Below are 113,527 nucleotides of genomic sequence, written 5' to 3'. Positions count from 1 at the left end.
ACACCGGGTCGTAGACGGCGTACAGGCAGGTCGCGCCGGTGACGGGGGAATTGCCGCTCTCCTCGGCCTCGTCCTGGTCGATGCGGGCGACCAACTCGTCCAGCAGGGAGAGCAGTTCGTCGGGCGGCAGATCGAGGGCGGAGAAGTTGTGGACCGCCGTGCGCAGACGTCCCATGGTGGCCGCCGCGTGCAGTCCGTGCCCCACGACGTCGCCGACGACGAGCGCGACCCGGGCACCGGACAGCGGCAGTACGTCGAACCAGTCGCCGCCCACCCCCGCCTGTGCCGGCAGGTACTTGTAGGCGATGTCCAGGGCGTCCTGCTCGGGCAGCCGGCGCGGCAGCAGACTGCGCTGGAGGGTCACCGCCATGGTGTGCTCGCGGGTGTAGCGGCGGGCGTTGTCGATGGAGACCGCGGCCCGGGTGACGAGTTCCTCGGCGAGGGCGACCTCCTCGGTGTCGAAGGGCCGCTGTTTCTCCGAGCGCCAGAAGCTGACCGTGCCCAGCACGAGGTTGCCGGCCCGCAGGGGGACGGATATCAGCGAGTGGATGCCGTACTCCACGACCTGGGCGGAGCGCTCCGGATCCTGTGCGCGCCATCCGGTGGCCTCGGCGAGGCGGGCCTCCAGGACGGCTCGGCCGCTGCTGATGCCGCGGGCCTGCGGCGCGGAGTCGACCAGGGGGATCTGCTCGCCGACCTTGAACAGCGGGGCGTCGTCACGGATCCCGCTGAGCGCGGTGCGGCGCAGGGTGGTCGCCGCCTCGGGCTGGCCGCCGCTGAGCACCGCTTCGAACAGGTCGACGGTGGCGAAGTCCGCGAACCGTGGCACGGCCAGCTCGGCCAGTTCCTCGGCGGTGCGGGTGACGTCCAGGTCCGTGCCGATGCCCACCGTGGCGTCGTACAGGATGTCGAGGCGCTCGCGGGCCGTCTCGGCGCGTCCGGACAGGGCGCGCAGTTCGGTCGAGTCGCGCAGGGTGGCGACGCTGCCCGGGGGGCCGCCCTGGATGTCCGTGGGGCGCTGGTTGACCGCGAGGAGGCGGTCCTTGACCCGGTGCACCTCGTCGGTGGCGACGCGCCCGGAGGCCAGCAGTCCGCCGGTGTCGGCGGGGAGCGACAGGTCGAGGACATGGCGGCCCTCGGCGTCGGCGGGCAGGTCCAGCAGCCGATGGGCCTCGTCGTTGGCGAGCAGCAGCCGGCCCTCGCCGCCGACGATGAGCACGCCCTCGCGTACGGCGTGCAGGACCGCGTCGTGGTGCTCGTACATGCGGGTCATCTCGTGCGGGCCCAGACCGTGCGTCTGGCGCAGGAGACGTCTGCTGACCAGAGCCGTACCGCCGGTGGCGAGGGCGAGGCCCACGGCGGCGGCCATCAGGAGCAGCGGGAGCTGCTGGTCGGCGGTGCCGCCCACCTTGGCGGTGGTGATGCCGGCCGACACCAGGCCTACGACCTTCCCGTCGTCCGCCTTGATGGGGACGACGGCCTGCACGAGCGGTCCGATGGTGCCGGTGATGTCCTCGGTCACCACGTGCCCGGCGAGCGCGGGGGCGGTGTCCCCGACGAACTTCTTGCCGATGCGGTCCTTCTTGGGGTGCGTGTAGCGGATGCCGTCGGTGTTCATGACGACGATGAAGTCCACGTCGGTCGCGAGGCGGGCCGCCTCGGCGCGGGGCTGGAGCACCGCGGAGGGGTCGGGGCTGCTGAGGGCCTCGACGGTGCCGGGGGCGTTGGCGAAGGCCTCGGCCACGGCCACGGAACGGTTGCGGGCCTCGATGTGGCTGTCGTGGCGTACCTGCAGCACCAGCGCCACCACGGCCGCCACGACCAGCAGCAGGACGATCACGACCTGGAGGACGAACACCTGTCCGGCGACGCTGCGTCCGCCGAGGGCGGCCCGCAGGGCTCCCGGACTCCGCCGCGTCCGGTTTCCGTCGCGCTCGACCCGCGTGGGCGAACTGCCCTGTGCCGGGCCCTGCTGCTGCTCGGGAGCGCGGTCGGGGGGCTGCGGTGGGCGGTGGCCGCCGGGGCGACGGGCCGACCCGCCCCCGGAACGGCCCGGGAGACGGACCATGTGCCCATGTCTACACTGCCACGCCCCAGGAGGCGAGGGGCGTCACAGGCTGTGACAGAACATCGACGGGACCTCCTCAGCGTGGCCCCCGAGGGGGCCGAGTGCTCGGGTTGCCGGGGTGTTGCGCTGGGGGCGGCTGTGGGGGTGTGGGTCTGGTTGGGCGATGCCGGGAGGGGCTTGTGCGTGGGTCGGCCCGTGGAGGTCGGGCGCTCGGGTCCGCGCGGGGTGGCGCGTCCGGGGTGGTCGTGGGGGGTGTGGCGCAGGTTGTCCTGGCCGAGGGAGGCGCGTGCTCAGGGCGATGCCGGGGTGGTCTTCGGGGGTCGGGAGGTGTTGCGCTGGGGGTGGCTGTGGGGGTGTGGTGCAGGTTGGACGATGCCGGGGGTGGCTTGCACGTGGGTTGCCCAGGGGATGAGCGGTCGGGGTGGCGGGGGGTGTTGCGCTGGGGGTGGCTGTGGGGGTGTGGGTCTGGTTGGGCGATGCCGGGAGGGGCTTGTGCGTGGGTCGGCCCGTGGAGGTCGGGCGCTCGGCTCCGCGCGGTGTGGCGCGCACTCGGGGTGGTCGCGGGGTGCCGTGTTGGTTGTCCTGTCCGGGAAGTGCGTGTTCATGGTGACGTCGGGGCGCTTTGCGCGTGGGTTGCCACGAGGAGGCCGAGCTCACAGGTTGCCGCGAGGTGTCGCGCCTCGGGGTGGTCGCGAGTGTGCCGTGCAGGGTGTCCCGCCCGAGGGAGTCACGCGCTCAGGGCGATCCCGACGGCGCCGTGCGCTCAGGGCGCCCCCGACGATGCCGTGCGCCGGGTGGCGAGCAGGAGGGCGATGTCGTCGGGGCGGTCCAGGGCGTGGCGGGCGATCGCCGTGAGGCGGTCCGCCACGCCGGCCAGGAACCGTCCGCCCGGTCGGGCCGCGGGAGCGCCGGCCTTCGCCAGGGCCACGCGCAGCGCGGTGATGCCCTCGTCGATGTCGCCGCCGGGCCGTTCCACCAGCCCGTCGGTATAGAGCGCGAGGATGGCGCCCGGCTCCACCTGCAGCTCCGTCACCGGATAGCGGGCCCGCGGGTCCACGCCGAGGACGACCCCGCCGGGCAGGTCCAGGACCCGGGTGCGACCGTCGGGCCGGCGCAGCAGCGGCGGCGGATGTCCGGCGCGGGCCGCCCTGGCCACCCCGGTCGCGGGATCGAGCCGGATGTAGCAGCAGCTCGCGAACAGGCCGGGGTCGAGGTCGATGAGGAGATGGTTGGTGCTGCTCATGACCTCGTCGGGCGGCCGGTCGCCGAGCGCGAACGCCCGCACCGCACTGCGCAGCTGCCCCATGGTGGCCGCCGCCTGCACCCCGTGTCCCTGTACGTCCCCGATGACCAGGGCCAGTCCGTCACCGGACTCGACGACGTCGTACCAGTCCCCGCCGACGTCCATCCCCGCGGTGCCCGGCAGATAGCGCCCGGTGGTCTCCAGCTGCGGGTGCGCCGACAGCCGGCGGGGCAGGAGCGCCTGTTGCAGGCCGCGGGCGAGCGCGGTCTCCGACTCGTAGCGCTGGGCCTTCTCCATGGCATGGGCGATGAGCCCGGCCAGCGCGGTGAGCACCGTGCGCTCCTCGGTGCTGAAGCTGCGGGGCCGGTCGAAGCCGAGGATGCAGGAGCCGACCGGCCGCCCGGAGGCGATCAGCGGGAGAAAGGCGCGGGCGCCCTCGGTCGCGTCCAGGGCGATGCCGGGGTACGCGGCCGTCAGCTGTTCCATCGAGTCGAAGAACAGCGGCCGCCCGGTGGTGAGGGTCTCCACGCCGGGCAGGTGCGCGTCCAGGGCCACGCCGTCGAAGGGGGCGAGGAAGCCCTTGGGGAAGCCGGTCTCCCACTCCAGGTAGAGGTGGCGGTCCTGCAGGAGGTAGATCGCGAGCCTGCGACCGCCGAACGCCGGCAGCAGCTCCCGCATCACCACGGCGGACACCTGGCGGGCGGTGACCGCCTCGCTCAGCGCGATGGCCAGGGCGATCGGCCGGTACAGGGGCGCCAGCGCACTCGCGCCCGGCTCGGACACCTCGGCGGGCCCCTGCCCGGCGGGACTGTCCGTGACACGGCTCGCGGGGCGGACCGTGCAGGTCAGCCGGTCCGGACCGGGGTGCACGGACAGGGCGAGCCAGTCGCCTTCGTACGGCTGCGGGGTCGGCCCGGCTTCCGGTGCGGGCGATGACGGCTCGGCGTCCTGGGAGTCCGGCCCCGCCTCGGGGGGCTCGGGGGCTTCGGGGGAGGGCCGTTCGAGATGGAAGTGGACGGGGTCCGGGGTCAGGAGTGCCGCCCGCAGGTGGTCCTCGAAGTCCGGGCGGCCCAGCCACGGCACGGCCTGCCACAGGTCGCGGCCGACGAGCTCGGCGCGGGGACGGCCCAGGAGCTGAGCGGCGCGCGGATTGGCGTAGACGACCAGGCCCAGCCGGTCCAGGCAGAACACGCCGTCGGGCAGCAGGTCGGCCGCCGAATCCGCGGTGGGGGCGGGGCCCGGGGCCACGACGACGCCACGGACCGCGGGTGCGGCGGGCGGGTCGTAGGCGTTCCACAGGTCAAGCAGGCGCAGCTCGCCGCCCTCGGCCCGCAGGTAGAGCGGCAGGGCCGGGGGCCGTCCGGCGGCGGTGTCCCGCAGGGTGGCCAGGATCCGGTGCGCGTCGCTGGGGGCCACGGCCTCGGCGAACGCCTCGACGGTGCCGGGGAACTCGGTGGGCGGCATGCCCAGGAGGGTGTGCAGGTCCTCGTCCAGCGTGATGGCGGACGCCTCCGGGTCCCAGGCGAAACGTCCGGCGCGCCCCACCGAGGCGGAAGAGGTCGGCGGGCGCAGGCACAGCGGCTCGCCGTCCCAGGCGACCTGGTCCGCGTCCGCGCCCTCCAGGCCCCGCAGCGCCGCACCCAACTCCTGGGCGAGCCGGACCACGCGGTCACGGTCGGACAGCACGTCGGCGGCGTCGGTGACGGCCGGGCGCAGCACGGTCAGCACACCGTAGGTCGTCGACCCGCCCACGACCGGCACATAGAGCGAGCCGAACTGGAACGGCAGCCCGGCCGCGAACTGGGGGTAGCGGCGCATGGTCTCGGTGGCGTTCGGCAGGACCACCTGAAGACCGAGCCGGTAGGCGTCCGCGACGGGGAAAGGGCGGTCCGAGTGCAGTCGCCACCAGGGACGGAACAGCGGTCCCGGCAGCCCCGACAGGACGGCGAGCCGCAGCAGGCCGGGCGTGCGGGAACGCAGATAGACCCCTCCGGCGTGGCCGCCGGCCGTACTGATCGCCTCTGTCGAAGCATCGATCAGCAGCGCCGTCAGCCGCCCGGCCGTCGGGTGTGGGTCCTCGACGCTCCCAGTCATCGGCCCTACCTCGTCCGTGCGCCGTCCCGCGGGCGACACAGCAAGAATGCGCCACCAGGACACCGGCCCGCACCCGGGCGGCCCATATGTATACCGCGGTCACCCTGTTGGACAACGGTCGGTTCAACTCTTAGATTGTCAGTCCAGAGCTGGACGGTGTGTCCAGCCAGTGACGAGAGGCGGCCCCTCCCTGTGATCCCCGAGAGCTACCCGGCCGACACCGACGCCGCCGCGCGTACGCTCGCCGACCCCGACACCCCGTTCGCCGTCGTCGACGTCCACAGGGCAAGGCGCAACATCGAACGGCTGGCGGCGAAGGCCGGCCGACTCGGGGTAACCCTGCGTCCCCACGTCAAGACCGCGAAGAGCCTGGAGGTCGCCGCTCTCCTGCACGAGGGCGACAGGCCCTGCCCGGTCACCGTCTCCACCCTCGCCGAGGCGGAGGCGTTCGCCGACGGCGGGTACACCGACATCACCTACGCCGTCGGCATCGATCCCCACAAACTCCCGCGTGTCGTCGCCCTGTTGAACCGCGGTGTCACCCTGCGCGTCCTGCTGGACAGCGCCGAGCAGGCGGAGTTCGTCGCCGAGGCGTCCCGCCGCGCCGGACTCCCCGTCCCGGCCCAGATCGAGATCGACTGCGACGGTCACCGCGGCGGCCTCAGGCCCGAAGCCCCCGGGCTCGTCGGGATCGGCCGCATCCTGCACGAAGCGGGTTGCCTGGACGGGGTGTTGACCCACGCGGGCGAGTCCTACTTCGCCTGCACCGCGGCGGACCAGCGGCTGGCCGCGAGGAACGAACGCGACAGTGCGGTCGCCGCGGCCGAGCGCCTGCGGGCGGCCGGACTCCCCGTGGCCACCGTCAGCGTCGGCTCGACGCCCACCGCGCATGCCGCCGAGGACCTCACCGGCGTCACCGAACTGCGCGCGGGCAACTACGTGTTCTTCGACCTGGTGATGGCAGGGCTCGGCGTCTGCCGCGTCGAGGACCTCGCCCTGTCGGTCGTCGTCACCGTCATCGGCCATCGCCCTGAGTACGGCTGGATCGTCACCGACGGGGGCTGGATGGCCATGTCCCGTGACCGGGGCACCGCCGCTCAGGCCGAGGACCAGGGCTACGGCCTGGTCGCCGACCTCGCCGGAAACCTCCTGCCGGGCCTGGTCATGACGGCCGCCAGCCAGGAACACGGCACCCTCACCGCCCGCCAGGGCACCCGCCTGCCCGACCTGCCCATCGGCACCCGCCTGCGGATCCTGCCCAACCACGCCTGCGCCACGGCGGCACAGCACCACGGCTACCATGTGGTCGACGGCGCCCGGCCGACGGGCAACGCACCCGCGGTGCAGGGATTCTGGGGCCGGGTCAGTGGATGGTGATCCCGGATGCCCGCCCATGTCGCTCCCGCGGACAGGCTTAGAGTGCCCTGTGGGAGGGGAATCACCCTTGTGCAGATAGGGACTTGTGGTATTACGGAGGCCGTTTAAGGGGTAACTACCACCACCCAAGGGTGTTCAATCGTGGTGATGATCATGATGTGATCAGGTCGTGACTACGGCTACCTTGCCGCTGTGATCACCTCTCAACTCCCCGTAACGTCACCGCCGCTGACCGAGACCGCCGCCCTCCGGCACCTGCTCTTCGACGCCCAGGCCGAGATCCACGAACCCTGGCGCCGCCTGTTCAGCTCCGACGTCTTCGCCTATCAAGAGGGGCTGACGCATCGGGAGCGCACGGAACTCTCCTATCAACGCCTGCGCACAGTGAACGCGGCGGTACCCGATCCGCAGGCCCTGGCCCGTGACCCGGTCGCCCTGAGCGCCCTGCACGAATGGGCCGGAGTGGTGGACGCCGGCATGGCGACCATCGCCAGCATCCACTACAACCTGTTCCTCGGCAGTCTCCTCGAACACGACCACGAGGGGCGGGACTTGGGCCCCTATGTGCGGATGGAACGCATCGGCACCTTCCTGTGCACCGAGCAGGCGCACGGCAACGACGCCCCTCAGTTGGAGACCACCGCGACCCTCGACCGGTCGACGGGCGGCTTCGTGCTCACCACCCCGACGCGGGGGGCGCGCAAGTGGATGCCCAACACGTCCGCGGTCGGCGGCCCGAAGGACGCCGTGGTGGCCGCACGCCTGATGATCGACGGGAAGAACCAGGGAGTCTTCCTCTTCCTGACCCCGCTGACCGACGCGAAGGGGCGTCATCTGCCGGGCGTGGAGGTGGAGTTGCTGCCCCAGACGGCCAGCAGCCCGGTCGACCACTGCGCCACCTCCTTCCACGGGGTCCGGCTGCCGCGGACGGCCATGCTCCAGGGAGACCACGGCCGACTCACGCCCGACGGAGAACTCGTCTCGACCCTGGGCAGTCCCCGCAAACGGTTCCTGCGCTCCATCGGCCGCGTCACCATGGGCAAGCTGTGCATGAGCGCCTACAGCCTGGGGACGACCCGGCACGCCCTTGCCGTCGCCGTGCGCCACGCCCACCAGCGGGTCACGTCGGGCATGACCAGCGGGCAGCGGGTGCCGCTGTTCGCCCATCGCACCCACCACGCCCCGCTCGTGGAGGCGCTCGCCACGACCTACGCAGCCACCTTGCTGCAGCGTGCCGTGGTACGGCGATGGGTGCAGGCTGCCGAGGGTGAGCGGGACGAGGCCGAGCGGCTGGTGGCCATCGCCAAGGGGTGGATCACGTGGCAGGCCCGGGCCGTGATGACCGAGTGCCGCGAACGCTGCGGCGCCCAGGGCCTGTTGCTCTCCAACGGGATCGCGGGACAGCTCGCGGCCAACGAGGGCACGATCACCGCGGAGGGCGACAACACCGTCATCTGGGTCAAGGCGGCCGGGGAGCTGCTGCTGGGCGGTTTCACCCCGATACCCGCCAGCGAGGTGCCCCCGGCCACCCGGTCCCTGCACGACCCGGTCTACCTGCACGACCTGTTGGGGGACCTGGAGCGAATACGTCACGAGCGGGCCCGGGTGCGGCTGCGCGCCAAGCGGGTCGGCTCCCCCCTCGACCGCTGGAACGGTGCCTCCGGCGCGGCCCTGTCCCTGGTCGACGCGCACGTCCACCGGCTGGCCGCGCAGGAACTCCTCACCGCCGCCGCGCAGGCCGCCGACCCGCAGGCGAGCATGCTTCTGGACCACCTCCACCGGCTGTTCGCCCTGCGCTACATAGCCGAGCACAGCGGTGAACTGCTCGCACACGAGCGGCTGACCGCCGAGCAGGTCCGGTACCTGCCGGACGCACTGGAGGCGACCGTCGCGGCGCTGGCCCCGCACGCCCTGACGCTCACCGACGCCTTCGCCATACCGCAGGAGGTGACGGTGCACCATCCCATGCTGCGGTCCGAGCCGGTACCGGCGTGACCGTCTCCACTACGTCCTGACTGATCGGCACGACCGAGGGCCGCCGGAATCCCCGGCGGCCCTCGTGACGTGTGAGCCCGCTTCTGATTAAGGCATGGCTTATATAAGTGGCGGATGGCATAGTGGGCGACGTGCACGCGTTCGACGTTCTCGGGGATCCGGTCAGGCGCCGGATATTGGAGCTGCTCGCCTCAGGGGAGCAGGCGTCGGGCGAGGTCAGTGCCGTGATCCGGGAGGAGTTCGGGATCTCCCAGCCGGCCGTCTCGCAGCATCTGAAAGTGCTGCGGGAGAGCGGGTTCGCCTCGGTGCGCGCCGACGGCAACCGTCGGCTGTACGCCGTCGAGGCCGCGCCGCTCAGAGAGGTGGACGTATGGCTGGAGCGGTTCCGGGGTTTCTGGGAACAGCGGCTCGACGCGCTCGGGACGGAGCTCGCGCGCGGAAAGCGTGAGCGCAGGCTGCGAGGAGAGGTGAGCGACGATGAGTGAGATCGCCGACGAGATCAACCGACTGCACCGACGGGTCGGTACCCGCCCGGTGGACTCCGGCGAGGCCAGGACGGTCCTGCTGCGCCGTACGTACGACGCCGAGGTGGCCGACGTGTGGGACGCGGTGACGTCTCCCGAGCGGATCGCCCGCTGGTTCATGCCGGTCAGCGGCGAGCTCAAGGTCGGCGGCCGCTACCAGCTGGAGGGCAACGCCGGCGGCGAGATCCTGGAGTGCGTGGAACCCGAGCGGCTGCGGGTGAGCTGGCTGTACGGCCCCGACCCGGGCTTCAGCGAGGTCGAGGTGCGGCTCACGCCCGAGGTCGGGGAGCGCACGGTCCTCGAACTCGAACACGTGGCCGTCGTACCGGACGAGTTCTGGGACCAGTTCGGGCCCGGTGCGGTCGGGGTCGGCTGGGACCTGGGGCTCTACGGGCTCGCCCTGCACCTCGCGGGCGGCGGGCTCAGCAACGAGGAGGCCGCGACCTGGCACACCACGCCCGAGGGCAGCGCGTTCATCACCGGGTCCGGCAAGGGCTGGGGCGAGGCCTACGCCGCCTCCGGCGCGGATCCGGAGACGGCCGAGCGGACCACGGCCGCGACGATCGCCTTCTACACGGGCACGGAGGCCTGACGTCGCGGTCGTGGCTCAGACGGTGCGCAGGGTGCGCTGCGCGAGTTCGTACGCCGGGAGCATCTCCTCGTGCTCCTCGGTGTCGAGCCCACCGAGATGCACCACCACCGGGCCGCCCGCGGTGGTGACGGCGAAGGCGCTCTCCGTCTTCTTCTCGTCCAGGAGCTCGCTGGTGTAGAGGTACTCGACCTCCACACCGGCGAGCTCCCCGGCCTTGAACGGGCGGTACTGCGGCTTGCTCGCCCCGTCCTCGGCCGCCACGAACGCCTCCAGCACCTTCTGCGCGTCGTCGCTCCCGGGCTCACCGGTCCACACCCGGAGGAAGCCGATGTTGCCCGCGGGCTTCGCGTCGATCTCACACGCGAGGGAGACCGGGCCCTGACGCAGCGGTGCCTCGACGGACTCCGCCGTCCAGCTCTTCGCGAGGTCGAAGGTGACGGGCAGCTCGCAGGCCGAACCGGCGGCGCCGATGGAGCCGCCGGTCGGAGTCGACGTCGCCGTTGCCGCAGGCGTCGCGGACGGGCGCGCGGACGTCTTGGAGTCTTCCCTCGCGGCCTCCTCGGCCTCCGAACAGCCCGCCAACACACCTGTCAGCAAAGCAAGGTGGGCCATCCGACGCCACGTGTTCCCCGCCCCGACCCGCATGGCCGTGTCTCCCTGTATCCAGTAGTGATTCCTGAAGGAGTCAGGTTAGGTGGCGGGGATAACGAATCGAGCGGCGACAGGAGAAGCGTTGTTGGGCTTCGACGACTACTGCGAGGCGATCGTCATCCAGACCGAGCTGCTCGCCCGGCACGTCAAGGGCGCGGACCCGACTTCCCCGGTGCCCACCTGCCCCGGCTGGGACCTCGGCCGGTTGCTGCGGCACGTGGGCGGCGACCACCGCTGGGCGGAGGAGACCGTACGGACCAGGGCGACCGAGCCGATCGCCGACGACTGCGTCAACGACCCGGCCGCCTACGCCGACCTCGACGACGCCACACTGGGCGACTGGCTCGTCGGGGGCGCCACCAGGCTGGCCGGCACGCTCCGGGCGGCCGGGCCGGACGTACGGGTGTGGACCCCCGCCGACGAGGATCTGGTCGAGCAGTCCACGCTGTTCTGGGCCCGGCGCATGACGTACGAGACCCTGCTGCACCGGGCCGACGCGGCCCTGGTGACCGGTGCGGAGTTCGTGGTCGAGGAGCGGTTCGCGGTGGACGCCGTGGAGGAGTGGCTGGAGTTCTCCACCGTGCCCGAGGCCTTCGAACCCCTGCCGGGAGTACCGGACCTGCTCGGCCCCGGCCGCGCGATCCATTTCGACACGGGCCGGGCGGGGGAGTGGCTGCTCGACCTCACCGGACAGCGGCCGTCATGGCGACGCGGAGCCGGAGAGGCCGCCGTGAGCGTCCACGGCCCGGTGACCGACCTGTTGCTCTTCCTCTACGCCCGCCCCGCGCCCGGCATCGCGACACGAGGCGACTCGGATCTGCTGGACCTGTGGCTGAAGCGGACCCGGTTCCGGCTGGAGGCCTAGGTTCTGTCAGGCGGCCTTACCCCTGGTACAGGTCGATGTGATTGCCGCCGGGGTCCTGCACCGTCGAGGACCGTGGCTTCCACGGCCTGTCGACCGGGGGTTCGATCTCCACCGCGCCGGCGGCGAGCGCCCGCCGACGCCGTGTTCGCCAGCCGCGCGCATCGCATCGACGTAGGCGGGTCACCCGCAGGGGCCGGTGTGGCCGAAGCCACGCGTCGGGGGCGGTCGGAGTCATGTCGTCCTGCCGGGACTGCGGGCTACCTTTTTGTGCAGTCCCTCTTCCACCACCAGCAGCTCGGGCGGCCCGGCAGTGCAAGCAGATCTCTCCCCGGTCATCGCGGCGACCGCCCACTGGCTGACCCGCGCCTACCCGCCCTCGGGCGGTGCTCTCGCCGCGGCGCTGTGCGAGGTGCAGGCCCGGCAGGCCGTGACGGTCGCCGCGTGGCTGCGCTATCCGACGGAGATGGACGCGGCGCTGCTCGGCATGGCGGGCCCAGGCGGCTCCGCCCGCCTCGACTGGGTCACCGGCGCGGACGGCACCGACGACCGGGACGAGCAGGAGCACGCATGGCGCACCTGGGTCGACGAGGTCGTGGCCAGCTGGGCGGCCTGTCTGCTCGCCGACCCCGAACTGGCCGAACGGGCGGTGGCCGACGTAGCCCTGGGCGAGCACACGGCCGGCACGCCCGCCGCGTTCCGCCGTCTGCTCGCCCCCGACGCGACCGACCGGCGTGCGGCGGCCCTGCTCCGCCACCCCGACCTGCTCGCGTCCGTGGCCGGACTGCACCGGGGCGAGCTTCTCGACCGGCTGGGGTCGGACGAGGCGCTCATCGCCTGAAGCGGACCCCGTGATGAACGTCAGTCGTGCTTGCCCCGTCCCGAGAGCGCGTCCCGCAGCCGGTCGACAAGGCCGGTTCCCGGAGCCAGCAGCTTGTTCGCCGGAGGAGTGTCCGGGGCCGACGGGTGGGGACGGGTCGGTGCCATCTTCTTGGCGCGACGCACCTGGTCGCCCAGCTCGTTGAGCTCCTTCTCCGAGCATGCGACCCGCAGCTGCGGGAAGAGGGTCTGCTCCTCCTCGGCGATGTGCGAGCGGACCTCGCTCATCAGCTCGCCCACCAACCGGTCGAACTCGGGATCGTCGGCCTCGCAGCCCTCCAGGTCCTTCATGAGCTGCTCGGCCTTGGAGTGGTCCTCGATCTCCCGGTCGGCCATGGTGTTCCCGTTGACCAGATGCTCCCGCACCGCCGGGTAGAGGTACTCCTCCTCCGCGACCGAGTGCCGGATCAGCTCCATGGTGACCTGGTCGGTGTACATCTTGCGGCTTTTCTCACCGGACGCCAGCGCCTCGATCTTCCCGAACAGCTCCTCGACCTCGTGGTGATCGGTCACCAGCTCGTCGATGACGTTTCCTCCGTGTCCCATATTCTTCACCTCCGGCCCCCGAGTGCCCTTGGGCGTCCCCTCTACGCCTGGTCACAGGCTCGCGAGGAGCTGTGGGGACAGTTGCTTGATCAACGTGTCTGTCCAGCGCAGCTGCCGCAGGGTCTGCGGGTGGCAGGCGGACGCGAGGCTCAGCAGCCGTTCGTCCCGGGTCGCCCGGGCGGCCTGCGCGAGCATCTCCCAGTGCAGGGAGTTCTCCGTGGCGGCCAGGTGCAGGGCACGCAGGTCGTGCAGGAGCAGCAGCCCCTCGGGTGCCGTTGCCGGGGTGGCTTCCGGTGTGTCGTCGTCGAGGTGCAGGCCTTCGTCCGCGGCGAGATCGGCGAGCCGTTCGGCGTGCTCGCGCGACCAGTCGGCGAGGTCGGTGGCGAGGTGATGGACCTCGTGCTCCTCGGCGTGCCGCTCGGCCACGGCCACCAGGTCCCCCGCCAGCTGCCGCTCCCCGTGGTGCAGGGTGCGCAGCACCAGGGCGATGCCGTCCTTCATGACGTGCCTCCCGTCGACCGGTCCTGCGTCGTGTACGCCTGCCGCCCACCGGTCGTCGTCGGCACGGAGCCGGCGGCCGCCGGGGCCGAAGCCGTGGTGGTCGGAGCCGGGGCGTGTCGGCCGTCCGCGCGGGCGACGAGGTCGAGCGCGGCGGCCGCGGTCTTGAACAGGGGCTGCTTGGACGCCGGATCCCAGTCGGTGATCGTCGTCTCGTTCGCGGCGCGTCCCGGGCCACCCCCGTCGGGACCGTCACCTTCCTTCGTGTCCCAGTAGCCGTAGTGGAACGGCACGAACAGCAACCCGGGCCGGATGTCCGTCACCCGCAGCCGCGCCTCCAGACCGCCGCGAGCGGTGGAGACCCGTACCAGATCGCCCTCGCCCAGACCGAAACGGGCCACGTCCGCCGTACTGATCTCCACCCACACCTCCGGCGCCGCCTCGTCGAGCTGGGGCACGCGCCCGGTCTTGGTGCGGGTGTGGAAGTGGTAGAGGGTACGGCCCGTCGAGAGCTGGAACGGGTACCGCTCGTCCGGCATCTCGTGCGGCTCCACGTACGCGGCCGCCTTGAGCACCGCCTTGCCGTCCGGATTGAGGGAGCGGTACTCCACCGGGTCCACGGCGGCACCCGTCTCCAGGTCCTTGCCGTAGCTCTCGCAGTCGTCCGGGTGGGCCCAGGTGATGCCGTCCGTGTAGAGGCGTGCGGTGCCCTGCGGGCTGCGGTCGGTGCACGGCCACTGGATGCCGTCGGCGTCGCGGAGGCGGCCGTAGGAGAGTCCGGTGTAGTCGCACGGGCGGCCCGCACTGCACCGTTTCCAGGCCTCGAACGCCTCCTCGGGCTCCCGCCAGCCGATCAGTGGCCCGCCGTCCTTGTCACGGAAGTCCATGCGCCGCGCGAAGTCGAGGAAGATCTCCAGGTCGGGCCTGGCCTCGCCGGGCGGCTCGAGCGCCTTCTCGCACAGGTGGACGGTTCGGTCGGCGTTGGTGAGCGTGCCGGTCTTCTCGCCCCAGGTGGCGGCGGGCAGCACGACGTCGGCGAGCCGGGCGGTCTCCGTCAGGAACAGGTCCTGTACGACGGTGAAGAGCCGTTCCTGCGCCAACAGGGCGCGGATGCGGGCCAGTTCGGGCAGGGAGACCGCCGGGTTGGTGCCGCTGATCCAGAGCATGCCGATCGAGCCCTGCTCGGCGTAGCGGAACATCTGCATCGCGTGGGTGGGCGGCGCGAAGTGCGGGATCGTGGACGGCTCGACGTTCCACACCTTCGCCAGGTCGGCGACATGGGTGTCGTTCTGCCAGTTGCGGAAGCCCGGCAGATCGCCGTCGGCGCCGCACTCGCGGGTGTTCTGCGCGCTGGGCTGGCCGTTCATCTGGAGCACGCCCGCGCCCGGGCGGCCCAGCATCCCGCGGATCAGGTGCAGGTTGTTGACCTGCATGGCCGCCGCCGTGGCCTGGTGCGCCTGGTAGACCCCCTGGAGAACCGTGGACAGCAGCGCGTCCGTCGTACCGACCAGCTCGGCCGCCTCGGTGATCCGAGCGGCCGGTACGTCGCAGATGTCGGCTGCCCACTCCGGGGTACAGGACGCGACACGCCCGGCCAGTTCCTCGAAGCCGACCGTGTGCGCCTCGACGAAGTCGTGGTCGACCCGGTCGTGCCGGATCGTCTCGTGCAGCAGGGCGTCCAGCAGTGCCACGTTGGTGCCGACACGCGGTGCGAGGTGCACTTTCGCGTGCCGGGCCACCTGGGTCGGGCGGGGATCCACGCACAGCAGCCGCGGCGGATCGAGACCCGCCAGCCGGTCCAGGACCCGCGTCCACTGCACGGTCTGCGTCTCCGCCATGTTGTGACCGAACAGCGCGATCACGTCGGCGTGGTCGATGTCGTCGAAACTGCCCGGCTGTCCGTCGCAGCCGAACGACCCCTTCAGTGCCTCGGCCGCGGTCGCCGTGCACAGCCGTGTGTTGCCGTCGAGATGGTTGGTGCCGATGCCCGCCCGGGCGAGCACCGCGAGCGTGTAGTACTCCTCCAGGAACAGCTGCCCGCTGGTGTAGAAGCCGATCGAGCCGGGCCCGCGCTCGTCGAGCAGCTCCCGGGTGCGGGCGGCCACCAGCTCCATCGCGGTGTCCCAGTCCGTCTCGACCAGATGCCCGTCCCGCCGTACGAGCGGCCTGGTCAGCCGGTCGGACGAGGCGTTCGCCTGCCAGCCGAACAGGTCCTTCGGCCCCAGCCTGCCCCGGTTGGTCCGGTCGGCCGCCCGTCCCCGTACGCCCGCCATACGGCCGTCGACGACGGCGATGTCCATGGCGTCACCGCCGGAGTGCAGGAGCGAGGCCGCCCGCACCCACCGCTGCACCGCGCCGGGCTCCACGCCCTCCGCGAGGTAGGTGTCCACCCTGGCGGACCACGGCTCGTGTCGCCCGTACGGCACCCGGGCGCCCCATGGATCGGCTATCCGGTCCGCCTTCATCGCGGCCTCCCTGACGACGCCGGCTGATCGCTCCTGAGTACCCCTGGCCCGATCCGCTTAACGGCAGCGCCGGGTGTAAGGCGGGCCGCGCGATGGAACCCGGGCCGGGACACAGCCGTACGACCCTGCCGGGAGGCCGATGTGACCGACGCCGTGGACGACGTGCTCGCGCGGGTGCGCGGGGAAGTGGCCGCACGGGCGGACCGGCTGTGGGACATGGCGAGGATGCTGCACTCCGACCCGGAATACGCCTTCGAGGAGCACCGGGCGGCGGCGCTGCTGTGCGGGGAACTCGAATGGGCGGGGTTCGAGGTGCGGCGGGACGTGGCCGGACTCCCGACCGCCTTCACCGCGCGCTCCGGCACCAGGGCCCGCCCGGCGGTGGCCCTGCTGCTGGAGTACGACGCCCTGCCCGGCCTCGGCCACGCCTGCGGCCACAATCTGATCGCCGCCGCGGGACTCGGCGCCGCTCTCGCCGCGCGGGCCGTGCTCAGCCGGGACGCGGGAACCGTGTGGGCCGTGGGGACCCCGGCCGAGGAGGGCGGCGGGGGGAAGGTCGCCGAGACCGACGCCGGCGTGTTCGACGATCTCGACGCGGCACTGATGTTCCATCCCGGGGTGCACAGCTGGCAGTGGGCGCCGCTGACCGCGCAGGCCCAGTACCGGGTCGCGTTCCACGGGCGGGCGGCCCACCCGACCGGGAATCCCACCGAGGGTATCGACGCGCTCGCCGCGCTCATCCAGCTGTTCAACACGCTGGCCGTGCTGGGGCGAAGGCTCCCCGAGGGCTCGCATGTGCAGGGCATTGTCACCGACGGCGGCAAGGCGACCAACATCGTCCCCGAGTACGCGGAGGGTCTCTTCGGGCTGCGCGCGGTGACCACGGCCGCGCTGGAGGACCTGGCGGGGGAGCTGCTCACCTGCGCCCAGGGAGTGGCGCGGGCGACCGGCACCACGGTCACGGTGGAGCGCGCCACACCGCGCTACGAGCACTTCCGCAACAGCTCGGTGCTGTCGGCCCGCTTCGCCCGGCACCTGGAGGGCACGGGCATCTCGGTGACACCGCCCGCGCCGGGCGTCTACCTGGGGTCCTCCGACGTCGGGAACGTCAGCGGGCGGGTGCCCGCCATCCATCCGTTCGTGGCGATCATGGGAGAGGACGGCTCCGACCACACACCCGAGTTCGCGGTCGCGGCGGGCTCCGAGCGCGGCCGTCAGGTGATGCTCGCGGCGGCCGAGGCACTGGCCTGCACGGCGGTGGAGGTGCTGCTCAGCCCGCAGTTGCGGGACGAGGCGTGGGAGGGCCACGACCGGGCGACCGTTCTCAGCTGAAGCCCCTGGTACGAGTTGTCAGTCGGTGTGCAGGTGGTACACGTTGAAGGCCCGCCGGATCACCGGCTGGGCCACGTTCCGCACCAGCACCCCGCCGGCCGTCATCCCGTGCTCCGTGCCCGCGTGAGCGTGTCCGTGCACGCTCAGGTCGGCACCGGCGGTGTCGATCGCCTCGGCCAGCAGATAGCTGCCGAGGAACGGATAGATCTCCGGCGGCTCACCGGCGAGGGTGTCGGCCACGGGGGAGAAGTGGGTGAGCGCGACCCGGGTGTGGCAGTCCTGCCGGCCCAGTTCCTCCAGCGCGGTGCGCAGCCCGTCCGCGCAGCGCCGTGAGTACCGTACGAACTCCTTCATCAGGGGCTCGCCGAACTCCCCGGCACTGCGGCCCACGAACCCGCCGCCGAACCCCTTGGTCCCGGCGACGCCCACCCGCGTGCCGCCGCACTCCACGACCGTCCCCTCGCCCTCCAGCACCCGTACGCCCGCGTCCTCCAGGAGGGCTGCGACCTTCTCGGGCTGCTCGTCGTGGTGGTCGTGGTTGCCGAGGACCGCGACGACCGGCACCGCGAGGTCCCGCACCTCGTGAGCCACGACCCGGGCCTCCTCCGGGGTGCCGTGCCGGGTGAGGTCCCCGGCCAGCAGGAGCAGATCGGCACACTCGGACAGGGTGTCGAAGGCGGGCCGCAGCACGCCCTGGCTCTCCGGGCCCATGTGGATGTCCCCCACGGCGGCGACGCGGATCACGGCAGCTCCTCCGCATGATCGGGCGTGGCGGTCTCGGCGACCACCACGTCGGTGTGCACGGCGAGGCCGGCCAGCTCCTCGCGGACGGTCCGCAGCACGGTCTCCCGGCACTGGGCGGAGGGCACCGTACCGGTGACCACCACCGCGCCGGCCCGCACCTCGGCGCGGACCCCCAGCTCGCCCAGTTCCTCCGCGGCCAGCCGGTCGCGGAAGTGGGCGACGCGGTACTCGACGTTCTCCTCGCTCATCGCCGGCCCTCCTCCGTCCTGGGCTCGATGACCTCCAGCCGTTCCAGGAAGTAGAAGAACGCGTCCGGCATCGGCGCGTCCCCGCATTCCCGGCGTACGGTCTCCCAGTCGACCTTCTCCCGCAGCGAGCGGGCGATCGGCAGGACCGCCCCGAAGTCGCAGTGGTGCTCGGAGAACGCGGACAGCAGGCTGTGCAGCAGGTCGGTCGGGGACAGCACCGGCATGAACACCGAGTCCACCGACAGCTCGTCGGCCCGCTCCAGCAGTTCGGCGGTGACCGGCTGGTGCGCGAGCTCGAAGATCAGGTCGACCTGCTGTCCCAGGCAGTCTGCCTTCAGCAGCCAGTCCTCGGGCGGCGTACGGACCGTGAGGCCCGCTTCCCTCAAGGTCTCGGCCACGGCCTGTGCGTCCTCCGGGCGGACGGCGAAGTCGACGTCGTGCTGGAGGTTCTGGGCGCCGCCGTGGGCGTACACGGCGACACTGCCCGCGAGCGCGAAGGCGTGCCCTTCCCGCTTCAGGATCGCGCCGACCTGCTTGGCCGCCTCCAGGATCGCCTGGTTGCGGTCGACGGGCAGGCTCGGGGCGAGCGCGTCCCCGGTGGCCTCCCCCGTCGCCAGCCGCAGTCCGGCGACGCCCCCGTGGTGGACGACGTCGTCGTCGGCGTGCTGCGTCATCACTGCCCCCTTCCTGGCCGGCCCGCATCCGAGGGGCCGTGACGGCGAGCCCCGAGTACCCGGGGGGTGGGCATCGACACGGCGGTACGGGTGACGGGCAATGTGGTCCGAGGCCACCCAGCGGTCTCGGCGCGGTCCCGGTCTGCCTGGTAGCGCTGCTACCAGCACGAAGCGCATCTGGAAGGTCCTCCGGCAGGGCCTCAGGATCGGTGGCCCAAGCAGGGAATGACTGGAGGCAATGATGCGTGTTGTGATCCTGGGCGGTACGTCCGGTATCGGCCTGGCGACGGCGGAGAAGCTGACGGCGGCCGGCGCCGAGGTGATCGTCACCGGACGCGACCCCGAGAAGCTGGCCGCGGTCAAGGACCGGGTGTCCGACGCCGAGCAGGTGGACGGGACCGACGAGCAGGCCGTCGCCGAGTTCTTCGAGCGGGTCGGCTCCTTCGACCACCTGGTGCTCGCCCTCAGTCCGGGCGCTCTGGGTCTCGGCCCGCTGGCCGGCCTGAACGTCGCGGACATCAGGTCCGCCTTCGAAGGCAAGCTGTTCGCCTACCTGTCCGCCGTCCAGAAGGCACAGGTCACCGGCTCCGTCACGTTCCTCTCCGCGGCGACGGCACGTTCCGCCGTGCCCGGCGCCGTGACGTTGGCCGCGGTCAACGGAGCGATCGAGCGGATCGTCTCGCCGCTTGCGGCCGAGCTGTCTCCGGTCCGCGTCAACGCCGTCGCGCCGGGTGCAGTGGACACGCCGTGGTGGTCCTTCGTGCCCGAGGAGGCGCGTGCGGGCCAGTTCACCGCGATGGCGCAGGATCTGCCGATCAAGCGGGTCGGCAGGCCCGGCGAGGTGGCCGACGCGATCGCCTATCTCGTCGGCGCGGAGTACGTGACCGGCACGATCCTCCCGGTCGACGGCGGCTTCACGGTCGCCTGATCGCGGATGGCTCCTCGGGCCCGGACTCCTCGGGCCCGGACTCCTCGGGCCCGGCTCCGAGAAGGCCGGGCCGTCGCGACCGCGTCCCACCGGATCCGGGCCGGTGGGGCGCGGGGCTGTCGTGGCGAGGCCCCAGTCCGGCAGTTGCACCGACGGCGGGTGCCGGGAGACGTTCCCGGGACGGGTGTGCCATGCACGCCCGAGGTGTTTCCAGGCGGGTCGGCCGGCTCCGGGTGCGGGTCGTCCCTGTACGCCGAGGACCCGCAGCATCCGGAAGAAGTAGGCGCGGCAAGTTGCGCGTAGCGGCACCGCAGCCGTACCCGCTGCACTCGCCGGACTGTGAGCGGTTGTTACGGCGTGGAGAACAGGCCGGGCCCCGGACGCGCGGGGCCGTCGGTGCGGGCGCCGTTGGTGACCCGCAGGAACTCCAGCTTCTCCGCGTCGGCGGAACCCGCGGCCACCGTGTAGACGACGAGCCGGATGTCGCACCCTGGGACGCTGAGCACATCGCAGTCGCAGATCACCTCACCCACCTGGGGGTGTACGACGGTCTTGCGGGCCGAGACGTGCGGGCCGACCGTGCCCTGGTCCCACAGGCGGGCGAACTCGGAGCTGGTGGACCGCAGTTCCTCGACGAGGTCGGTCAGGCCGCGGTCGCGGGGGTAGTCGACGAGTGCTGTGCGCAGGTCGGCGACGAGGGCGGGTTTGAGGGCGTCGCCGTCCTGGAGCACGGGCCAGGACGCGAGCCCGCTGGGCCCTGTGGCGAAGACCGACCGTGCCAGGTTGCGCTCGTGGTGTGTCCGTGCGCTGGGGTCGCCCATCAGTACCGACCATGCGGGGGTCCAGGACAGCAGGGTCCAGTCGGCGCTGAACACGCCCACGGGGAACTCCCCGAGGCGGGCCAGCATCCGTTGGACCCCGGCCGGCACATGCGTGGACACCGTTCCCTCCTGGGGAGGCAGGAGGCCTGCCAGCCGGTAGGCGTGATCGCGCTCCAGGGGCTGCAGTTGCAGTGCCCTGGTCAGGCTCGCGACGACCTGCGCCGAAGGGCTTGTGGCGCGGCCCTGTTCCAGGCGGACCACGTAGTCGACCGACAGCCCGGCGAGTTCGGCCAGTTCCTCGCGTCGCAGACCCGTCGCGCGTCGTCCGGGCCGTGAGGTCAGTCCGACGTCGGCGGGAGAAAGGCGGTCGCGCCAGCGGTGCAGTGCCGTGCCCAGGGTCTCGTCCACTGGGCCATTGTGTCCGCCTGGCCGTCGTCGTGCCTGGTACTGGCTGTCCTACCGTCGCGGAGAGCACTGGTTGTCCTCTCGTCACGGGCCGAGAGTGAACGCATGACGACAACATTCATCACCGGAGCCAACAAGTCCCTCGGGTACGAGACCGCCCGCCGCTTGATCGAGGCCGGCCACACCGTCCTCCTCGGAGCGCGTGATCCGGAGCGGGGCCGGGCGGCCGCCGATGCACTCGGCGCCCGTTTCGTACAGATCGATGTGACGGACGACGCGTCGGTGGCCGCGGCCGCCGCCGAAATCGAGGCTCGCGAGGGGAGCATCGACGTCCTGGTCAACAACGCCGGCGTTCTCGGAACGCACAGCCCGGCCGACCGGATCACGGCCGCTGACGCCGTGCAGGTGTTCGAGGTCAATGTCGTGGGGATCGTCCGGGTGACACACGCGTTCCTGCCTCTGCTGCGCAAGTCCGCGAGCCCGGTCATCGTCAATGTGTCCAGCGGCATGGGGTCGTTCGCGGCCACGCACGACCCCGGGCGCGTCGAGTCGAGGAACCTCGCGCCGCTGTACACGGCGTCCAAAGCCGCGGTGACCATGCTGACCACGCAGTACGCGAAGTCCTGGCCGGAGGTGAAGGTGAACGCGGCCGATCCGGGTTACACCGCGACCGACTTCAACGGGCACAGTGGGCCGCAGACGGTGACCGAGGGGACCGACGCGATCGTCGAACTCGCCACCATCGGGGCGGACGGCCCGACCGGGACCTTCCGTGACCGTCATGGTGAGGTGGCCTGGTGAGCCGCCGCTGAATTCGGGGCGTGGCCGGCACGGACGGGCGAAGGCGGGGGCGGGAGTCGACCGGGATGCCGCCGAGGTGCCCCCTTTCCGGCTCGGCGGCGTGCGGGCTGGACGCAGCGGCCCAGGCCTGGGACATCGCCCTACCGCCCCGGGTTGAGTGGAGGGGCACCGGCGCGGTTCTCGTACAAGCATCCGAAGCGAGGGCGGTTAGCTCGTCGTCCTGCAAGTCCGATCCGACCTGAAGGAGATCACTCAAGGAGCGGCCCGGTCCTCGCGTTCCCGCACCAGCTCGCCCAGCCGCCGTTCCAGGTCCGATCCCGGCTTCACGAGATACGACACCAGGGTCTTGTCGTCGTCCGCGACATGCATCTTGATGTACTCCAGCTCGATCACACCGAGCAGCGGATGGTTGAGGGTGCGCGGCTTCGGGACGAACGGGGCCAGCTCCTTGAGCTGCCACAGCCGGACGAAGTCGGGGCTGGACTCCTCGAGGGCGTCGAGGAGTTCGACGACGTCCGGATCGAGGATGCGCTCGCCCACCTGGGTCCGGAACAGGGCGAGGGTGTACGAGGCCTCTTCCTCCCAGTTCTCCGACATCGCCCGCACCTCCGGGGAGGTGAAGGTGAGCCAGAGGACGTTCCGGCGCTCGTCGGGGAGGGCGCCCAAATCACCGTAGAGCAGCTCGCATCCCTGGTTCCAGGCCAGGATGTCGAAGCGCCGGTTGACGATGAAGGTCGGGTTCGGGTTCAGATGGGTGAGCAGCAGCTCGTACTGCGTGGGGAGTTCGGGGCGCGGCGGGGCGCTGCCCGGCGGTACCTCGTCGGCCAGCCGGAACAGGTGGTCGCGCTCCACCGGGTCCAGGCCGAGTGCGGTCGCGAGACTGCCGAGCACCTGCCGGGAGACGCGGATGTCCCGCGCCTGCTCCAGCCACGTGTACCAGGTGATGCTGAGGCCGGCGAGCGTGGCGACCTCCTCACGCCGCAGCCCCGGTGTGCGCCGGTGGCCGATGACGGACAGCCCGGCGTCCTCGGGCTTGCGTCGCTCACGCCGACTGCGGATGAACTGGGCCAGCTCACGCCGCTGTTCCTGCGTACTCACCTGATCCCCCTCGACTTTCCTTGCCGTCGACCAGCCTAAAGGTCAGGGCGCACACGGCTCTGTTCGGCGAGGTCGTCGCGTTGTTGAAGGAGGAGGGCGCGCAGGACATCACCGTCCACGGCGATGGCATCAGCGCCGAGGCCGACGCCTCGGCGCTCCGGGCCCCTGGGGGTGGCCCCGCTCTTCAGCCCAGGCACGCCGACCGGAGACCTCGTCCGGTGAGCCAGGCCTTCGACGGACTCATTCCGCGGGCCAGCCGTCCCGCCCCGCCAGATGCAGCACGAGGGCCGCGATGTTCCACGCGTCGTCCTCGCCGCGGTGATGGCGTCCTTCGAGCGGCAGCCCGGCGATGTCCAGGGCCTGGGCCATCCCGGGTCGCTTGCGCAGGCCGTGTGCCTCGGTGAAGACCGCCTTGGCGTTGGTGTGGCGGTGGCCGAAGGGATACGGCGTCCGCGTGGCCCCGCACTGGCGGGTGAACTGGTGACGGTCGTAGTCGCCCCAACTCGCCCAAGGGCGGGCACCGGACGCGTGCTCGGCGGCCAGCAGCCGACAGGCCTGACCGAACGACAGACCCCCGTCCACCTCTTCCTGCGTGAGGCCCGTCAACTCGGTGCAGAAGTCGCTGACTTCGGACCGGAAGGGTCGTACCAGGATCCGGTGCCGGGCGACGCGTTCGGCGCTCGCGAGGTCCACGACGGTCAGTCCGATCTCGATGATCTCGCTGATCGCGCCCGGGGGAGGGGAGCCGGGCCAGCACGTGGCTTCGACGTCCACGACGTTCAGGAGGCGCATGACGGAACCGTAGGGGCACGGATGTGTGCGAGTCATCTCGTTTTCCCTGCACAGAGGTTCGAGAGGGGTGGTGGAATCCGGTGTTCCATATGAGGGTGCTGTGAATTTCCGATGCGCTTGAACACGGAGGGCCCGGCATCCGTATGGGGCGAGGGATTTGCATGCCCGCAGAGCCGACACGCGCAGGAGTATTTCCGTGGGACGAAGCAACCGCAGACGCCCGACAGGCGCACGACGTGCGACCTTTGCCGCAGTAGCCCTCATGCTCGGGGGTGGTGGCCTGGTCGTGGCGAATGTGTACGCCTCCGCCACGGAAAGCGGCACGCCGCAGCAGACGTCGTGGGGAGCCGTCACGATCGACTGCCCGGACGTCGGCGACACGCTCACCAGCGTGCCCGACGGTTCGAGGGCGGACGTCGACAGGGAACTCGCCCTGCTGGACCAGCAGGTAGCCGAGGCCTACCAGCAGCTCCAGGACCCGTCGGTGCAGGACCAGGAGTCCGCGCAGAGCCGCATCGTCGACCCGCTGCAGGAGAACCGCGCCGACACGATCGGGCGCATCGCCGCCGCCCTGGAACGCTCGGGAGAGCGGCCGGAGGGACTCGACGGCATGGCCGGCTGCACCCTGCGCGCGACCGAGAACGAGAACGCTGACGGTCAGGACCAGCAGCAGGGTGAGGGGCAGGGCGACCAGCAGGGCGACGGCCAGGACCAGGGCGGTCAGGACCAGGGCGGTCAGGACCAGGGTGGCGAGCAGCAGGGCAACGGAGGGCAGGCCGGAAACGGCCCCGTGGCCGCCGACTACGCCGACATCACCACCGCCCCGCCCGCCGCGCAGGCCCCGAACCCCCAGGGCGACGCCTCCCGCGGCACCTTCGTCACCAGCTGCGGCGTGAATGCCAACGGTCTGTTCAACTCGGACAACGTCATCGTCGCCCCGGGCGTCTCCAACGGCGCCCACCACTTCCACGACTACATCGGCAACCAGTCCAACACCGCCTTCGCGAGCGACCAGGACCTGGCGAACGCCGAGACGAGCTGTGTCGACCAGGGCGACAAGTCCACGTACTACTGGCCCGTGATCCGGCTCCAGAACGGAACGCAGGAACAGGACGCCAACTCGCCCGGCGGCGGTATCGAGGGCAACGCGGGCGAGATCGTCACCCCCGAGGACGTGACCCTGACGTTCGTCGGCAACCCCCGCAGCCAGGTCACCGCGATGCCGCGGCTGCTGCGCATCATCACCGGTGACGCGAAGGCCTTCGTCAACGGCACCGCCAATGCCAACGCGTCGTGGAGCTGCACCGGGTTCGAGGACCGGCAGCTGAAGGACAAGTACCCGCTGTGCCCGCAGGGCAGTGACGTGGTGCGCACCTTCAAGTTCCAGAGCTGCTGGGACGGCCGCAACATCGACAGCGCCAACCACCGCACCCACGTGGCGTTCGCCCAGAACGACGGCACCTGCCCCGACGGTTTCGAGGCCATCCCGCAGCTGGTGCAGCGGATCGTCTACGACGTCGACGCGCCGAGTCTCAATGACGGCGGCCGTACGACTCCGCTGTTCGCCGTCGACTCCTTCCCGGAGCAGGTCCACAAGCCTGTCACCGACCACGGCGACTTCATCAACGTCTTCGACGAGAACCTGATGAACGAGATGGTCGACTGCATCAACTCCGGCCGTCAGTGCGGCGCGGGGACGGGCCAGGACGACCCGGGCAACGGCGGCGACAACGGCAACGGTGGCGGTGACAACGGCAACGGCTCCGAGCCCGACCCCGACCCCGGCGCCGGCCAGGCCCCGGGCACCGGCGGCGACAACGGCGACGGTGGCGACAACGGCGACGGTGGCGGCGACAACGGCTCAGTGGAGAACCCCGGAAACGCCGACGAGCCGCAGCAGCAGCCCACGCCGACCACCGAAGCCCCCGCCGGCGACGAGTCGACCGCACCGGCCGACAACGAACCGAAGACCTACAGCTCACCCACCGCCCACAGCACCACCGCACCCTCGCCCGCGAACAACGGCGACGAGCAGGCGGCCCAGGACGACACCGCGACCGACGACCCCGGAACCGGTACGAGCGCAGTCGTGGCGCAGCCCCCGGTCGCCGCCCAGCCCCAGCCCCAGGGCAACCAGGGCAGTCTCGCCGAGACCGGCACCCAGCTGTGGCCGGCGGCGCTCGGAGGGATCCTCCTGATCTCCGGGTTCGTTCTGCTACGACGCACCAGCCGCCGCTCGATGTGACGCCGAACGCAGGAGGGCGGCGGTGCCGGGCATTGCGCCCCGCCCTCCCTCGAAAATTGACGTGGGCCATTCCTTATCCGGGAAACCGCTGAACAAGGGCGATGACTGATCCACCTCGGAGCGAATTCAGCGTGCGTTTCGACTTCCCTGCCACTGGTCCGTATGCAGCAGTACGGGAAGCAGGGGGCCGCGCCTCCCGGTGAGGCTTGACGGGCCGTGACCTCTCACTTCCCGGAGCCCCCATGCCACTGCGCCAAACCCGTCTGCGAGCGGCGTCCGTCGTCGCCGTCTGCCTCGCCGCGCTGTCCCCGGCGACAGCCGGTGCCGCCACGGACCCGTCGGGCCACCAGATACTCCAGCGTCAGCTCGAAGACTTCGTGGCCCGCCCCGGCGGCCCGCCCGGAGCCATCGCCGTCCTGCGGACCGAGCACGGCACCCGAGTGGTGCGCGCCGGTGTCTCCGACGTCCGCACGGGCCGGCCGCCCCAGGTCGACGACCACATGCGGATCGCGAGCACGGCCAAGGCCTTCAGCGGGGCGGTGGCCCTCACCCTCGTCGACCACCGCGCGCTGAGCCTGGACGACACCCTGGGCAAACGCCTGCCCCAACTTCCTGATGCATGGGCCGCAGTGACGCTCCGTCAGCTCCTCAACCACACCAGCGGACTGCCGGACTACTCCCAGAGCACCGCGTTCCGAGACGTGCTCCTGGCCGACCCGCGCCACCGCTTCGACTCCCGCCGGCTGCTCGACTACGTCGCCGGCGAGCCCCTGCGCTTCGAGCCGGGCAGCCAGTACCGCTACTCGAACTCGGACAACATCGCCGTCGCGCTCATGGCGGAAGCGGTGACCCGGACACCGTACGAGGAGCTGCTGCGCAAACTGGTCTACGCGCCGCTGCGCCTGCACTCCACCAGCCTCCCGCAGGGCTACCGGATGCCGGAACCCTACCTCCACGGCTACGTGGTGGACCCGCCCGCGCCCCCGGAGGACGTCAGCGAGGTCATCGGCATGTCCGGTGTCTGGGCCTCCGGAGGGATCGTCTCCACTCCGGCGGACATGACCCGCTTCATCCGCGGCTACGCGGGCGGTCGGCTCTACGGCAGGAAGGTCGTGGAGCAGCAGCGGGAGTGGATCGAGGGTGCGTCCGAGCCCGCCGGACCGGGCCGCAACTCGGCGGGCCTGGCCATCTTCCGGTACGAGACGAGATGCGGTGTCGTGCTCGGCCACACCGGAAACACGCTCGGTTATACGCAGTTGATCGCGGCGACCCCCGACGGCCGCCGTTCACTGACCTTCTCGGTCACCACCCAGATCAATCAGGCCGCCGACGCCGCACAACTGGAGAGAATGCGCACTCTTCAGGAAAACTTTGTCTGCGCATTGTTGCGTGGCAACGGGAAATAGGAGTTGGCGGCGGCCGCGGTGATTCAACTCACCGTTATTTCCCAGGTGTCGACGGCGTAATGGACCGACATTCCGTGGCGGGCGTACAACTCGGGGGCGCCGGTGGTGTTCTCGGTGTCCACGCCGAGGCCCACCGTGTCCCGCCCGCGGGCGGCGAACGCGGCGAAGGCCTGCCGTAGGAGCAGTCCGCCGAGGCCCCGCCCGCGGGCCTCACGTGCGACCCCGAGGCTGCGGATCCATCCCATGGCCTCGCGGTCGTCGCGGGCGATCAGGAAGCCGACGTCCCCGAGGTCCTCGGCGGAGACCAGCCACACCAGGGACCAGTCGAGCCGGTCGGCGTCGATGTCGTGCAGCCACTGTTCGTACGCGCGCGGCTGGAAGTCGAAGTGCTGGGCGAACGTGGCCTGGTAGAGGGCGTGGGCCTGCTTGCGGTCCGCCTCGTCGGAGCAGGCCCGCACCCGGATGCCCGCGGGCGGTTCGGGGGTCAGGTCCTCGACAGCCCGCAGCGGCCGCTTCAGCACGTGATAGCGGCGTACGACCGACCAGCCCCGGGCGCGGATCAGCGCGAGGTCGGTGGTGGGCGCCGAGTTGAGATGCAGATGGAGCACGGCCTTCGAGGCGCCGTTCGCCCGCGCCCTCTCCAGGGACCTGGACTCCACCGCCTCCAGGAGCAGTTCGCCGGCGTGCTGGTGGTCGGGCAGTACGTAGTGGTCGGCGTCGATGCGCTCGCCCTGCGAGTCGTCCCACACCAGGGCGTACGCCACCAGGCGCGGTCCGTCGAAGGCCAGCCAGGAGTCGCGGTCCAGGTCGACCTCGGGGTGCTTCAGGTCGGCCTCCACCGTGTGCAGATCGGTCTCGGCCCGCCCGATCTCGATGAGGTCGATCGCGTTGAGCAACTCGGTGACGGCCGGCGCGTCGGCCGGCGCGGCAGGGCGCAGGAGATAGGGCATGGGACCAGGGTCCGGGCCGGGTCCGACGGCCGCAAACGAGTTTTTGCCTGGCCGGGAGAAAGCGTTCTCCACGCCTTGGTAGGGTGCGCGTGTTGATCATGAACGACCGCGCCCACCTCCGGTGGAGTCGGCATCGGCCCATGAGGCCTTGCTGCGGGATCTTTGTGGAGAGTCGTCAAGTGTGCCCTCTGATACGCCTGTTGACACTGTGACGACTGATAAGATCATTCCACTTTTCAGTAGGCTGACGGCGCGTCATCGACGCGTACGGGGGACAGCCAAAACGGCCCCATCGTGAAGGAGTGACGGTTGGTCCGCCGGTAAGGCCCGCGCACACACGACGGCGGGCAATTCCGGGGGTCCCATGCACGGTCAGTCTCCCGACGCGAGGCGACTTGAAGAGAGTCTCATGACGTCATTGTTCGAAGATCCACTCGTGTGGGTCCTGCTCGTGGTACTCATCGCTGCGGTTCTCGCAGTGATGCGCGCACGGAGAACCAACATCCAGCTCCGCGCGAACAACAACAAACTGCACGGTGACATGGCGACCGTGCGAGGTCAGCTCGCCGAGCTCCAGACGACCTACTCGTCGGTGAGCTCGCGGCACGCCGCGGATCTGGAAGAGGTGCGCAAGGACGCCGAGTCGGCCACCAAGGCGACCCTGAAGTCGGCGGTGGGCACGCTCGCCACCCTCGCCGAGGAGCAGCTGTCCCTGCTCGACGGACTCCAGCAGAAGTACGGCGACGACCACGCGGTCCTCGCCGACCTGATGCTGGTCGACCACACCGGCAGCCAGTTCAGCCGCCGTACCAAGGGCATCTCGGTGCTGTGCGGCGGCTGGCTCGGCCGACGCGACCGGGACGCCTCGGTGTACGACGTCGCCCGCAGCGCCCAGGGGCGCATCCGCGACTTCGAGCGGGTCAACGTCCACTCCCAGGCGAGCGTCGCGATCACCAGCCGGGCGGTCGAACCGGTCGCCATGGTCCTGGCCGAACTCCTGGACAACGCCACCAAGTACAGCGCCCCCGGCACCCCCGTCGAGATCAACATCCAGGCCGTCCCCACCGGGATATGCCTGATCGTCGACGACGCCGGTCTCGGCATGGATCAGGAGACCAAGGCCCGTGCCGCGTCCCTCCTGACGGCGGGCGGGGCCGTGGACATCACGAGCCTCGGCGACCCGCCCAAGTTCGGCTTCGCCCTCTCCGGGAAGCTCGCCGCCCACTACGGATTCCACGTCTCCGTCGACGCGGTCTCCCCGTACGGCGGTGTGCGTGCCGTGATCCGCGTGCCCGAGAACCTTCTGACGGCGGACGTGCCCGCACCCGCGCCCGTCGTGCTCGACGACCTGGAGGGCGAGCCCGCGGCGGCCAAGCCGGCCCCGGTCGCCTCCCTCGTCGTCGGCCAGACGGCCGGAGGCCTCCCCAAGCGCCGCCGGCGCCGCAACGGCTCCGTCTCCGTCGTGGCCACGCCCAGCGCGGAGGTACCCGACCTGGACGCGGCCGGCGAAGAGACAGCCTCGCGGCTCAAGGCATTCGCTCGCGGAACCCTGCTCGGGCGGGACTCAGACAACACGGAAGGACCTCAGAACCAGTGAATCCCGATCTGTCGTGGGTGCTGAACGACGTGCTCGAGGTGCGCGGAGCCCGCCACGCGATCCTCGTCTCGGCGGACGGCCTGCTGATGCAGCGGTCAGACGGCATCGTCCGTGACGACGCCGAGCGCAACGCCGCCGCGATGAGCTCCCTGCAGTCCCTGTGCCGCAGCGTCGCCCCCTTCGTGGGTGGCGGCAAGGGTCTCTGGAAGCAGACACTGATCGAGTTCGACGGCGGATGGATCTTCCTCATCGCCGGGGGCAGCGGCTCCTACCTCGCCGTCTCGACCGCCCTGGACGTCGACATGGAGGCCATGTCGATCCGGATGCAGAAGACGGTCGGCGCGCTGACCAAGGCGATGAGCGCCACGCCGCGCCAGAGCACCGGCGTAGACGCATGACTTGGCCAGGCGAGGACGCTCCGGTAACCAGCGACTTCGTCCGCTCCTACGTCATCACGGGCGGCCGTCGTCTCCCCTCCGACGACGACCTGGCCCTGCACACGCTGGTGTGCCTGGCCCCCGACCGGACCCCGCCGCTCGGGGCCGGCCCCGAGGTGCGGGCCATCTGGGAGCTCTGTTCGGGCGGCTACCTGTCGGTCGCCGAAGTAGCCGGTCACCTGGGACTGCCCGTCGGCGTGGCCCGACTGCTGCTGTCCGATTTATTCGAACAGGGGCACCTCCTGCGCCGCGCTGAACCGGCCCCCGCCCAGCACGTTCCCCGAGCGATACTCGAGAAGGTTCTGCATGGACTCGAAACCCTCAACATCGGCTGACCCCGGGGCGAACGGCTCCATCTACGTCTCCGCCGAGGTGACCACCGCCGCGAAGATCCTGGTGGTCGGACACTTCGCCGTGGGCAAGACGACCTTCATCGGGTCCCTGTCGGAGATCACCCCGCTGCGCACCGAGGAGAAGATGACCCAGGCGTCGATGCACGTCGACGACCTGCGGGGCGCCCCGGAGAAGGCGACCACCACCGTGGCGCTGGACTTCGGCCGGCTGACGCTGAGCGACGAGCTGGTGCTGTACCTGTTCGGCACCCCCGGACAGCAGCGCTTCATGCAGCTGTGGGAGGACATGGCCCGCGGCGCGCTCGGCGCCCTGCTCCTGGTCGACCCCTCGCGGCTTGAGGAGACGTTCCCGGTCATCGACCTGATCGACGAGTACGGCCTCGAGTACGCGATCGCCGTCAACACCTTCTCGCAGACCAGCCACTTCGAGGAGGACGAGATCCGCGAAGCGCTCGACCTGCTTCCGGACACTCCCGTCATCTACTGCGACGCCCGCGACCAGCGCTCCTCCGCCCGGGCCCTGATCGCCCTCGTCCGTCACCTGCTCGACCGCGCCGCCTGAACCACCACCCCCCGCCCGGACCGCACGGTCCGGGCCACCAAAGGACACAGACATGGACGTTCACGACACGGCCGCCACCGGTGCGGCCAGATGCCCCATGTACGACGGCTCCTTCGCCGCCGACCCGCAGAAGGTCTACGACTACCTGCGGGCGCACGGACCGGCCGGCCCGGTAGAACTCGCCCCCGGAGTCGACGCCACCCTGGTCGTCGGACACGAGACGGCCCTGCGCGTGCTGCAGAACCCCGGCCTGTTCGCGCGCGACGGCCGCCGCTGGACCGCCCTCAACGACGGCCGGGTCCCCCTCGACAGCCCCGTCCTGCCGATGATGGCCTACCGCCCCAACTGCCTGTTCACCGACGGCGCCCAGCACCTCAGGCTGCGCAAGGCGGTCACCGAGAGCCTCGACCGCCTCAACGTCACCCGCATCCGCCGCGACGTCGAGCCGATCGCCGCCTATCTCATCGACCAGTTCAGCGAGCGTGGCCGGGCGGACCTGATCAACGACTACGCCAAGCTGCTGCCGCTGCTGCTGTTCAACAAGCTCTTCGGCTGCCCCGCCGCCATCGGCGACCGGGTCACCAGCGCGATGGCCGACATGTTCGACGGCAAGGACGCGCTGAAGGCCAGCGACGAACTCACCGCCTGCTTCATGGAGCTCATCACCCTCAAGCGCCGCGAACCGGGCGACGACATCACCTCCTGGCTCGTCCAGCACTCGGCCGGTCTCACCGACGAGGAGCTCAAGGACCAGCTGGTGATGCTGATCGGCGCGGGTGTGGAACCCACCCGCAACCTCATCGCCAACTCCCTGCTCCTGCTCCTCGGCCCGGAGGGCGAGGACGGCCCGAGCATGCAGATCGAGGACGCCCTCGACCACGTCCTGCTCAACAACCCGCCCATCGCCAACTACGCGACGCACTTCCCGGTGCAGGACGTCGACCTCGGCGGAGTCGTGGTTCAGGCGAACTCCCCCCTGGTCATCAGCTTCGCCGGAGCCAACAGCGACCCCGTGCTCACCGCGTCGGGCCAGGCCCACAGCCGGGGCGCCCACCTGGCCTGGGGCGCGGGCCCGCACGCCTGCCCGGCCAAGAGCCCGGCTCAGGTCATCGCGGTCACGGCCATCGAGCAGATCCTCAACGCGCTGCCCGACCTGGTCCTGAGCGCCCCCGCCCAGGAACTGGAGTGGCGTCCCGGCCCGTTCCACCGTGCACTGGCCGCCCTCCCCGTCCAGTTCGCCCCCACCCCGGCCACCCGGATGGCATCGGCGTACGGCGTACCCACAGCGCCCCGCCCGTCCGTGGTCCAGCAGCCCGTACCGGCGGCACGCGTCCCCGCACCCGCGGCGCAGAAGCCGGCCAAGAAGGGCTTCTGGAGCAGCTTCCTCGAGATCTTCCGTGTGTGACGACTTAAGCCCCGCCACCAGGTGCCGGAGAGCGGACTGACGGTTTCGCAAGTCCCCTCTCCGGCACCTGCGTTCGTTCGGGGGACAGATCGGCTCTCGCGCGCCCGAAAGGCCCTCCTTCGGGCAGAATCGACTCCCGTGCAGCACAGCCGGCAGCGCGAGGAGCGGCGCATGGAGTACTACGACCTCGGCTCCCACGGCCGACCCGTCACCACCGACTCCGCCGAGGCCCAACTCTGGTTCGACCGGGGCCTGGTGTGGACCTACGCCTTCCACCACGAGGAGGCCGTGGGCTGCTTCGAGAAGGCGGCCGCCGCCGACCCGGACTGCGCGATGGCCCACTGGGGCATCGCCTACGCGCTGGGCCCCAACTACAACAAGCCCTGGGAGTTCTTCGACGACCGGGACCTGGCCCGCACGGTCGAACGCACCCATACGGCCGTGGAGTCGGCGCACGAGAAGGCGGCCGCCCGGGCCACCGTCGTGGAGCGGGCACTGATCGGCGCCCTGCGCGCCCGCTATCCGCAGGCCGAGCCCGCCGAAGACTGCGCGGTGTGGAACGCCCCGTACGCCGATGCCATGCGCGCGGTCCACGAACTCGCCCCGGACGACGCCGACGTGGCCGCCCTGTACGCGGACGCGCTGATGAACCTCACCCCCTGGGAACTGTGGGACCTGCGCACCGGTGAGCCGGCCGCCGGAGCGCGCACCCGCGAGGCGCGGGCGGTCCTGGAGCGGGCCCTCACCGGGGCCACGGGCCGCACACACCCGGGAGTCCTGCACCTCTACGTCCATCTGATGGAGATGTCGCCCACCCCCGAACTGGCCCTGTCCGTGGCTGACCGGCTGCGCGGTCTGGTCCCGGACGCGGGGCACCTCCTGCACATGCCCTCGCATCTGGAGGTGCTCTGCGGTGACTACCGGCGGGTCGTGTCGGACAACAGCGCCGCGATCGCCGTGGACGAGAAGTTCCGGGCCCGGGCCGGCGCGATGAACTTCTACACGCTGTACCGCTCGCACAACTACCACTTCAAGATCTACGGGGCGATGTTCCTGGGCCAGTCGGAGGTCGCGCTGGAGACCGCTGCTGAGCTGGAGGAGTCGATCCCGGAGGAGTTGCTGCGCGTCGAGAGCCCGCCCATGGCCGACTGGCTCGAAGGGTTCCTCGCGATGCGCGTCCACGTCCTGATCCGCTTCGGCCGCTGGACCGACATCCTGGACCTGCCGCTGCCCGCGGACCCACGGCTGTACTGCGTGACCACCGCGATGCTCCGCTACGCGCGCGCAGTGGCCTGGTCCGCCCTCGGCCGCGTCACCGAGGCGGAGGGCGAGCGAGCCCTCTTCCACGAGGCCGTCACCAGGGTCCCCGAGTCCCGGATGCTCTTCAACAACACCTGCGCCGATCTCCTGGCCATCGCCTCCGCGATGCTCGATGGCGAACTGGCCTACCGCAAGGGCGAGTTCGACACCGCCTTCGCGGCACTCGCCAGGTCGATCGAGCTGGACGACAACCTGCCCTACGACGAGCCCTGGGGCTGGATGCAGCCCACCCGCCACGCCTACGGTGCCCTCCTGCTCGAACAGGGCCGCATCGCCGAGGCGGAGGCCGTCTACCGTGCCGACCTCGGTCTCGACGACACCCTCCCGCGTCCGCAGCAGCACCCGGGCAACGTGTGGGCGCTGCACGGACTCCACGAGTGCCTGGTCCGCGGCAAGAAGGACGGGGAGGCGCGGATCATCGCCCGGCAACTGCGGATCGCCGCCGCGCTGGCCGACGTACCGGTCGAGGCGTCGTGCTTCTGCCGTCTGGACACCGGTCCGGCCGGGGCCCCGGGGTGTTGCGGATAGGCTTCCGTCAACAGGGCGACGGAATCAGGGAGTTACATGCTGAACACGGGCGACTTCATCGCGGACACCTATGCGCTCGGCACGGGAACCTGGACGATGACGCCCGTCGCCCGCGGCGCCCTCGGACAGATCTGGAAGCTGTCCGGGAACGGCACCGCGTGGGCGGTGAAGGAACTCCTCTTCGAGAAGGACGAGCCGGACGCCGGCGCCGAGTCCGCACTGCGCGACGCGGCCGAGACCCTGGGCATCTCAGCGCCGCGCCTCCTGCCCGACCGCACCGGGTCCCAAGTCGTACGACTCCCCGAAGGCTCCTGGGCCAAGCTGTACGACTGGGTGGACGGCACCCCGGCCGACCCCACGGACCCGGAGATCCTGAGCTGGTGCGGCCGTACGCTCGCCATCCTGCACCGGGCCGGAGAGGGCGCGAGCGAGACACCGGACGGCTGGTACGAACGGTGCAACCAGGAGTCCGACTGGGCCGAACTGCTCGGGAGGGTGGAGCGGGCCGGGTTGCCGTGGGCGGGGGAGCTGGGCCGGTTCGTCGCCACGCGGGCCGTCGAGTTGGCGCGGCACGTGTCGCCGTCGTCCCCCGGTGACGTGGTGATCTCGCATCTCGACATGCGGCCGCAGAACGTCCTGGTCGGCCCGGCCGGACCGGTCCTTCTCGACTGGGACAACGCCGGGCCGATCTCGGCGGAGCGGGAACTCGCCCGTGCGGTCTACGTGTGGTCGGGCGCGAATCACTTCGACGCCGATGCCGCGCGGCGAGTGGTGCGCGCCTACCGGGACGCCGGGGGTCCCGCGGTGATCAAGAACCTCGACGCCTTCTCGATGCTCTTCGCGACTGACCTCAACTACGTCTACGTACAGGCCGATTGCGCGGTCGATCCGGCCGTGACCCCCCAGCAGCGGGATTTCGCGAGCCGTGAGACCGTGGCCGCGCTGGGAAGGCTGCCGGACCTGGCCGCCGTCACCCGCCTCGCGGAGGCCGTGGAGGCCGAGTGGTGATCCCCGGCCTCCAGTGAGCCGCCATCCCCTGTGGGGGGCCGTCGAGTTCACGCCGGCCTGGCATGTGGTGCTGGTGCTGCTCGCCAAGGTGGTCCTGCCTCCGCTGGCACCGTCCTGGTTTCCCGGTCTGGGCGCGACCGTGGTCAACGCGGTCTGCTGCGCGGCCGTTTGGGTCGTCCTGTGGAGATGGGGATGGTTGCGCGCGAGCGGGGTCGCCGTGCTGGGCCGACTTCGGTGCTGGTGGCTGGCCCTGCCGATGTTCCTCGTGGCCTGCTCGTACGCTGTGGCAGGCATGGAGGGGCGTACGACCGTGCTGGTCAGCGGTCTGGTGACCCCGCTCGGCGCGATGCGGGCGGCGATCGGCGTCGGTTTCCTGTTCGGAGTCGGCCTGTTCGGGTTCACCTGCGCGGGACTGCGGTACGCGATCGGCTCGGTCTGGCCGATGGTCGCCGTCCACGGGCTGGACGACTTCTCCACGTCTTCCACGCCGGGTTCGGTGTGTGGCTGCTGCGCCACTACGGCACCGGTGACGCCCATGTGACGCCGGGCGCCGGCCCTACGAACCCCGACGAGCGCCCCGAACAAGCGGGGGCGCTCGACTGACAACCAGCTGCTAGGCCGTCCGCGGGCGCGGAGGCCGGGTTCTTGACGCAGCGGTGCGATCAGGCGGGGCGGATGTTCTCCGCCTGGGGGCCCTTCTGGCCCTGGGTGACGTCGAACTCGACCTTCTGGCCCTCCAGCAGCTCGCGGAAGCCCTGGGCGGCGATGTTGGAGTAGTGGGCGAAGACGTCGGGGCCGCCGCCTTCCTGCTCGATGAAGCCGAAGCCCTTCTCGCTGTTGAACCACTTGACAGTGCCCTTGGCCATGACCGTCTCCTTCGAGGGAAACCGGGCCGCACCCTGCGTGCCCGGGAGGTGATCGCCCTGGTCCGGAGAGGCGCTCGAAACGCAAGAACGCCCGTGATGGCGATCACGGGCGAACGGGACTTCGGAACCACGACTGCTGATCACGACGCTACACCTCGGGGGTGGCAGCCGCTACCGAGAAGCCGCCCGCTGTGCGCCGTCGGCGGGTTCGGCGCGGGTGGTGTGGTCGGTGTCGACGTACGCCCAGCGGAAGGTCGCGCCGCAGTGGAATGCGTGCTGTCCTGGAAGCATCCGCAGGAGGACTCGCCGATGCGTCACAGCCGGACTTCCGCCTTCGCTTCCGCCAGGACGCCCACGCCGACCGGACCGGGCGGAGGCCTGCTGCCGACGCGGGATCTCGCGGCCGCCTGGCTCCTCGTCGTCCTGATCGCGGCGCCCGCCTGGGCGCTGACGATCGGGCAGGCCCGGAACATGGGGGTCGAGCCCGGCACGATGGGGATGGCGCTGCCGCTGTTCCTGCTGCTGTGGGTGACGATGATGGCGGCCATGATGCTCCCGTCCATGGCGCCGGTGGCCATCACCTGGGTGCGCGGGATCGGCCGGCAGTCCTCCGGTTGGACGCGGACCTGGCGCACGGTCGAGTTCGTGGGCGGGTATCTGCTGGTGTGGACCGCCTTCGGACTGTTCGCCTACGCGGCCCTGGCCGTCACCGGCAACCTGGTGGACGACCATCCGACCGCCGGACGCTGGATCGGCGCTGTGGCGTTCCTGCTCGCCGGCCTGTACCAGCTCGGCCCCCTCAAGTACGTCTGTCTGCGGCACTGCCGTGACCCCATGAGCCACCTGGTGCGCTACGCCGGGTTCCGGCAGCCGGCCCGCGACCTTCGGGTGGGTGTCCATCACGGCGCGTACTGCGTCGGCTGCTGCTCGGGGCTGATGGTCGTCCTGATCCCGCTGGGCGTGATGAACGTGGCGGCGATGGCCGGACTGGCCGTGGTGATCTTCGTGGAGAAGCTGTGGTCCCGTGGCCCGTTGCTCGGCCGACTCGTGGGCGTCGCGTTTCTCGTGCTGGCCGTGCTCGCGCCGTTCCAGGACTGGCTGCTGCCGGGGCTGCAGGGGTCGATGCCGTCGATGGACGGCATGTGACTCAGGACCGACCACTCAGTCAGGACCACTCCAGTCGAACGGGAAGTGTTTGCTCGACTTCCCCGAGCGTTCCCAGGAGAAGCCGAAGGCGTCGGCGCGGTCGGCGGTGGCGCGTCCCCAGGTGGCGACCTGGCCGGGCCCGACCTCGGCGCCCGGGGCGTTGTGGACCTGGACGCGTGCTCCGTCCGGTGTCGTCGGGCCGGTGAGCGCCTCTGCGGTGGCCGTGACCTTGCCGGGTACCTCGGCTCTCCAGGTGGCGAGGTCCTCGTCGATCTCCACGTGGACGGGGGCGAAGTCCATGCCGCGCATCTCGGGGTGGAACATCTCCCCGAACCGCGCCGGCCATCCGCCCGCCTCACCGCCGAAGATGGCACCGAGTGCACCCCGCTGCTGCTCGTCGGCGCGCTCGTCGAGGTAGACCGCGGCGTATGCCTCGGTGTGCGTGCCGGCCCAGACGTTGCCGACGAAGGAGCCGAGCATCAGCACGTTGAGATCGTCGAGCCGCACGTCGCCGAAGCTGCCTTCCCGGATGTGCCAGACCAGCACGCCTTCGCAGTCGCCGTAGGTCGGTGGCTGCGCGAACGTGCAGGGGCAGGGAATGGCGCACTTGCACACATCGAACCAATCGCCGGCCAGGCGCCAGCGCGTACCGGTGGTGACCTGCTCCGTCATCTCGCTTCCCTCCTGCCGAGCCCGAAGGGGCTCACTCGGAGTGGCGAGACCGCGTGTCCCGGGCCCGCACCCGGGATGGCGAGGCGGCCTCCATTCCAGCTTGCGCCTCTCGCCCCGGCAGGGGAACCCGGCATCGACATCTCCCGCCCGGTGGCCACCGGGCCACCGGTGCGGCGGCCACTGTGCAACACGGTGTGGAGGACGACCGGCGCGAGACCGGCCTTGTCGGGCTGCTCGTCGCGGGCGGCGTACCCCCGTACTTCCGTCGTCATCGGCCTGTGCAACCTCCTCGTCCGGCGCCCCGGCCTCGCTCCACAGACCGCCGAGGCCCTGGCCCTCGGCGGCACCGTGACCGGGGAGCACGGAGTGGGCCTGCTCAAGCGGGACGGGCTGCGCACGGAGGTCGGCCCCGAGGTGATGGCCCTCAAACCGCGCGGCCAAGGACGCCCTCGACCCGCGCGGCCTGCTCCACCCGGGCAAGGTGCTGGGCCTGCGGGCACCGCTCGGCACCCGGCACTAATGTCGTGGACATGAGTGATGAGTCCCTGCGTTCCGTCACCGTCGAGCGCACCAGCACCGGCCACTTCGTCGCCACCAACACCCGCGGCGGCACGATCACCTTCGCCACCGGCGGCGACAGCGAGTTCACGCCGGTGGAACTGCTCCTCGCCGCGCTCGGCGGCTGCTCGGCGGTGGACGTCGACATCGCCACCAGCCGGCACGCCGAGCCCTCGTCCTTCTCCGTCCAGGTGACCGGCGACAAGATCAACGACGAGCTCGGCAACCGGCTGACCGACCTCGCGGTCACCTTCAGCGTCACTTTCCCGGACGGTGAGGGCGCGGACCGGGCGCGGACGATCCTGCCCCGGGCGGTGAAGACCTCCCACGACCGCCTCTGCACGGTGAGCCGCACCGTGGAGATCGGTACGCCCGTCACGACGACGGTCGAGGACGTCTGACCGCTGCGTAGCCTGTCCCCGTGTCAGCCTCCCGCCTGCGTCGCGTCGCGGTACTCGTCCTCGAAGGTGCGAAACCCCTCGATGTCGGCATCCCCGCGCAGGTGTTCACCACGCGCGCGAGCATGCCGTACGAGGTACGGCTGTGCGGCGCGGCCCCCGGACTCGTCAGCGGTGGCGACGGGCTGTCGTACCACGTCGCCCACGGCCTGGACGCGCTCGCGTGGGCGGACGTCGTCTTCATCCCCGGCTACCGGTTCCCGGACCGCGAGGACCCGCCGTCCGCCGTAGTGGAGGCGTTGATCGCCGCTCATGGCAGGGGCGCGCGGCTCGCCGCCATCTCCACGGGCGCCTTCGCTCTCGCCGCGACCGGCCTGCTCGACGGCCGACGCGCCACCACCCACTGGCACTACACGAGAGCCCTCGCCGCGAAGCACCCCCTCGTCCGGGTCGACGAGAACGTGCTCTTCGTCGACGAGGGCAGCGTCCTGACGTCGGCCGGCGCCGCCTCCGGCATCGACCTGTGCCTGCACATCCTGCGCGGCGACCTCGGCGTGGCCGCGTCCAACCACGCGGCCCGGCGCCTGGTCGCGGCCCCCTACCGCAGTGGCGGTCAGGCGCAGTACGTGCCGCGCAGCGTGCCCGAGCCGCTCGGCGAGCGCTTCGCCGCCACCCGGGAATGGGCCCTGCACCGACTCGACGAACCCCTCACCCTCGACCTGCTCGCCCGGCAGGCCGCGGTCTCGCCGCGCACGTTCTCGCGACGGTTCGTCGAGGAGACCGGATACACGCCGATGCAGTGGGTGATGCGCGCCCGTATCGACATGGCGCGCGAGCTGCTGGAGCGATCGGAGCGCAGTGTCGAGCAGATCGCGACCGACGTCGGCCTCGGCACCGGCGCGAATCTGCGGACACACTTCCAGCGGATCCTGGGCACGACGCCGAGCGAGTACCGGCGCACCTTCACCCGAGGCGAATAGCGCCCACGGTCCCTGGCGCGTTGGCGCGATCCTTTTGAACCGTGGCGATCGCGCCACTGTCAGCGGCACACGCGGCGCGCGAGCCTGGTGGAGACAGGGAAGGGACCCCATTCATGACTCGCATCGCCATCAACGGATTCGGCCGCATCGGACGCAACGTGCTGCGCGCGCTCCTCGAGCGCGACAGCGCCCTGGAGATCGTCGCCGTCAACGACCTCACCGAGCCCGCCACCCTTGCGAGGCTGCTCGCCTACGACAGCACGGCCGGCCGACTCGGCCGTCCGGTGACCGTCGACGGCAACGCGCTTGTCGTCGACGGCCGTCGTATCACCGTGCTCGCCGAGCGGGAGCCGGCCCAGCTGCCGTGGGCCGACCTCGGCGTCGACATCGTGCTCGAAGCGACCGGGCGGTTCACCTCGGCCAAGGCCGCTCGCGCCCACCTCGACGCGGGCGCGAAGAAGGTGCTCGTGAGCGCGCCCTCGGACGGCGCCGACGTCACCCTCGCCTACGGCGTCAACACCGAGGCCTACGACGCGGACGTGCACACGATCGTCTCCAACGCCTCCTGCACCACCAACGCGCTCGCCCCGCTCGCCAAGGTGCTCGACGACCTCGCCGGGATCGAGCACGGCTTCATGACGACGGTGCACGCCTACACCCAGGAGCAGAACCTCCAGGACGGCCCGCACCGGGACGCGCGTCGCGCCCGTGCCGCGGGCGTCAACATCGTGCCCACCACGACCGGCGCCGCCAAGGCGATCGGACTGGTGCTGCCCGGCCTGGACGGCAAGCTGTCCGGTGACTCGATCCGGGTACCGGTGCCGGTCGGCTCGATCGTCGAGCTCAACACGACGGTCGCCCGTGACGTGACGCGCGAGGACGTGCTGGCGGCCTACCGCGACGCGGCCGAGGGCCCCCTCGCCGGAGTCCTGGAGTACTCGGAGGACCCGCTCGTCTCCTCCGACATCGTCGGCAACCCCGCCTCGTCGATCTTCGACTCCGCCCTCACCCGCGTCGACGGCCGGCATGTGAAGGTCGTCGCCTGGTACGACAACGAGTGGGGCTTCTCCAACCGAGTGATCGACACGCTGCAGCTCCTCGCCCAGGGCTGATTCCGGCAGATACGGCTCAACGTCACCTCCTTGACCGGTGGCGGTCCTGGCTGACAGGATCGTCACCGGCCGAGCTGGTGACGTTCGTCTGTGTACCGGGAGCCCGTATGGCAGTGATCCGCGACATCGAGGCCGTCGTCTTCGACGTCCTCGGCACCCTCGTCGACGAACCCGGTGGGCTGCGGGCGGAGATCCGTGACGCGCTCCCCGCGTCCGACGACCCCGCCGTCGACGAGCTGCTCGCCCTGTGGGAGCGGCACCGCGAGCAGGAACAGCAGCGCATCGCGTGGAAACTCCGCCCATACGCCGACACCGAGACCATCGACGCGGAAGCCGCCCGGCGGGTGGCCGACCGCGCCGGACTCTCCGATCCGGCGACCGTGGCCAGGCTGGCCACAGCGGGCCGACGCCTGCCGCCCTGGGACGATTCCGTCGCTGCTCTCGAGCAACTCGCCCAGCGGTTCCCCGTGTTCGGCCTCTCCAACGCGGCCCACACCACCTTGACGCACCTCGGCGCCCACGCCGGACTCCGCTGGCACGAGGCCCTCTCTGCTGAAACCGTCAGGGCCTACAAACCGGCTCCCGAGGTCTACCGACTCGCCGTCGACACCGCCGGATGCGCACCGGACCGCGTCCTCATGGTGGCCGCCCACGCCTGGGACCTGCGCGGAGCCCACGCGGTGGGTATGCGCACCGCCTACGTCCGGCGACCGGTGGGCGATCCGCCGACGAGCGCCGACGACTTCGACGGCCGGTACGACGGCCTGGGCGAACTGGTCACTGCGTTGACGGTGGGTCGGCGTCGCTGAGGTACCGCCTCGCAGCAGGTGAGCACCCCCGGTGCCCCGCACCTCACACCGCCGTGTCGGCGTCCGTCGGTCCGTCGACGCACCCTTCCCTCTACGTCCGGCGACGGGTGGGCGACCCGCCGACGAGCGGCGACGACTTCGACGGCCGGTACGACGGCCTGGGCGAACTGGTCACTGTGCTGACGGTGGGTCGGCGTCGCTGAGGTACCGCCTCGCAGCAGCTGAGCACCCCCGGTGCCCCGCACCTCACACCGCCGTGTCGGCGTCCGTCGGTCCGTCGACGCACCCTTCGCTCAGCCGCCGTCACCGACCCCCGTGAACGGCCATGTTGTGCATTGCGAAATTCTGTGTTGCAGATGTGGTGCACGGCCATGCCTGGTCATAGGTTCCCCTCTCAACAGACCGGTCCTCACCGGGTGAAGCGCCCTCACCAGGCGGAACGCTGCTGTTCCGGCCTGCCTGAAGGGCGCCATCCCTTTTCCCCCACTCACCGTCCCCCCGGGCCGCCCCACGGCCCGGCTCCTTCCGAGGGAACCGAGGAGCTTTGATGAACGCACGTTCCGCGAGAGGCGGGGTGGCCGTGGCGGCCGCCCTGTGCGCCCTGACCGCCCTTTCGGCCTGTGACGTCCAGTCCGGCGCCGCGGCCGCCGGCAGCACCGGCAGCGCCTCCGCCGCCACGGCCAAGGACCTCAAGGTCGGCTGGTCGACGATCTATCTGACCCCGTCGTGGATGCAGCAGACGCTGAGGATGCTCGACAGCGACGTGAGCAAGCTGAAGTCGGCGGGCAAGGTCTCCGAGTTCAAGACCTTCAACGCCAACGGCGACACCTCGCAGCAGATCGCGCAGATCCGCGCCATGATCCAGCAGAAGTACGACGTGATCCTCGTCGACGCGGGGTCCTCCACCGCCCTCAACCCCGCCCTGGAACAGGCCGTGTCGGCCGGGATCACGGTCGTCGCCTTCGACTCTCTGCCCACCAGCACGAAGGTCGTCCGCGTCGGCACGGACCAGAAGGCATGGGGCTCGATGATGGCCACCTGGCTGGCCAAGAAGCTCGGCGGCAAGGGCGACATCATCGCCATGAACGGCCCCGCGGGGGTCGCCGTCAGCGAGGACCGCTGGTCGGGGGCCGCGGCCGTCTTCAAGAAGTACCCGGACATCAAGATCGTCAGCAATGTGCACAGCGAGTACAACCTCGCCCCCGCCGCCCAGGCCTTCGCCTCCGCCTACTCCGCACACCCCGGCATCCAGGGTGTCTTCTCCCAGGGCGGCGCACTCTCCGCCGCCGCCCTCCAGACCCTGGTCAAGCAGGACAAGAAGCTCGTCCCCATCACCGGTGAGAACTACAACGGCTTCCTGAAGCAGTGGCAGGCCCAGAGGAAGAACGGTTTCTCCTCCTACGCCACCGCCCAGCCCAACTACCTCGCCGTCATCGCCCTGGAAGCTGCCGTCGCCAAGAAGGAGGGGGTCGCCGTCCCGCAGGACATCACCGTCCCGCTCCCCGAGATCACCGACGACAACCTCTCCGAGTACGTCAAGACCGACCAGCCCGACGACTCGTACCCGATCAACGACATCTCGCAGTCGCAGATCGACAAGCTCATCGGAAAGTGACCATGGCGCCGCTGCTGAGCGTGGAAGCCGTCTCGAAGTCCTTCGCGGGCAACCAGGTGCTGCGCGAGGTGAGTTTCACCGTCGAACACGGTGAGGTGCTCGCGCTCGTCGGTGAGAACGGGGCCGGCAAGTCCACCGTGCTCTCCCTCGTCACCGGCCTGCTCGCGCCGGACTCCGGGCTCGTCCGCTACGACGGCACCCCCGTGCCCCGGGCGTGGTCACCCCACCGCGCCCGGGCCGCCGGGATCGGCTCCGTCCACCAGGAACTCAGCCTCAACCCGCACCAGAGCGTCGCGGAGAACGTCTTCCTCGGCGCCTGGCCCACCCGACGGGGCCTGGTCCGGGCCCGTGACCTCGCGGAACGGGCTCGGCCGCTGCTGGAGCGGGTCGGCCTGGACGTCGACCCGCACACCCGCGCCGGACGGCTCCCGCTCGGCACCCTGCAACTCGTCGAACTCGCCAAGGCGTTGGCGGGCGAGCCGCGTCTGCTGATCCTCGACGAGGTCACCTCCGCCCTCGACGAGGACCAGGTCGCCGCCGTCTTCCGGGTCGTGCGCGCACTGCGGGAGAACGGCGGCTCGGTGATCTTCGTCAGCCACCGCATGGCCGAACTCTTCGCCATCAGCGACCGGTTGACGGTCCTCAAGGACGGCGCGGTGACGGCGACCCGGGAACGAACCGGGACCGACCACGACGACGTCGTACGCCTGATGATCGGCCGGGAGCTCTCGGACCTGTTCCCGCCGAAAGCCACCGGGCTCGGTGAACCTCTGCTCCGGGCACGGGAGTTGACCGTTCCCGGAGCATGCGACTCCGTCGACCTGGACCTCGTACGGGGCCGGATCCTCGGGCTCGGCGGACTCCAGGGACAGGGCCAACGCGAGGTCCTGCGCGCCCTGTTCGGTCTCGCCCGGCACTCCGGACAGGTCACCCTGGACGGCCGGCCCGTACGGATCACCTCACCGCGCGAGGCGATCCGGCAGCGCGTCGCCTATGTGTCCGAGGACCGCAAGTCCGAAGGCGTCCACACCACACGCAGTGTCCGCGACAACCTCGCCCTGCCCAGCCTGCGCGCCCTCGCCCCGGCCCGCCGTCTCACCACCGTCTCCCGCCCGGCGGAGTCCCGGCTCGTCGCCGAGCTGATCGAGCGGCTGCGCATCAAGACCGCCTCCCCGGCGCAGGAGGCGCGTCGGCTGTCCGGCGGCAACCAGCAGAAAGTCGCGCTCGCCAAGTGGCTGCCCACCGCACCGCGCGTCCTGCTGCTGGCCGAGCCGACCCGCGGTATCGACATCGGCACCAAACGCGAGATCTACCACCTGCTGCGCCGCCTCGCCGACGAGGGCATGGCGGTGCTGGTCACCTCGGGAGACACCATGGAACTGGTCGGCCTCTGCGACGAGGTCGCGGTGCTGTACGAGGGGAAGGTCGTCGAACGCCTGGACGGCCCCGACCTGACCGAGGAACGCCTGGTGCGGGCGTCGGTCATGGGTACGGGGAGCGTGGCCCATGCGTGACCGGATGACCTCCCTAGCCCGGGGCAACACCGAGATCCTCTGGCTGCTCGCCCTCCTTCTCGTGCTGCTCGTCGCCTACCAGCACTACGACTCGGGGCTCCTCACCCCCGCCTCCGTCACCATCCTGTCGGCCCAGTTCCTGCCGCTGATCCTGGCCGCCGCCGGTCAGACCTCGGTGATGCTCCTCGGCGGCATCGACCTGTCGCTCGGCGCGGTGCTCGGCCTCGCCATGGCCGTGTTCGCCACCTACGACGCCCAGGGCACGGGCGGCGTCCTGGTCGCGGCGGTGCTGGCCCTGGGCGCGGCCGTCGGGGCCGGCGCGGTCAACGGCACGCTGGTGGCGTACGCGGGGCTGCCGCCCATCGTGGTCACCCTCGCCGCGTCCTTCCTGTGGAGCGGTGTCACCCTGGTCGTCCTGCCCCAGCCGGGCGGCCATGTCCCGGGCGGCCTGGTGACCGCGTACAACAACGGATGGAACGGCGTCGCCCTGCCGGTCGTGGCCCTCGCCGCCGCCCTGGCCGTCTGGAAACTGCTGCGCACCACCCGCCACGGACTCGCCCTGTACGCCGTCGGCGGCAACGAACACGGCGCCTACGCCAGCGGGTTGCACACCCGCGGAGTGAAGATCGGTGGCTACGCGCTGGCAGGCGCCTTCGCCGGCCTGGCCGGGATCGGCCTCGCCGTGCAGACCGGCTCGGCCGACCCGACGATCGGCGCCCCCTACACGCTCAACTCCATCGCCGCCTGTGTGCTCGGCGGCATCAGCTTCTTCGGGGGAGTGGGCCGGATGCGCGGCACGGTCCTGGGCGCGCTGGTGATCGGCGTGCTCACCAACCTGCTGCTGTTCACCGGCATCTCACCCTTCTACCAACTCGTCGCACAGGGCGTGATCCTCGTGGTCGCGCTGGCCCTGAAGACATACGTCACCAAGGAGGCGGCCGTATGAGCACGGTGGCCGTGATCCGCGGCAGCCGACCCGCCTGGGCGTTCGGCGTGCTCGCCGTCACCTGGATCGCAGCGGTCCTGTTCGCCGACGGCTTCGACAGCGTCTCCAACGTCCGCTACCTGGTCCAGACGGCGTCCTTCCTGGGCATCGTCGCCGTCGGCCAGACCCTGGTCGTCGTCATGAGCGGCATCGACCTGTCGGTCTCCGGCGTCGTCGCCCTGTCGGCGGTGGTGTGCGCCAAGGTCGCCTCCACGACCGGCGGGAGCACCACCGGCATCACCGTCGCCCTCTCGCTGAGCGCCCTGGTCGGCGCGGTGAACGCGGCCGGCGTGGTGTGGCTGCGGGTGCCGCCCATGGTGATGACCCTCGCCACCGGCACGATCCTGTCCGGCGCCCTGCTCGTGTACACCGACGGATCGCCCAGCTCGGCCGAGCTGCCGCTGCTGGACTCCCTCGCCAACGGCCGTCTGCTGGGGGTGCCTTGGGCGTTCGTGCTGTGGCTCGGCATCACGGCGATCGCCGGCTGGCTGCTGCACGCCTCCCGCACCGGCCGGTACGCGTTCGCCCTCGGTTCCGGCGAGAGCGCGGCCCGTGCCTCCGGAGTACCGCTCGGCGCCACGGCGTTCACCGCGTACGTGGGCTGCGCCCTGCTCGCCGGAGTGGCCGGACTGGTCCTCCTGGGCTTCACCGGCACCAGCTCGCTGACCATGGGCAACCCCTACCAGTTGCTGTCCATCGCCTCCGTCGTGCTCGGCGGCACCTCCATCCTCGGCGGGCGCGGCCACCTCCTCGGCACGGTCGGCGGCGCTCTGCTGCTGACCCTGCTCACCGCACTGCTGACCTCCTGGAACCTCTCCGAGGGCGTACGCCAGGTCGTGCTGGGGCTGCTGATCATCGGCCTCCTGCTGGTCTACGCGAGGGAGCGCCGGACATGACCGAGGTGACCTCACTGCTGCGCGATCTCGTACGGCTGCCCAGCGTGAACCCGCGCGGCGGCCCGGGCGACGGAGGCGAGACGGCCGTAGCCGCGTACGTACGGGACTGGCTCGCCCGGCACGACGTACGGGCCGAGCTGCACGAGGTGCTGCCGGGACGGTCGAACGTCGTGGCCGTCGTACCGGGACGGAGCGCCGGGGCCGTCCTGCTGGAGTCGCATCTCGACACCGTCGAGACGGACGGGATGACCGTGCCGCCGTACGACGGTGAGGTGCGCGGCGGTCGTCTGTACGGGCGCGGGGCCTGCGACGCGAAGGGACCGCTGGCCGCGTTCATGGTCGCCGCCGCCGAACTCGCCCGGGGCGAACCGCCTGCGCACACGGTCGTCCTGGCCGGGGTGTGCGACGAGGAGCACGGCTACCGGGGCGTGCTGCACCTCCTCGAACTGCTGCGGGAGCGTCCGCTCGTCGGCGCACTCGTCGGCGAACCCACCGGTCTGGCCCCGGCCGTCGCCCACAAGGGCGTCGTCCGCTACACCGTGCGCACCACCGGCCGGGCCGGGCACAGCTCGCGCCCCGACGAGGCGGTCAACGCCGTCTCCCTCATGGCTCCCGTCCTCGCCCATCTCGCCGTCACACCCCCCGACGTCAAGCCGCACCCGCTGCTGGGCGCAGCCACCCGCGTGGTCACCCGCATCCGGGGCGGCACCGGGCCCAACACCGTCCCGGGGAGCTGCGAGGCGGACGTCGACCGGCGCACGCTGCCAGGGGAGGACCCGGAGCACGTCTGGCACCGGGACCGGGCCGAACTGGCCGTGCTGGGCGCCGAGTTGGATCCACCGTTCACGGTCGACCCGGCTCTGGACACCCCACCCGACACGCCCGTGGTGAGCGCGCTGTGCCGTGCCCTCGCCGCGCACGGGCGGGCGTCCGCCGCGCAGGGCATGCCCTTCGGCACGGACGCCAGCAAGCTGGCCCGGGGCGGCATCCCGTCGGTGGTCTTCGGCCCGGGGGCACTGCGGGACGCCCACTCGGCCGACGAGTCGGTGGAGCTTGCGGAGGTGGAGCTGGCTGCGCGGGTCGTGGTCGCGGCGGTGCGCGGCCTGGAAGAGCGGGTCGGCGGGGTCGTAGCGGAACGAACTCCCCACGAGGAGCGGCCGTGCGACTGACCGAGCACGTCACCCTCGTCGCCAGCGGAGCGGCCGGCTTCGACCTCACCGATCCGCTGGACTGCCACGTCTATCTGGTCCGGGGCAGCCGTCGCAGCGCCCTGATCGACGCCGGCGCCGGCCGTTCCCGGCCCGTCGTCGATGCCCGGCCGGACTTCCTCCTGCTCACCCACGGCCACGCCGACCACGCGGGCGGGGCCGCCGACCTGGCCGAACGCCACCCCGAGCTCCGGGTACTGGCCGGGCCGGAGGCCGTGCGCTGGATCGCCGACGGCGACGAACGGGGCCTGAGCGTGGACAAGGGCAGGGCCGCCGGGGTCTACCCGCCCGACTACACCTTCCGGCCCTGCCCCCGCGTCGAACCCGTCGCCGACGGCACGGAGCTCGACCTGGGCGGCGGGGTCGTCCTCCGGGCCGTCGCCACGCCCGGCCACGCCGACGGGCACACCTGCTACCACCTCACCACTCCCGACCACCGGGCCCTGTTCTCCGGCGACTGCGTCTTCACCCAGGGACGTGTCTCGCTCCAGAACCTGCACGACTGCCGGGTGCCGGAGTACGCGGCCAGCCTGAACCGGCTGGCCGAACTCGACGTCGACGCCCTGTTCCCCGGCCACCACGAGATCTCCCTGGCGCGTGCCGGGCGACATCTGGCCGCCGCCCGCGACACCGTCAACCGTGGCCTGCTGCCGAGGAGTACGACATGACGACGACCCCACCGGCCCGGCGCAACCAGTCCTCGTCACTGCGCCGCGCCCTCACCGTCCTGGAGTACGTCCGCGACCACGCCGGACGAGGCCGGGGCGTGTCCCTCACCCAGATCGCGGACGACCTCGGCGTCAACAAGAGCACCGTGCTGCGGCTGGCCACCCCGCTCATCGAGACCGACCTGCTGGTCCGTGACCGTGAGACCGGCTGGTTCCGGCTCGGCCACGGCACCCTGCGCCTGGGCCAGTCGTACCTGTCCTCCCTGGACCTGCGCACCGCCGCCGCGGAACCGCTGCGGCTGCTCCAGCACGCCGTCGGCGAGACCTGCCACCTGGTGGTCCACGAACCCCCCGACGTCGTCTACATCGACAAGGTCGAGAACGAGGCCAGCGTCCGCATGGCCTCCCGCATCGGCAGCCGTGTGCCCGCCTACCGCACCGCCGTCGGCAAGGCCATCCTCGCCTGGCAGGACGAGGACGCCTTCCAGACCGTCGTCGCGGCGGGGATGCCCTCGGTCACCCAGTACACGGTCACCGAACCCGAACGGCTGCGCGTCGAACTCGACCGGATCCGCCGGCGCGGCTACGCCATCGACGACCGGGAGAACGAACCGGAGGTGCGGTGCGTCGCCGCGCCCGTCTTCGACCACACCGACACGGTGGTCGGCGCGCTCAGCGTCTCCGGCCTGACCACCCGGATGACCCCGGCCCGGGTCCGCGAGGTGGGCCCCATGGTGGTCCGCACCGGCCTGGAGATCTCCCACGTCCTCGGCTCGGCCAGGCCCCTGCGATAGGAACCCCATGCCCAGCTCCCTGTACACCTTCGTCGAGGACCTGCGCGCCGAGGGCGTGCCCCCGGTCCTCGACCGCGTCCTCGGCGAATACGGCTGCGACACCCTCACCGTGGCCGCCGCCTACCACCGCGCACGTGACGTCACCCCGCACGGCCCCGCCCGCGTCACCCTGCGCCGCGACGGCGTCCACTTCACGCCCCCGGCCGACCTGTTCGACGGCGCACGCCTGATCCCTCCCGTACAGCCCGGCGCCGAACAGGAACCCCTGCGCGCACTGCGCCGGGCCACCGCCGAACGAGGCGCCGCCCTGCACGGCTGGACGGTCTTCCTGCACAACACGACCCTGGGCCTGGCCCACCCCGAGGTCACCCAGGAGAACTGCTTCGGCGACCGTGCCGCCCCGGCCGACCTGTGTCCCGCCCACCCGGACGTCCGCGCGTACGCCGTCGCCCTGGCCCGCTCCGTGGCGCGGCTCGGCGTGGAGGCGGTGGTGGCCGAGTCCCTCCACCACGGCACCTTCGGCCACGGCTACCACCACGAACGCAGCTTCGTCGCCCTGGGCCCGCTGGAGGAGTTCCTGCTGGGCCTGTGCTTCTGCCCGCACTGCGTCCGGCACGCCGAGGAGCGGGGCGTGGACGCGGCCGAGGCACGCGCCGAGGCGGTCGCGTCGGCGGGGAGGGTCCTCGACGGCGGCGATCCGGCATCGGGCGACCTGGTGCTCGACGAGCTGCCCGCGCCGGTCGCCGCGTACGCCCGCGCCCGCCGCGAGACGGTCACCTCGCTCGCCGCCACGGTCGCCGAGGCCGTCGCGGACGAGGGCTCGCAGCTGGTCTTCCTCGACCTGACCGGCGCGGCGAAGGGTTACGCCGACGGTCTGCCCACCGGTGCCCTCGCGGCCGACGACGCATGGCGGATCGGCGTGGATGCGGCGGCGATCGGCGCGGCCGTCCCCGGCTACGCCGTGCTCGCCTACGCCCAGGACCCCGCCCGCGTCCGGGCCGACACCGCCGCCTACCGCACCGCGCTGCCGGACGGCTGTGCGCTGCGGACGGTCCTGCGCCCCGGACTCCCGGACACCGCGTCTGCCGACGATCTGGCCGAGAAGACGGCGGCGGCACTGGGACCCGGCGGAGCCGACGCCGTCGACTTCTACCACTACGGCCTGCTGCCGTTCCCGGTACTGGACCGGATCCCTGCTGCCCTGAAGCACTAAAGGAACGGAGTTCCGGCCTCCAGCCCCGACAACACCCTCCCGTACAGCTCCAGATTGGCGGCGGGGTTGACGAAGGAGTGCAGGTTCAGCGCGTTGAGGTCCCGCACCGCGCGCTGGACGGGTACCTCGCGACGCAGCGACGAGGCACCGGAGGCGGAGCCGATCAGGTCGGCGGCCTCCTTGCACAGCCGCGCCACATACCCGCACCGTGCCCGGATCCGGGCGCGTTCCTCCGGGGTGTACGGCATGCCGGCGCCGGCCCGGGACTCGATCAGCGCCACGAAGTCGGCGGTGAGCAGTTCGGCGCAGGAGACCTTCATCGCGGCCTCGGCGATCTGCAGATGCGTCACCGGGGCCTCGTACTGACGCTCGTAGAAGGTGTAGGTGATGCCCCGTTGGTGGATGCGCTCGCCGAACTCCGCCAGCGCCGCCCGCGCCGGACCGAGGGCGCCCGCCGCCGTCCAGGCACAGAACATCAGCAGGACGGGCATCGCGTAGAAGGGGTCGGCGCTGTTGCGCCGGGAGGGGAAGGTGCCGCCCAGCAACGGCCCCAGCGGCAGCACCCGGTGGGCCGGTACATGGACGTCACGGGCCACGACACTGTTGCTGCCGCTCCCCGCCAGACCGGAGGCGTCCCAGTCGTCGAGCACGTCGAGGTCGGTCATCGGGATCGCGGTCCACAGCAGGTCCGGCGGGCGCCCGGCCCCGGAGTCGGCCACGGCGGTCAGCAGATGCCAGTCGGCGTCCTGGCATCCGGTGGCGAACGGAGAGGTCCCGTCGACCACATAACCCCCGTCCACCCGGCGGGCCTTGGCATTCGGGATGAGCGTGCCGCTGACCCGTACGTCGGGACTCGCGAAGATCTCGTCCTGCGCCTCGTCGGGGAAGAGCGCCGCGATGAACGCACACCCGGCCTGGATCAACGCCATGAACCCGGCCGACCCGCAGGCGGCGGAGACCTCGCTCAGCACATCGACCTGCCCGCGCAGCGAGGTCTGGTAACCGCCGTACCTGCGAGGCACGTTCATACGGTGGACGCCGGCCTCGGTGAGCGCCGCGACGACTTCGCCGGTCACCCGCCGCTCCTGTTCGGCACGCAGGGCGTGCGAGCGGATGAGGGGCTGTAACTTCCGTACGCGTTCGAGGAGTTCGGTGTCCGAGTGTGGTGCGGATGAACCAGCCAAGGGAAGACCTCCGGGCCCGGTGCGCACACGAGAACCCTCACCGTGGCGCCGATACCGGCGTGTGTCAACGCCTCCGGCGAGCCCCTGAGGGCACAGCCCCCTGTCCGAGATACATCGGAGGAGTCAAGGGGCGGATGGCGGTTGAAGTCATTGACAGGTGCACAGGAGCCTCTTAGGTTCCCCGAGACACCCGATGTATTGAGGATCCGTCAGGTCTGGAGGACGATGATGACCTCACAGCCGGAGAGAAACTCGCAGCTGCCCCGCAGAGCCGTGCTCGGCACCGCGCTGGGCGGCGCGGCGGCGGCCGCGTTACCCGGCGCGGCCCACGCCGAAGAACCGATGTCTGCACACGGTGCGGCCGGACGCCCCTGGAGACTCCGCGACACCATGACCACCGACGGTGCCTGGGCCGGATTCCTGCGCGGCCAGGACCTGTTGTGGAGCAGGCTCCCCACCCTCTGGTACGAGGGCCCCTTCCTCGGCGACGGCCAACTCGGCAGCATGATCTACCAGGAACCCGGCGCCAACCAGATCCGCTTCACCGTCCAGCACGGCCGGGTCCAGGACCATCGTCCCGAGTTCGGCAGCGGCTGGGGCACCTGCCGCCTCCCCGTCGGCCACCTCACTCTCGAACCGGCCGGCACCATCACCGCCGTCGACTGGCGGCTGAGCCTGTGGAACGCCGAACTCACCGGCACCGTCACCACCACCGCCGGCACCCTCACCCTCGCCGCCCTCATCCACGACGAGGTCCTGGCCGTCCGCGTGACAGCCGCCGACGGCGAACGCGCCAACTGGACCTTCCACCCTGAGGAGGCCATCAGTCCCCGAAAGATCAGTGAGGCCCCGCCCGCCGGCTACACCGCCAACCCGCCCTGGACCACCCGGACCGCGGCCGACGGCACCGAACAGGTCCTGCAGCCCCTGACCGGCGGCGGCCAGACCGCCACGGCGCACCGCCGCACCGGAGACGACCTGCTGCTCAGCGTCGGCCACAGCCACCCCTCCGGCACCGCCGCCGAGGCCGACTCCCTGCGCAACCTCCGCCGCGCGAAGTCGTACAGCACGCTCAGGCAACGGCACACCCGCTGGTGGCACGACTTCTACCGCAAGAGCTTCGTGTCGTTCCCCGACCAGCGGCTGCAGAGCTTCCACTGGATCCAGCTCTACAAGGTGGCCTCCGCCAGCCGCGCCGGCGGCCCCGTCATGGCCACCTCAGGTCCCTGGCTGGAGCCCACCCCCTGGCCCGCGGTGTGGTGGAACCTCAACGTCCAACTGGAGTACTGGCTCATCCACGGCTTCAACCACCCGGAGCTCGACTCCCTCGCCACCACCCTGCGTCAGAACCAGAAACAGCTCATCGCCAACGTGCCCGCCGCCTACCGCAGCGACAGCTCGGGCGTCGGCCGCAGCTCCGACATGTTCGCCAACCGCGGCGTCGGCAGGCCGGGCACCGGTGCCGAGACCGGCGACCTCACCTGGGCCCTGCACAACGTCTGGCTGTCCTACCGCCACTCCATGGACAAGTCCCTGCTGCGCGACACCGTCTACCCGGTGCTGCGCCGGGCCATCAACTACTACCTGCACTTCCTCACCCCGGGCAGCGACGGCAAGCTCCACCTGCCCAGCACCCTCTCGCCCGAGTACCCCGTCGTACCGCCCCAGGACACCAACTACGACCTCGCCCTGATCCGCTGGGGCTGCCGGACGCTCCTCGACTCCGCCGAACTCCTCGGCATCGACGACGAGTTGAAGCCCCGCTGGCAGGAGGTGCTGGCCAAGCTCACGCCATACCCGGTCGACGACAACGGCTTCATGATCGGCGCCGACACCCCCTACGCCCAGTCCCACCGTCACTACTCCCACCTGCTGATGGTCTACCCGCTCCACCTCGTCAACTGGGACCAGCCCGAGAGCCGCGACCTCATCACCAGGTCGGTCGTCCACTGGCACAAGCTCACCGGCGCCCACCGCGGCTACAGCTACACCGGTGCCGCCTCCCTGTACGCCATGACCGGCGACGGCGACACCGCGATCACCTACCTCCGCAGGTTCTTCGACCCCACCACCCGCTACCCCTGCCGCCCCAACACCCACTACACCGAGGCCGGCCCGGTCATCGAGACCCCGCTGTCCGCCTCACAGTCCCTGCACGACATGTTCTGCCAGAGCTGGGGCGGGGTGATCCGCGTCTTCCCGGCGGTGCCGACCGCCTGGGCGGACCTCACCCTGCACAACTTCCGTACCGAGGGCGCCTTCCTGGTCAGCGCGGTCCGCAAGGGCGGAAGGACCCGGTTCATCAGGATCAAAAGCCTGGCGGGCGAGCCCCTCGAGCTCCGCCACGGCCTCACCGGACACCTCACCGCCGTGCTGGACGACGGCACTCCGGCCCGCACCCACGACCTCGGTGACGGCACCCTCGCCGTCGACCTCCCGCGCGGCCGAGAGGTGCTCGTCCACACCGGCTCCCGCCCCGACCTGAGCATCGCGCCCGTCGCTGTCAGCGAGCCGGGACCGGCGTGGGGACTGCCGTAGAGGCCGGTAGAGGTCGGCAGAGGCCGTTTGAGCCACACAACTCGGAGGATTTCGATGGCAGTTCCGATCAGAACCGCGGCCACCGCACTCTGTGCCTCCCTGGCCGCCGCACTCCTCACCACAGCCCCCGCACAGGCCGAACAGCGCGACCGGACCTGGGCCCTGTCCGTGGGAGCACACGCCCCGCGCGCCCAGGTCGCCCTCGACGACACCACCGGCGAGCTGACCCTCGCGGTGTCCCGGGACGGCCGTACGGTCATCGAGCCGTCACCTGTCGGCCTCGTCACCGAACAGGCCGACCTGTCCAAGGACCTGCGCTTCCTGCACCGCAAGAACCGTACGGTGGAGGAGCGTTACCGCACGAGGTCCGGCAAACGCCTGGACCGCCGGGTCCATATGAACGAGACCCGCCTGTCGTTCGCCACGGCCCAGGGTGCGCGTCTCGACCTGGTCGTGCGTGCCTCCGCCGACGGTGTCGCCTACCGTTACGTCCTGCCTGCCGGGTCCGGTGACGTCCTCGGCGAGACCTCGGCCTTCACCTTTCCGGCGGACGCGAGCGCCTGGCTCGGGACCTACCGGGTCGACAACGAGGGGCAGTTCAGCCAGTACACGGCGGCGACCGCGCCCACGGGGGAGTACTCCCCACAGGCGCTGTTCTCGACCGACGGCGGCTACACCCTGCTCGCCGAGTCCGACCTCACCGGCGCGTACTCCGGCGCCCGCCTCGCCCACACCCAGGGCACCGGGACCTACCGCGTCAAGCTCGCCGACGACCGCGTCGCGTCCGACGGCCCCCTGACCACCCCTTGGCGGGCCATGGTCACCGGCGACCTCGCGACCGTCACCCGCTCCACCTTCACCGACGACCTCGCCCCCGCCTCCCAGGTCCGCGACACCTCCTGGATCAAGCCCGGCACCGTCCTGTGGACCTGGCTTGCCGGCGGCAAGGAGGCCGGGCAGAGCCTCGCCGCGCAGAAGGCGTACGTCGACTACGCCGCCGAACGGCACTGGCCGTACGAGGCAGTCGACGCCGGCTGGTACTACCGGCCGGGGGAGTGGGACATCACCGACCCGGACTGGCAGACCAACAGCTGGATGCCGGAACTCGTGCGGTACGCCCGCGCCAAGGGCGTCGGCATCATCGTCTGGATCCACCAGCGCGACCTCGACACCCCCGAGGAACGAGCACAGTGGCTGCCCACCCTGGAGAGGTGGGGCGTCAAGGGAGTCAAGATCGACTTCATGAACTCCGAGGCGCAGCCCATGCTCCAGTGGTACGACACCATCCTCGCCCAGACGGCCGCCCACCACCTCATGGTCGACTTCCACGGGTCCACGATCCCCAAGGGCATGCAGCGCACCTGGCCGCAGGTCATGACCCTCGAAGGCGTCGCGGGGGAGGAGAAGCGCACCAACACCGCCGCCCATCTCACCACCCTGCCCTTCACCCGCAACGTCATCGGCTCCATGGACTTCACCCCCGGCGCCTTCCAGCGCGTCGGCCTGCGCCCCAACTCGGACGCGGCGGAGGTGGGACTGACGGTCGCCTACGAGTCGGGGCTGCAGATGTTCGCGGGCACCCCGGAGTCGTACGAGGCCCGCCCGCTCGCCCGGGCCTACTTCGACCAGGTCCCCGCCGCCTGGGACGACACCAGGCTGCTCGCCGGCGAACCCGGCAAGGAGGCCGTGCTGGCCCGCCGCAGCGGCGACCGCTGGTTCCTGGGCGGGGTGTACGCGGGCGCCGCCCGGACGGCCTCGGTGCCACTCTCCCTCGGTCCGGGCCGGTGGCTGGTGGAGACGATCCGGGACGGCGGCGACGGTCTCGTCCAGGACCGGCGGGTGCTGCGCGGCGGCGACACGCTGAGCGTCGACGTCGTGGCGAACGGCGGATTCGCCGCCCTCGCCTGCCCGTGGCGGCCGGGTGCCACCACCTGTTACCGCTGATCGAACGGTCGTTCCGGGGGCCGTATCCGATCGGCGAGAGCGTTGATCGGATACGGCTCGGACGCCGGAATTCCTCGCTAGGCTGGGCACCGGAGGTGCCCAAGTGACCGAAGAGGCAAGGCAGTTGCCGGATTCTCCCGAGTCCACGACCGTCGTGGTGATCGGCGCGGGACCGGCCGGGATGACCCTCGCCACCCTGCTGCAGCACAGCGGAATCGACTGCGTCGTCCTGGAGCGCCGCTCCCGCGACCATGTGGCGCAGCGCCAGCGGGCCGGCATCGTCGAGACCCGAGCGGTCCGCATGTTCGACTCCTGGGGGCTGACCGACCGGGTCCTCGGCGGCATCCCGTACGACGGCATCCTGGAGTTCCGGGTGGACGGCCGCAGCCACCTGGTCTCCGACAGCGACGGTTCCGAGGGCTCCGTGGCCCGGCTGTGCCCCCAGCAGGTCCTGGTGCAGAAGCTCACCGCGACGTTCCTGGCGGGCGGCGGCGACCTGCGCTTCGAGGCCGCCGACGTCTCGCTGCACGACCTGACCGGCGAGCGCCCCACGGTCCGCTACCGCGCTGCGGACGGCACTCCACGCGCGATCACCTGCGACTTCGTGGCCGGTTGCGACGGCGACCGCGGCGTCAGCCGTACGGCCGTCCCCGACGGCGCCCTCACCGCGTACGCCTTCGACCACGGCATCGGCTGGCTCACCGTCCTGGCCGACGCGCCGCCCCCGGCCCACCCCCTCCTGGCCGTCAGCGGACAGGGCTTCGCCGCCCACTTCCCGCGCGGCCCGCACGCCAGCCGCTACTACCTCCAGTGCCCGCCCGACGACGACCCGGACGCCTGGACCGAGGCCCGCGTCTGGGACGCCCTGCGGATCAGGCTCGGCGACCCCGGTCTCGTCTCCGGCCCGATCACCGACCGCGAGATCTTCCGGCTCCGCAGCCTCGTCCACGATCCCATGCAGTACGGCCGTCTCTTCCTGGTCGGCGACGCGGCGCACATCGTCTCGCCCATGGGCGGCAAGGGCATGAACCTCGCCCTGTACGACGCGGACCTCCTCGCCCGCGCGGTGCGGGACTTCGTCCGCAGCGGCGACGACACCGCCCTGCGCACCTACTCGGCACGCTGTCTGCGCCGCGTCTGGAACGACCAGGAGTTCTCCCACTGGCTCACCCGGACCCTCCACGACGCGGGCGACGCCGGCCCCTTCCTGCGCCACCTGGCCCGCGCCCGCCTCGACCGCCTCTTCACCTCCGAGGCTTCCGCGCGGGCCTTCGCGGAGCTGATGACGGGCCTGGACCCGGTCGCCCATCAGGTCTCCGGCAACCTTTCCGGACCCGGCGGCGACTGACCACTCGGAAGCTCCGTCCACCGGAGGCCCGTACGCACCGCACAAGGACTCGCCCGTGGCATCTCGTTCGCACCGTTCTCCCTCGCCGGGCAGGCGACGCAACGCCCTCGTCGCCGCGACCGTCGCGGCCGCCGTCGCACTCGTGGCCGTACTGATCGTCGCGTTCCGCCCCGACGACAGCACCGCCGCCGACCCCGCCGCGGCCACGGCCGTCGCCGGCACCCGTGCCACACCCACCCCGACGACACCGGAGCCGAAGACCAGCTCGCCGACCCCGACGCCTTCGGCCGCCACCAGGAGCAGCAGCCCGACGCCCACCGCGGCCGCCGCGTCACCGCGGTCCTCGGCAACAGCGGCCACGAACCCGCGTGAGCCGCGGAAGGCCTCCGGCGCGGCCCCGCTCGCCGGTCGGATCAAACCCGGCGTCTCCTACGACGGGGTGGCCACCTTCTACGACGTGGGCAACGGCGACGGCGCGTGTCTGTACGGACCCACCGACGACGTCATGACCGCGGCGATGAACCACACCGACTACGAGACCTCGAAGGCCTGCGGGGCGTACATCCTCGTGCGCGCCGCGAACGGCGCCTCCGTCACGGTCCGCATCACCAACGAGTGCCCCCTGCCCTGCGCCCCCGGCCAACTCGACCTCAGCCCCCAGGCCTTCGCGAAACTCGCCGACCCCGTGAAGGGCCGCATCCCGATCACCTGGAGCCTGCTGAGCCCCAGCACGTCCGACACGGTCTCTATCCGGTACAAGACCGGATCGACCCGCTACTGGTGTGCCATCCAGGCGATCGGCCACCGCAACCCGCTGGCCCGACTGGAGGTCGAGACCTCCGCCGGCTGGCGCGAGTTGCCCCGCACCGAATACAACTACTTCCTTTCCGAGCAGGGCAGCGGGTGCGGTGGCACGACCAGGATCACCGACATCTACGGCGAACAACTGGAAATTGCCGGACTCGGCGTACGTCCGGACGTGGTGCAGTCGACCCGGGTCCAGTTCGCCCGGCACTGAGGTGGACGGTCAGTTCAGCGGTTCGCAGGCCTCCTGAAAGTCGTCGGCCTGACGTCCGAGCCTCAGCCGCCCGGATGCGAGCAGCATCGTCCGCGCCATCAACACCGTCCCTCGGCGAAACGGTGGTTCACCCGTCGACGAGGTCGAGGAGTCCGCGCAGTGCCGGGGTGGCGCCCGTCGGCCGGTAGGCCAGGGCGAGATCCACGGTGGGCATGGGCGCGGTCACGTGTTTGAGCCGCACTCCTGGTACCCGCAGCGCACGGGCCCGCCCCTCGGGCACGGGGGCGATGCCGAGCCCCGCGGCGACGCTGAGGAGGAGCTGTTCGTCGTCGGGTTCTTCCCGCACGATGCGCGGCCCGCGGTCGGGCCACAGCTGACCGGTGATCAGGTCGTGCATGCCGGGGGCGTTCTCGCGCGGCCAGAGGATCACAGGTTCGGCGGCGATGTGCCCGCGGGTGACCCGTCGTTCGCGGGCGAGGGGATGCTCCGCGGGCACGGCCACCAGGAGTTCCTCGCGGGCGATGTGCCGGCATTCCAGGCGCTCGCCGGCCAGCGGCGGCCGTACGAAGGCGGCGTCCAGCCTCCGGGCCAGCAGATCGGTGATGTTGTGGGAGGTCCACCCGGTCCGTACGACGAGTTCCACGTCCGGATGCAGGGCCCGGAACGCGGTGAGGAGCGCGTCGACCGGGCCACCGCGAGCGGAGCGGGTCAGGGCCAGCCGCAGTTGCCCCTGCCGCCCGCCGACGGCCGCTCTGATCCGCTCCTGCGACGCGTCCGCGTGGGCCAGCAGTTCGCCGGCTTCGCGGACCACGACCTCGCCGACGGCGGTCAACCGGCAGCTGCGGCTGTTGCGTTCGAGCAGCGGGGCCCCGATGTCCCGCTCCAACGCCTTGATCTGCTGGCTCAGCGCGGGCTGGGCGATGTGCAGCCGGTGCGCGGCGCGCGTGAAGTTCAACTCCTCGGCCAGCACGAGGAAATACCGCAGCCGACGCAAGTCCATCCTTCAACTATAAGTGCGCCTTATGGCGTTGAACATCACTGGTCTTGGACAGGTCGTCAACTCCCCGTCGACAGTGGGACGCACACGGTTCGCGGACCCGAGGGGGGACCCATGAGCGACAGATTCGACGCGGTCGTCGTAGGCGCCGGAGTCATCGGCCTCACCACCGCACTGCGCCTGCAGCAGGCCGGTGCCCGCGTCGCGGTCCTCTCGGCCGAATCGTCGGCCGAGACGACGTCGTCGGTGGCCGCGGCCGTCTGGTACCCGACCCGCACCCGCTTCGAGCCGCGCGTGCTGGACTGGGCCGGCCGCACCTACCGCGAGTTCGCCCGCCAGGCGGCGAACTCGGTGCCCGGCGTGGTCATGCGCCCCACCCGCATGCTCCTGCGCGGCGAGACCCAGGACGTCCCCTGGTGGGCCTCGGCCGTCCCCGACCTGCGTGCCCTGCGCGAGGACGAGGTGCGGGCCCCCTTCACCGGCGGCTGGGCGTTCACCGTCCCGACGGTGGAGATGTCCGCCTACCTGCCCTGGCTCCAGCGGACCTTCGCCGAGACGGGCGGCACCCTGCTCCGTCGGCGTGTCGACGCCCTGGAGCAGGCGGGCGTATGGGCCCCTGCGGTGGTGAACGCCTCCGGCCTGGCCGCCCGCGCCCTGTGCGGCGACACCGAAGTGCGTCCGGCGCGGGGGCAGTTGGTCCTCGTCGCCAACCCGGGGCTGCGCACCTCCCTGCGTGACGAGGACAACGCCGACGGCTCCACCTACGTTCACCCGCGCAGCACGGACATCGTCCTCGGCGGCACCTTCGAACTCGGCGAATGGGACACCGAACCGTCCCCGGCCACCGCCGCCGCGATCCTGCGCCGCTGCACCGAACTCCAGCCGGCGCTGGCGGGCGCCCGCGTCCTCGGCCACAAGGTGGGCCTACGGCCCTGGCGCGACAGCGGTGTCCGCCTGGAGACCGATCCGCGCCCACCCGGCCGGATACGACGACTGGTGCACAACTACGGCCATGGGGGCGCGGGAGTCACCCTGGCGTGGGGCTGCGCGGACGCCGTGACGGCCCTGGTCGGCCAATCGCTCTAGGGAGTTCAGGGCGTTCGGAGCGACAGACTGGCAACAACCTCGTCACCGGACGAGACTGCCGTCGGCTGGAAGTCCACGGAGGTGTCCGGGTGATAGGACAGCCGAAGTTCCTGGCAGTCCTCACGTCGAGCCAGCCAGTTCATGAGGGTTCGCCGCCCGCCCGAACCCCTTGCCCTGCTCGGTGCCAGCGGCCATCGAGTGCCAGACGCCTTCCCGCAATGAAAGAAGAAGGTAGCGAGCCGCCAACGCGGGGACGTACCGGCGCTGGTCGTCCAGTGGAGCGGCGTCCGCGACGGCCCGCCAGTTCTCGTCGTTCACCTCGTGCAGGACGACATGTCGCAAGCTACGAACCGAACGGCTGCACCGCGAATCATTTGGCCGGAGTGGAGCTCTGCCCGACGAGGTCCGGTTGCCAGGGCAGGACGCGGTAGTCGCCGGTGCCGTTCTTTACGCGTTCGAAGGGCGCTGAACTCACGCACCTGGGCAGGTCCTTGGTCTTCACCAGGCTGCCCACGGCGGCCCAGCTGTAGCCCAGCCGATCATGCCGGCCGTCGTCATGCACGGTGAAGCCGACCCGCTTGCCCTTGGCGCCGGGCAGGTCGCTGGCCGTGATGACACCGGTGGCGACGGCGACCTTTCCGCCGGTCAGCAGACAGTCGATCCGCCCCTTGGCCCAAGCGCCTTCACCATCGAGGTAGTGGCTGAAGCGGAAGGTCCCGGTGGCCTTCGCCGGGTCCATCCGGTGCTCGGCGGCGAGATGCGCGTCGAAGGTGAAGGTGATGTCGTCCCCGAGCGTGCGGGAGAGTTTGGCGGAGCCGGTGAGCGCCGCGGCCTCCCGTGGCCGGTCGGGGGAGTCGGCCCCGGACGAACGGCCGGAGGCGGCGGCGGAGGCGGTGAACGCGACGGCGATCAGTGCAGCGGCGCCGGTGGCGACACGGATACGGGCGGAGGCTGACGTACGGCGGCTCATGGTGGGTCCTTCCGTGGAGACGGTGACCGTGCTTTGCGGGCTCGTCCAGCCTCCCGCGGACCGACGGGCCGTCACATCGCCCCGGAAACCGACATGGCGGCCCCCCGCTGGGCGCATGCCGGTGCTCGCCGTGCGCCTTGAGAGGTACGGCAGCCTGCGTCTTGGGACTCACGAATTGCTTCGGTGCCCCGTTCGCCCCCGTCGCCTCGACCGTGTTCTCCCGCCCCATTGTGCTCAGCCAAGTGCCGTCCTACTGTTCGACTTTGCCTGAGTCTGTTTGATGCTGAGTGCTCAGGCGGTAGGAGGCCGCAGTGCGAGGTAACCGGACCGATCCAGAGGTCGCGAGACCCGGTCGCCGGGGGTGGTGGAGGGCGGTCCTCGCGACGGCCGCGACCATCGCCCTGGTCTCGGGCATCACTGCGCCCGCCACGGCCCAGGAGGCGGACGGGCCGGTACCCGCCGCCGCGCCTGCCGTCCTCGGCACGCAGGCGCACACGGTGACTCTCGACGGCTACTCGTTCCTCGTCGACGGCAAACGCACCTACCTCTGGTCCGGCGAGTTCCACTACTTCCGGCTCCCGAGCCCGGACCTGTGGCGGGACATCTTCCAGAAGATGAAGGCCGCCGGCTTCAACTCCACCTCGTTGTACTTCGACTGGGGCTACCACTCGCCCAAGCCGGGTGTGTACGACTTCAGCGGGGTCCGTGACGTCGACAAGCTCCTCGACATGGCCGAGGAAGCCGGGCTGTACGTCATCGCGCGCCCCGCGCCCTACATCAACGCGGAGGTCGACAGCGGTGGCCTGCCCGGCTGGCTCACCACCAAGGCGGAGAACAACCGCAGCGACGACCCGCGGTTCCTGAAGTACGCCGACGAGTGGCTGACCCGGATCGACCGCATCATCGCCCGGCACCAACTCACCAACGGCACCGGTTCGGTCATCGCCTACCAGGTCGAGAACGAGTACTACAACGGCTCCGCCGCCGCCCGCTCCTACATGCAGCACCTGGAGGACAAGGCCCGCGCCGACGGCATCACCGTGCCGCTGACCGGCAACAACAACGGCACCTTCAACTCCGGCGACGGCGCCCTGGACGTTGACGGCCCGGACTCCTACCCGCAGGGCTTCGACTGCTCCAACCCCACGAAGTGGAACGGCGTCCCGGATATCAGCTACGACCACCCCGCCGGAAAGCCCCTGTACTCCCCGGAGTTCCAGGGCGGAGCCTTCGACCCCTGGGGCGGACCCGGTTACGACAAGTGCGCCCAACTGATCAACGACCAGTTCGCCAACGTCTTCTACAAGCAGAACATCGCCGTCGGCGCGACCGCGCAGAGCTTCTACATGACCTACGGCGGCACCAACTGGGGCTGGCTGAGCATGCCCCAGAACTACACGTCGTACGACTACGGAGCCGCGATCCGCGAGACCCGGCAGCTCGATCCGAAGTACGACGAGGACAAGCTGATCGGGTACTTCACCCAGTCGGTGGCCCCGCTGACCAAGACCGACGCGATCAGGACCACGCCACCGGACGACTCCGCGGTCGTCGACACGGCCCGCATGAACCCGGACACCAGGACGCAGTTCCACGTCCTGCGGCACGGTAACTCCACGTCCACCGCGGTCGACAAGGCGCACATCTCCCTGGACTTCAACGCGCAGCCGACCGGGGACACCACCTACACCTGGGACGACCCCGACTCGGCGCTCCAGTACGGCGGTTCGTGGTCGCATGTGGCCAACACGAGTTACACCGGCGGCGATTACAAACACACCGAGTCCTTCTCCAACAAGGCCGGTGACTCGCTCACCGTTCCCTTCGACGGCACCGCGATCCGCTGGATCGGCTCGAAGACCAACAACCACGGCAACGCCGACGTCTACCTCGACGGCACCAAGGTGGCCACGGTCGACGACTCGGGCAGCGAGAACCAGGCGGTCGTCTTCCAGAAGACCGGCCTGACGCCCGGCGCACACACACTGAAGATCGTCGTCGCCGGGAACCACGGCTCGGGGTCCACCGACAACTACGTGGCGATCGACGCCATCGACGTGCCGACGGGCACCGCCGCCGAGCAGCCGACCTACCCGGTCGTGCCCCAGCAACCCGGCACCGCGATCACGCTCGACGGGCGCGACTCCCATGTCATCGTCGCCAACTACCGGCTCGGCGACGCGCAGTTGCAGTACTCCACCTCGGAGATCATGACGAACGCCACCATCGGCGACCGGGATGTCGCCGTGCTCTACGGTGACGCGGACAGCGACGGCGAGACCGTCCTGAGGTACCCCTCCAAGCCGACGGTGACCGCCACCGGCGGCACGGTGACCACCACATGGGACGCGGCCACCGGCGATCTCCGCCTGAACTACGCCCACAAAGGCCTGATCCGCATCACCGTCACCGGCGCCGGACAGCGCCCGCTGCTGCTCCTCGTGGGCGACAAGACCACGGCGAAGACCTTCTGGCGCCAGGACACCGCGACCGGCCCGGTCCTGGTGCGCGGCACGCACCTGCTGCGGACGGCGACCAGCCTCGACGGCGGCCGTACCGTGGCCCTCACCGGCGACAACGCCGACGACGAGAACATCGAGGTGTTCACCTCCGCGGCCCGCGTCACCTGGAACGGCAGGAAGGTGGACGCCCATGCCACCGACACCCGGAGCCTCACCGGCACGATCCCGACGGCCGCCGCGATCCACCTGCCCACGCTGACGAACTGGAAGCACGAAGAGGAGTCCCCGGAGGCGGCCCCCGGCTTCGACGACACCAGCTGGCAGGTCGCCGACAAGGCGACCACCAACAGCGTCTCCGGCATCAACAAGCTGCCGGTGCTCTACGCCGACGACTACGGCTTCCACACCGGCAACACCTGGTACCGCGGCCGCTTCCACGCCACCGGCAAGGAGACCGGCATCCACCTGGTCTCGGACTCCGGCGGAGGCGCGCAGGCGTTCTCCGCCTGGCTCAACGGCACCTTCCTGGGCAGTTCCACGACCGGCAGCGGCGACTTCACCTTCCCGGCGGGGTCGGTCAAGTCCCAGGGCGACAACGTCCTTTCCGTGCTCACCGTGAACATGGGGCACGAGGAGGACTACAACTCGACCAACGGCAACAAGACCGCGCGCGGCCTGACCAGCGCCTCCCTCGTCGGAGCCCCGCTGACCTCCGTCACCTGGCGCATTCAGGGCGTACGCGGCGGTGAGGACCTCCGGGACACGGTGCGCGGCCCGCTCTCGACGGGCGGCCTGTACGGCGAGCGGGCCGGCTGGTCCCTGCCGGGCTACCCGGACGGCAAGTGGGACCGGGTCTCCCTGCCGACCACCGACACCCGCCCCGGCGTCTCCTGGTACCGCACCGATGCCACGCTGGACCTGCCGCGCGGGCAGGACACCTCGCTCGGCCTGACGTTCACCGACGACCCGTCACGCAAGTACCGGGCGACGATCTTCGTGAACGGCTGGCAGGTCGGCAACTACGTCAACTACCTCGGCCCGCAGCACACCTTCCCCGTCCCCAACGGCATCCTCGACCCGAACGGCCGCAACAGCATCGCCATCGCCGTGTGGAACCTGGATGGCAGCACGGGGGGTCTCGGCAAGGTCTCCTTGACGAACTACGGCAGCTACGCCTCGTCCCTGCGCGTCGCGCAGAACGACAGTCCGCGGTACGACGCCCGGAAGTACGCGATGCCGAAGCGCCCGGGAGTGGACGTCACTTTGGAGGCGCCCGACACCGCCCGGCCGGGTGAGCCGTTCACGGCCCGTACGACCGTGGCGGTGCCGAAGGCCGGCCGGCCGGCTTCCGCGTTGACGGCCTCGTTCTCCGCCCCTGACGGCTGGAGCGTGACCGCCACGAGCTCCACGTCCCTCGAACGCCTGCGCCCCGGCGGATCGGCCACCTTCACGTGGAAGGTGGAGCCACCGGCAGGGGAGCTGCCCTCGGCCTCGGCGCTCACCACGGCGGTGCGGTACGTGCAGAGCGGACGGCAGGCCAAGGGCACCGACGAGCGGGTCATCGGTGGGATCCCGCCCGCTCCACCGTCCGGCAGCAGCGCGGTGAGCGACTTGCCGTTCCTGTCCTCCACCAACGGCTGGGGTCCGGTGGAGCATGACACCAGCGTCGGCGAGCAGGCCGCCGGAGACGGCCGTACGATCACCGTCGGCGGCGTGGGACACGCCAAGGGTCTCGGCACCAACGCGGTCAGCGACGTCCAGCTCTACCTCGCCGGGAAGTGCTCGCGACTGACGGCGGAGGTGGGCGTCGACGACGAGACGAACGGCGCGGGGACGGTGACCTTCGCCGTGATCGCCGATGGCAGGACCCTGGTGACCACGGCGACGATCCACGGCCGTCAGCCCGCCGTGCCGATCGACGTCGACGTCACCGGCGCCCAGGTGGTCGACCTCAAGGTCGGCGACGCGGGCGACGGCAACGGCAACGACCACGGGGACTGGGGGTCACCGACGCTGACGTGCGGATGACGCCGATGTCACGGCCCGTCCGGGCTCCAGCTCGGGCGGCGCTGCGGAGGACCGGCGAGGATCAACTGCTCGATGCCGGCGTACCGTTCGCGCGCACGACGGGCACTGCGTCGACCGCTCAGGAAGGTGCCGAGCCAGCCGCAGGCGAAGCCCACCGGCACCGAGACCAGGGCGGTCGTGGTGAAGGGGAACCAGTTCAGGTCGGCCCCCGGAAAAGCCGAGCCCGGTGACCCGGAGACAAGCCGGGTGCCCGACATCAGGACCAGCACGGCGAGCGAACCGCCGATCAGTGTGCCGAGCAGCCCGGCCTTGCCGAAGCGCCGCCAGAACAGCGAGTAGACCAGCGCGGGCGCGATGGCGGACGCGCCCACGCAGAAGGACAGGGTGGCCAGTGACTGGAGGCTGCGGTGCTGGGCGAGGGCGGCGAGCAGCACCACGGGCACTCCGACGACCAGTGCCGATGCACGCGCCAGGGTCATTTCCCGCAGCGCCGACATGCCGGTGCGCCGGGAGGCGACGACGTCGTGGGCCAGGGAGTTCGCGCAGGCGAGCGTCATCCCGGCGACGGACGCCAGCAGGGTCAGGAAGATCGCCGTGGTGACGGTGCTGAAGACCAGGCTCTCGGTGCGGGAGACGTCGGAGCCGAACACCGCGCGGGCGCCCAGCAGGTAGGCGGTGCTGCCGTGCGGGTCGGCGGCGGTGATCCGCTCACGGCCCACAAGTGCCGTGGCGCCGAGTCCGATGACGGTGATCACTAGCATGAACAGGGCGACCGAGGACACCGCCCAGGACATCGTGCGCCGCACCTGGCGGGCGTTGCCCGCGGTGTACATCCGCATGGTGACGTGCGGCAGACAGGCGCCACCGAGCACGATGGCGACCTGTGTGCTGATCATGTCGAGGCCGGGGTGCGGCCCGTCCGCGAACTGGAGGCCGTACTGGAGGAACGCCTGGCCGGTGCCGCTGCGTTGCGCGGCGGTGTCGACCATCGTCCCCGGATGCCAGCCGAAGGTGGCGAGGACGAGCACGGCGACCACGAGTCCGGACCCGAGGAGCATCACCGTCTTGATGATCTGGATCAGGGCCGTGCCCTTCATCCCGCCCAGGGCGGCATAACTGATCATCAGCAGGCCGGCGCCGGCGATGCAGCCGGTCTGCATGGCCCGGTCGGAGAAGCCCAGGATGAACGCCAGCAGCTGTCCCACGCCGGCCAGTTGCACGATCATCATCGGGATCAGCGAGAGCAGCGTCACCGCGCACGCGGTGATGCGCACGGCCCGCCCGGGCACGCGCCGGCTCAGCGCGTCGCCCATGGTGAACCGGCCGGTGTTGTGCAGGGGTTCGGCGAGCAGGAACATCAACAGAAGCAGGGACAGCAGCGTGCTCAGGGCCAGCACGACGCCGTCGTAGCCGCACAGCGCGATGACCCCGCCGATGGTGAGCACCGTCGCGGCGGAGATGTAGTCGCCCGCGACGGCCAGGCCGTTGCGCAGCGGGGACAGGGTTCGGTAGCCGGTGTAGAACTCCTCCAGGTCGTCGCGGTCGGGGCCGGTCAGGACGCACAGCAGAAGCGTGAGCGTGACGACGCTGCAGAAGGCGACGAGGGACCAGGACTGCGCGGAGCCGTCGAGGCCCGTCACGCCTGTGCCCGTCCGTCGTCGTCGGCCGGGCGCCCGTACTGACTCACCCTGCGCGCCAGGGGATCGACGTACCGTCGCGCCGTGTACTCGAACAGGAGGACGGCCAGCCAGGTGACGGGGACCTGTACGACGGCGAGCAGCAGGCCGGTGGGGAGTCCGCCCGGGGCGGGTCGGGCCATGAAGGCGGGGGCCCTGACGGTGAGGGTGAGGAAGGCGGCGAAGTAGCCGAGGGCGGCGAGGGTGGCGACGCGCCGCTGCCAGCGGCAGGCGCGGCGCAGGATGCGCAGGGCGCGGTGGTAGCCGGACCAGGAACGCCGGCGGGGCAGGGATAACTCCGAGTGGTCGTAGGACATCCCAAAACTCCTAGCGGGGTGGGGGCCCGGAAGTCGCGGACCGCAAGAAGGTGGGGGCCGGGGGCGGTTCGGGTCACCGCACGTTATGCGGGTGTCCGGGTGGCGGATGTGTGTTCGGTTGAACTTTCCGGAGAGAGCCCGGCGGGGAAGTCGTCCTCGGGCGGTGCCCGTGGTCGGGATGTGGCAAGAGGGACCACAGGTGCCTCCTGTGGTCCCTCTCGCTCAGAGGTGGTCGTCCGTGTGCCGTACGTCGATGCTTGTCGGTGCTCGCCGCTCCGGCGGAGATGAATGAGTCGGCGGAGCGATGAATTCTACGTCCGATGCCGTAGCTGAGTGCCGTCCATTGAGGGGGTGGTACTGCTGGCATATGCCAGGCACACGGGCGCTTCCTGCGGTCAGTTCCGGTAGCGGAACACGATCCGGCCGCGCGTCAGGTCGTACGGCGGGAGCTCCACCAGCACCCGGTCCTCCAGCATGATCTTGATGTAGTTCTTGCGGATCTTCCCGCTGATGTGCGCGAGTACCTGGTGGCCGTTCTCCAGCTCCACGGTGAACATGGCGCTGCGCAGGCACTCGACCACCCTGCCCTCGACCTCGATGACGTTCCTGTTCTTGGTCATCGCACCAGCTCCAGGTTGCTGCTCATCGGCCGGGCGCCGATGCCCTCGAACAGCGCCGAGGCCGCTCGATTGGACTCCTGGACCTCGGCCCAGGCCGTGGTGACCCCGGAGCCGTGCAGCGTGCCCAGCGTGTGGGCCAGCAGGGCCCGCGCGATGCCACGGCGCTGCTCGCCGGCCCGGACCGCGATCAGTCCGATGCGCGGCCGCTTCACCGGCACTACCCGAATCAGACCCAGGTAGCGGTCCGGTGCCGCGGCCACCGCGTACTTCGACGGGTCGACGACGGTGTCCCCTTCGGGCAGGGGAATCACCTCCGCGGGCATCGACTGCCACCCGACGGTCGCCTCGACTTCGTCACGGATCGCGCGGTCCACCGCCCGCAGCAGGCCCTCGTCGGCCTGACCGGCCGGCACGATCATCACGCCCGGCGGTGGCAGAACGTTGTCGAGCCCTGTGACCTGCGGGTCGGTCGGCACCACGTACTCCCACTCGCGCCGCCGGACCGTGAAACCGGCCCGTTGCCAGGCGTCCGTCAGGTCGATGTCGGCCGCGTCGACGACCGTGTACAGCGGTGCCGGAAGTTCCGCCAGCATTGCCTCGGCGAGCCGGTCGAAGGCGGTGTCGTGCCAGGCGTCGATGCTGACGAACAGACGTCCGTCGGACCGGTGGTGCGCATGCCCGCGGCCGACGACCAGGTCGTCGTCCAGCGCATGCCATTGCCTGTCAGCAACGCGTGTGATCATCACCGCGTGCTCGTTCAGGCCGGATGAGAAAGGCTTTGTGTTCATCGGAGTCTCCCTCCAGAAGTGCCTCGGTCTCAGGCGCTCCTGGCGACACCGAACGTCAGCCGCCGGACCGTGACGGATCGAGGGAGCACCCACGGGTAACTGCGTTCACGGGGCTCACCTCCCTACGACGACTTCACGGTCCGGCAGGAAAGTAGCAGCGAGACGACGGCTCCCTCAAACCCTTTTTCGCCGCGGGTCCTCGGGCGATGAGTTTTCCGCGCGGTTCCGGTCTTTCCTCGCAGGTTGTCCGTAGGGCGTCGAGAGGGCCAGGCCATGGGTATGAAGTTCCAGACGAAGATGTTCCAGACCGGCAACAACACCGGAGTGCCGGTTCCGGCGGAGGTGGTCGAGGCACTCGGCGGCGGCAAGCGCGCGGCGGTCAGCGTCACGGTGAACGGCTACGCCTACCGGTCCACGATCGCCTCGATGGGCGGGCAGTTCCTGATTCCGTTCAGCGCCGACAGGCGCCGGGAGTCGGGTATCTCCGGCGGGGACAGCATCGATGTCGAGCTGGCATTGGACACGGCTCCGCGCACGGTGGAACCGCCTGCGGACCTCGCGGCCGCACTGGCCGCGGTGCCGGGGGCCGAGGAGGCGTTCCGGGCGCTCGCTCCCAGCCGCCAGAAGGCGCATGTCACGTCGATCAGCGACGCGAAGACGGACGCGACGCGCGGCCGGCGCATCGCGAAGGTGATCGAGGAACTGACGTCCCGATAGCCTTCGGCGCTAGCCGCTAGCCGCTAGCCGCTAGCCGCTAGCCGCTAGCCGCTAGCCGGTTGCTCGAGGCGTACGACGAGCCCCTTCGACGTCGGCTGGTTGCTGATGTCGGCGACGCTGTCCAGCGGCACCAGGACGTTGGTCTCGGGGTAGTAGGCGGCGGCCGAGCCCTGTGCGGTCGGATAGGGCACGATCTCGAAGTTCTCGGCGCGGCGCTCGGTTCCGTCCCCCCAGACACTCACCAGGTCGACGTGGTCGCCCTGGGCGAGGCCGAGTGCGGAGAGGTCGGCCTGGTTGACGAGCACGACGTGGCGGCTGCCGTGGATACCGCGGTAGCGGTCGTCGAGCGTGTAGGGGATGGTGTTCCACTGGTCGTGCGAGCGCAGGGTCTGCAACAGCAGGTGGCCCTCGGGTGCCTTCGGGACCACCTGCTCGTTGCGCGTGAACAGCGCTTTGCCGGCCGACGTGTTGAACACGCCCTCGTTGACCGGGTTGGGCAGTTGGAAGCCGCCGGGGCGTGAGACCCGCGCGTTGAAGTCGTGGAATCCTGGCACGATGCGGGAAATGCGGTCGCGGATCGTGCCGTAGTCCCCTTCGAACCGGCCCCAGGGGATGTCCGGCTTGCCGTCGAGGGTGCGGCGGGCGAGCCGGCAAAGGATGGCGACTTCGCTGAGCAGCAGGGGAGACGCCGGTTCGAGGCGGCCCTGTGAGGTGTGGACCTCGCTCATGGAGTTCTCCACCGTGACGAACTGCTCGCCATCGGCCTGGACATCGCGTTCGGTACGGCCGAGCGTCGGCAGGATCAGCGCCGTGTCACCGCAGACGGTGTGCGAACGGTTCAGCTTGGTGGAGATGTGGGCGGTCAGCCGGCACGAACGCATCGCCTCCTCGGTGACCTCGCTGTCGGGAGCGGCGCGTACGAAGTTGCCGGCCAGGGCGAGGAACACCTTGACGCGGCCCTCGCGCATCGCCTTGATCGAGTTCACCGAGTCGAGTCCGTGCGGGCGCGGCGGATCGAAGCCGAACTCGTCGTGAAGCGCGTCGAGGAAGGTGTCCGGCATCTGCTCCCAGATGCCCATGGTGCGGTCGCCCTGGACGTTGCTGTGCCCGCGCACCGGGCAGGCGCCCGCGCCCGCCCGCCCGAGATTTCCGCGCAGCATCAGGAAGTTGACGATCTCCCGGACGGTCGGCACGCCGTGCTTGTGCTGGGTGATGCCCATGGCCCAGCACACGATGACGCGTTCGCTGCGCAGGACCTCGTCGCGGACCTTCTCGATCTGCTCACGGGTCAGTCCGGTCGCCGCACGCACGTCGTCCCAGTCGACGCTGCGGGCGTGCTGGGCGAACTCCTCGAAGCCGGCGGTGTGGGCGTCGATGAAGTCGTGGTCCAGGACGGTGCCGGGCCGGGCGTCCTCGGCCTCCAGGAGCAGGAGGTTGAGGGCCTGGAAGAGGGCGAGGTCGCCACCGGGCTTGATGTGCAGGAAGCGGTCGGCGATCTGGGTGCCGCGTCCGATGACCCCGCGTGGCTTCTGCGGGTTCTTGAACCGCCGTAGCCCGGCCTCCGGCAGCGGGTTGACGGCCACGATGCGGGCGCCGTTGCGCTTGGCCTCCTCCAGGGCGGAGAGCTGGCGCGGATGGTTGGATCCGGGGTTCTGCCCGACCAGGAAGATCAGTTCGGCGTGGTGGAGGTCGTCGAGGCTGACGGTGCCCTTGCCGGTGCCCAGCGTCTCGCTCAGGGCGAAGCCGCTGGACTCGTGGCACATGTTGCTGCAGTCGGGCAGGTTGTTGGTGCCGAAGGCACGGGCGAAGAGCTGGAGGACGAACGCGGCCTCGTTGCTCGCCCGGCCCGAGGTGTAGAAGACGGCCTCGTCGGGGGAGGCGAGCGAGGTCAGTTCCCGCGCCAGGACGCCCAGGGCGTCGTTCCAGCCGATGGGCTCGTAGTGGTCGGAGCCCGGCCGCTTGATCATCGGCTCGGTGAGCCGGCCCTGCTGGTTCAGCCACATGTCCGAGCGCCCGGCGAGATCGGAGACGCTGTGCTCACGGAAGAAGTCGGCGGTGATCCGGCGTTTGGTGGCCTCGTCGTTGATGTGCTTGGCGCCGTTCTCGCAGTACTCGTTGCGATGGCGTTGCCCCGGGGCCGGATCTGCCCAGGCACAGCCGGGACAGTCGACCCCGCCCACCTGGTTCATGGTCAGCAGGTCCACCCCCGTCCTGCGCGCGGAGGTCTGCTCCAGGGAGTACTCCAGCGCGTGCACGACCGCGGGAACCCCGGCCGCCCACTTCTTCGGCGGTGTCACGGAGAGAGTGGTCTCCGGCTCTTCGGGCGGGTTCTGCATCGCTTGGCCTTTCTCTCCTGCCGTGTCCGCCGCGCGGGTCAGCCGACGGGCCACTGAGCCACGCGGCTCCTGGGCGGCTCGGGGTGATCGTGCTGGACGCGGCCGTTGCGGATGGTGCCGCGCCAGGCCCCGCCCTCCTCTCCCAGCCCTTCGATGAACCGCTTGAAGTTGCCGAGCTCGCGGCGCACCAGCCGACCGGTCAGCCGCGCGGCCCCGGACGAACCGGTGAGCACTTTCGCGGCTCCGCGCGGCTCCAGCAGCATCCGCACGGTCACCGCCGTGCCGCCCGACGCCGTCGGCCTGAACTCCACTTCCCCCTGATGGGAGGGGCGCTGCTCCAGACCACGCCAGGCCAGATAGGCATCGGGGTCCTGCTCCACGATCTCCACCGCGAAACGGCGGCGCAGCGGTCCGTAGCCGATGGTCCAGACGGTCACGGTGGGCTTGGGCTGTTCGACAGCGAGTACCGCGGTCGAGAACCGGCGGAAGGTCTTGAACTGCGTCCACTGGTTGTATGCCGTGCGCACCGGCACCGCGACCTCGACGGTCTCTTCGACGTGCCGCCCCCGCAGCGGCCGGCGGCGGATGACGCCGTCGTCGTCGGAGCCGGTCCCCGGTGTGTCCGGGACGGTCTGCCGGGAGTCGTGTGCGCGCGCCATCGTGGCCTCTCCTCCGGGGACGGCAGCAGGCAGGCATCGGCCCACCCGGCTCCCTCCCGTGTGTCAGGGCTTCCCTCCCCGGTTCCCAGATCGAGCCGGTTCCCACATCGAGGCAGCGCTCAGATCCAGGTGTCGAGCCACATCCGGGCTGAGCAGGACGAGCACACCGGCGGCCACCGCCCCACGTACCCTGCGCCCCTCGGACGCGCCCGGCGGACCGAGCAGGGCTCCCAGCATCATGGCCAAGACCAGGCACAGATACGGCACGAAGACGATCGCGTAGAAGGAGAAGGCCGTACGGTCCTGGTACAGGAACCACGGCAGAATGGGCCGGGAGGTGCCGGAATGCGATGGTGGGCTGGAGTGTGGGTGGTCGCCGGGGTGGTCCTTCTGGCGGCGTGCGATACCTCTGCGGGAGGGGCATCGGGCGGTGAGTCGACGACGCGCGCGTCCGTGGTTCCGACTCCGTTCCCGTCCGTCCCTCCTACGGCGGCGAGCTGTCTGTCCGGGCACGTGGAGGTCACCGTCAGTCCCAGTGACGCCGTCGTCCAGCGGCTGTGCCTGCGGCCGGGAGCCGTCGTGTCCCTCGTCCTTGCGCCTCGGGCGGACGACAGGCGGTGGACGGCCGTGCGGAGTTCCGCGCCGGTCTTCGTGCTGGTGTCCGATTGGCGGGTGGACGCGGACGGCACCGCCCGCGCCTCGCTGCGGGGCGCGGGCACCCGGGGTGGCACGGCCGAGGTCACCGCGCTGGCGAAGGCGCCGGACGTGGCGGGCGCCGCGCGGGTCGCCTTCACGCTGCACGTGGACGTGGTGCCGTACCCGACGCAGGGGTGACCCCGGAAGCCGGGGTCACCCCTGTCGCGCCGCTGTCAGCCGCAGTCGCGCACCTTGATCGTGTAGATGCCACGGCCATGGGTGGCCGCGTACAGGGTGCTGCCGTCGGGGCTCAGCTTCACCTGGAGCACGGCGACCGCCGGGAGGTCGCCGACGCGCTGCCAGGTCGTACGGCCCGGCGCCCGGTAGACGACCCCGAGGTCGGTGCCCACGGCGAGGCCACCGTTCGGCGTGACGACCGCGGAGTCGGTCGGAACGTCGGGGAAGTTCTTCGAGATGTCCTTCCAGGTGGTACCGCCGTCCTTGGACTCGAAGACGTGACCCACGCCCGCGCCCGGCCCCTCGGTCCACTGCCGGGAGAAGCCGTTGACCGTGAGGTAGACGTGGTCGGCGTTCTTCGGGTCGATGGCGAAGCCGCTGAGGTAGCGGTTCGGCACGGTGCCGTCCGCGCCGGTGGCCGGCAGGGTGATGTCGTGCCAGCCGGTGCCGTCCGCGTTGCCGACGGCGATCCCGCGCGCGAAACCCTGGTTGTTGCAGGGGCCGCACCAGGCCGCGTACACCTTGCCGCCCGAGGCCGCGACGGCGGTGGCGGTACGGCCCTCGCCGAGGTCGTACACGCTCTTCCACTCGGAACCGCTGCGGATGGCGTAGCCGTGGGTCTGCACCCAGATGTGCCGGCCGCCCGCGATCCACGTCGAGGAGTTCTTCGCGTCGGCCGCGAGCGGGGCGATGAAGCGGGCCTCGCCGGTCGCGTTGTCGGCCGGGGCGACGCTGTACGACGTGGCTTTGCTCGCGTCGTCGATCCAACTGCCGTCGTTGACGGCGCAGTTCTGGGTCACCTGGATGGAGAGGTAGACGTACTCCTCGGCGATGTTGCACCCGTTGGCCGGGTCGGTGAGCGTGTCGCCGCCGTCTCCGCCGAAGTTGGACCCCATCACCTTGTCGTTGCTGCGCAGCACGGACTGGCCGTTGTCCTGCAGGCCACCGGTGACGGAGACGCCGCCGTGGTCCAGGTCCTTGCCGATGCCCACCGAGTAGTACTGCAGGGTGTCGATGGTGCCGTCGTTCAGCGAGGTCCAGTCGGTGGCGTGCCCCGAGGCGTCCTGGGAGCCGTTGACCGGACGCTTGTAGACACCGCCGTCGTTGCCGACGTACACGAAGGTCTTGCCGTGGTAGCTGCCGATCGCGACGCCGTGCTGGTCGGAGTGGGTGGTCTGGTTGCAGTCACCGGTCTGCTTGGCCGGGTCGATGCTCCAGCAGGGGAAGGAGAAGTTCCAGTACGGGCCCACGGTCGACCAGGTGCTGCCGCCGTCCTTGGTCTCGTAGACCTCCTCCAGACCCGCGTACACGTGGTCCGCGTTCGCCGGGTCGACGGTCAGGAACTGATTGTACCAGGCCTGCACGCCCGGCATGTAGCCGCTGGTGGTCAGCGCGGAGCCGTCGGCTGCCAGGCCCTGGTAGTCGGCGATCTTCGTCCAGGGGCCGGTGGGGGAGCCGGACTTGGAGACGTAGATGCCCTCCAGGCCGCTGTCCGGGTTGGTGTTCAGCTGCTCCGGTGACTGGTCGATGGCGTAGTACCGGGAGCCGTCGGCGGAGCGGGCGAAGGTGACGCTGCCGACGTCGTCCGGGTCGGCGGGCAGGTCGCCGAGGCCGCTGGTGATCCGCGTCCAGGCACCGTTCACCTTGCTGTAGAAGCCGTTGTAGTCGTCACCGCTGCGCCAGCCGACCGCGAGGACGACCTTGCTCGGGTCCTTCGGGTCGATCGCGATGTCGTTGGCGATGTTCTTGTACGGGGCGTCGGGGTCGGCGGCCTCCGAACGGCCCGGCAGATAGTCGGGGTTGGGCGCGAACTCCAGCTTCCAGGCGCCCGTCAGCGTCTTCGTGGAGTGGCTCCACACGCCCTCGCTGGTCGCCGCCCACACCTTGCCGCCGCCGAAGCGCAGCTGGTGGATGGTGGTGGACTCCAGCTCGTCGCCGCCGACCCGGCTGCGGGTGGAGAAGGTGCCCTGGTGCGGGCGGGACAGGACGTAGACGCCGCTGCCGATGTAGGCGTCCGCGTTGGTCGTCGCCTCGCCGGTGCCCAGCCACAGCCGTCCGCCGCCGTCGAGTGCGAGCGCACCCGTGGACTGCGCCGGAAGCCGGTCGCTGATGGGCTGCCAGTGTCCGCCCCCGGACCGGGACCGCCACACACCGCCACCCGCACTGCCCGCGTACACATAACCGTCGTCGTCCGCGGCGATCGCCGCCATCCGGCCGGTGACGTTGCCGGAGCCGCCACTGGAGTTGGAGTCGATGTCGCGGTAGCGCGGGTCGTCGGAGTTGTAGGGCAGGTCGGTGACGTTGCGCCAACTGCCGCCGGTGCTCGGCAGCTTGGTGAGGTCGTCCCAAGCCGCGCCGTAGGCCCCCGGCGCGACGATGCCGGGTGAGGTGCGCGCCTCGGCGTACTGGTCCGCGCCCTCGGCTATCTCGTCGGCCTCGTTGCCGTCGTCGCCGTCACCGTCGCCGTCCTCGCCCTTCAGCCTGGGGCTCATGGAGCCCACCGTGTCCGCGCGTTCGGCGGCGATCCGGTCGAGCGCGCGGGCCCCGAAGGGACTGTTGTTCTGGCCGGGCGCGGCGCCTGCGGGGAGCGCGACGAGTGCGGCGGATGCGGTGATGGCGCAGAGCGTGAGCCATCGTCTCTTGCGGGTCGGTGCTGACACGAGGTCCTCCCAAACAGGCATACGTACGGCCGTCGTTGGGACCTGATCACGGGCGGGAGGGAGTGTCCGACACTTGGAAGGCCTTTGACCGGCGCCTGCCAATTCGTGTACAGAACGTCAACCGGACGAAAGACTGGCGGACGCCTGCGACCTGCGGAGAAGCGTCAGGTGTCGTACGTGTGGAACCCCCGGCCGCTCTTGCGCCCGAGGTGGCCCGCTGCGACCATCCGGCGCAACAGGGCCGGCGGGGCGTACAGCGGCTCCTTGTACTCCTCGTACATCGACTCGGCCACGGCCTGGGCGGTGTCGAGGCCGATGAGGTCGAGCAGACGCAGCGGCCCCATGGGGTGCGCGCACCCGAGTTCCATGCCCCGGTCGATGTCGTCCGGCCGTGCGGCGCCGGACTCCACCATCCGTACCGCGCCGAGCAGGTAGGGCACGAGGAGGGCGTTGACGACGAAGCCGGAGCGGTCGGGCGCCTGGATGGCCTGTTTGCCCAACTGCTCGGCGAGGTCGCGGGTGCGCCGCAGTGTGTCGGCGCCGGTGACGAGGGCCGGGATGACCTCGACCAGCCGCTGCACGGGGACGGGGTTGAAGAAGTGCAGGCCGACGACCCGCTCGGGCCGCTCGGTGACGACGGCGAGATCGACGACGGGAATCGAGGAGGTGTTGGTGGCCAGGACCGCCGCGGGGTCCTCGACCGCCTTGTCCAGAAGGCGCAGGACACCGGTCTTGATGTCGCGGTTCTCGGCGACGGCCTCGATGACGAACTGACGGTCGGCCATGTCACCGAGATCAGCGGTGAAGGACAGCCCGGCGAGAGCCAGGTCCCGTTCCTCGACGCTGAGTTTGCCGTGCCGTACGCCTCGGTCGAGGGAGGCGGTGATGCGGCGGCGGCCTGCCTCGGCCGCGTCCGGCGTGGATTCGGCGACACGGACGTCGATGCCGCGGCGGGCGGCGACCTCGGCGATGCCGGAGCCCATGAGGCCGCATCCGACGACGCCGAGACGGGTGACGGGATCCATCAGGGGTCCGTCCTTTCCAATGAGGGTGAGCTGGAGGTGAGCGGCATCAGAGATCGAGGACGAGGCGCGGACCGCGCGAGCGGGAGACACAGATGAACATGGTGTCGCCGGCGGCCCGTTCGTCCTCCGTCAGCAGCGAGTCGCGGTGGTCGGGTGTGCCGTCCAGTACGTCGGTCTCGCAGGTGCCGCATGTGCCTTCCCGGCACGAGAAGTCGACCTCTACGCCCGCCTCCTCCACGGTCTCGAGCACCGAACGGTCCGGCGGCACGGTGAGGGTGAGCCCGGAACGGGCGAGCTCCACCTCGAAGGCCGCCGCCGCGCTGGTCTCGGCCGCCCGCGCCGGGGCGAACCGTTCGACGCCGAGCGTGCCGGGCGGCCAGCCCGCGCACTGCTCCTGCACCGCCCCCAGCAGGGGTTCGGGACCGCAGGCGTGCACCAGGGTGCCCTCCTTGGGCACACCGAGATGGGCGGCGAGATCCAGCAGGCCGTACTCGTCCTGCGGACGGATCAGGACCCGGTCCCCGTGCGGGGCGAGGCGGTCCAGGAAGGCCATGGAGGTCCGGGTGCGGCCGCCGTACAGCAGACTCCAGTCGGCCCCCGCGGCCTCGGCTGCCTCGACCATGGGAAGGATGGGCGTGATCCCGACACCGCCGGCGATGAAGAGATGGCGGGCGGCGGGCCGCAGCGGGAAGTTGTTCCGCGGTCCGCGGACCCGGACGGAAGCGCCTTCGTGCAGCCGGTCGTGGACGTACGCGGAACCACCGCGGCCCTCGGGCTCGCGCAGCACCGCGATCTGCCACACCTCGCGTTCATCCGGTTGCCCGCACAGGGAGTACTGACGGATCAGATCGCCGTCGTCCCCGTCCAGGAGTACGTCGATGTGGGCACCCGGCGTCCAGGCGGGGAGCATCCCGCCGTCGGGGCGGCGCAGGGTGAGGGAGACCACGCCGTCGGCGGCGAGGGCGCGGGCGGCCACCGTGAGGGTGGTCGGGGGGAGTTGGTCGGTCATGGTGATGTCGCTCCGGGTTCAGGCCTGTGTCGGTACGTGCAGCAACAGCGCGTCACCCTGTCCGCCGCCCCCGCACAGGGCCGCCGCTCCGCTGCCGCCGCCGCGCCGCCGCAGTTCCGTCGCGAGGGTCAGCACCAGGCGGGCTCCGGTCATGCCGACCGGGTGGCCGAGCGCGATCGCTCCGCCGTTGACGTTCACCTTGTCCACGGGGATGTCCAGTTCGCGTACGGAAGCCAGGGCCACTCCGGCGAACGCCTCGTTGATCTCGAACAGGTCCAGGTCGGCGGCCTTCAGCCGACCGGCGCGGTCCAGGGCGTCGCGGACCGCGCCGGCCGGCTGGACGAGCAGCGAGGGGTCGGGGCCCGCGACCGTGCCGTAGGCGCCGATCTCGGCGAGCGGTGTCAGGCCCTCGCGTCGGGCGCGCTCGGCGCTCATCACGACGACGGCCGCCGCGCCGTCGGAGAGCTGGGAGGAGTTGCCGGCGGTGATGGTTCCCGCGCCGGAGAAGGCCGGCCGCAGGCGCCCTAGGGTCTCGGTGGTGCTGTCCGGTCGTACGCCCTCGTCGGCCTCCACCACCGTCTCGCCGCGGCGTCCGCTCACCGTGACCGGAGCGATCTCCTCGGACAACGCGCCCGACTGCTGGGCGTGGGCGGCCCGTTGGTGGGAGAGCGCGCTGTACTCGTCCTGCTCCTGCCGGGTCAGGGCGAACGGCTGCTGGTAGCGCTCGGTGGCCGCGCCCATGGAGACGCCGTCGAAGGCGCACACGAGGGCGTCGCGATCCAGGGCGTCCTCCATCGCGGCCGCGCCGTACTTCCAGCCGGCGCGTGATCCGCGCAGCAGGTGCGGGGCGCCGGACATGGACTCCATACCGCCGGCGACGACCACCTCGTGACGGCCGGAGGCGATCATGAGGTCGGCCAGGGCGATGGCGTGCAGACCCGACAGGCAGAGTTTGTTGACGGTGCTCGCCGGGACGGAGAAGGGAATGCCGGCGCGGACCGCGGCCTGCCGGGCCGGGTTGGGGCCGGCCCCGGCCTGCACCACATGGCCCATGACGACGGACTGCACGGCCTGCGGGTCCAGGTGAGCGGCGGACAGTGCCGCGCGGATGGCGTGGGCGCCGAGATCGACTGCGGACAGGGTGCTCAGGGCGCCCATCAGTCTGCCGATGGGCGTCCTTGCTCCGGCGACGATGACGGATCCGGGCATGGCCGGGACCTCCTGGGGTGGGAGCGGGATCAGGTGACCGGGTCTACGGCGCGTGGGCAGCGGGATCAGGCGACCGGGTCGACGGCGCGTTCGGCGATCATGTGGGCCGTCTCGTTCACCGAGTGCAGGACGATCCGGCCGCCGGGCATGCGCCGCACCCTGCTGACCGAGGTGTAGCCGGGATGGAACCAGAACATCGTCGGCAGGCCGAGCACCGTGGCCAGGTAGGTGTTGGTGATCCCGCCGTGGCACACGGCCGCGACCCGCCCGCCGGGATGGGCGTCGAGGATGGTGTCCATGGCCCGCACGGCCCGCCCGCGGAAGGCGTCCCAGTCGAGGTCGGGCACGAAGTCCTCGAAGCGTCCCTCGGCGAGCGCCGTCGCCCGGGGATCACCCGTGCCGATCTGCTCGGGCGGGGTGTAGGGCTGGGACACGTCGGTGTCCCATTCGCGCAGGTCGTCGATGACGGTCGCGGTCATGCCGGTGAGCCGTTCCAGAGGTGCCACGGTCTCGCGGGCCCGTCGGAAGGGGCTGACGTACAGGGCGTCGAGGTCTTCGTGTCCCAGCCACGTGGCGAGGCGTTCGGCCTGGGCGGTGCCCTCGGGCGACAGCCCCGGGTCGAACACGCCCGCCACGGGGAGGCCGTGCCGGACGAGGAGGAGTTCGGTCATGGTGATCCTTAGGTACGGACAGGTACAGAGGGGAGCGGCTCAGCCGGCGATGGTCCGTTCCGAGCTCCAGTAGGGGCGGCGCATCGCGCGCTTGTCGAGCTTGCCCATCGCGTTGCGCAGCAGCTCGGGCACGAACTCGTACGACTTCGGGCACTTGTAGGCGGCGAGGCGCTCACGGCAGAACCGGTCCAGCTCCTCGGCCGGCGGCTCCTCGCCCGCCACCACGACCAGCGCTCGCAGCGACTCGCCGAAGTCCGGGTCGGGCACGCCGATCACCGCGACCTCGATGACCGACGGGTGCTGTCGCAGGACCGCCTCGCTCTCGGCCGGGTACAGGTTCACGCCGCCGGAGACCACGACGTCCGCGGCCCGGTCGGTGATGAAGATGTAGCCGTCTGCGTCGACGTAGCCGATGTCGCCGAGCGTGAAGACGCCGGGGGAGAGATAGGCGGCCTTGGTCTTGTCCGGGTCCGCGTGGTAGCGGACGCCCTGGTCGTCAGGTGCCCGGAAGGCCAGCAACCCGTGTTCGCCGGACGGCAGTTGGCCTCCGTCGTCGTCCGTGACCAGGACCTCGAACGGGGGCCGGACCCGCCCGACCGATCCCGGGTGCGCCAGCCACTCGGTACTGCTGATGCGGGCCACGGTCCCCGCTTCGCTGGCGCCGTACGACTCGGTCAGCACCGGACCGAACCAGTCGATCATGGCTCGCTTGACGTCCGGTGGGCACGCGGAGCCGGTGTGGGAGACCTGCCGGAGGCTGGAGACGTCGTAGCGGGAGCGGATGTCGTCCGGGAGGGCGAGCAGCCGTTGGAAGTGGGTGGGGACCATCACCGTCGAGGAGACCCGCCACCTCTGCACCCGGCTGAGGAACGTCTCCGCGTCGTATCTGCCGAGGACGACCACCGGCTGACCGGCCGCCAGGTGCCGCAGCGAGGTAAGTGGCGCGTTGTGCTGGAGGGGGCCGCACACCAGGTGGGGCCCTGGCGGGAATCCGGGCCGGGCGGCCATCGCGGTGAGGTAGGCGGAGCTGTCGGCGACCGGGCCGCTCACCCAGCGCACCTCGGTGCCGCGGGCCCGTCCGGTGGTTCCCGAGGTGTACACGAGCGGCGGCCGGGCGGGCCGGCCCGTCGGGAGGACGTGACCGGCGGGAGCGGCGGCCAGCCACAGGTCCCAGTCGAAGGCGTGGCCGGCTGCCGGGGTTCCGTGCGTCACGATCGGAAGACCCACCTCCCGTGCCGCGTCGAGGGCGGCACCCGCGCCGACCGGTCCGGCGACGATTGCGGTCACACCCGCGTCGATGATCTGGTCGACGAGCTCGCCCGAGGTGATGTTCCGGGACGTGGCCACGGTCCCCACTCCGGCTCGCAGACCTGCCAGATGGGCCACCAGTGTCGGGATCGCGTTGTCACCGAGGACGGCGATCCGGTCGTCGGGGCCGGGCGCGAGCTCCAGCAGCCGAGCCGCCGCCCGCGCCACCTGGTCGGCGAGGCCGGACCAGGACAGCACGCCCAAGTCGTCCACCAGGGCGGGCTCGTCGGGTGTCTCCTGTGCGCGACGGTCGTATGGCAGCAGCGACATTGCTCCTCCGGCGGCTCCTCGGTCCTCTCCCGATGTCGAGGGAGAGAGGGAATGCGGAGACTGTAGCGTTTATCAAGAAAGTACGGAACACTCTGACCTCAGATGAAGCCGAACCCGCATGTTCCAGCGGTGGGCACGGCGCGCGGATCGACCGTCGTTACTCAATCTGTTGTCTGGTAAGTGCTCGAGGAGGAGCCATGTCCCAGCCCGATCCGGACGCATGGCGCCGGCAGGTCCGGCAATGGCTGGCCACCGTGCTGGAACCGGCGCACGTGCCGGAGTCCGCCGGAGCAGCCGCCGACCTCGCCGTGTTCCACAACCTCCCCGAGGACGAGGAACGCGTGCTGCTGGACCGCTGCCGCGCCTACCAGCGGGCCCGCTTCGACGCGGGCTACCAGGCGCTGACGCTCCCCGAGGACAAGGGTGGCGCGGGCCTGACCGCCGCACACGTGGCGGTGTTCGCCCAGGAGGAGTCCGCGTTCGAGGTGCCGCCGTCCACCGAGCTGATCAGCGTCACCGTGCGTCTGGTCGCGATGGCCGTCTCCCTGTTCGGCACGGACGACCAACGCCGTGATCACGCCCGCGCGTTCCTTCGCACCGACAAGCTGGCGTGTCAGCTCTTCAGCGAACCGGGCGCCGGATCCGACCTCGCGGCCGTGCGCACCCGCGCCCGGCAGGACGGCGACGCGTGGGTGATCGACGGCCAGAAGGTGTGGACCTCGGGCGCCCAGTTCGCCGACTACGGCCTGCTGCTCGCCCGCACCGACCCCGATGTCGTCAAACAGGCCGGCATCACCGCCTTCCTGGTCCCGATGGACGCCCCCGGAGTGGAGGTACGCCCCATCCGCCAGATGAGCGGCGGCGCCTCCTTCAACGAGGTCTTCCTCAGCGGCGTACGCGTCCCGGACCGGCTCCGGATCGGGCGACCGGGCCAGGGCTGGGAGGTCGCCACCGCCACCCTCGCCTTCGAACGGACGGCCTCCGGCAGCGGCAACCGACGCAAGGGCGGCACCTTCTCGGACGTCCTCGCACTGGCCCGCTCCCTCGATCGGACCGGGGACCCACTGGTCCGCCAGCGCCTAGCCGATCTGTACGTCCGTGCCGCCCTGCGCGCGGCCACCGTCGACCGTGTCGCCAGGACGAGCGCCGCCGGCGGACGGCCAGGCCCGGAGGCCTCGTTGACCAAACTCATGGCCTCCGAGCTGCTCACCCGCACGGGCCAGGTCGCCGCCGAGCTGATGGGGGCGCGGATCAGCGCCGACACCGGGGAACCGGGCACCTTCGCCTGGACCCAGCATCTGCTCGGCGCTCCCGGCTACCGGCTGGCCGGAGGCACCGACCAGATCCAGCGCAACCTGATCGGCGAACGGGTGCTGAAGCTGCCGCCGGAGCCGCGCGCCGACCGGGCGCCGTTCTCACAGCTTCCCGGCAACTAAAAGGCTTCCCGGCAACTAAACGGCTTCCAAGAGGCTTTCTCACAAAGGAGTGACACCGATGGACCTGGGACTGACAGGCGCGAAGGCGCTGGTGACCGGTGCGAGCCGGGGCATCGGCCGGGCGATCGCCGAGACCCTGGCGGCCGAGGGCTGTGCACTGGCCCTGTGCGCCCGGGGCGAGGAAGGGCTGGCCAAGGCGGCCGCCGAACTGCGGGCCGACGGGGCCACCGTGTTCGCCGAACCGGTCGACGTCACCGACCCGGCGGCCCTCGCGGGCTTCGTGGAGCGGGCGGCCGGTGAACTCGGCGGCCTGGACCTGCTGGTGTCCAACGTCTCGGCGGGCAACGTCAAAGGGCCCGAGTCGTGGGAGGCCAGCCTGCGCGGCGACCTGATCCCGTTCGCCGGGCTGGTCGAGTCTGCGCTGCCGTATCTGGAGGCTTCCGACCGGGCCGCCGTCGTGGCCATCGGCACCACCAATGCCTCCGACACCGCCCGCCCGGCCGGGGCCAACTCCTACTCCGCGCTGAAGGCCGCCGTCGTCCAGCACGCCTCGGCCCTCGCGCACGCCCTCGCCCCGAAGGGCATCCGCGTCAACACGGTCTCGCCCGGCCCGATCGACTTCCCCGGCGGCGCCTGGGAGACCATCCGCACCAGCCGCCCGGAGGTCTACGAGGAGGTCCTCGCCAAGCTGCCCATCGGCCGCTACGGCAGCGCCGAGGACGTGGCCGCGGCGGTGGCGTTCCTGCTCGGACGGACCGGCTCCTTCTGCGTCGGAGTCAACCTCGTGGTGGACGGCGGGCTGCTGACCCGCGTCCAGTACTGAGCCGTGTCGGGCCCAGCGGGCCGCCTGGACGCCGTACTGGTCTGCGGCGGCAGATGGCACGACTTCGACCACGCGCGGCTCAGGCTCCTGGAGATGCTGGGCGACCACCCCCGGGTCCGCACCAGCGTCTACCAGGACTACGACTGCCTCCCCGCCCTTGAGCAGGCGGATCTGCTGGTCAGCTACACCTGCGATGTGCGGCCCGACCCGGCGCAGCGGGAGGCGCTGGCACGCTTCACCGGGCGGGGCGGGCGCTGGCTCGCCCTGCACGGCACCAACTCGGTGATCGAGGCACCCGCCCCCGGGGAACCCAAGCTGTTCTCCACGCCCCGGCTGCTCGGAGAGCTGGCCGAGGTGCTCGGCAGCCAGTTCCTGGCGCACCCGCCCATCGAGCCGTACGAGGTGCATGTGACCCGGCCCGACCATCCGCTGGTGGCCGGGATCGAACCGTTCACCGTCACCGACGAGCTGTACGTGTGCGAGCTGCACGGGGAGCTGGAAGTGCTGCTGCACGCCGAGTACACCGGGCCGTGCCGCGGTTTCGAGGAGGGTGACACGGCGGCGCTGGACGGCGCGGCCCGTCCCGTCCTCTATCTGAAACGGCACGGTCTCGGCGAGGTCTGCTATTTCACCCTGGGCCACTGCCGGGGCCGGTACGACATGCAGGACCTCGGCGTGGACGACACCCGGCGCGTGGACCGGGGGCCTTGGCAGACACCGGAGTTCCTGACGGTGCTCGGGCGGTGTGTGGAGCGGGCCGTGGGCGCGGAGCGTCCGGCCACCGAACCGGCGTCGGCCTGACGCGCCTGGGCCCGGGCCCCCGCGGGGACCCGGGCCCAGGCACGCGCGGCTCAGCCCTGCGGCAGCACGACCGCGCGGCCGCCCACCTCACCGGCGTGCAGGCGCTCGTACGCCAGGGGTGAGTCCTCGATCGAGAAGGTCTCGACGTGGGAGGAGACCAGCCCCTGCCGTGCCAGTTCGAGGACCTCGATGAGTTCCCGACGGCTGCCCCAGTAGGGGGCGCAGGCGGTCACCTCGAACGGCAGACCGCCGCCGAAGCCGACCGCGAGGGTGCCTCCGCCGATACCGACCACGGTGACATCGCCCGCCACCGCCACCGACGCGGCGGCCACCGTCAGGGTCGGCTCGGCCCCCACGAAGTCCAGCACCACCTCGGCGCCGACGCCGCCGGTCAGCTCCCGCACCCGGGTCGCCGCCTCGCCGTCGGACAGCAGCACTTCGTGCGCGCCGACAGCGGCGGCCAGTTCCAGCTTCTCCTTGCTGACATCGAGGGCGACCACCCGGGCCGGGGTCAGCGCCCGCAGCAGCTGTACGGCGATGTGGCCCAGGCCGCCGACGCCGATCACCACCGCCGTGCTGCCGGGCACGAGCTTGGGCAGGGACGCGCGGATCGCGTGGTACGGCGTCAGGCCGGCGTCCGTCAGCGGTGCCGCCTGTGCCGGGTCCAGCCCGTTCAGCGGCACCAGATGACGCGGCGAGTCCACCACCATGTACTCCGCGAGCGCGCCCGGCGTGCCGAGCCCGGGCGGCATGATGCCGAGCCCGGCGGCGTGCGGACAGGCGTTCTCCCTGCCCTCCGCGCACGCCCGGCACAGGCCGCAGCCCCACGGGCCGTACACCGCCACCTCGTCGCCCTCGGCCACCCCGGTGACCCCGCTGCCCAGGGCCGCCACGGTGCCGACACCTTCGTGCCCGAGCGTCATCGGCAGGGGATAGGGGAACTGTTCCTCCGGCCAGCCCATGACCGCCAGGTCCGAATGGCACAGCCCCGCGGCCGTCACCTTCAGCAGCACCTGGCCCGGGCCCGGCTCGGGCACCGGAACCTCGACGACCTCGGGGGCGCTGCCCACCGTCCGGTACTGGACCGCCTTCATCATGTGAACTCCTTGTCCGGGGCGGGTACTTCGTCGGCCTCGGTGGCCGTGGGCGACTTCCGGCGGCGCAGGACCGCCGGCAGAGCGATCCGCCCACCCGTGAGAACGAGCGCGACGATGAGAACGGAACCGGTGAACAGGCTCGCGGCCCACTGCGCGCTGGTGGCGAGACCCAGCCCGGTGATGCCGGTGCCGAGCAGCAGCACCGCGATCACCGTCCCCCAGGCGTTGAAGCGGCCCGCACGCAACTGGGTCGCCCCGACGAAGGCCGCCGCGTAGGCCGACAGCAGATACGGGGTGCCCGCGCTTGGCGATCCGGACCCCACCGAGGACGCGAAGACGACCCCGGCGAACCCCGAGAGCAGCGCGGACGTCACCAGGGTCAGGAAGCGCAGCCGGTTGGTGCGCACCCCCTGCAGGCGTGCCGCGTCGGCGTTGAAGCCGGTCGCGTACAACCGGCGCCCGGTCGCGGTGTGTTCCAGCAGGAACCAGATGGCCGTCGCGGCGAGGAGCAGGTACAGCACCGGCAGGGTGATGCCGCCCGCGTCCAGCTGCGCGATGTCCGCGAACGGCTTGGCCAGCAGCTGGACCCCGGTGATGGAGCTGTCGTTGGTGACCATCGTGATCAGGGACTGGATCAGGGCGCCGGTGGCCAGGGTGGCGATGAACGAGTCGACCCGCAGCACCACCACCACGACTCCGTTGACCACCCCGACCACCAGCGCGGCGGCCATCGCCAGGGCGATCGCGGTGCCCGGGCCGAGGTGCGTGGAGACCAGGAAGTGTGCGGTCAGCACACTCGTGAGGGACATGGTGTAGGCGACCGACAGGTCGAAGACCCGTGCGGCCAGCGGGAGTACGACGCTGAGCGCCACCAGGCCGGCCACCGCGTTGCCGTTCAGGACCTGCTTGACCGTGGTCACGGTCGGGAACGTGTCCGGCGCCCACACGGAGAAGAGGACGACGATCAGCAGCCACACGTAGACGGCGCCGACGGTGCGGAACGACAGGGTTGCCGCCGCCCGTCGGCCAAGGGCGCCCGGGGTCCGTACGCCGGATGCCGCGGGCACCTCTGTTCCGCTCGGCCGGAGCTCGGCGGCCCGGGTCGGGGTGGATGTCATCTCACTCGGTTCCTTCCATGGCGTGGACCAGCGCGGGCTCGGTGATGTCCTGGCCGCTGATCTCCCGTACGACCCGGCCGTCCCGTACCACCAGGACCCGGGTGCACAGCGCGAGCAGGTCCTCGGTGTCGGACGAGGACACGATCACGCCCATCCCGTCGTCGGCCTGACGCTCGATCAGGTCGTACAGCTGCAGACGGGTCGCGATGTCGACGCCCGCCGTGGGCTCGCACAGCACCAGGACCGGCGGCTGCTGGGCCAGGCAGCGGGCCATGACGACCTTCTGCTGGTTGCCGCCGCTCAGCGTGGTGATCCGGGCGCCGTGCCCGGCCGTGCGCACTCCGACCCGACGGATCCAGTCCTCGGCGAGTGAGGACTCGCGGCGCCGGTGCAGTTGCCCGGCCCGGGCGCGGAGCCGGTCGAGCAGGGGGAGGGTGAGGTTCTCGCCGACCGAGAAGTCACCGATCACGCCCTCACCGGCCCGGTCCGCGGGAACGAGGGGGATGCCGAGCCGCCCGGCGTCCCTCGCGTCGACCCAGCGCGGGGAGCGCTCCGGCACCCGCACCTGGCCGCGCACGGGTCCGCCGTACGCCCCGCACACCGCGTACGGCACGAGCTCGTGGCCCGAGCCGACCAGACCGGTGATGCCAAGGCGCTCGCCCCGGGCCAGGGTGAAGCCGACGCCGTTCAGGGAGCCGGCCGACAGTTCGCGGACCTCCAGCACGGCCTCGGCGGGAGCGGAGACGGACCTGGGCCGGTGCTCGGCCTCCGTCTCCTCGCCCGCCATCAGCTCCGCCAGCGAGCGAGGAGTGAGGTCGGCGACCCGGCGGGTGGCGATGCGGCGGCCGCCGCGGATCACGGTGACCCGGTCGGCGAGGGCGAAGATCTCGTCCATGCGGTGCGAGACGTACAGGACGCTGGCACCGGAGTCGCGGACCTCCCGCACGATGTCGAAGAGCCGGGCCACCTCCCCGGGCGGCAGCACCGCGGTCGGCTCGTCGAGCACCAGGACGCCGCGCCGGCCCTCCCAGCCCTGCAGCGCGGCGGCGATGGCCACCACCGCGCGCTGGACGGGGGTGGCGGCCGACAGGGGACGGCGTACGTCGATGCCGAGGCCGAAGCGTTCGACCAGGGCCGCCGTACGGCGTTCCATCTCCGGCCAGCGGATGTTGCCGAAGGCCGTGCGGGCGAAGCCGCGGCTGAGCGCGAGGTTGTCCGTGGCGCTCAACTCGCCCACCAGGCCCAGCTCCTGGTGGACGAAGCGCAGCCGGTCGTGCCGGGAGCCGGAGACCTGGCCCAGGTCGAACGGCTCGCCGTCGAGTTCGGCGGCCGCTCCCGGGTCGGCGTGGTGATATCCGGCGAGGACCTTGATGAGGGTGGACTTGCCGGAACCGTTGGGCCCCATCAGCGCGTGGATCTCGCCGTGGGCGATGTCGAGGTCGACGTCCTTCAGTGCCTGGGTCGCGCCGAACCGCTTCGACAGTCCGGACACCCGCAGCACGGGTCGGTCGGTCTCCTGCGCCCCGGCCGACCCGAGCGATGTTTCAGCGTGCACGATTGCTCCTCCGGCGCTCAGCTCAGACCCCAGAGCGCCTTGAACTGCGCCTGGTAGTCCTCGACGAGCGGGAAGTCACCGTCGGCGGACGGAAGGTTGTCCTTGCCGGTGATCAGCATGTTGGGCAGTACCGCCTCCTGGTCCACCGCCATGGACTGGCCGGTGAAGTGGCGGGCCAGCGCGTCGACCTGGAGCCAGGCGGCCTCGTGGGAGTTGAGGGCCATGGCGGCGTCGCTGAGGCCCCCCTCGATGTACTGGTAGTTCTGCGCGTCCCCGACGTTGACCGCGATGTGCTTGCCGGTGATGCCGGCGGTCTTCAGCGCGGCCGGCACGCCCACGTTGAGCAGGCCCAGCGAGAAGACGATGTGGGTCACCTTCGGGTGCGAGCGGACGTACGACACCACCCGGTCCGGCATGTCCTTGCCGATCGCGGTGATCGGCACGTCGACGGTGTCCAGCGCGCAGCCCTCGCACCACTGCTTGTACTTGGCGGCGAAGGTGTCCTTGACCGGCTTGAGGATGGTGTAGGCGGGCAGGTCGAAGTAGACGGTGTCGGCCTTGGCGCCGCTGTCCGAGACCACCCACGAGGCGAGCATCTCGCCCTGGACGGCGACGTCCTTCGGCCCGTTCTTCAGCAGGGAGATGCCGTCGCCCGCCACGTCGTCGGCGTTCGACTGGACGACCGGGATCCCGGCCTGCTTCAGCTGTGCGAGCTGCTTGGCGTACACCGCGCGCGGGAATCCGGAGGCGACGACGGCGTCCGGCTTGTCGCGCAGTGCCTGCTCGTAGGCGGCCTGGACGGACTCCGGTGTGCCCTGCGTGGCGATCTGCTTGACGTCCCAGCCGAGTTCCTTCGCCCCGGCGGTGAAGAAGTCGGCCAGGTCCTTGCAGGACTGCACACCGCACAGGATGAAGTCGATCTTCTTGCCCGTGGGGATCTTCTTGCCCACCGGTTCGGTGACGGGGATCTGGCTCGGGCGGGCCGAGTACTTCGTCATGGCCGCACGGGCCGCCGTCAGCCCGGCGGAGTCGGCACCCGCCGCCTGGGCGGTGTCAGCCGTCGGAGTGGTGTCGGTGCCGCACGCGGCCAGGGTGAGCAGGGCGGTGACGGGGACGATCGCGGTGAGCGCGCGACGGAGTGCGCGTCCGGGTCTGGGACTCATCGTTGAGTACTCCCGTGGTGTGGGCCTGCGCTGCTGCGGCCCGCGTCGCTTCGGCGTTCGCGGCGGCCGGCTCTGTCAGGCGGGATCCGTTGCCGCCCGGGCCGGGGCGGCACGCATGGGTGATCGAAAGGGCTGCGTGGATCGCCGTCGTGGGGTACGGCGCGGGCCGTCGGGGTGACCGGGCGGCGCTGTGGCCGGGGGAGGCCGGAATGCTGCCCCTGGCCGCTTAGAAACTTTTGAGGCACTACAGCCTCGGATGCGACGGAGTGTGACACGCCTCGACGGGCTTGGGGAGGGGTCGGTCATGACTATTTCAAGGCAGACGACGCTGATCCTGGACTTTCGGGGTGCGGTGATGCTCGCGGTGTTGCCCCGAGTGTTGCTCCAGGCCAGAACTGATAACTACACTCACTCTAAAGTTTCTGTCGGAGGAGTGAAGATGGACGATACGTCGGAGGCGGGCACCGCGCGGTGCCCCGGACCCAGCGTCCAGGACTATCTCGACCGGGACAGCCGGCCGGTCCCCAAGGCGCTGCGGCTCGACCACAACGACCACATCGGCAGCGAGGACATCGATGCCGACCGCTTCACCTCCCGCGCCTGGGCCGAACGCGAGATGGAACAGGTCTGGCGGCGCGTCTGGCAGTTCGCCTGCCTGGAGAGCGAGATCCCCGAGGTCGGCGACCACGAGATCTACGAGATCGGCGACGACTCACTGATCGTCGTGCGTACGGCACCCGAGGAGATCCGCGCGTTCGTCAACGTCTGTCTGCACCGCGGCCGCAAGCTGCGCACCAGCGGCGGCAACGTCGGCGAGTTCCGCTGCCCGTTCCACGGCTTCGCCTGGAACCTCGACGGCACCATGCAGAGCCCGCCCTGCGCCTGGGACTTCCCGCACGTCACCCCCGAGAAGTTCGCGCTGCCCGAGGCCCGGGTGGCCACCTGGCGCGGCTTCGTCTTCATCAACATGGACCCGTACGCCGAGTCCTTCGAGAGTTACCGCGGCACCTTCGACGACTACTACATCTGGCCGCTGGAGAACCGCTACAAGTCGCTGCACATCGCCAAGGTGCTGCCCTGCAACTGGAAGGTCGCCCAGGACGCGTTCATCGAGTCCTTCCACGTGATCGCCACGCACCCGCAGATGCTGCCGTGGCTGGCCGACGCCAACTCCCAGTACGACGTGATGGCGGACCAGCCGAACTGGAACCGGATGATCAACATCCAGGGCGCCCCGAGCCCTCACGTGGCCGACTCCGTCACGGAGGAGGACGTACTGGAGACGTTCTACGACTCCCGTGCGTTCTACGCGGCGGCCCAGGGCAGGGACCTGGTGATGCAGGAGGGGGACGAACTGCCCTCGATCCCTCCCGGCGGCACCGCCCGCCAGGTCCTCGCCCAGCGGATGCGCGACCAGTTGGCGGCAACCTCGCACCAGGACTTCTCGCAGACCGCGGACACCGAGCTGCTGGACGCCATCAACTATCTGCTGTTCCCCAACTTCAACCCCTGGGGCGGCGCCAAGTCCAACATCATCTACCGGTTCCGGCCCAACGGCCTCGACCCCGACTCCTGCACCGCGGAGATCATCTTCATGTCGGCCCCGAAGAACCCCGACGAGATGCCGCCCCCGGTCAGGATCCGCTGGGTGCCGGAGGACATGCTCTTCGCGGACATCCCCGAACTCGGCGTGCTCGGACCGGTCTTCGACCAGGACTGCGAGAACCTGCCCTATGTCCAGCAGGGACTGAAGGCGATGCGCAAGCCGGGCATCACGCTGTCCAACTACCAGGAGAGCCGCATCCGCCACTTCAACCAGACGCTCGACCAGTGGATGAACAAGTGACCCACAGGGTGGCGGTCAGGCCCTCGGACGTCGAGATCGAAGTCCGCGACGGTGAGGACCTGTTCAGCGCCGCCCAGCGGCTCGGCTACCGCTGGCCCACCGTCTGCGGCGGCAAGGGCACCTGCCGCACCTGCTTCGTCCAGGTCGAGGAGGGCGCCGAGAACTGTTCCCCCGTGGGCCCGCTGGAGCGCGAGGGCATCGAGGCCCTGCGCAGGCCGGTGGACGGCCTGACCCGGCTCGCCTGCCGGCTCCGGGTCGAGGGCCCGGTGACCGTGACCAAACGCGGCGTGCGCCGCCGACCGCAGGAGTGAGCCGTGAGCCCCAAGCAAGTGACCCATCCGCTGACCGGGCAGGTGTACCGGCTCACCGAGGACGGGCTGGTCGAGGTGACCGACCCCAGAACCGGAGCCCGCGGCATCTTCGACTTCCAGGCCCGCTGGCAGTCGGGCGAACTGCGCCACGCCGACCTCCAGATGGCCGGCTGGGTGGGCCGTCTCGCCCAGCGGCGCACCACTCACGAGCCCGAGGCGTGAGCCCGTGACACCCCGCACCACCCGGGTGGTCTGCCTGGTGCGCCGCCCCGAGGGGGAACCGACCCCCGGCGACTTCGCCGTCGAGGAGCGCCCGCTGGCGCCGCTCGGCGAAGGCCAACTGCTCGTCCGCAACCTCTACATGAGCGTCGACCCGTCGATGCGCGGGCGGCTGGAGAGCACCGAGAAGCACTACACCCACAACTTCACCCCCGGCTCACCCCTGGACGGCCGGGCCCTCGGGGTCGTGGAGGAGAGCCGCTGCCCCGCTGTGCCGCCCGGCACGTTCGTACGCCATCAACTCGGCTGGCGGGAGTGGGCCGTTCTCGACCCGTCGGACACCGACGCGGCCGGGCGCATCGACCCGCGCCTCGCACCGCTGCCCACCTGGCTGGGGCTGCTCGGGCAGACCGGCTTCACCGCCTACGTCGGACTGGCGCGGATCGCCGAAGTGCGCCCCGGCGACACGGTCCTCGTGTCGGCGGCGGCCGGGGCGGTGGGCACCGCCGCCGGCCAGTTCGCCCGTCTGCTGGGCGCCGAACGCGTCATCGGGACCGCCGGAGGACCGGACAAGTGCGCCCTGCTGGTCAAGGAGTTCGGCTACGACGCCGCCGCGGACTACCGCGCCGAGCCGGTGCGCGACGCGCTCGCCCGGCTGGCACCCGACGGCATCGACGTCTACTTCGACAACGTCGGCGGGGAGCAACTCGCCGCCGCCCTGCACGCGTTGCGGACGGGGGGCCGGGTCGCGCTGTGCGGCATGATGTCGCAGTTCGGTGGCGAGCGGCGGTCCGCCGACATCAACCAGTTGATCCAGGCCGTCCTCAAACGGCTCACCCTGCGGGGCTTCATCGTGCGCGACCATGACGACCTGCGGCCGGAGTTCGAGACCCGCGTCGCCGACTGGCTGCGTACGGGCCGGATCACCGCCCGCGAGACCGTGGTGGACGGTCTGGAGAACGCGGCGGGGGCACTGCTGTCCCTGCTGGCCGGTGGCAACGTCGGCAAGATGCTGGTGCGGCTGGCCGACGATCCGTACCACCGCGCATAGTTCAGGGGGCGTTGGCCGCGCGGCCAACGCCCCCAGGCATGCCCCCTATGCCTACCGCATGGAGCGACTCGCCCCGATGCTGAAGACCTCCATGGAGACACCCACCCGTGTCAGCCCTGTCGTGGCCGCGCGGAACTCCTTGATGTGCGCGGTGGTGAAGTGCTCGTCGAGGGCCTGCTGGGACGCCCACCGTTCGTACACCCGGATCCGGCGTTCGTCGGACGGGTCCGCCGTCATGGCGTAGTCCAGGCAGCCGGGTTCCGCCGCACGGGTGCGTCTGCCGACCTCGGCGAGGTGCCCCAGCATGGTGTCCCGGTCCGCCGGCTCGTAGTCCATCCAGCCGGCGACGATGATTTCCTCTGCCACGGTGGTCCTTTCCGTACTCACGCCCATGGGCCCGCCGCCCTCGGTCAGGAGGGAACGACGGGCCCGTGGGCCGTTCAGATGCCGAGTGCCGCCGGGACGCCGTCCACGGTGACCGTGCCCTTGGTGCCGTCGACCGTGATCACCATGCCGTCCCGCAGCCGCCGCGTACCGCCCTCGACGGAGATGACGGCCGGGATGCCCAGCTCCCGGCAGACCACGACGGCGTGGCTGTTGAGCGCGCCCACGTCCACCACGGCCGCCCCGGCGACCAGGAACAGCGGGGTCCAGGCCGCGTCGGTGATCGGCGCCACCAGCACCTCGCCCGGCTCCAGCGCCTCGCACGACGCCGGGTCGGTGACCACCCGCACCCGGCCGGTGTAAGTGCCCTGGCTGCCGCCGACGCCCGTCAGCACATCGCCTTCACCGACGGACGTGATTCCGTCCTCGCTGCGCCGCGGCCAGCCGTCGATCTCGGTCTGGGCGTCCTCGGCGACGAAGAACGGCGGTTCCAGCTCCCGCAGTCCGGCGTACTCCCGAAGCCGCTGTGCGATGACGGGGCCGAAGCGGCCCGGGTCGGCGACGTAGTCGTCGAGCTCGCTCTCCAGCAGCATCATCACGTCCTCGGGCTCGGCGAAGAGCCCCGCCCCGACCCCGCGGCGGCCCAGTTCCCGTACCGCCATCCGGATCTCGTTGATGACGGTCACGCAGTTCGCCTTGGTCCGCTCGCGGGCCGGGATCCACACCTGGGAGGCGTGCATTCCGGCGTCGAACATCGGCTGTACGTCCTCCGGGAGGGCCGCCCGGATCTCCTTCGCCAGCTGCTCACGGTGCTCGGTGAGTCGGCGGTGGCGTGCGGCCGGGGAGTCGTCGTCCGGGCTGTGCCGGATGCGGTCGACGAGAGCCAGCACCTGGACCGGCGCCGCCTCCCAGGACAGCGCGTGGATGTCCCACTCGTTGGGGCCCCGGTCGCCGGACGCGGCCAGGAACTCCTCGAAGGAGTCACGGAACGCCTTCACGTCCCCGCTCGCCCCGTCGAGCGCCCGCTCCACCGCGGCCGTACCCCGGTCGAACAGCGCGGTCAGCTCGGCCGAGGCCACCACCTGGCGGGACAGCGCCCACAGCCCGGTGGAGGGGGAGGCCGAGTCGACGTCACCGAGACCGCCGATGAGGTCCAGCATGGCGCCGGGCCGGTCCAGGCTCGCGCACAGCGGACCGAGGATGGCCGGTCCGACGGACGCCGGCAGCGAGGACTCGACGTGCCGCTGGAAGGTGGTCTCCACCTCGCCGAGGAGCGAGCGGGCGTGTGCCACGAGTTCCGCGGCGGACAACTGCGCGAGGTCGGGCCGCTCGCGGCGGATCCGGCGCAGCCGTTCCTGGTCGGCGTCGGCCTCGGGGAAGCCGGACTGTCCCAGCATCCGCTGCACCGTCGCCCCGGCCTTGGCCGTCAGTTCCGCGTCCTCGTCCTCCGGATGCGCCACGTACACAGGGGTGTCGGAGCGCTGGCCGACGAAGGCCGTGTCGATCTGGTCCGCCGTCTGCCCCATCCGGATGCCGAACAGCCGCATGTGGGAGAGGTTGAGGTAGAAGTAGCCGCCGAACATTCCGGCGAACGGCGGCCAGGGACCGGCCACTTCCTCCTCGCGGTAGATGCCGAACCCGACGAAGCCGCGGCGCCAGCCCTGCAGCCCGCGTCCCCACACCAGGGTCCAGCCCAGGGGGCTGGCCGGCTCCGGCAGGGTCTCGCCCGCGTTGGCGCGGGTGTAGTGGGGCAGCCGCTCACTGCGCCGCCCGTCCGTGATCCAGCTCTTCATGCCGAGGATCTCCCGCTGTCCGTGTCCGTACCGGTCTCTACCACTGCGCCGTTCCGCCGTCCACGCTGATCAGCGTGCCCGTGATGCCCGCGCCGGCGTCGCTCGCTAGGAGCGAGGCGACCGCGGCCACCTGCTCCACGGTGGTGATCTGCTTGGTGGCGGCGTGCTCGGCGAAGCGGCCCAGCCATTCCTCGTACGAGATGCCCTCGGCCTCGGCAGCGGCCGGACCGGCGGCCCGCATCAGGTCGGTGTCGACGGCGCCGGGGCAGATGGCGTTGCAGGTGATGCCCTGGGTGCCGTACTCGAAGGCGGTCGCCTTGGTCAGGCCGTGGATGGCGTGCTTGTTGGTGATGTAGTGGCTGATCGCGGGCTTGTTGGCCTGCTTGCCCTCGACGGAGGAGATGTTGATGACGCGTCCCCAGCCGCCCGCCAGCATCTTCGGGAGCGCGCGGCGGGTGCCGTAGAAGTAGGCGTTGAGGTTCAGGTTGAGGGCGTCGTGCCAGGCCTCGTCGCTGAGCTCGTGGACGGGGGCGAAGCCCGAGGTGCCGCCGACGTTGTTGACCCAGATGTCGAGCCGGCCGAAGCGCTCGGCGGCGAAGTCCGCGAGGGCCTCGATCTCCGCCTGGCTGTTGGCGTCACAGGGGTGGAAGACCGCCCTGTCCCCGGCGTCCAGCTCCTCCAGGGCCTGCTTGCCCTTGAGCTCGCTGCGGCCGCTGATGACGACCGTTGCCCCCTGGGCCAGGAAGGCCTCGGCGATGGCGCGGCCGATACTGCGTGTGCTGCCCGTGATCACCGCGACACGTCCGTCGAGGCTGCCCGTAGCCACCATGTTGTTCTCCTGCGAGGGTTGTCGGTACGTCACTTGGCGGCTCTGTCGGCCAGGTGTCCGTGAACGGTGCGGTGGAAGTGCTGGAGGCCGGGCTCGTTGCGTCCGAAGACGAAGTCGGTCCCGTTCAGGGCGGCGAGCCCCTGCTGCACTCCGTAGGTGGTCGCGTAGTCCTCGTCGCGGACCACCTCGTAGAACCATTCGCCGAACTTGTCGGCGGCGTGCCGCTCCTCCTCGGTCACCGCGGGGTCGCGCAGCAGGATGATCTGCTGGGTCACCGACTCGGTGGCCGTCCGGGGGAGCACCAGGGACACGGCGATCTTGTGACGCCAGCCGCCCGCGATCGCCAGACCGGGGTAGAGCCAGTAGATGGCTCCGACGCAGTCCCCGGGATCGCGCATGTCCGCGGGCAGCTCGGCCGCCTGCGCGATGGGACGCAGGGCCGGTGCGATGCGCTGGTGGGCGCCCCAGGTGTCGTGCGCCATCATGTTCGAGAGGTTGGTCTCGAACACCGTCTTCGGGTGCAGCGAGGCGAAGTGGTACGTCTCCAGGTATCCGTCGAGCGTGACCTTCCAGTTGGGACTGGTCAGCTCCTTGGTCGAGTAGTGGTGGCACTCCGCGAGGCGCAGCCCCTCCAGCAGCGGCTGCAGATCACCGAGCCAGGCGTCGAGGTCGGGCTCGGCCGCCGGGTCCAGGGAGACGAAGACGATCCCGGCGCGCTCCCCGGCCGGGAGCCGTACGAGACCGCGCCCGGCGCGGGGCACCTCGCCGAAGGTCTTCTCGGCGTACACGCCCCGCAGTTCACCGGCCAGGTCGTAGGACCAGGAGTGATAGGGGCAGGTCAGCCGCTTGGAGACCCCGCAACCCGGCTCGATCAGCTTGGCCCCGCGGTGCCGGCAGGCGTTGATCATCGCGTGTACGGTGCCCTGCCGGTCCCGGGTGATCAGCACCGGCACACCGAGCACGTCGACTGCCTTGTAGGTGTTCGGTCCGGGGAGTTCGGCGGACATGGCGAGCGGCAGCGGGACGCTCCGGTGAACGGCGTCCATCTCCCGCTGCCAGCGGTCGGCGTCGAGGTAGTTGGCGACGGGCTCCGTCCACTGGCCGTCCGCCTCGTGCGTCGTGTTGTTGCGGTAGTGCTCCAGCACGCGCTCGACGAGTTCGGCGGCTTCCTGCCGCATCGCCACGGCGGCGGCATCGGTGGACCGGTCCTGGCTGATCCACGAGGAGTACTCGGGCGCCGGGGGCGGCCGGCGATCGGCGCCTGCTTCCCGGATCTCCGGTGAACTGGTCTGGACCACGATGTCCTCACAATCCTCTCAGCCGCGAGCCGGCGAGGGGTTTCGGGTGCGGCGGCCGGGCTGTGAGCGATACGACAACAGGGGTTAGTGTTGTCTGTCAATAGAAAGTACGTAAGTTGCCGCCGGGATGCCCTGCAGGTCGCATCGCCTTCGTCCGGGGCAAAGGTCCACAACAGGTCCGGAACTTTCTAGGGAACGGCTCCAGTCGTCCGTGCTTGGAGGTGTGCGGAGTGGCCGACGGCATGCCCCGGGTGGTGGCGCGCATGACCGCGCCGTTCGAGGCCGGTGTTGTCGTACGCGACCTGGAGTTGATGCGGCGCTTCTACGGCGACGTGCTCGGCTGCCTCGAAGTCCACCGCTCCCGCATCCCGGCCTCCATCGGCGTCCCGGCCGGACTGGGCGGTGAACTGCTCGTCGTCTGGTTGCAGGTGCCCTCCGGCGGCCGTGTCAAGCTGATCCGCGCCCAACCGGCCCCGGCGCCCGCACCGTTGGCCGTGCCGCTGACCGCCCGTCGTGGCCTGGCGTATCTCACCTTCCGCGTCGACGACATGGACCCGGTCGTGACGGCTCTGGCGATTGCAGGTGCCCGGCCGCTGTCGGACCCCGTGGTCGTCCGGGCGCGCGGTCGCAGAATCAGCTTCTGGGCCGACCCGGAAGGCAATGTGCTCGAACTGGTCGACGAGCGCGGGGGTGATCCGGAGCCTGGTCGGCCCGAGGCATAGTAATTAGAGAATCTCTCCAGTAACGTGCCCGCTGCTGGTTACTGTAGTCCGGCACAACAAAGTCCGATTGCCGGCAACACCTCGCTCGGGGCGAAGGGGCGGACGATGGCTCAGAGGGCATCGAAGAAGTCGGCCGATCCGGCCGCGAACCACACATCCGCGCAGGTCGTCAGGGATCTGCACGAGCGCATGGTGCGCATCCGGCTGTTCGAGACCGAGGCGGGAAAGCTCATGGAGGCCGGCAAGCTGCCCGGCTTCCTGCACCTCTACGTCGGTCAGGAAGCCGTGGCCGCGGGAGTGATGGCGGCCCTGCGCGACGACGACCAGATCACCTCCACCCACCGCGGCCACGGGCACGCCGTCGCCAAGGGCGTCAGCTTCCGGCACATGTACGCCGAGTTGTACGGCCGGGTCACCGGTGCCTGCCTCGGCCGCGGCGGAAGCATGCACATCAACGACGTCTCCCTCGGCATGCTGGGCGCCAACGGCATCGTCGGCGCCGGCATCCCCATCGCCGTCGGAGCCGCCTTCGCCGCCCGCTACAAGGGCGAGGACAGCGTCGCCGTGAGCTTCTTCGGCGACGGCGCCACCAATATCGGCAGCTTCCACGAGGCCGCCAACATGGCCGCGATCCTGCGCCTGCCGGTGCTGTTCGTCTGCGAGAACAACGGCTACGCCGAGTTCACCCCGCAGTCGAAGCACATGCTGATCACCGACGTCGCCGAGCGGGCCGCGGCCTACGGCATGCCCAGCGTGATCGTCGACGGCATGGACGCGGTCGCCGTCCACCGCGCCACGGTCGAGGCCGTCGAACGCGCCCGGGCGGGCGAGGGCCCCATGTTCATCGAGGCCAAGACCTACCGCTACTACGACCACCAGGGCGTCAAGGGACTGCGCCACCCCTACCGCTCGCAGGAGGAGGTCGAGGAGTGGAAGGCCCGCGACGCGATCGACCTGCTGGAGGCGCGGGCCGTCGCCGACGGCACCGCCACCCGCGCCGAGCTGGACGACACCTGGCAGCGCACCCGCGACGAGATCGCCGAGGCCATCGCCTACGCCGAGGCAAGCCCGCTGCCCGACACCGCCGACCTGCTGCTCAACGTCTACTCGGGATGACCGCCATGACCACGATCACCGAAGCGCCGGCCCTCGCCCCGAGCGGCACGGCCCGCAAGCTCAGCTACGTCAAGGCCTTCAACGAAGGACTCGCCCAGGTCATGCGCGAGGACGAGAACGTCTTCGTCGCCGGTGAGGACGTGGCCGGATACGGCGGCGTCTTCCGCATGTTCGACAACCTGCTCGACGAGTTCGGCCCCCGCCGCATGATCGACACCCCGATCTCCGAGGCCGCACTCGTCGGCCTCGGAGTGGGCGCCGCCGCCCGGGGCCTGCGCCCCGTCGTCGACCTGATGTTCATGGACTTCATCGGCGTCTGCCTGGACCAGATCGTCAACCAGGCCGCCAAGATGAAGTACATGTTCGGCGGCGCCGTCTCGGTGCCGCTCACCATCACCACCGCCTCCGGCGCCGGCCTCGGCGCCGCCGCCCAGCACAGCCAGAGCCTGGAGGCCTGGCTCACGCACGTCCCCGGCCTGAAGGTCGTCATGCCGTGCGACGCCTACACCGCCAAGGGCCTGACCGTCTCCGCGATCCGGGACGACAACCCCGTCGTCGTGATGCTCAACAAGGTGCTCCTCGGCAGTACGAGCGAGGTGCCCGAGGAGATCTACGGCATTCCGCTGGGCCAGGCGCACACCGCGCGGCAGGGCTCCGACGTCACCGTCATCGCCCTGGGCCGTATGGTGGGCGAGGCTCTCGCGGCAGCCGACGAGCTCGCCGCCGAGGGAGTGGAGATCGAGGTGATCGACCCACGCACCGTGCAACCCCTCGACACCGAGACCATGTTCGCCTCCGTCCGGCGCACCAACCGGGTCCTCGTGGTCCACGAGGCGGTCACCTTCGGCGGACTCGGCGCGGAGATCGCCGCCCAGATCCAGGACGCGGCCTTCGACTACCTCGACGCACCGGTCCTGCGCATCGGCGCGCCCTTCTCCCCGGTGCCGTTCTCGCCGGTGCTGGAGAAGGCCTACGTACCCGACCGCGCCCGCATCGCGCAGGGCTGCCGCCGTCTCCTCGAAAGGGCGTGACCGACATGGCCGTCGAGGTTCTGCTGCCGAAGATCGGCCTGACCATGCAGGAGGGCACGATCGACGAGTGGCTCGTGCCGACCGGCGCCGCCGTCTCGGAGGGCGACGCGCTGCTCCGGCTGGCCACCGACAAGGTCGACGTGGACGTCGAGGCGGAGGCCGGGGGACTGTTCCACCCCGTTGTCGCCGCCGGGGCGACGGTTCCGGCCGGGGCGCTCATCGGCTGGCTGCTGGCCGAGGGGGAGCAGCCGCCGACGCCGACGGGGTCCGCCGGCGCGGACGCGGGGCCCGCGGCGACGTCGCCGTCCGGAGTCGCCGTAATGCCCTCGGCGCCGTCACCCAACGGCATGGCGGCAATCAACGGAACCGGCGGCAGACTCCTCGCCTCGCCGAACGCCCGCCGCGTGGCGGCCGAGGCGCACGTCGGCCTCACCGCCGTACACGGCACCGGGCCGGGCGGCCGGATCGTCTCCGAGGACGTGGAGGAGTATCTCCTCACCGCGGCGGCCGCCCCGGCCCCGGTGGAACCACGGTCGGACGATCATCAGGTCATGCCCGTGTCGCCGCTGGTCCGTAGGCTGGCGAAAGAACGGGGCATCGACCTCACCGACGTACGCGGCACGGGCCCCGGCGGCCGGATCCGCCGGGCCGACCTCGATACGGTCATCCCGGCGCCCGCACCGGTGGCCCGGAGCGTGTCGGCCGGCGCACCGCGGCCCGGGGACGTCCTCCCGCTGACCGGGATGCGCGGCACCATCGCCCGCCGGATGCACGCCAGCCTCCAGGAGATGGCCCAGCTGACGCACGGCTACGAGGTGCGGATGGACGCCGTCGTGGCCCTGCGGGACCAGCTCAAGCAGGAGTGGGCGGACGGCGACCTGCCCGTGCCCAGCCTGGGTGACTTCCTGATGAAGGCCGCCGCCCTGGCCCTGCGGGACCACCCGCTGCTCAACGCGGGGGTGTTCGAGGACGGTATCCACCTGTTCGAGGACATCCACCTGGGGTTCGCGGTCGCCGTGCCGAACGGCCTGCTCGTTCCCGTGATCCAGGACGCGGCGGACCTGTCACTGCCCGAAATGGCGCGCCGTTCCAGGGAGTTGGCGGAGAACGCCCGCGTCGGCCGGATCTCCCCGGCACAGTTGGAGGGCGCCACCTTCACCGTCACCTCACTGGGCGGGTACGGCGTCGACTTCTTCACCCCGGTGATCAACCCCGGCAACGTGGCCATCCTCGGAGTGGGCAGGCTCAGGGACGGGGTCGAGTGGATCGACGACCAGCCGAGGCGGACGCGCGTGCTCACCCTGAGCCTCACCTTCGACCACCGTGCCGTCGACGGGGCCCCGGCGGCCGAGTACCTGCGTACGGTCGGTGAACTGCTGCGCAAGCCACTTCGGTTGCTGGTCTGACGTGGTCGCCGGGCCGTGCGCCCGTCTGCCGCTCACCGTCAGGTCGGCAGGCGTGGCATCCACTGAGCGGGAGCGGCCGGTATACGGCCCGCGCTCCCTCCGCACCGTTCCACCCGCGGAGCGCTCAGCCCTCCGCCACCGGATCGGCGATCCGCTCCGCGAGGCGGCCCACCTCGCGGAGAAAGGATCGGTGTCCCAGGGAGCGGTACGCCTCGTCCCCCCGGGCCTGTGAGACCGCCGCGGTCTCCAGCAGCGCCAGCACACCCAGGCCGATCACCGCCGCCTCCGCGTCCGTGACCGGCCCGCTGGCCGTGCGGACCAGCCGCACCAGTTCCTCCAGCAGCTGCGTGCGGACCTCGTGGCGCAGCGCCTCCGCCTCCTGGCTCATGCCGGCCGAGGACACGAAGAAGACGGTTGCGGCGGAGCGGTGTTCGCCCAGCCAGGCCACCAGCGCCGTGACGTCCGGGCCGATGTCCGCGCCCGGGGCATGGGCCTCCGCGAGCGTCTCCACCTGCTCACGCAGTGCCGCGGCGAACACCCGCATGCCCTCCACCAGGACCTGGTCCTTGGAGGAGAAGTGGTAGTACACCGCCGCCGACGTCATCTCCGCCCGCGCGGCGATGTCGGCCACCGTCACCTCGTCCGGAGGCTGGGTCGCGAACAGCTCCGTGGCCGCCTCGATCACCCACTGCCTGCGCGACGGGCGGTGAGCGGCGCGGGTTCCGGATGTAGTCATGGTGTCAAGTATGCCGTGATCTCCGGGTGGCCGTACCGCGCAGACACCAGGAATTACGGTCCCGACCAGGCAGAGTTACTGGATAACATGGTCAGTACCGCCGGGCGTACAGGGACCGGGACACGGGAAGTCGGCAGGGAGCAGCATGGCCACGAAGCAGAACGGCAAGCAACCGGCCCACCGTCCCTCGCGGCGGCAGCACATCATCGCGGCCGCGGTCAGGGTGTTCGGGCGCAACGGCTTCGCCGAGACCAGCGTGCAGGACATCGCGGACGAGGCCCAGGTGGTGCCCACGGCCGTCTACTACCACTTCGCCGGCAAGGAGGAACTGCTGGAACTGTCCATGCGGCGCGTCTTCGACCAGCTGAACGCGGTCGTGGAGGCGGCCCGGCCGGAGTCCGAGCCGGGTGACGCCGAGGGCCTGGTGCGGGTCATCGACGCCGTGTGGGAGTGGGTGGAGAAGAACCCGGACGAGGCCCGCCTCTACCAGGTCCAGGTCGCCTCCGCCAACGGCAACCTCAAGGCGCTGCGAGACGAGTTCGAGCAGCGGCACATCCAGCGGGCGTACGACTATCTGCCGGACGGCACCACCCGCAACCCGCGGGCGGCCAAGTCACGGCACGCGTCGCAGGCCCTCGCCGTGCGCACACTGATCAGTACGACCATCCTCGTCACCGCGCTGCGGGCGGAGGGCGGGCCGCTGTCCGCGCTGCCGTCCCGGTCCGTGCAGGAGGCCGTCAGGGCCCTGGCGCTGCGCATCGTCGCGGCCGACCGGGGGAGCGCGGCCGCCCCGGCCTGAGACCGCCCTCGGGCATGTCCCGTCACCGGGGCGACAACGCGCGGACCTGGTTCACCGGGTCAGACCGTCAGCACCGAACAGGCGCTGATCCCGGGCGCGCCGTACACGTGGGTGAAGCCCACCCGGGGACCACCGGGCACCTGCACCCCCGGCGCGCGGCCCTGCAGCTGCCGTACGACCTCGTGGAACTGGCGCAGCCCGGAAGCGCCCACCGGCTCGCCCCCCGCCAGGCAGCCGCCGTCGGTGTTGACCGGGATCCGGCCGGTGGGGTCGGTGGCACCCGAGGCCAGCACCTCCGGCTGCTCGCCGTGCCCGCACAGCCCGGTCTCCGCCAGGTGGACCAGCTCGGAGCCGCTGTCGGTGTCCTGCAACTGCGCGACCTGGACGTCCGAGGGCCTGAGGCCCGCACCGCGGAAGACGGCCTCGGCCGCGTCCACGCTGGGGCTGCGGTGCGGTCCCGGCGGCAGCCAGGGAGCGAACACCTCGAACGAGCCGAACCGTCGGGTCCGGAAGGCCAACGAGGCCAGCTTCACGGGCCGTTCGCACAGGTCGAAGGCGCGGTCGCCGCGGGCGAGGACCAGCGCCGCCGCGCCCTGGCCCGGAGAGCAGAACATGTACTGGGTGAGCGGCGGGCTGACCTCGGCGGAGTCGAGGATCTCCGCCTCCGTCAGCTCCTTGCGCCGCCAGGCCAGGGGGTGACGGGAGCCGTTGCGGAAGGCGCGCGCCGCCACCGCCGCCAACGCCCGCTCGGGGATGCCGTGTTCGTGCAGATACCGCTGTGTCTTCAGGGCGAAGAACTGGGTCGTCAGCATCATCCCGGTCTCCGCGTACCAGTCGCCGAGCCCGTAACGGGCCGCGGAGACGTGGAACGCGCCCCGCTCGTGCTTGTCGAAGCCGACGGCGAGTCCCAGTGAGGCCTCGCCCGCCCGCAGCGCGTTGGCGACGGCCAGCACCGTCGAGGCACCGGTCGCGCAGCCGTTCTGCACATTGACGAACGGCACGCCGGTCAGCCCCAGACGACCCACCAGGGTGTCGGGCTTGCCGGACACGTCGGAGCCGCCGGCCGCATAACCGATGTCCGCCCAGGTGACGCCGGCGTCGGCCAGTGCCTCCCGTACGGCCCGTTCGGCCATGTCCATGCCGCTGACGGATTCGTCCCGGCCGAAGGGATGCATGCCGCATCCGACCACGTAGACCTCTGCGGAGCGGCTCATCCCTCGTCCTCGGCGTCGCAGCCGAAGGCGTAGGTCAGAACCTGGGTCCCGTCCTCGTCGAGATACGCCGGAATCGTGGTCAGCCGGACCGGCAGCCCGATCCTGATCCGCCGGCGGGCTATGTCGAGGCGCGCCTCGACCAGGACCTCCCCGAGGTCCACATAGCCGAGGGCGTACGGCCGGTGGCCCTCGGCCGGCGGCCGGTACGGCTCTCTGGGCGGGAACGCCTGGACCGTCCACGACCAGATCTCGCCGCTGTCCGGCAGTACGTGCGCGGCCATCGCCCCGTCCGAGCACCTGGGGCAGGAGTCCTGCCGGGGGAACACGACGGTGCGGCACCCGGTGCAGCGCGCCCCCACGAGGCGTGGCGGGTCCGCGCCGTCGAAAAGGCTCTCGTCGATGAGTCTGGTGGTCATGCCGCGCGCCTTCCTCCCTGCGACTTTTCCTGCGGTCACCGGTCGTTGTCTTCCGGCCGTCACCAGCCCAACAGCCCGGCGAGTCGTTCCCGGTGGTGTGCCGCGCCGCCCAGCAGCACGGCGTCGGACTGTGCTCGCCGGAAGTACAGGTGGGCGTCGTGCTCCCAGGTGAAGCCCATCCCGCCGTGCAGCTGGACGCACTCGGCGGCGACGAAGGTGAACGCCTCGCCGCACCAGGACTGGGCGACCGCCGCGGCCTCCGCGAGCGACTCGGGCGAACCGGCCGCCCGGACCGCCCTGACCACCGCTGACCGCGCGGACTCGACCTGGAGCAGCAGGTCCGCGCAGGTGTGCTTGACCGCCTGGAAGCTGCCGATCGCCCGGCCGAACTGCGTACGGTCCCGCACATGCGCCACCGTCATGTCCAGGGCCGCCTGCGCCCCGCCCAGTTGCTCGGCGGCCAGCGCCACGTAGGCCACGTCCAGGGCGCGGGTGACGACCTCCGTCCCCTCGCCCCCTGCGGTCAGCGCACGCGCCGGGGCTCCGCTGAAGGTGACCACGGCCTGACCCCGGCTCAGGTCGAGTGTGGGCACCCGGCGGACCGTCACGCCCGGCCCGCGCGGGTCGGCGAGGAAGAGGTCCACGCCGTCGGGGCCGGTGGCCGCGACCACCAGGGACTCGGCGTCGGCACCGTCGAGCACGAAAGGTGCGGTGCCGTCCAGGATCGGAGCGCTGCCCTGCCAGCTGACCGCGACCGGCACGGCCTCCGGGCGCCACACGCCGTCGGGCGCGGCCACGGCCAGTGCGTGCACGGTGCCTTCGGCCAGCTCCGCCAGCGGCGCCTCGGCCGTACCGCAGCCGGCCAGCACCTGCCCGGCCAACACGGTGGAGGACAGCAGCGGCACCGGGGCCAGCGTCCTGCCCAGTTCCTCGCAGACGACGGCGATCTCCGCCAGGCCACCGACGCCTCCCACCGCCTCCGGCAGCCCGAGGGCCGCGAGGCCCACCTGCCGGCCGAGTGTGTCCCAGAGGCCGGCGTCGATGCCGGGGGCGATCTCGTCGAGCCCGCGCACCGCCGCGATGCCGCCCGCGTCCGCGCACACGGACCGTACGGTCTCGCGCAGATCCTCGAGTTCGGCCTCCGAGGTGTCCGAGGCGTCCGAGGTCTCGTTCGTTCCGGCGGGGCCGGTCACGGTGATCGTCATGCCGGTGTCCCGTTCTCGTCGCGTCCGGTTTCTCGCTCTCTCCCGCGCAGCGCGCTGTGCGCTGCCGCCATCCGGGCGACCGGCACGCGGTGCGCGGAGCAGGAGACGTAGTCCACTCCGAGGTCGTCGCAGAACGCGATCGACTCGGGGTCCCCGCCGTGCTCACCGCACACGCCGAGCTTGATGTCCGGCCGCACACTCCTGGCTCGCTCCACGGCCAGGGCGATCAGCGCGCCGACGCCGTGCGGATCGAGCCGGGCGAACGGGCTCGCGGTGAGGAACCCGCGCTCCTGGTAGGAGGCGAGCACCTGACGTTCCACGTCGTCCCGGGAGAACCCGTAGGTGAGCTGGGTGAGGTCGTTGGTGCCGAAGGAGAAGAACTCGGCGTGTTCGGCGAGTTCGGCGGCCAGCAGAGCGGCACGCGGTGTCTCGATCATCGTGCCGAGCCGGTACGGCACCTGGACCCCGGTGCGGGCGGCCACCGTCTCGGCGGCACCGCGCACGAAGGCGGCGGCGGCCTGAAGTTCCTCCGGCAGGCTGACCAGCGGGATCATCACCTCCAGCCGGGGGCGGACGCCGGTGGCCGCGACCTCGACCCAGGCGGAGAAGAGGGCTTCCGCCTGCGCCGGGTACAGCCGTTCGTGCAGCAGCGCCAGGCGTACGCCGCGCAGCCCGAGCATGGGGTTGGCCTCGCGCAGCGACGCCGCCCGCTGCTCCGCCGCCGTGTCCCCGGCCTCGCCGGGAGCGGGCAGGAACTCGTGCAGGGGGGCGTCCAGCAGGCGCACGGTCACCGGGCGGTCCCCGACCGCGGCCAGCAGCGCCTTGAAGTCCTCGTGCTGCGCGTGCTCCAGGGCGAGCAGAGCCTCATCGCGCGCCGCCGGGTCCGCGGCCAGGATGACGCTGCGGATCAGCGGCAGCCGCTCGCCGAGGAACTGGTGCTCCGTACGGCACAGGCCCACACCTTCCGCGCCCAGGGCGACGGCGGTGTTCACCTCCGCAGCGGTGTCGGCGTTGACCCGCACCCCGAGCCGCCGCGAGTCGTCCGCCCACTCCAGCAGCGTGGACAGCTCCGGCGGCGGTCCGGCGACGCTGACGCTCAGCGTTCCGGCGTACACCGCGCCGGTACGGCCGTCGAGCGACACCGAGTCGCCCTCGCGCAGCACTCGCTCCCCGATCCGTACCGTGCCGGCCGCCCGGTCCACCCGCAGCCCCTCGACACCGCACACCGCGGGCTTGCCGGCACCCCGTGCCACCACGGCCGCGTGCGAGGCGATGCCGCCACTGCCGGTCAGCACCGCGGTGGCGGCCAGCATCCCGGGGACATCGGCGGGCGTGGTCTCGTGCATCACCAGGACGGCGTGCGCGCCTTCGGCGGCCAGTTCGAGGGCGCGTTCGCTGGACAGGGCGACCGTGCCGGTAGCGGCCCCCGGGGACGCGGGCAGCCCCCGTGCCAGAAGTTCCTCTTCGCCCGTCAACTTCAGCTGGGGATGCAGGAGTTCCTGTACCTGGGCGGGGCCGATCCGGCGTACCGCCGCGTGCTTGTCGAGGGCGCCGTCACGGACCAGGTCGACCGCCAGACACACCGAGGCACGCAGCGGCGGACGGCTCTGCGCCGAGGCGGCGAGCAGCGAGACCTCGCCGTCGCGTACCTCGAAGTCGGCGGACACCGGTGCGTGCAGATGACGTTCGAGGGTGAGCAGGGCGTGTTCCAGGAGCGCCGTGCCCTCCGCGAGCTTCTCCAGCGGTTCGCCGGTGTGCGGGGGCGGCGCGCTGCGGCGTACGCCCCGGAAGAACGAGCCCTGCGGCGAGAAGCGGCCGGTCTCGGGGTGCCGGCTGACCGCCGTGCCGTAGCCGGAGCGGTCGGCGGGACCGATGCGCAGCGCCTGGACGTGCAGGGCGATGCCCAGGTCGGCGGGGAGCTTCTGGGACTTGCGTGCTCTTCGGGCCCGCGGCGAGTCCCAGCGGGCGAGGAGTGCCCGGGCGGCCAGCGCGAGCTGTTCGGCCGGGTCGTCCGGGAAGGGCCGCCCGGTGTGTTGAGCGGTCAGGGAAAGCAGCGCCTCGACACGGGCGCGTGGCTCGGGGTTGTCGAGGAGGGCGTCGTCCAGCAGCGCGGCCGGTACGTCGAGGGCGTACTCGGCGATCATCCGCACCGTGGCCGCCCACACCTCGTCCAGGGCGTCCGCGCGACCGATGACGGTGCACAGGTCCCCGGCGCTGTCGGGGGTGACTCCGAGACAGGCGAGATCGGGCGGCAGCCCCGCGATGTCCTTCGGCGCGCTCGCCGACAGCCGCAGCAGCAGCGGTCTGGCGGAGTCGCCGATGCGGCGCCCGGACAACTGCTCGACGAGTTCGACGGCGGCACGGGCGGTGCCCTGCTCGCCCAGCGACACCGCGGCGCCCGCGGGCACCGTCAGTCCCGGCACCACTGTCAGTCCGAGGGCCACCAGCCGGTCCATCGCGACGCCGTGTGTGCCCAGCGCGTCCGCGTCCAGTCCACGGGTCCGCCCCTGGCCGTACGGCACCAGGGCGAGGCCGGGGGCCTGTCGGCGCGCGTCGACGCCCGGAAGGCGGTCGGTGATGCTCACCCCTGGCTCCCTCGGACGAGCTGCTCCTCGCGGGCCTCGTCCTCGGCGCGGCTGATGCCCAGGACCAGCAGGAGTTCCTGGTGCAGCCGCATCCACACGGTGTGGTACGAGTCGCACAGAGGGGAGGCCAGCCACTGCTGTTCGCCGTCGTCGAACCGGTCCAGGGCCTCCTCCAGGCCGGTGAGGTACCGGCCGCTGTCCGCGAGCAGCCGCTCCAGCCTGCGCAGCACCGGCTGGATGGCCTCGTGCACGTCCTCCAGCATCTCGCGCACCTCGGCGTCGTAGACGCTGTCGCCGTGGTCGTTGACACTGCCGTCGGGGCGGCACTGCCAGGCCGTGCAGACCTCGCGGATCTTCCTGTTGACCGGCAGGAAGGCCTCGTAGACCGCGGTGATCTGCGCCTCCTGCCCGGAGCCTGCCGGGATGCGCAGCATCTGTGCGGCGGCCTGCTTGGCGGACTCGGTGGGCAGCACCATCGGGCCCTTCACCATGGCGAGCCCGGCGTCGACCAGCGGACGGTGCACGGACTCCTGGGTACCGCGCCACATGCCGCGCAGGACGAGGTCGATGACGGCGTCGGCGAGGGACGGATCGATGGTGTCTGTCCGCTCCACGGCAGCAGAATGCATCTCCACACCTTTGTTCCTGTGGGGGCGCGGACTCAGGCCGCGCGGCGACGGATGCCGGGTCGCAGGGAACTGCGATCTGTGTTGCCCGGAGGTTACGCTCCAGCGACCCTGTTAGTGAAGAGGAACTCAAGAAACACTTTGCGGCTCCTGGTCTGCCGACGGCCTCGCCGACGCCGTGCCGCGGGACCGGGCGGCCAGGAAGGACTCCATCGCGGCCCGGGCCTCCGCGCCGCCCGCCAGGACGGCTATGGAGCGTGCCTCCTCGGCGAGTTGCTCCTCCAGCGGCACTTCGGCCCCGGCCCGCAGCAGCGCCTTCGCGGCCCGCAGCGCGGCCCCTGATCCCGCGGCCAGCGCGGCGGCCGTCCGGTGGGCCGTGTCGTCCAGTTCGGCGTCCTCCACGACCCGGGACACCAGGCCCCATCGCTCGGCGTCGTCGCCGGTCAGCACCCGGTTGGTGAGGACCAGATCCGCGGCCCGGCGTGGACCCAGTAGGCGTTGCAGCACCCAGGAGGCGCCGCAGTCCGGGGTCAGCCCGATCGCCGTGTAGGCCAGCCGGAAGCGTGCCGACCGGGCCGCCACCACGATGTCGCCCGTCAACGCGAGCCCGATCCCGCCGCCCGCCGCGGCGCCGCGCACAGCGGTCACCACCGGCACGGGCAGCTCGTGCAGAGTCTGCACGGCGGCATGGGCGGCGGTCGCGACCGCGTGCACGTAGGAGGCGGTTTCCGTGCCCCGGCCCGCGAAGGCGCGCAGGTCACCGCCCACGCAGAAGTTCCCGCCCGCCGCCCGCAGGAGCACCGCGCGGCCGGGATCCTGGGCGAGGTCGGCGGTCGCGTCCCGCAATGCCTCGGCGGTCGCGAGGTCCAGCGCGTTCCCACGTCGTGGATCGTCCAGCAGCAGTTCGACGATCCCATCGGAGTGGCGGACGATCCGGACCGGTTGGGTGCTCATCGGAGGTCTTCTCCCGTCGTTACTGGGCCCGCCCTAAAGTTTCGGTGACCGTCGGCCCGTCACCGGTCCCGAAAGAGGGCGCGCAGAAGTGCATCGCTGTCACCCTCTCGGGAAAGATACTTGACCCGTTGTACAGTTTCTACGATGCGACGGGCACCGGCGCCCGTACGCCCTGTACGCCCGTCCGCGGGAGGACCCATGCCGATCCAGTTCGATGTCGCTCCGTCCGTGGCCCGGCTCGCCGAAGCCACCGCCGAGTTCGTCCGCGAGGTGGTGATCCCGGCCGAGCGCGAGTGCGGCGGATCCGTCCACGACGCCCCGCACGCGCTGCGGGAGGCCCTGCAGAAGAGCGCCCGTGCGGCCGGCGTCTTCGCGCCGCACCTCCCCGAGCGGTGGGGCGGACACGGCCTGGACCTGCGGGGGCAGGCCGTGGTGTTCGAAGCCGCCGGGTACTCGGTGCTCGGCCCGCTGGCGCTGAACTGCGCGGCGCCGGACGAGGGCAACATGCACCTGTTGGAGAAGGTGGCCACCGAGGAGCAGCAGGAGCGCTACCTGCGGCCGCTGGCCGCCGGTGAGTACCGTTCATGCTTCGCGATGACCGAACCGGCACCGGGCGCGGGCGCCGATCCCCGGTCGCTGCGGACCACGGCGGTGCGGGTGCCGGGCGGCTGGCGCATCGACGGGCACAAGTGGTTCATCACCGGGGCCGGCGGTGCCGACTTCACCATCGTGATGGCCCGCACCGACGGCAGTCCCGGCGGCCCGGGCGGCGCGACCATGTTCCTCGTCGACGCCGGCACCCCCGGTGTGCGCGTCGTCAGGAACATCGACACCCTGGACGAGAGTTTCTTCGCCGGGCACGGCGAGATCGTGTTCGAGGACTGCGTGGTGGCCGAGGAACAGGTGCTCGGCCAGGTGGACCGGGGTTTCGAGAACGCCCAGGTCCGCCTGGGTCCGGCCCGGCTGACGCACTGCATGCGCTGGCTCGGGTCCGCACGCCGCGCCCAGGACGTGGCACTGCGGTACGCGGGGAGCCGTGAGGCCTTCGGCTCGGTGCTGGGGGACCTCGGCATGGTGCAGCAGATGCTCGCCGACTCCGAGATCGACATCGAGGCGAGTCGCGCGCTGATCTGGCGTACGGCATGGGAGTTGGACACCGGCTCCAAGGCCGCCGCGCAGTTCTCCTCGGTGTCCAAGGTCTTCGTGGCGGAGGCGGTGGGGCGGGTCGTCGACCGGGCGGTGCAGATCTGCGGGGCGCTCGGCATCTCGGCCTCGGACGCCCCGCTGGCGCGTCTGATCCGGGAGGTACGGCCGTTCCGGATCTACGACGGCCCGTCCGAGACCCACCGGTTCGCCATCGCCCGCCGGGCGGTGAAGCCGTACCGGAAGCCTCGCGCGGCTGGACCCGTCGGTTCCTGACGGGTCGTCGCCCGCGCTGTGGTTTCTTTTTATTGACTACAGTCTGACCGGGATGTTGCCACCCGGGCCACGTGCGGCGCTACCACGGCGTCCGTCTCGACCACGCGCGGGCAGGCTCGCGGTTAAAGGAGGTGAGAGGGCTGCTCGCTCGCAGTTAGGCTGCCCGCGGAGGTCGCCCGTGGGGATGTCGATGCTGTACGAGGTTCTGGAACCGTTGCCGGACGCGGAGAGCGCTCTGCGTCGTGCACGCGAACTCCTGAGCGAGTTCGCCGAGTGGGTGGACGACCCGGGACTTCCCGTGACCGGCCCGGTCATCACGGCGGAGCAGTACGCTCACGCGAGCCGGTTCTTCCGGGAGGGCTGGTTCATGACTCATGACGGTCATCGGTTTCCGGAGACCGGCCTGGAGGATTTCTGGACGCGGCTGCACGCACTGGGCGGGCCCCGTGGCGAGAGTCCGTACGAGGTCCAGGTGGAGCTGACACCCGAACTGGCGGCGCTGTGGCCGCTTCCGGCGGAGATATGTCTGCAACCCCTGCGGGATGCCTGGCCGCCCCTCGTGGTCTCCGACCTGGAAACCTGCAGGGAAGCCGACATCGACGCCCTGGTCGCGGACGTCGGCCCCCTGTCCTTCGACGTGCACTGGGACGCCGCGCTGCGCGGACTGCCCTCCAGTAAGCTGTGCGGTGTCCAGCTGTGCCTCAACAGCGTCTGGACCTCTCAGTGCCCCGAACCCGAACAGGGCACGCACGGCGTCTACCTCTCCATCGGGACCAGGAACCAGGACGTGCAGGAAGAGTGGCTCGCGGGCACCGGCCTCGCACTCGGCGAGGCACTGCTGGGCTGGTAGCCGGGTTCCTCATCTTGTCGTTCGGGGTTCAGGTTCCGGTGCTGTAGCGGGTGAGCATGAGGGCGACGGCTTCGTCGACGATCGCGGCGTCGGTGGGGTTGGGCGGGACGAAGTCGGTCCGTACGAGCT

Annotated in this window: 101 protein-coding genes and 3 pseudogenes (1 of these 104 cut by a window edge); 56 read left to right on the top strand and 48 right to left on the bottom strand. The window is 71.1% G+C overall.

Translation table 11 applies throughout. The annotated features are described in order from the left end of the window. Together AB0D34_RS21630 and AB0D34_RS21625 are read right to left on the bottom strand one after the other, a co-directional pair. Positions 1–2,068, bottom strand: partial view of a SpoIIE family protein phosphatase gene (locus AB0D34_RS21630; protein WP_362663702.1) — the 5' portion only. The gene continues 725 nt to the left of window position 1, outside the view; 2,068 of the gene's 2,793 nt are visible here — the first part of the coding sequence; its start codon is at positions 2,066–2,068; its stop codon lies off the left edge, out of view. A gap of 763 nt (positions 2,069–2,831) precedes the next feature. Further along, the gene (locus AB0D34_RS21625; protein WP_362663700.1) at positions 2,832–5,405 is read right to left on the bottom strand and encodes a SpoIIE family protein phosphatase; all 2,574 of its coding nucleotides are present in this window, start codon (positions 5,403–5,405) and stop codon (positions 2,832–2,834) included. 192 nt (positions 5,406–5,597) lie between these two features. Here AB0D34_RS21625 and AB0D34_RS21620 point away from each other — a divergent pair, with 192 nt between their 5' ends. From AB0D34_RS21620 to AB0D34_RS21605, 4 genes are all read left to right on the top strand, one after another. Next, positions 5,598–6,782: a DSD1 family PLP-dependent enzyme gene (locus tag AB0D34_RS21620; protein ID WP_362663698.1), complete on the top strand. Its 1,185-nt coding sequence runs from the start codon at positions 5,598–5,600 to the stop codon at positions 6,780–6,782. Between the two features lie 192 nt (positions 6,783–6,974). Continuing rightward, complete coding sequence (locus AB0D34_RS21615) at positions 6,975–8,777, top strand: acyl-CoA dehydrogenase (RefSeq protein ID WP_362663696.1); 1,803 nt, start codon at positions 6,975–6,977, stop codon at positions 8,775–8,777. Positions 8,778–8,899: 122 nt separating this feature from the next. Next, positions 8,900–9,262 (top strand): metalloregulator ArsR/SmtB family transcription factor, encoded by a 363-nt coding sequence (locus AB0D34_RS21610; RefSeq protein WP_362664146.1) that lies wholly within the window; start codon positions 8,900–8,902, stop codon positions 9,260–9,262. Continuing rightward, positions 9,255–9,893, top strand: coding sequence for an SRPBCC family protein (locus AB0D34_RS21605; RefSeq protein ID WP_362663694.1), 639 nt, complete (start codon positions 9,255–9,257; stop codon positions 9,891–9,893). Before AB0D34_RS21610 ends, AB0D34_RS21605 begins: the two co-directional genes overlap by 8 nt. 15 nt (positions 9,894–9,908) lie before the next feature. On the opposite strand, the gene AB0D34_RS21600 is transcribed toward AB0D34_RS21605, so the two are convergent. After that, positions 9,909–10,538 carry a lipoprotein gene (locus AB0D34_RS21600; protein ID WP_362663693.1) on the bottom strand — a complete coding sequence of 210 codons (630 nt, stop codon included), beginning with the start codon at positions 10,536–10,538 and terminating at the stop codon, positions 9,909–9,911. 88 nt (positions 10,539–10,626) lie between these two features. Here AB0D34_RS21600 and AB0D34_RS21595 point away from each other — a divergent pair, with 88 nt between their 5' ends. Both AB0D34_RS21595 and AB0D34_RS21590 read left to right on the top strand, forming a co-directional pair. After that, positions 10,627–11,409, top strand: coding sequence for a maleylpyruvate isomerase family mycothiol-dependent enzyme (locus tag AB0D34_RS21595; RefSeq protein WP_362663691.1), 783 nt, complete (start codon positions 10,627–10,629; stop codon positions 11,407–11,409). 310 nt (positions 11,410–11,719) lie between these two features. After that, complete coding sequence (locus AB0D34_RS21590) at positions 11,720–12,247, top strand: hypothetical protein (RefSeq protein WP_362663689.1); 528 nt, start codon at positions 11,720–11,722, stop codon at positions 12,245–12,247. 20 nt (positions 12,248–12,267) lie between these two features. Here AB0D34_RS21590 and AB0D34_RS21585 read toward each other — a convergent pair whose 3' ends face one another. From AB0D34_RS21585 to AB0D34_RS21575, 3 genes are read right to left on the bottom strand one after another with little or no spacing between them, the layout of a single operon-like run. Then, a complete protein-coding gene (locus AB0D34_RS21585) occupies positions 12,268–12,831 on the bottom strand; it encodes a hemerythrin domain-containing protein (RefSeq protein WP_362663687.1) in 564 nt (187 codons plus the stop codon). A gap of 51 nt (positions 12,832–12,882) precedes the next feature. Continuing rightward, entirely contained in the window at positions 12,883–13,332 is a 450-nt protein-coding gene (locus AB0D34_RS21580; protein WP_362663685.1) for a hypothetical protein, read from the bottom strand. Further along, complete coding sequence (locus AB0D34_RS21575) at positions 13,329–15,794, bottom strand: nitrate reductase (RefSeq protein WP_362663684.1); 2,466 nt, start codon at positions 15,792–15,794, stop codon at positions 13,329–13,331. Before AB0D34_RS21575 ends, AB0D34_RS21580 begins: the two co-directional genes overlap by 4 nt. Positions 15,795–15,935: 141 nt before the next feature. On the opposite strand from AB0D34_RS21575, the gene AB0D34_RS21570 reads away from it, so the two are divergent. After that, positions 15,936–17,126 carry an amidohydrolase gene (locus AB0D34_RS21570; RefSeq protein WP_362663682.1) on the top strand — a complete coding sequence of 397 codons (1,191 nt, stop codon included), beginning with the start codon at positions 15,936–15,938 and terminating at the stop codon, positions 17,124–17,126. 18 nt (positions 17,127–17,144) lie between these two features. On the opposite strand, the gene AB0D34_RS21565 is transcribed toward AB0D34_RS21570, so the two are convergent. Genes AB0D34_RS21565 through AB0D34_RS21555 form a run of 3 tightly spaced genes read right to left on the bottom strand, consistent with a single transcriptional unit; the run spans position 17,145 to position 18,792 of the window. Continuing rightward, positions 17,145–17,870, bottom strand: coding sequence for a metallophosphoesterase (locus AB0D34_RS21565; protein WP_362663680.1), 726 nt, complete (start codon positions 17,868–17,870; stop codon positions 17,145–17,147). Beyond that, a complete protein-coding gene (locus AB0D34_RS21560; RefSeq protein ID WP_362663679.1) occupies positions 17,867–18,118 on the bottom strand; it encodes a BON domain-containing protein in 252 nt (83 codons plus the stop codon). The genes AB0D34_RS21565 and AB0D34_RS21560 overlap by 4 nt, the downstream gene beginning before the upstream one ends. After that, positions 18,115–18,792 carry a nucleotidyltransferase family protein gene (locus AB0D34_RS21555; RefSeq protein ID WP_362663677.1) on the bottom strand — a complete coding sequence of 226 codons (678 nt, stop codon included), beginning with the start codon at positions 18,790–18,792 and terminating at the stop codon, positions 18,115–18,117. The genes AB0D34_RS21560 and AB0D34_RS21555 overlap by 4 nt, the downstream gene beginning before the upstream one ends. 241 nt (positions 18,793–19,033) lie before the next feature. On the opposite strand from AB0D34_RS21555, the gene AB0D34_RS21550 reads away from it, so the two are divergent. Next, positions 19,034–19,720 carry an SDR family oxidoreductase gene (locus tag AB0D34_RS21550; protein WP_362663675.1) on the top strand — a complete coding sequence of 229 codons (687 nt, stop codon included), beginning with the start codon at positions 19,034–19,036 and terminating at the stop codon, positions 19,718–19,720. 350 nt (positions 19,721–20,070) lie between these two features. On the opposite strand, the gene AB0D34_RS21545 is transcribed toward AB0D34_RS21550, so the two are convergent. Continuing rightward, positions 20,071–20,949, bottom strand: coding sequence for a helix-turn-helix transcriptional regulator (locus tag AB0D34_RS21545; protein ID WP_362663673.1), 879 nt, complete (start codon positions 20,947–20,949; stop codon positions 20,071–20,073). Positions 20,950–21,051: 102 nt separating this feature from the next. Between AB0D34_RS21545 and AB0D34_RS21540 the strand changes: the two genes are divergently transcribed. Further along, a complete protein-coding gene (locus tag AB0D34_RS21540) occupies positions 21,052–21,747 on the top strand; it encodes an SDR family NAD(P)-dependent oxidoreductase (protein WP_362663671.1) in 696 nt (231 codons plus the stop codon). Between the two features lie 252 nt (positions 21,748–21,999). On the opposite strand, the gene AB0D34_RS21535 is transcribed toward AB0D34_RS21540, so the two are convergent. Together AB0D34_RS21535 and AB0D34_RS21530 are read right to left on the bottom strand one after the other, a co-directional pair. After that, on the bottom strand, positions 22,000–22,845 hold the full coding sequence (locus AB0D34_RS21535; protein WP_362663669.1) for a helix-turn-helix transcriptional regulator: 846 nt from the start codon (positions 22,843–22,845) through the stop codon (positions 22,000–22,002). Positions 22,846–23,085: 240 nt separating this feature from the next. After that, entirely contained in the window at positions 23,086–23,637 is a 552-nt protein-coding gene (locus AB0D34_RS21530; protein WP_362663667.1) for a 3'-5' exonuclease, read from the bottom strand. A gap of 262 nt (positions 23,638–23,899) precedes the next feature. Here AB0D34_RS21530 and AB0D34_RS21525 point away from each other — a divergent pair, with 262 nt between their 5' ends. Both AB0D34_RS21525 and AB0D34_RS21520 read left to right on the top strand, forming a co-directional pair. Next, complete coding sequence (locus AB0D34_RS21525; RefSeq protein ID WP_362663665.1) at positions 23,900–25,882, top strand: DUF1996 domain-containing protein; 1,983 nt, start codon at positions 23,900–23,902, stop codon at positions 25,880–25,882. A 242-nt stretch (positions 25,883–26,124) separates the two neighbouring features. Continuing rightward, positions 26,125–27,288: a serine hydrolase domain-containing protein gene (locus AB0D34_RS21520; protein WP_362663663.1), complete on the top strand. Its 1,164-nt coding sequence runs from the start codon at positions 26,125–26,127 to the stop codon at positions 27,286–27,288. A 23-nt stretch (positions 27,289–27,311) separates the two neighbouring features. Here AB0D34_RS21520 and AB0D34_RS21515 read toward each other — a convergent pair whose 3' ends face one another. Next, positions 27,312–28,238 (bottom strand): GNAT family N-acetyltransferase, encoded by a 927-nt coding sequence (locus tag AB0D34_RS21515; RefSeq protein ID WP_362663661.1) that lies wholly within the window; start codon positions 28,236–28,238, stop codon positions 27,312–27,314. 409 nt (positions 28,239–28,647) lie between these two features. On the opposite strand from AB0D34_RS21515, the gene AB0D34_RS21510 reads away from it, so the two are divergent. The 8 genes from AB0D34_RS21510 to AB0D34_RS21475 all read left to right on the top strand — a co-directional run bounded on the left by AB0D34_RS21510 (position 28,648) and on the right by AB0D34_RS21475 (position 35,989). Continuing rightward, the gene (locus tag AB0D34_RS21510) at positions 28,648–29,835 is read left to right on the top strand and encodes an ATP-binding protein (RefSeq protein ID WP_362663660.1); all 1,188 of its coding nucleotides are present in this window, start codon (positions 28,648–28,650) and stop codon (positions 29,833–29,835) included. After that, positions 29,832–30,233, top strand: a complete 402-nt coding sequence (locus AB0D34_RS21505; RefSeq protein WP_020117320.1) for a roadblock/LC7 domain-containing protein — start codon at positions 29,832–29,834, stop codon at positions 30,231–30,233. Before AB0D34_RS21510 ends, AB0D34_RS21505 begins: the two co-directional genes overlap by 4 nt. Then, complete coding sequence (locus AB0D34_RS21500; RefSeq protein WP_362663658.1) at positions 30,230–30,607, top strand: DUF742 domain-containing protein; 378 nt, start codon at positions 30,230–30,232, stop codon at positions 30,605–30,607. Before AB0D34_RS21505 ends, AB0D34_RS21500 begins: the two co-directional genes overlap by 4 nt. After that, positions 30,579–31,187, top strand: a complete 609-nt coding sequence (locus tag AB0D34_RS21495; RefSeq protein WP_028807646.1) for an ATP/GTP-binding protein — start codon at positions 30,579–30,581, stop codon at positions 31,185–31,187. Before AB0D34_RS21500 ends, AB0D34_RS21495 begins: the two co-directional genes overlap by 29 nt. 52 nt (positions 31,188–31,239) lie before the next feature. Next, positions 31,240–32,592, top strand: coding sequence for a cytochrome P450 (locus tag AB0D34_RS21490; protein WP_362663656.1), 1,353 nt, complete (start codon positions 31,240–31,242; stop codon positions 32,590–32,592). Between the two features lie 171 nt (positions 32,593–32,763). Further along, positions 32,764–34,440, top strand: coding sequence for a hypothetical protein (locus AB0D34_RS21485; RefSeq protein ID WP_362664144.1), 1,677 nt, complete (start codon positions 32,764–32,766; stop codon positions 34,438–34,440). A 36-nt stretch (positions 34,441–34,476) separates the two neighbouring features. After that, positions 34,477–35,448, top strand: coding sequence for an aminoglycoside phosphotransferase family protein (locus tag AB0D34_RS21480; protein ID WP_362663654.1), 972 nt, complete (start codon positions 34,477–34,479; stop codon positions 35,446–35,448). Positions 35,449–35,461: 13 nt separating this feature from the next. Then, a complete protein-coding gene (locus AB0D34_RS21475) occupies positions 35,462–35,989 on the top strand; it encodes a hypothetical protein (protein WP_362663653.1) in 528 nt (175 codons plus the stop codon). Positions 35,990–36,110: 121 nt separating this feature from the next. Here AB0D34_RS21475 and AB0D34_RS21470 read toward each other — a convergent pair whose 3' ends face one another. Further along, the gene (locus AB0D34_RS21470) at positions 36,111–36,314 is read right to left on the bottom strand and encodes a cold-shock protein (RefSeq protein ID WP_362663651.1); all 204 of its coding nucleotides are present in this window, start codon (positions 36,312–36,314) and stop codon (positions 36,111–36,113) included. A gap of 171 nt (positions 36,315–36,485) precedes the next feature. Beyond that, positions 36,486–36,632, bottom strand: a complete 147-nt coding sequence (locus AB0D34_RS21465; protein ID WP_362663649.1) for a hypothetical protein — start codon at positions 36,630–36,632, stop codon at positions 36,486–36,488. Between AB0D34_RS21465 and AB0D34_RS21460 the strand changes: the two genes are divergently transcribed. After that, positions 36,624–37,460 (top strand): DUF2182 domain-containing protein, encoded by an 837-nt coding sequence (locus AB0D34_RS21460; protein WP_362663647.1) that lies wholly within the window; start codon positions 36,624–36,626, stop codon positions 37,458–37,460. The two genes, AB0D34_RS21465 and AB0D34_RS21460, sit on opposite strands and share 9 nt — an antisense overlap. 15 nt (positions 37,461–37,475) lie before the next feature. On the opposite strand, the gene AB0D34_RS21455 is transcribed toward AB0D34_RS21460, so the two are convergent. Beyond that, on the bottom strand, positions 37,476–38,132 hold the full coding sequence (locus AB0D34_RS21455) for a DUF1326 domain-containing protein (protein ID WP_362663645.1): 657 nt from the start codon (positions 38,130–38,132) through the stop codon (positions 37,476–37,478). Between the two features lie 75 nt (positions 38,133–38,207). Here AB0D34_RS21455 and AB0D34_RS21450 point away from each other — a divergent pair. The 14 genes and pseudogenes from AB0D34_RS21450 to AB0D34_RS21385 form a co-directional block, all read left to right on the top strand. Beyond that, a pseudogene (locus tag AB0D34_RS21450) lies at positions 38,208–38,510 on the top strand (hypothetical protein); the annotation flags it as partial. Between the two features lie 152 nt (positions 38,511–38,662). Next, a complete protein-coding gene (locus AB0D34_RS21445; RefSeq protein WP_362663643.1) occupies positions 38,663–39,091 on the top strand; it encodes an OsmC family protein in 429 nt (142 codons plus the stop codon). A gap of 20 nt (positions 39,092–39,111) precedes the next feature. Continuing rightward, positions 39,112–40,068, top strand: a complete 957-nt coding sequence (locus AB0D34_RS21440; RefSeq protein WP_362663641.1) for a helix-turn-helix domain-containing protein — start codon at positions 39,112–39,114, stop codon at positions 40,066–40,068. Between the two features lie 113 nt (positions 40,069–40,181). Continuing rightward, positions 40,182–41,180, top strand: coding sequence for a type I glyceraldehyde-3-phosphate dehydrogenase (gene gap / locus AB0D34_RS21435; RefSeq protein WP_362663639.1), 999 nt, complete (start codon positions 40,182–40,184; stop codon positions 41,178–41,180). Positions 41,181–41,287: 107 nt separating this feature from the next. After that, complete coding sequence (locus AB0D34_RS21430; RefSeq protein ID WP_362663638.1) at positions 41,288–41,989, top strand: haloacid dehalogenase type II; 702 nt, start codon at positions 41,288–41,290, stop codon at positions 41,987–41,989. A 53-nt stretch (positions 41,990–42,042) separates the two neighbouring features. Continuing rightward, on the top strand, positions 42,043–42,192 hold the full coding sequence (locus AB0D34_RS21425) for a hypothetical protein (RefSeq protein WP_362663636.1): 150 nt from the start codon (positions 42,043–42,045) through the stop codon (positions 42,190–42,192). 344 nt (positions 42,193–42,536) lie between these two features. Continuing rightward, the gene (locus AB0D34_RS21420) at positions 42,537–43,604 is read left to right on the top strand and encodes an ABC transporter substrate-binding protein (RefSeq protein WP_362663634.1); all 1,068 of its coding nucleotides are present in this window, start codon (positions 42,537–42,539) and stop codon (positions 43,602–43,604) included. A gap of 2 nt (positions 43,605–43,606) precedes the next feature. After that, positions 43,607–45,118 carry a sugar ABC transporter ATP-binding protein gene (locus AB0D34_RS21415; RefSeq protein WP_362664142.1) on the top strand — a complete coding sequence of 504 codons (1,512 nt, stop codon included), beginning with the start codon at positions 43,607–43,609 and terminating at the stop codon, positions 45,116–45,118. Next, positions 45,111–46,064 carry an ABC transporter permease gene (locus AB0D34_RS21410; RefSeq protein WP_362663632.1) on the top strand — a complete coding sequence of 318 codons (954 nt, stop codon included), beginning with the start codon at positions 45,111–45,113 and terminating at the stop codon, positions 46,062–46,064. Before AB0D34_RS21415 ends, AB0D34_RS21410 begins: the two co-directional genes overlap by 8 nt. Continuing rightward, a complete protein-coding gene (locus AB0D34_RS21405) occupies positions 46,061–46,999 on the top strand; it encodes an ABC transporter permease (RefSeq protein ID WP_362663630.1) in 939 nt (312 codons plus the stop codon). The genes AB0D34_RS21410 and AB0D34_RS21405 overlap by 4 nt, the downstream gene beginning before the upstream one ends. Next, positions 46,996–48,168 carry a M20/M25/M40 family metallo-hydrolase gene (locus tag AB0D34_RS21400; RefSeq protein ID WP_362663629.1) on the top strand — a complete coding sequence of 391 codons (1,173 nt, stop codon included), beginning with the start codon at positions 46,996–46,998 and terminating at the stop codon, positions 48,166–48,168. The genes AB0D34_RS21405 and AB0D34_RS21400 overlap by 4 nt, the downstream gene beginning before the upstream one ends. After that, entirely contained in the window at positions 48,159–48,875 is a 717-nt protein-coding gene (locus AB0D34_RS21395; RefSeq protein ID WP_362663627.1) for an MBL fold metallo-hydrolase, read from the top strand. Before AB0D34_RS21400 ends, AB0D34_RS21395 begins: the two co-directional genes overlap by 10 nt. After that, positions 48,872–49,669, top strand: coding sequence for an IclR family transcriptional regulator (locus AB0D34_RS21390; protein ID WP_362663625.1), 798 nt, complete (start codon positions 48,872–48,874; stop codon positions 49,667–49,669). The genes AB0D34_RS21395 and AB0D34_RS21390 overlap by 4 nt, the downstream gene beginning before the upstream one ends. 7 nt (positions 49,670–49,676) lie before the next feature. Further along, positions 49,677–50,882 (top strand): hypothetical protein, encoded by a 1,206-nt coding sequence (locus AB0D34_RS21385; protein WP_362663623.1) that lies wholly within the window; start codon positions 49,677–49,679, stop codon positions 50,880–50,882. Here the strand turns inward: AB0D34_RS21385 and AB0D34_RS21380 are convergent. After that, a complete protein-coding gene (locus tag AB0D34_RS21380) occupies positions 50,879–52,093 on the bottom strand; it encodes an acyl-CoA dehydrogenase family protein (RefSeq protein ID WP_362663621.1) in 1,215 nt (404 codons plus the stop codon). The genes AB0D34_RS21385 and AB0D34_RS21380 overlap by 4 nt on opposite strands. Before the next feature lie 201 nt (positions 52,094–52,294). Here AB0D34_RS21380 and AB0D34_RS21375 point away from each other — a divergent pair, with 201 nt between their 5' ends. From AB0D34_RS21375 to AB0D34_RS21360, 4 genes are all read left to right on the top strand, one after another. Then, complete coding sequence (locus tag AB0D34_RS21375; RefSeq protein ID WP_362663619.1) at positions 52,295–54,604, top strand: Tat pathway signal sequence domain protein; 2,310 nt, start codon at positions 52,295–52,297, stop codon at positions 54,602–54,604. A 54-nt stretch (positions 54,605–54,658) separates the two neighbouring features. Further along, a complete protein-coding gene (locus tag AB0D34_RS21370; protein ID WP_362663617.1) occupies positions 54,659–56,548 on the top strand; it encodes a glycoside hydrolase family 97 catalytic domain-containing protein in 1,890 nt (629 codons plus the stop codon). A 103-nt stretch (positions 56,549–56,651) separates the two neighbouring features. Further along, a complete protein-coding gene (locus tag AB0D34_RS21365) occupies positions 56,652–57,896 on the top strand; it encodes a 4-hydroxybenzoate 3-monooxygenase (RefSeq protein WP_362663615.1) in 1,245 nt (414 codons plus the stop codon). A gap of 55 nt (positions 57,897–57,951) precedes the next feature. After that, positions 57,952–58,914 carry an expansin EXLX1 family cellulose-binding protein gene (locus tag AB0D34_RS21360; RefSeq protein ID WP_362663613.1) on the top strand — a complete coding sequence of 321 codons (963 nt, stop codon included), beginning with the start codon at positions 57,952–57,954 and terminating at the stop codon, positions 58,912–58,914. 127 nt (positions 58,915–59,041) lie between these two features. Here AB0D34_RS21360 and AB0D34_RS21355 read toward each other — a convergent pair whose 3' ends face one another. After that, positions 59,042–59,914, bottom strand: coding sequence for a LysR substrate-binding domain-containing protein (locus AB0D34_RS21355; protein ID WP_362663611.1), 873 nt, complete (start codon positions 59,912–59,914; stop codon positions 59,042–59,044). 111 nt (positions 59,915–60,025) lie between these two features. Here AB0D34_RS21355 and AB0D34_RS21350 point away from each other — a divergent pair, with 111 nt between their 5' ends. Then, positions 60,026–60,997 (top strand): FAD-dependent oxidoreductase, encoded by a 972-nt coding sequence (locus AB0D34_RS21350; protein WP_362663609.1) that lies wholly within the window; start codon positions 60,026–60,028, stop codon positions 60,995–60,997. Between the two features lie 5 nt (positions 60,998–61,002). Here AB0D34_RS21350 and AB0D34_RS21345 read toward each other — a convergent pair. Both AB0D34_RS21345 and AB0D34_RS21340 read right to left on the bottom strand, forming a co-directional pair. Next, positions 61,003–61,315, bottom strand: a pseudogene (locus tag AB0D34_RS21345) (hypothetical protein). Positions 61,316–61,367: 52 nt separating this feature from the next. Further along, positions 61,368–61,967: a hypothetical protein gene (locus AB0D34_RS21340; protein WP_362663607.1), complete on the bottom strand. Its 600-nt coding sequence runs from the start codon at positions 61,965–61,967 to the stop codon at positions 61,368–61,370. A 311-nt stretch (positions 61,968–62,278) separates the two neighbouring features. Between AB0D34_RS21340 and AB0D34_RS21335 the strand changes: the two genes are divergently transcribed. After that, on the top strand, positions 62,279–66,457 hold the full coding sequence (locus AB0D34_RS21335) for a beta-galactosidase (RefSeq protein WP_362663605.1): 4,179 nt from the start codon (positions 62,279–62,281) through the stop codon (positions 66,455–66,457). Positions 66,458–66,465: 8 nt separating this feature from the next. Here AB0D34_RS21335 and AB0D34_RS21330 read toward each other — a convergent pair whose 3' ends face one another. From AB0D34_RS21330 to AB0D34_RS21315, 4 genes are all read right to left on the bottom strand, one after another. Continuing rightward, a complete protein-coding gene (locus AB0D34_RS21330; protein WP_362663603.1) occupies positions 66,466–68,097 on the bottom strand; it encodes a cation acetate symporter in 1,632 nt (543 codons plus the stop codon). Further along, positions 68,094–68,450, bottom strand: coding sequence for a DUF485 domain-containing protein (locus AB0D34_RS21325; RefSeq protein ID WP_362663601.1), 357 nt, complete (start codon positions 68,448–68,450; stop codon positions 68,094–68,096). Before AB0D34_RS21325 ends, AB0D34_RS21330 begins: the two co-directional genes overlap by 4 nt. 395 nt (positions 68,451–68,845) lie before the next feature. Then, positions 68,846–69,070, bottom strand: a complete 225-nt coding sequence (gene infA, locus AB0D34_RS21320; protein ID WP_356769516.1) for a translation initiation factor IF-1 — start codon at positions 69,068–69,070, stop codon at positions 68,846–68,848. Beyond that, positions 69,067–69,858 carry a GNAT family N-acetyltransferase gene (locus AB0D34_RS21315; protein WP_362663599.1) on the bottom strand — a complete coding sequence of 264 codons (792 nt, stop codon included), beginning with the start codon at positions 69,856–69,858 and terminating at the stop codon, positions 69,067–69,069. Before AB0D34_RS21315 ends, infA begins: the two co-directional genes overlap by 4 nt. Before the next feature lie 273 nt (positions 69,859–70,131). Between AB0D34_RS21315 and AB0D34_RS21310 the strand changes: the two genes are divergently transcribed. Then, entirely contained in the window at positions 70,132–70,575 is a 444-nt protein-coding gene (locus AB0D34_RS21310; protein WP_362663597.1) for a YdeI/OmpD-associated family protein, read from the top strand. A 44-nt stretch (positions 70,576–70,619) separates the two neighbouring features. Here AB0D34_RS21310 and AB0D34_RS21305 read toward each other — a convergent pair whose 3' ends face one another. The 3 genes and pseudogenes from AB0D34_RS21305 to AB0D34_RS21295 form a co-directional block, all read right to left on the bottom strand. Continuing rightward, positions 70,620–72,911 (bottom strand): FdhF/YdeP family oxidoreductase, encoded by a 2,292-nt coding sequence (locus AB0D34_RS21305; RefSeq protein WP_362663595.1) that lies wholly within the window; start codon positions 72,909–72,911, stop codon positions 70,620–70,622. Between the two features lie 38 nt (positions 72,912–72,949). Next, entirely contained in the window at positions 72,950–73,570 is a 621-nt protein-coding gene (locus AB0D34_RS21300; RefSeq protein WP_362663593.1) for an SRPBCC family protein, read from the bottom strand. A 150-nt stretch (positions 73,571–73,720) separates the two neighbouring features. Then, positions 73,721–73,894: pseudogene (locus tag AB0D34_RS21295) on the bottom strand (phospholipid carrier-dependent glycosyltransferase); the annotation flags it as partial. Between the two features lie 129 nt (positions 73,895–74,023). Here AB0D34_RS21295 and AB0D34_RS21290 point away from each other — a divergent pair. Then, on the top strand, positions 74,024–74,404 hold the full coding sequence (locus AB0D34_RS21290; protein ID WP_362663592.1) for an acetyl-CoA synthetase: 381 nt from the start codon (positions 74,024–74,026) through the stop codon (positions 74,402–74,404). A gap of 35 nt (positions 74,405–74,439) precedes the next feature. On the opposite strand, the gene AB0D34_RS21285 is transcribed toward AB0D34_RS21290, so the two are convergent. From AB0D34_RS21285 to AB0D34_RS21260, 6 genes are all read right to left on the bottom strand, one after another. Further along, a complete protein-coding gene (locus tag AB0D34_RS21285; protein ID WP_362663590.1) occupies positions 74,440–77,103 on the bottom strand; it encodes a glycosyl hydrolase in 2,664 nt (887 codons plus the stop codon). Between the two features lie 164 nt (positions 77,104–77,267). Beyond that, positions 77,268–78,128 (bottom strand): 3-hydroxybutyryl-CoA dehydrogenase, encoded by an 861-nt coding sequence (locus AB0D34_RS21280; RefSeq protein WP_362663588.1) that lies wholly within the window; start codon positions 78,126–78,128, stop codon positions 77,268–77,270. A 46-nt stretch (positions 78,129–78,174) separates the two neighbouring features. Next, positions 78,175–79,137: a PDR/VanB family oxidoreductase gene (locus AB0D34_RS21275; protein WP_362663586.1), complete on the bottom strand. Its 963-nt coding sequence runs from the start codon at positions 79,135–79,137 to the stop codon at positions 78,175–78,177. An 18-nt stretch (positions 79,138–79,155) separates the two neighbouring features. Continuing rightward, positions 79,156–80,346: an acetyl-CoA C-acyltransferase gene (locus AB0D34_RS21270; RefSeq protein ID WP_362663584.1), complete on the bottom strand. Its 1,191-nt coding sequence runs from the start codon at positions 80,344–80,346 to the stop codon at positions 79,156–79,158. Positions 80,347–80,411: 65 nt separating this feature from the next. Continuing rightward, positions 80,412–81,017 (bottom strand): histidine phosphatase family protein, encoded by a 606-nt coding sequence (locus AB0D34_RS21265; RefSeq protein WP_362663582.1) that lies wholly within the window; start codon positions 81,015–81,017, stop codon positions 80,412–80,414. A 39-nt stretch (positions 81,018–81,056) separates the two neighbouring features. After that, the gene (locus AB0D34_RS21260; RefSeq protein ID WP_362663580.1) at positions 81,057–82,595 is read right to left on the bottom strand and encodes an AMP-binding protein; all 1,539 of its coding nucleotides are present in this window, start codon (positions 82,593–82,595) and stop codon (positions 81,057–81,059) included. A 197-nt stretch (positions 82,596–82,792) separates the two neighbouring features. Here AB0D34_RS21260 and AB0D34_RS21255 point away from each other — a divergent pair, with 197 nt between their 5' ends. From AB0D34_RS21255 to AB0D34_RS21245, 3 genes are read left to right on the top strand one after another with little or no spacing between them, the layout of a single operon-like run. Continuing rightward, positions 82,793–84,031 carry an acyl-CoA dehydrogenase family protein gene (locus AB0D34_RS21255; protein WP_362663578.1) on the top strand — a complete coding sequence of 413 codons (1,239 nt, stop codon included), beginning with the start codon at positions 82,793–82,795 and terminating at the stop codon, positions 84,029–84,031. Positions 84,032–84,089: 58 nt separating this feature from the next. Next, a complete protein-coding gene (locus AB0D34_RS21250; RefSeq protein ID WP_362663576.1) occupies positions 84,090–84,854 on the top strand; it encodes an SDR family oxidoreductase in 765 nt (254 codons plus the stop codon). Positions 84,855–84,857: 3 nt separating this feature from the next. Beyond that, positions 84,858–85,655, top strand: coding sequence for a ThuA domain-containing protein (locus AB0D34_RS21245; RefSeq protein ID WP_362663574.1), 798 nt, complete (start codon positions 84,858–84,860; stop codon positions 85,653–85,655). A gap of 50 nt (positions 85,656–85,705) precedes the next feature. Here AB0D34_RS21245 and AB0D34_RS21240 read toward each other — a convergent pair whose 3' ends face one another. From AB0D34_RS21240 to AB0D34_RS21225, 4 genes are read right to left on the bottom strand one after another with little or no spacing between them, the layout of a single operon-like run. After that, positions 85,706–86,749, bottom strand: a complete 1,044-nt coding sequence (locus AB0D34_RS21240) for an NAD(P)-dependent alcohol dehydrogenase (protein ID WP_362664141.1) — start codon at positions 86,747–86,749, stop codon at positions 85,706–85,708. Next, on the bottom strand, positions 86,749–87,870 hold the full coding sequence (locus AB0D34_RS21235) for an ABC transporter permease (RefSeq protein WP_362663572.1): 1,122 nt from the start codon (positions 87,868–87,870) through the stop codon (positions 86,749–86,751). Before AB0D34_RS21235 ends, AB0D34_RS21240 begins: the two co-directional genes overlap by 1 nt. A 1-nt stretch (position 87,871) precedes the next feature. After that, on the bottom strand, positions 87,872–89,425 hold the full coding sequence (locus AB0D34_RS21230) for a sugar ABC transporter ATP-binding protein (RefSeq protein ID WP_362663570.1): 1,554 nt from the start codon (positions 89,423–89,425) through the stop codon (positions 87,872–87,874). A gap of 17 nt (positions 89,426–89,442) precedes the next feature. After that, complete coding sequence (locus AB0D34_RS21225; RefSeq protein WP_362663568.1) at positions 89,443–90,588, bottom strand: substrate-binding domain-containing protein; 1,146 nt, start codon at positions 90,586–90,588, stop codon at positions 89,443–89,445. A gap of 439 nt (positions 90,589–91,027) precedes the next feature. Between AB0D34_RS21225 and AB0D34_RS21220 the strand changes: the two genes are divergently transcribed. The 4 genes from AB0D34_RS21220 to AB0D34_RS21205 are packed head-to-tail and all read left to right on the top strand — an operon-like array spanning position 91,028 to position 94,015. Further along, positions 91,028–92,434, top strand: a complete 1,407-nt coding sequence (locus tag AB0D34_RS21220) for an aromatic ring-hydroxylating dioxygenase subunit alpha (protein WP_362663566.1) — start codon at positions 91,028–91,030, stop codon at positions 92,432–92,434. After that, positions 92,431–92,745 (top strand): 2Fe-2S iron-sulfur cluster-binding protein, encoded by a 315-nt coding sequence (locus tag AB0D34_RS21215; RefSeq protein ID WP_362663564.1) that lies wholly within the window; start codon positions 92,431–92,433, stop codon positions 92,743–92,745. The genes AB0D34_RS21220 and AB0D34_RS21215 overlap by 4 nt, the downstream gene beginning before the upstream one ends. Before the next feature lie 3 nt (positions 92,746–92,748). Beyond that, complete coding sequence (locus tag AB0D34_RS21210) at positions 92,749–92,967, top strand: transposase (protein WP_362663562.1); 219 nt, start codon at positions 92,749–92,751, stop codon at positions 92,965–92,967. A gap of 4 nt (positions 92,968–92,971) precedes the next feature. Next, the gene (locus AB0D34_RS21205) at positions 92,972–94,015 is read left to right on the top strand and encodes an NADP-dependent oxidoreductase (RefSeq protein WP_362663560.1); all 1,044 of its coding nucleotides are present in this window, start codon (positions 92,972–92,974) and stop codon (positions 94,013–94,015) included. A gap of 51 nt (positions 94,016–94,066) precedes the next feature. Here AB0D34_RS21205 and AB0D34_RS21200 read toward each other — a convergent pair whose 3' ends face one another. The 4 genes from AB0D34_RS21200 to AB0D34_RS21185 form a co-directional block, all read right to left on the bottom strand. Next, a complete protein-coding gene (locus AB0D34_RS21200) occupies positions 94,067–94,381 on the bottom strand; it encodes a putative quinol monooxygenase (protein ID WP_362663559.1) in 315 nt (104 codons plus the stop codon). A 74-nt stretch (positions 94,382–94,455) separates the two neighbouring features. Then, positions 94,456–96,192 carry a PEP-utilizing enzyme gene (locus tag AB0D34_RS21195; RefSeq protein WP_362663557.1) on the bottom strand — a complete coding sequence of 579 codons (1,737 nt, stop codon included), beginning with the start codon at positions 96,190–96,192 and terminating at the stop codon, positions 94,456–94,458. Between the two features lie 37 nt (positions 96,193–96,229). Further along, positions 96,230–97,021 carry an SDR family NAD(P)-dependent oxidoreductase gene (locus tag AB0D34_RS21190; RefSeq protein WP_362663555.1) on the bottom strand — a complete coding sequence of 264 codons (792 nt, stop codon included), beginning with the start codon at positions 97,019–97,021 and terminating at the stop codon, positions 96,230–96,232. Positions 97,022–97,050: 29 nt separating this feature from the next. Beyond that, a complete protein-coding gene (locus AB0D34_RS21185; protein ID WP_362663553.1) occupies positions 97,051–98,319 on the bottom strand; it encodes an aromatic ring-hydroxylating dioxygenase subunit alpha in 1,269 nt (422 codons plus the stop codon). Positions 98,320–98,549: 230 nt separating this feature from the next. Here AB0D34_RS21185 and AB0D34_RS21180 point away from each other — a divergent pair, with 230 nt between their 5' ends. The 4 genes from AB0D34_RS21180 to AB0D34_RS21165 all read left to right on the top strand — a co-directional run bounded on the left by AB0D34_RS21180 (position 98,550) and on the right by AB0D34_RS21165 (position 102,594). Further along, positions 98,550–99,041: a VOC family protein gene (locus tag AB0D34_RS21180; protein ID WP_362663551.1), complete on the top strand. Its 492-nt coding sequence runs from the start codon at positions 98,550–98,552 to the stop codon at positions 99,039–99,041. A 105-nt stretch (positions 99,042–99,146) separates the two neighbouring features. Continuing rightward, positions 99,147–100,157, top strand: coding sequence for a thiamine pyrophosphate-dependent dehydrogenase E1 component subunit alpha (locus AB0D34_RS21175; RefSeq protein WP_362663549.1), 1,011 nt, complete (start codon positions 99,147–99,149; stop codon positions 100,155–100,157). 5 nt (positions 100,158–100,162) lie between these two features. Further along, entirely contained in the window at positions 100,163–101,188 is a 1,026-nt protein-coding gene (locus tag AB0D34_RS21170; protein ID WP_362663547.1) for an alpha-ketoacid dehydrogenase subunit beta, read from the top strand. Positions 101,189–101,193: 5 nt separating this feature from the next. Then, the gene (locus tag AB0D34_RS21165) at positions 101,194–102,594 is read left to right on the top strand and encodes a 2-oxo acid dehydrogenase subunit E2 (RefSeq protein ID WP_362663545.1); all 1,401 of its coding nucleotides are present in this window, start codon (positions 101,194–101,196) and stop codon (positions 102,592–102,594) included. Positions 102,595–102,718: 124 nt separating this feature from the next. Here AB0D34_RS21165 and AB0D34_RS21160 read toward each other — a convergent pair whose 3' ends face one another. Next, the gene (locus tag AB0D34_RS21160) at positions 102,719–103,330 is read right to left on the bottom strand and encodes a helix-turn-helix domain-containing protein (protein WP_362663543.1); all 612 of its coding nucleotides are present in this window, start codon (positions 103,328–103,330) and stop codon (positions 102,719–102,721) included. Between the two features lie 145 nt (positions 103,331–103,475). Here AB0D34_RS21160 and AB0D34_RS21155 point away from each other — a divergent pair, with 145 nt between their 5' ends. Next, entirely contained in the window at positions 103,476–104,129 is a 654-nt protein-coding gene (locus AB0D34_RS21155; protein WP_362663541.1) for a TetR family transcriptional regulator, read from the top strand. Between the two features lie 59 nt (positions 104,130–104,188). Here AB0D34_RS21155 and AB0D34_RS21150 read toward each other — a convergent pair whose 3' ends face one another. The 6 genes from AB0D34_RS21150 to AB0D34_RS21125 all read right to left on the bottom strand — a co-directional run bounded on the left by AB0D34_RS21150 (position 104,189) and on the right by AB0D34_RS21125 (position 111,129). Beyond that, the gene (locus AB0D34_RS21150; RefSeq protein ID WP_362663539.1) at positions 104,189–105,343 is read right to left on the bottom strand and encodes a thiolase family protein; all 1,155 of its coding nucleotides are present in this window, start codon (positions 105,341–105,343) and stop codon (positions 104,189–104,191) included. Next, complete coding sequence (locus tag AB0D34_RS21145; protein WP_362663538.1) at positions 105,340–105,759, bottom strand: OB-fold domain-containing protein; 420 nt, start codon at positions 105,757–105,759, stop codon at positions 105,340–105,342. The genes AB0D34_RS21150 and AB0D34_RS21145 overlap by 4 nt, the downstream gene beginning before the upstream one ends. A gap of 59 nt (positions 105,760–105,818) precedes the next feature. Continuing rightward, positions 105,819–106,964, bottom strand: coding sequence for an acyl-CoA dehydrogenase family protein (locus AB0D34_RS21140; protein ID WP_362663536.1), 1,146 nt, complete (start codon positions 106,962–106,964; stop codon positions 105,819–105,821). Then, positions 106,961–109,549, bottom strand: coding sequence for a putative PEP-binding protein (locus tag AB0D34_RS21135; protein ID WP_362663534.1), 2,589 nt, complete (start codon positions 109,547–109,549; stop codon positions 106,961–106,963). Before AB0D34_RS21135 ends, AB0D34_RS21140 begins: the two co-directional genes overlap by 4 nt. Continuing rightward, a complete protein-coding gene (locus tag AB0D34_RS21130) occupies positions 109,546–110,178 on the bottom strand; it encodes a hypothetical protein (RefSeq protein ID WP_362663532.1) in 633 nt (210 codons plus the stop codon). The genes AB0D34_RS21135 and AB0D34_RS21130 overlap by 4 nt, the downstream gene beginning before the upstream one ends. A 126-nt stretch (positions 110,179–110,304) precedes the next feature. Then, the gene (locus AB0D34_RS21125) at positions 110,305–111,129 is read right to left on the bottom strand and encodes an enoyl-CoA hydratase/isomerase family protein (RefSeq protein WP_362663530.1); all 825 of its coding nucleotides are present in this window, start codon (positions 111,127–111,129) and stop codon (positions 110,305–110,307) included. 198 nt (positions 111,130–111,327) lie between these two features. On the opposite strand from AB0D34_RS21125, the gene AB0D34_RS21120 reads away from it, so the two are divergent. Beyond that, the gene (locus AB0D34_RS21120; RefSeq protein ID WP_362663528.1) at positions 111,328–112,548 is read left to right on the top strand and encodes an acyl-CoA dehydrogenase family protein; all 1,221 of its coding nucleotides are present in this window, start codon (positions 111,328–111,330) and stop codon (positions 112,546–112,548) included. A gap of 178 nt (positions 112,549–112,726) precedes the next feature. Then, the gene (locus AB0D34_RS21115; RefSeq protein WP_362663526.1) at positions 112,727–113,398 is read left to right on the top strand and encodes a hypothetical protein; all 672 of its coding nucleotides are present in this window, start codon (positions 112,727–112,729) and stop codon (positions 113,396–113,398) included. The last annotated feature ends 129 nt before the right edge of the window (positions 113,399–113,527 follow it).

This window comes from Streptomyces sp. NPDC048420, assembly GCF_040651535.1.
GTDB lineage: Bacteria > Actinomycetota > Actinomycetes > Streptomycetales > Streptomycetaceae > Streptomyces.
The sequence above is the reverse complement of the archived record's forward strand: the minus strand, read 5'-3'. Positions and strand labels throughout refer to the sequence as shown.

Excerpts from the sequence above, each read along its gene's own strand:
- AB0D34_RS21625 (WP_362663700.1), bottom strand. The coding sequence starts at position 5,405 with ATGACTGGGAGCGTCGAGGACCCACACCCGACGGCCGGGCGGCTGACG.
- AB0D34_RS21605 (WP_362663694.1), top strand. The coding sequence starts at position 9,255 with ATGAGTGAGATCGCCGACGAGATCAACCGACTGCACCGACGGGTCGGT.
- AB0D34_RS21600 (WP_362663693.1), bottom strand. The coding sequence starts at position 10,538 with ATGCGGGTCGGGGCGGGGAACACGTGGCGTCGGATGGCCCACCTTGCT.
- AB0D34_RS21585 (WP_362663687.1), bottom strand. The coding sequence starts at position 12,831 with ATGGGACACGGAGGAAACGTCATCGACGAGCTGGTGACCGATCACCAC.
- AB0D34_RS21580 (WP_362663685.1), bottom strand. The coding sequence starts at position 13,332 with ATGAAGGACGGCATCGCCCTGGTGCTGCGCACCCTGCACCACGGGGAG.
- AB0D34_RS21575 (WP_362663684.1), bottom strand. The coding sequence starts at position 15,794 with ATGAAGGCGGACCGGATAGCCGATCCATGGGGCGCCCGGGTGCCGTAC.
- AB0D34_RS21560 (WP_362663679.1), bottom strand. The coding sequence starts at position 18,118 with ATGAGCGAGGAGAACGTCGAGTACCGCGTCGCCCACTTCCGCGACCGG.
- AB0D34_RS21555 (WP_362663677.1), bottom strand. The coding sequence starts at position 18,792 with ATGACGCAGCACGCCGACGACGACGTCGTCCACCACGGGGGCGTCGCC.
- AB0D34_RS21550 (WP_362663675.1), top strand. The coding sequence starts at position 19,034 with ATGCGTGTTGTGATCCTGGGCGGTACGTCCGGTATCGGCCTGGCGACG.
- AB0D34_RS21540 (WP_362663671.1), top strand. The coding sequence starts at position 21,052 with ATGACGACAACATTCATCACCGGAGCCAACAAGTCCCTCGGGTACGAG.
- AB0D34_RS21530 (WP_362663667.1), bottom strand. The coding sequence starts at position 23,637 with ATGCGCCTCCTGAACGTCGTGGACGTCGAAGCCACGTGCTGGCCCGGC.
- AB0D34_RS21525 (WP_362663665.1), top strand. The coding sequence starts at position 23,900 with ATGCTCGGGGGTGGTGGCCTGGTCGTGGCGAATGTGTACGCCTCCGCC.
- AB0D34_RS21520 (WP_362663663.1), top strand. The coding sequence starts at position 26,125 with ATGCCACTGCGCCAAACCCGTCTGCGAGCGGCGTCCGTCGTCGCCGTC.
- AB0D34_RS21515 (WP_362663661.1), bottom strand. The coding sequence starts at position 28,238 with ATGCCCTATCTCCTGCGCCCTGCCGCGCCGGCCGACGCGCCGGCCGTC.
- AB0D34_RS21510 (WP_362663660.1), top strand. The coding sequence starts at position 28,648 with ATGACGTCATTGTTCGAAGATCCACTCGTGTGGGTCCTGCTCGTGGTA.
- AB0D34_RS21500 (WP_362663658.1), top strand. The coding sequence starts at position 30,230 with ATGACTTGGCCAGGCGAGGACGCTCCGGTAACCAGCGACTTCGTCCGC.
- AB0D34_RS21495 (WP_028807646.1), top strand. The coding sequence starts at position 30,579 with ATGGACTCGAAACCCTCAACATCGGCTGACCCCGGGGCGAACGGCTCC.
- AB0D34_RS21490 (WP_362663656.1), top strand. The coding sequence starts at position 31,240 with ATGGACGTTCACGACACGGCCGCCACCGGTGCGGCCAGATGCCCCATG.
- AB0D34_RS21485 (WP_362664144.1), top strand. The coding sequence starts at position 32,764 with ATGGAGTACTACGACCTCGGCTCCCACGGCCGACCCGTCACCACCGAC.
- AB0D34_RS21480 (WP_362663654.1), top strand. The coding sequence starts at position 34,477 with ATGCTGAACACGGGCGACTTCATCGCGGACACCTATGCGCTCGGCACG.
- AB0D34_RS21470 (WP_362663651.1), bottom strand. The coding sequence starts at position 36,314 with ATGGCCAAGGGCACTGTCAAGTGGTTCAACAGCGAGAAGGGCTTCGGC.
- AB0D34_RS21460 (WP_362663647.1), top strand. The coding sequence starts at position 36,624 with ATGCGTCACAGCCGGACTTCCGCCTTCGCTTCCGCCAGGACGCCCACG.
- AB0D34_RS21455 (WP_362663645.1), bottom strand. The coding sequence starts at position 38,132 with ATGACGGAGCAGGTCACCACCGGTACGCGCTGGCGCCTGGCCGGCGAT.
- AB0D34_RS21445 (WP_362663643.1), top strand. The coding sequence starts at position 38,663 with ATGAGTGATGAGTCCCTGCGTTCCGTCACCGTCGAGCGCACCAGCACC.
- gap (WP_362663639.1), top strand. The coding sequence starts at position 40,182 with ATGACTCGCATCGCCATCAACGGATTCGGCCGCATCGGACGCAACGTG.
- AB0D34_RS21430 (WP_362663638.1), top strand. The coding sequence starts at position 41,288 with ATGGCAGTGATCCGCGACATCGAGGCCGTCGTCTTCGACGTCCTCGGC.
- AB0D34_RS21420 (WP_362663634.1), top strand. The coding sequence starts at position 42,537 with ATGAACGCACGTTCCGCGAGAGGCGGGGTGGCCGTGGCGGCCGCCCTG.
- AB0D34_RS21415 (WP_362664142.1), top strand. The coding sequence starts at position 43,607 with ATGGCGCCGCTGCTGAGCGTGGAAGCCGTCTCGAAGTCCTTCGCGGGC.
- AB0D34_RS21410 (WP_362663632.1), top strand. The coding sequence starts at position 45,111 with ATGCGTGACCGGATGACCTCCCTAGCCCGGGGCAACACCGAGATCCTC.
- AB0D34_RS21405 (WP_362663630.1), top strand. The coding sequence starts at position 46,061 with ATGAGCACGGTGGCCGTGATCCGCGGCAGCCGACCCGCCTGGGCGTTC.
- AB0D34_RS21400 (WP_362663629.1), top strand. The coding sequence starts at position 46,996 with ATGACCGAGGTGACCTCACTGCTGCGCGATCTCGTACGGCTGCCCAGC.
- AB0D34_RS21390 (WP_362663625.1), top strand. The coding sequence starts at position 48,872 with ATGACGACGACCCCACCGGCCCGGCGCAACCAGTCCTCGTCACTGCGC.
- AB0D34_RS21385 (WP_362663623.1), top strand. The coding sequence starts at position 49,677 with ATGCCCAGCTCCCTGTACACCTTCGTCGAGGACCTGCGCGCCGAGGGC.
- AB0D34_RS21375 (WP_362663619.1), top strand. The coding sequence starts at position 52,295 with ATGACCTCACAGCCGGAGAGAAACTCGCAGCTGCCCCGCAGAGCCGTG.
- AB0D34_RS21370 (WP_362663617.1), top strand. The coding sequence starts at position 54,659 with ATGGCAGTTCCGATCAGAACCGCGGCCACCGCACTCTGTGCCTCCCTG.
- AB0D34_RS21355 (WP_362663611.1), bottom strand. The coding sequence starts at position 59,914 with ATGGACTTGCGTCGGCTGCGGTATTTCCTCGTGCTGGCCGAGGAGTTG.
- AB0D34_RS21350 (WP_362663609.1), top strand. The coding sequence starts at position 60,026 with ATGAGCGACAGATTCGACGCGGTCGTCGTAGGCGCCGGAGTCATCGGC.
- AB0D34_RS21340 (WP_362663607.1), bottom strand. The coding sequence starts at position 61,967 with ATGAGCCGCCGTACGTCAGCCTCCGCCCGTATCCGTGTCGCCACCGGC.
- AB0D34_RS21325 (WP_362663601.1), bottom strand. The coding sequence starts at position 68,450 with ATGTCCTACGACCACTCGGAGTTATCCCTGCCCCGCCGGCGTTCCTGG.
- infA (WP_356769516.1), bottom strand. The coding sequence starts at position 69,070 with ATGACCAAGAACAGGAACGTCATCGAGGTCGAGGGCAGGGTGGTCGAG.
- AB0D34_RS21315 (WP_362663599.1), bottom strand. The coding sequence starts at position 69,858 with ATGAACACAAAGCCTTTCTCATCCGGCCTGAACGAGCACGCGGTGATG.
- AB0D34_RS21310 (WP_362663597.1), top strand. The coding sequence starts at position 70,132 with ATGGGTATGAAGTTCCAGACGAAGATGTTCCAGACCGGCAACAACACC.
- AB0D34_RS21305 (WP_362663595.1), bottom strand. The coding sequence starts at position 72,911 with ATGCAGAACCCGCCCGAAGAGCCGGAGACCACTCTCTCCGTGACACCG.
- AB0D34_RS21300 (WP_362663593.1), bottom strand. The coding sequence starts at position 73,570 with ATGGCGCGCGCACACGACTCCCGGCAGACCGTCCCGGACACACCGGGG.
- AB0D34_RS21280 (WP_362663588.1), bottom strand. The coding sequence starts at position 78,128 with ATGGATCCCGTCACCCGTCTCGGCGTCGTCGGATGCGGCCTCATGGGC.
- AB0D34_RS21275 (WP_362663586.1), bottom strand. The coding sequence starts at position 79,137 with ATGACCGACCAACTCCCCCCGACCACCCTCACGGTGGCCGCCCGCGCC.
- AB0D34_RS21270 (WP_362663584.1), bottom strand. The coding sequence starts at position 80,346 with ATGCCCGGATCCGTCATCGTCGCCGGAGCAAGGACGCCCATCGGCAGA.
- AB0D34_RS21265 (WP_362663582.1), bottom strand. The coding sequence starts at position 81,017 with ATGACCGAACTCCTCCTCGTCCGGCACGGCCTCCCCGTGGCGGGCGTG.
- AB0D34_RS21260 (WP_362663580.1), bottom strand. The coding sequence starts at position 82,595 with ATGTCGCTGCTGCCATACGACCGTCGCGCACAGGAGACACCCGACGAG.
- AB0D34_RS21255 (WP_362663578.1), top strand. The coding sequence starts at position 82,793 with ATGTCCCAGCCCGATCCGGACGCATGGCGCCGGCAGGTCCGGCAATGG.
- AB0D34_RS21250 (WP_362663576.1), top strand. The coding sequence starts at position 84,090 with ATGGACCTGGGACTGACAGGCGCGAAGGCGCTGGTGACCGGTGCGAGC.
- AB0D34_RS21240 (WP_362664141.1), bottom strand. The coding sequence starts at position 86,749 with ATGAAGGCGGTCCAGTACCGGACGGTGGGCAGCGCCCCCGAGGTCGTC.
- AB0D34_RS21235 (WP_362663572.1), bottom strand. The coding sequence starts at position 87,870 with ATGACATCCACCCCGACCCGGGCCGCCGAGCTCCGGCCGAGCGGAACA.
- AB0D34_RS21225 (WP_362663568.1), bottom strand. The coding sequence starts at position 90,588 with ATGAGTCCCAGACCCGGACGCGCACTCCGTCGCGCGCTCACCGCGATC.
- AB0D34_RS21220 (WP_362663566.1), top strand. The coding sequence starts at position 91,028 with ATGGACGATACGTCGGAGGCGGGCACCGCGCGGTGCCCCGGACCCAGC.
- AB0D34_RS21195 (WP_362663557.1), bottom strand. The coding sequence starts at position 96,192 with ATGAAGAGCTGGATCACGGACGGGCGGCGCAGTGAGCGGCTGCCCCAC.
- AB0D34_RS21190 (WP_362663555.1), bottom strand. The coding sequence starts at position 97,021 with ATGGTGGCTACGGGCAGCCTCGACGGACGTGTCGCGGTGATCACGGGC.
- AB0D34_RS21175 (WP_362663549.1), top strand. The coding sequence starts at position 99,147 with ATGGCTCAGAGGGCATCGAAGAAGTCGGCCGATCCGGCCGCGAACCAC.
- AB0D34_RS21170 (WP_362663547.1), top strand. The coding sequence starts at position 100,163 with ATGACCACGATCACCGAAGCGCCGGCCCTCGCCCCGAGCGGCACGGCC.
- AB0D34_RS21165 (WP_362663545.1), top strand. The coding sequence starts at position 101,194 with ATGGCCGTCGAGGTTCTGCTGCCGAAGATCGGCCTGACCATGCAGGAG.
- AB0D34_RS21160 (WP_362663543.1), bottom strand. The coding sequence starts at position 103,330 with ATGACTACATCCGGAACCCGCGCCGCTCACCGCCCGTCGCGCAGGCAG.
- AB0D34_RS21155 (WP_362663541.1), top strand. The coding sequence starts at position 103,476 with ATGGCCACGAAGCAGAACGGCAAGCAACCGGCCCACCGTCCCTCGCGG.
- AB0D34_RS21150 (WP_362663539.1), bottom strand. The coding sequence starts at position 105,343 with ATGAGCCGCTCCGCAGAGGTCTACGTGGTCGGATGCGGCATGCATCCC.
- AB0D34_RS21145 (WP_362663538.1), bottom strand. The coding sequence starts at position 105,759 with ATGACCACCAGACTCATCGACGAGAGCCTTTTCGACGGCGCGGACCCG.
- AB0D34_RS21140 (WP_362663536.1), bottom strand. The coding sequence starts at position 106,964 with ATGACGATCACCGTGACCGGCCCCGCCGGAACGAACGAGACCTCGGAC.
- AB0D34_RS21130 (WP_362663532.1), bottom strand. The coding sequence starts at position 110,178 with ATGCATTCTGCTGCCGTGGAGCGGACAGACACCATCGATCCGTCCCTC.
- AB0D34_RS21125 (WP_362663530.1), bottom strand. The coding sequence starts at position 111,129 with ATGAGCACCCAACCGGTCCGGATCGTCCGCCACTCCGATGGGATCGTC.
- AB0D34_RS21120 (WP_362663528.1), top strand. The coding sequence starts at position 111,328 with ATGCCGATCCAGTTCGATGTCGCTCCGTCCGTGGCCCGGCTCGCCGAA.